General features: G+C 67.0%; 100 protein-coding genes, 2 pseudogenes and 1 riboswitch (1 of these 103 only partly in view). Of the genes and pseudogenes, 54 read left to right on the top strand and 48 right to left on the bottom strand.

Features of this window, described 5'->3' with window-relative positions; all coding sequences use genetic code 11:
* Positions 1-11 carry the 3' end of an SDR family oxidoreductase gene (locus AC1DSC_RS17670; protein WP_307595989.1) on the top strand. It extends 778 nt beyond the left edge of the window, so only the last 11 of its 789 coding nucleotides appear in the window; the start codon falls outside the window, past its left edge; the stop codon is at positions 9-11.
* A 20-nt stretch (positions 12-31) separates the two neighbouring features.
* Here AC1DSC_RS17670 and AC1DSC_RS17665 read toward each other — a convergent pair whose 3' ends face one another.
* Together AC1DSC_RS17665 and AC1DSC_RS17660 are read right to left on the bottom strand one after the other, a co-directional pair.
* Positions 32-1,006 (bottom strand): Bug family tripartite tricarboxylate transporter substrate binding protein, encoded by a 975-nt coding sequence (locus tag AC1DSC_RS17665; protein WP_278876692.1) that lies wholly within the window; start codon positions 1,004-1,006, stop codon positions 32-34.
* Between the two features lie 53 nt (positions 1,007-1,059).
* A complete protein-coding gene (locus tag AC1DSC_RS17660) occupies positions 1,060-2,322 on the bottom strand; it encodes a flavin-dependent oxidoreductase (RefSeq protein ID WP_307595987.1) in 1,263 nt (420 codons plus the stop codon).
* 117 nt (positions 2,323-2,439) lie between these two features.
* Between AC1DSC_RS17660 and AC1DSC_RS17655 the strand changes: the two genes are divergently transcribed.
* Both AC1DSC_RS17655 and AC1DSC_RS17650 read left to right on the top strand, forming a co-directional pair.
* Complete coding sequence (locus AC1DSC_RS17655) at positions 2,440-3,339, top strand: LysR family transcriptional regulator (RefSeq protein ID WP_062364590.1); 900 nt, start codon at positions 2,440-2,442, stop codon at positions 3,337-3,339.
* A 193-nt stretch (positions 3,340-3,532) separates the two neighbouring features.
* Positions 3,533-4,921 carry an ISNCY family transposase gene (locus tag AC1DSC_RS17650; RefSeq protein WP_478131846.1) on the top strand — a complete coding sequence of 463 codons (1,389 nt, stop codon included), beginning with the start codon at positions 3,533-3,535 and terminating at the stop codon, positions 4,919-4,921.
* A 242-nt stretch (positions 4,922-5,163) separates the two neighbouring features.
* On the opposite strand, the gene AC1DSC_RS17645 is transcribed toward AC1DSC_RS17650, so the two are convergent.
* From AC1DSC_RS17645 to AC1DSC_RS17620, 6 genes and pseudogenes are all read right to left on the bottom strand, one after another.
* Complete coding sequence (locus AC1DSC_RS17645; RefSeq protein ID WP_018904222.1) at positions 5,164-5,622, bottom strand: hypothetical protein; 459 nt, start codon at positions 5,620-5,622, stop codon at positions 5,164-5,166.
* Complete coding sequence (locus AC1DSC_RS17640; protein WP_015865453.1) at positions 5,606-6,181, bottom strand: nucleotidyltransferase domain-containing protein; 576 nt, start codon at positions 6,179-6,181, stop codon at positions 5,606-5,608. Before AC1DSC_RS17640 ends, AC1DSC_RS17645 begins: the two co-directional genes overlap by 17 nt.
* Positions 6,182-6,673: 492 nt before the next feature.
* A pseudogene (locus tag AC1DSC_RS17635) lies at positions 6,674-6,797 on the bottom strand (IS3 family transposase); the annotation flags it as partial.
* Between the two features lie 220 nt (positions 6,798-7,017).
* Positions 7,018-9,033, bottom strand: a complete 2,016-nt coding sequence (fusA, locus tag AC1DSC_RS17630) for an elongation factor G (RefSeq protein WP_018904224.1) — start codon at positions 9,031-9,033, stop codon at positions 7,018-7,020.
* Positions 9,034-9,536: 503 nt separating this feature from the next.
* Positions 9,537-11,243 carry a phage integrase family protein gene (locus AC1DSC_RS17625; RefSeq protein ID WP_436288323.1) on the bottom strand — a complete coding sequence of 569 codons (1,707 nt, stop codon included), beginning with the start codon at positions 11,241-11,243 and terminating at the stop codon, positions 9,537-9,539.
* A gap of 219 nt (positions 11,244-11,462) precedes the next feature.
* Positions 11,463-11,660 (bottom strand): hypothetical protein, encoded by a 198-nt coding sequence (locus AC1DSC_RS17620; RefSeq protein ID WP_155247818.1) that lies wholly within the window; start codon positions 11,658-11,660, stop codon positions 11,463-11,465.
* Between the two features lie 95 nt (positions 11,661-11,755).
* Here AC1DSC_RS17620 and AC1DSC_RS17615 point away from each other — a divergent pair, with 95 nt between their 5' ends.
* Genes AC1DSC_RS17615 through AC1DSC_RS17580 form a run of 8 tightly spaced genes read left to right on the top strand, consistent with a single transcriptional unit; the run spans position 11,756 to position 18,987 of the window.
* Positions 11,756-12,529, top strand: a complete 774-nt coding sequence (locus AC1DSC_RS17615) for a GntR family transcriptional regulator (protein ID WP_062364592.1) — start codon at positions 11,756-11,758, stop codon at positions 12,527-12,529.
* On the top strand, positions 12,526-14,262 hold the full coding sequence (locus tag AC1DSC_RS17610; RefSeq protein WP_278873988.1) for a fumarate reductase/succinate dehydrogenase flavoprotein subunit: 1,737 nt from the start codon (positions 12,526-12,528) through the stop codon (positions 14,260-14,262). Before AC1DSC_RS17615 ends, AC1DSC_RS17610 begins: the two co-directional genes overlap by 4 nt.
* 32 nt (positions 14,263-14,294) lie before the next feature.
* Entirely contained in the window at positions 14,295-14,528 is a 234-nt protein-coding gene (locus tag AC1DSC_RS17605; protein WP_018904228.1) for a 4Fe-4S dicluster domain-containing protein, read from the top strand.
* 34 nt (positions 14,529-14,562) lie between these two features.
* Complete coding sequence (locus tag AC1DSC_RS17600) at positions 14,563-15,987, top strand: ABC transporter substrate-binding protein (RefSeq protein ID WP_412512506.1); 1,425 nt, start codon at positions 14,563-14,565, stop codon at positions 15,985-15,987.
* Positions 15,988-16,013: 26 nt separating this feature from the next.
* Entirely contained in the window at positions 16,014-16,811 is a 798-nt protein-coding gene (locus AC1DSC_RS17595; protein WP_062365363.1) for an ABC transporter permease, read from the top strand.
* Positions 16,808-17,656: an ABC transporter ATP-binding protein gene (locus AC1DSC_RS17590; protein ID WP_018904231.1), complete on the top strand. Its 849-nt coding sequence runs from the start codon at positions 16,808-16,810 to the stop codon at positions 17,654-17,656. The genes AC1DSC_RS17595 and AC1DSC_RS17590 overlap by 4 nt, the downstream gene beginning before the upstream one ends.
* Positions 17,657-17,663: 7 nt before the next feature.
* Positions 17,664-18,662: a HEAT repeat domain-containing protein gene (locus AC1DSC_RS17585; RefSeq protein WP_018904232.1), complete on the top strand. Its 999-nt coding sequence runs from the start codon at positions 17,664-17,666 to the stop codon at positions 18,660-18,662.
* Positions 18,652-18,987, top strand: a complete 336-nt coding sequence (locus tag AC1DSC_RS17580; protein WP_018904233.1) for a gamma-butyrobetaine hydroxylase-like domain-containing protein — start codon at positions 18,652-18,654, stop codon at positions 18,985-18,987. The genes AC1DSC_RS17585 and AC1DSC_RS17580 overlap by 11 nt, the downstream gene beginning before the upstream one ends.
* Here the strand turns inward: AC1DSC_RS17580 and AC1DSC_RS17575 are convergent.
* Complete coding sequence (locus AC1DSC_RS17575) at positions 18,978-20,579, bottom strand: ABC transporter substrate-binding protein (protein WP_310649288.1); 1,602 nt, start codon at positions 20,577-20,579, stop codon at positions 18,978-18,980. The two genes, AC1DSC_RS17580 and AC1DSC_RS17575, sit on opposite strands and share 10 nt — an antisense overlap.
* 10 nt (positions 20,580-20,589) lie before the next feature.
* A complete protein-coding gene (locus AC1DSC_RS17570) occupies positions 20,590-21,393 on the bottom strand; it encodes a MetQ/NlpA family ABC transporter substrate-binding protein (protein ID WP_018904235.1) in 804 nt (267 codons plus the stop codon).
* 194 nt (positions 21,394-21,587) lie between these two features.
* Between AC1DSC_RS17570 and AC1DSC_RS17565 the strand changes: the two are divergent.
* Positions 21,588-21,815, top strand: a pseudogene (locus tag AC1DSC_RS17565) (amidohydrolase family protein); the annotation flags it as partial.
* 409 nt (positions 21,816-22,224) lie between these two features.
* On the opposite strand, the gene AC1DSC_RS17560 reads toward AC1DSC_RS17565, so the two are convergent.
* From AC1DSC_RS17560 to AC1DSC_RS17545, 4 genes are all read right to left on the bottom strand, one after another.
* Positions 22,225-22,659: a DoxX family protein gene (locus AC1DSC_RS17560; protein ID WP_049809866.1), complete on the bottom strand. Its 435-nt coding sequence runs from the start codon at positions 22,657-22,659 to the stop codon at positions 22,225-22,227.
* 230 nt (positions 22,660-22,889) lie between these two features.
* Positions 22,890-23,915: an aldo/keto reductase gene (locus AC1DSC_RS17555; protein WP_062365364.1), complete on the bottom strand. Its 1,026-nt coding sequence runs from the start codon at positions 23,913-23,915 to the stop codon at positions 22,890-22,892.
* A gap of 53 nt (positions 23,916-23,968) precedes the next feature.
* A complete protein-coding gene (locus tag AC1DSC_RS17550; protein ID WP_018904239.1) occupies positions 23,969-25,153 on the bottom strand; it encodes an LLM class flavin-dependent oxidoreductase in 1,185 nt (394 codons plus the stop codon).
* Positions 25,154-25,230: 77 nt separating this feature from the next.
* Positions 25,231-26,469 carry an acyl-CoA dehydrogenase family protein gene (locus AC1DSC_RS17545; protein ID WP_018904240.1) on the bottom strand — a complete coding sequence of 413 codons (1,239 nt, stop codon included), beginning with the start codon at positions 26,467-26,469 and terminating at the stop codon, positions 25,231-25,233.
* A gap of 213 nt (positions 26,470-26,682) precedes the next feature.
* Between AC1DSC_RS17545 and AC1DSC_RS17540 the strand changes: the two genes are divergently transcribed.
* From AC1DSC_RS17540 to AC1DSC_RS17495, 10 genes are all read left to right on the top strand, one after another.
* Positions 26,683-28,293 (top strand): ABC transporter substrate-binding protein, encoded by a 1,611-nt coding sequence (locus AC1DSC_RS17540; RefSeq protein ID WP_062365365.1) that lies wholly within the window; start codon positions 26,683-26,685, stop codon positions 28,291-28,293.
* Positions 28,294-28,309: 16 nt separating this feature from the next.
* Entirely contained in the window at positions 28,310-29,842 is a 1,533-nt protein-coding gene (locus AC1DSC_RS17535; RefSeq protein WP_018904242.1) for an amidase, read from the top strand.
* Complete coding sequence (locus AC1DSC_RS17530) at positions 29,839-31,464, top strand: ABC transporter substrate-binding protein (RefSeq protein ID WP_018904243.1); 1,626 nt, start codon at positions 29,839-29,841, stop codon at positions 31,462-31,464. The genes AC1DSC_RS17535 and AC1DSC_RS17530 overlap by 4 nt, the downstream gene beginning before the upstream one ends.
* 91 nt (positions 31,465-31,555) lie before the next feature.
* The gene (locus AC1DSC_RS17525; RefSeq protein WP_369664586.1) at positions 31,556-33,247 is read left to right on the top strand and encodes a rhodanese-like domain-containing protein; all 1,692 of its coding nucleotides are present in this window, start codon (positions 31,556-31,558) and stop codon (positions 33,245-33,247) included.
* Positions 33,248-33,467: 220 nt separating this feature from the next.
* The gene (locus tag AC1DSC_RS17520; protein ID WP_051128007.1) at positions 33,468-35,624 is read left to right on the top strand and encodes a hydantoinase/oxoprolinase family protein; all 2,157 of its coding nucleotides are present in this window, start codon (positions 33,468-33,470) and stop codon (positions 35,622-35,624) included.
* A complete protein-coding gene (locus AC1DSC_RS17515; protein ID WP_369664585.1) occupies positions 35,621-37,306 on the top strand; it encodes a hydantoinase B/oxoprolinase family protein in 1,686 nt (561 codons plus the stop codon). Before AC1DSC_RS17520 ends, AC1DSC_RS17515 begins: the two co-directional genes overlap by 4 nt.
* Positions 37,303-39,024 carry a hydantoinase B/oxoprolinase family protein gene (locus AC1DSC_RS17510; protein WP_369664584.1) on the top strand — a complete coding sequence of 574 codons (1,722 nt, stop codon included), beginning with the start codon at positions 37,303-37,305 and terminating at the stop codon, positions 39,022-39,024. The genes AC1DSC_RS17515 and AC1DSC_RS17510 overlap by 4 nt, the downstream gene beginning before the upstream one ends.
* A 40-nt stretch (positions 39,025-39,064) precedes the next feature.
* Positions 39,065-40,666 carry an ABC transporter substrate-binding protein gene (locus tag AC1DSC_RS17505; protein WP_018904248.1) on the top strand — a complete coding sequence of 534 codons (1,602 nt, stop codon included), beginning with the start codon at positions 39,065-39,067 and terminating at the stop codon, positions 40,664-40,666.
* Positions 40,667-40,830: 164 nt separating this feature from the next.
* A complete protein-coding gene (locus tag AC1DSC_RS17500) occupies positions 40,831-41,097 on the top strand; it encodes an antitoxin (protein WP_018904249.1) in 267 nt (88 codons plus the stop codon).
* Complete coding sequence (locus tag AC1DSC_RS17495) at positions 41,094-41,510, top strand: PIN domain-containing protein (protein WP_478131836.1); 417 nt, start codon at positions 41,094-41,096, stop codon at positions 41,508-41,510. The genes AC1DSC_RS17500 and AC1DSC_RS17495 overlap by 4 nt, the downstream gene beginning before the upstream one ends.
* A 12-nt stretch (positions 41,511-41,522) precedes the next feature.
* On the opposite strand, the gene AC1DSC_RS17490 is transcribed toward AC1DSC_RS17495, so the two are convergent.
* The 7 genes from AC1DSC_RS17490 to AC1DSC_RS17460 all read right to left on the bottom strand — a co-directional run bounded on the left by AC1DSC_RS17490 (position 41,523) and on the right by AC1DSC_RS17460 (position 50,543).
* The gene (locus tag AC1DSC_RS17490) at positions 41,523-43,253 is read right to left on the bottom strand and encodes an ABC transporter ATP-binding protein (protein WP_018904251.1); all 1,731 of its coding nucleotides are present in this window, start codon (positions 43,251-43,253) and stop codon (positions 41,523-41,525) included.
* Position 43,254: 1 nt separating this feature from the next.
* A complete protein-coding gene (locus AC1DSC_RS17485) occupies positions 43,255-44,130 on the bottom strand; it encodes an ABC transporter permease (protein ID WP_018904252.1) in 876 nt (291 codons plus the stop codon).
* 114 nt (positions 44,131-44,244) lie between these two features.
* The gene (locus AC1DSC_RS17480; RefSeq protein ID WP_018904253.1) at positions 44,245-45,228 is read right to left on the bottom strand and encodes an ABC transporter permease; all 984 of its coding nucleotides are present in this window, start codon (positions 45,226-45,228) and stop codon (positions 44,245-44,247) included.
* A 151-nt stretch (positions 45,229-45,379) separates the two neighbouring features.
* Complete coding sequence (locus tag AC1DSC_RS17475; RefSeq protein WP_018904254.1) at positions 45,380-46,774, bottom strand: MFS transporter; 1,395 nt, start codon at positions 46,772-46,774, stop codon at positions 45,380-45,382.
* Between the two features lie 10 nt (positions 46,775-46,784).
* Positions 46,785-48,248 (bottom strand): SidA/IucD/PvdA family monooxygenase, encoded by a 1,464-nt coding sequence (locus AC1DSC_RS17470; RefSeq protein WP_018904255.1) that lies wholly within the window; start codon positions 48,246-48,248, stop codon positions 46,785-46,787.
* A gap of 234 nt (positions 48,249-48,482) precedes the next feature.
* Positions 48,483-49,865: a sensor histidine kinase efflux regulator BaeS gene (baeS, locus tag AC1DSC_RS17465; protein ID WP_018904256.1), complete on the bottom strand. Its 1,383-nt coding sequence runs from the start codon at positions 49,863-49,865 to the stop codon at positions 48,483-48,485.
* A gap of 54 nt (positions 49,866-49,919) precedes the next feature.
* Entirely contained in the window at positions 49,920-50,543 is a 624-nt protein-coding gene (locus AC1DSC_RS17460) for a TetR/AcrR family transcriptional regulator (RefSeq protein ID WP_018904257.1), read from the bottom strand.
* 140 nt (positions 50,544-50,683) lie between these two features.
* Between AC1DSC_RS17460 and AC1DSC_RS17455 the strand changes: the two genes are divergently transcribed.
* Genes AC1DSC_RS17455 through adeC form a run of 3 tightly spaced genes read left to right on the top strand, consistent with a single transcriptional unit; the run spans position 50,684 to position 56,538 of the window.
* Complete coding sequence (locus AC1DSC_RS17455) at positions 50,684-51,892, top strand: efflux RND transporter periplasmic adaptor subunit (RefSeq protein WP_278878820.1); 1,209 nt, start codon at positions 50,684-50,686, stop codon at positions 51,890-51,892.
* A 13-nt stretch (positions 51,893-51,905) separates the two neighbouring features.
* The gene (locus tag AC1DSC_RS17450) at positions 51,906-55,067 is read left to right on the top strand and encodes an efflux RND transporter permease subunit (RefSeq protein ID WP_307594726.1); all 3,162 of its coding nucleotides are present in this window, start codon (positions 51,906-51,908) and stop codon (positions 55,065-55,067) included.
* Between the two features lie 10 nt (positions 55,068-55,077).
* Positions 55,078-56,538, top strand: coding sequence for an AdeC/AdeK/OprM family multidrug efflux complex outer membrane factor (gene adeC / locus AC1DSC_RS17445; protein ID WP_018904260.1), 1,461 nt, complete (start codon positions 55,078-55,080; stop codon positions 56,536-56,538).
* Positions 56,539-56,777: 239 nt separating this feature from the next.
* Here adeC and AC1DSC_RS17440 read toward each other — a convergent pair whose 3' ends face one another.
* Positions 56,778-57,476 carry an HAD family hydrolase gene (locus AC1DSC_RS17440; protein WP_369664581.1) on the bottom strand — a complete coding sequence of 233 codons (699 nt, stop codon included), beginning with the start codon at positions 57,474-57,476 and terminating at the stop codon, positions 56,778-56,780.
* A gap of 256 nt (positions 57,477-57,732) precedes the next feature.
* Between AC1DSC_RS17440 and AC1DSC_RS17435 the strand changes: the two genes are divergently transcribed.
* The 25 genes from AC1DSC_RS17435 (at position 57,733) to AC1DSC_RS17315 (ending at position 80,800) form a co-directional block, all read left to right on the top strand.
* Positions 57,733-59,013 carry a DUF3422 family protein gene (locus AC1DSC_RS17435; protein ID WP_369664580.1) on the top strand — a complete coding sequence of 427 codons (1,281 nt, stop codon included), beginning with the start codon at positions 57,733-57,735 and terminating at the stop codon, positions 59,011-59,013.
* 312 nt (positions 59,014-59,325) lie between these two features.
* The gene (locus tag AC1DSC_RS17430) at positions 59,326-60,417 is read left to right on the top strand and encodes a hydrogenase small subunit (RefSeq protein ID WP_062364605.1); all 1,092 of its coding nucleotides are present in this window, start codon (positions 59,326-59,328) and stop codon (positions 60,415-60,417) included.
* 34 nt (positions 60,418-60,451) lie between these two features.
* Positions 60,452-62,308: a nickel-dependent hydrogenase large subunit gene (locus AC1DSC_RS17425; protein ID WP_062364606.1), complete on the top strand. Its 1,857-nt coding sequence runs from the start codon at positions 60,452-60,454 to the stop codon at positions 62,306-62,308.
* Positions 62,309-62,337: 29 nt separating this feature from the next.
* On the top strand, positions 62,338-62,955 hold the full coding sequence (locus AC1DSC_RS17420) for a HupE/UreJ family protein (RefSeq protein ID WP_062364608.1): 618 nt from the start codon (positions 62,338-62,340) through the stop codon (positions 62,953-62,955).
* A 30-nt stretch (positions 62,956-62,985) separates the two neighbouring features.
* Entirely contained in the window at positions 62,986-63,714 is a 729-nt protein-coding gene (gene cybH, locus AC1DSC_RS17415; protein WP_307594731.1) for a Ni/Fe-hydrogenase, b-type cytochrome subunit, read from the top strand.
* A gap of 4 nt (positions 63,715-63,718) precedes the next feature.
* Positions 63,719-64,354, top strand: coding sequence for a HyaD/HybD family hydrogenase maturation endopeptidase (locus AC1DSC_RS17410; RefSeq protein WP_307594733.1), 636 nt, complete (start codon positions 63,719-63,721; stop codon positions 64,352-64,354).
* Positions 64,355-64,361: 7 nt separating this feature from the next.
* The gene (locus AC1DSC_RS17405; RefSeq protein WP_062364615.1) at positions 64,362-64,706 is read left to right on the top strand and encodes a HypC/HybG/HupF family hydrogenase formation chaperone; all 345 of its coding nucleotides are present in this window, start codon (positions 64,362-64,364) and stop codon (positions 64,704-64,706) included.
* Positions 64,703-65,206: a thioredoxin domain-containing protein gene (locus AC1DSC_RS17400; RefSeq protein WP_369664579.1), complete on the top strand. Its 504-nt coding sequence runs from the start codon at positions 64,703-64,705 to the stop codon at positions 65,204-65,206. Before AC1DSC_RS17405 ends, AC1DSC_RS17400 begins: the two co-directional genes overlap by 4 nt.
* Positions 65,207-65,216: 10 nt before the next feature.
* A complete protein-coding gene (locus tag AC1DSC_RS17395) occupies positions 65,217-66,083 on the top strand; it encodes a hydrogenase expression/formation protein (RefSeq protein WP_369665087.1) in 867 nt (288 codons plus the stop codon).
* Positions 66,080-66,322 carry a rubredoxin gene (locus AC1DSC_RS17390; RefSeq protein ID WP_412512510.1) on the top strand — a complete coding sequence of 81 codons (243 nt, stop codon included), beginning with the start codon at positions 66,080-66,082 and terminating at the stop codon, positions 66,320-66,322. The genes AC1DSC_RS17395 and AC1DSC_RS17390 overlap by 4 nt, the downstream gene beginning before the upstream one ends.
* The gene (gene hybE, locus AC1DSC_RS17385) at positions 66,319-66,864 is read left to right on the top strand and encodes a [NiFe]-hydrogenase assembly chaperone HybE (RefSeq protein ID WP_369664578.1); all 546 of its coding nucleotides are present in this window, start codon (positions 66,319-66,321) and stop codon (positions 66,862-66,864) included. The genes AC1DSC_RS17390 and hybE overlap by 4 nt, the downstream gene beginning before the upstream one ends.
* Positions 66,861-68,000, top strand: a complete 1,140-nt coding sequence (locus tag AC1DSC_RS17380; RefSeq protein ID WP_369664577.1) for a hypothetical protein — start codon at positions 66,861-66,863, stop codon at positions 67,998-68,000. Before hybE ends, AC1DSC_RS17380 begins: the two co-directional genes overlap by 4 nt.
* Complete coding sequence (gene hypA / locus AC1DSC_RS17375) at positions 67,993-68,340, top strand: hydrogenase maturation nickel metallochaperone HypA (protein ID WP_307594740.1); 348 nt, start codon at positions 67,993-67,995, stop codon at positions 68,338-68,340. Before AC1DSC_RS17380 ends, hypA begins: the two co-directional genes overlap by 8 nt.
* 12 nt (positions 68,341-68,352) lie before the next feature.
* A complete protein-coding gene (gene hypB, locus AC1DSC_RS17370) occupies positions 68,353-69,213 on the top strand; it encodes a hydrogenase nickel incorporation protein HypB (protein WP_369664576.1) in 861 nt (286 codons plus the stop codon).
* Positions 69,214-69,218: 5 nt separating this feature from the next.
* Positions 69,219-70,367: a Kae1-like domain-containing protein gene (locus AC1DSC_RS17365; RefSeq protein WP_369664575.1), complete on the top strand. Its 1,149-nt coding sequence runs from the start codon at positions 69,219-69,221 to the stop codon at positions 70,365-70,367.
* A complete protein-coding gene (locus tag AC1DSC_RS17360) occupies positions 70,358-70,603 on the top strand; it encodes a HypC/HybG/HupF family hydrogenase formation chaperone (protein WP_062364629.1) in 246 nt (81 codons plus the stop codon). The genes AC1DSC_RS17365 and AC1DSC_RS17360 overlap by 10 nt, the downstream gene beginning before the upstream one ends.
* Positions 70,600-71,748 (top strand): hydrogenase formation protein HypD, encoded by a 1,149-nt coding sequence (hypD, locus tag AC1DSC_RS17355; protein ID WP_062364631.1) that lies wholly within the window; start codon positions 70,600-70,602, stop codon positions 71,746-71,748. Before AC1DSC_RS17360 ends, hypD begins: the two co-directional genes overlap by 4 nt.
* Positions 71,745-72,788 carry a hydrogenase expression/formation protein HypE gene (gene hypE, locus AC1DSC_RS17350; protein WP_081247539.1) on the top strand — a complete coding sequence of 348 codons (1,044 nt, stop codon included), beginning with the start codon at positions 71,745-71,747 and terminating at the stop codon, positions 72,786-72,788. Before hypD ends, hypE begins: the two co-directional genes overlap by 4 nt.
* A 24-nt stretch (positions 72,789-72,812) precedes the next feature.
* On the top strand, positions 72,813-73,292 hold the full coding sequence (locus AC1DSC_RS17345; protein WP_062364635.1) for a hypothetical protein: 480 nt from the start codon (positions 72,813-72,815) through the stop codon (positions 73,290-73,292).
* A 1-nt stretch (position 73,293) separates the two neighbouring features.
* Complete coding sequence (locus tag AC1DSC_RS17340; RefSeq protein WP_369664574.1) at positions 73,294-75,054, top strand: enoyl-CoA hydratase-related protein; 1,761 nt, start codon at positions 73,294-73,296, stop codon at positions 75,052-75,054.
* Entirely contained in the window at positions 75,051-76,499 is a 1,449-nt protein-coding gene (locus AC1DSC_RS17335) for a sigma-54-dependent transcriptional regulator (RefSeq protein ID WP_369664573.1), read from the top strand. The genes AC1DSC_RS17340 and AC1DSC_RS17335 overlap by 4 nt, the downstream gene beginning before the upstream one ends.
* A gap of 4 nt (positions 76,500-76,503) precedes the next feature.
* Entirely contained in the window at positions 76,504-77,520 is a 1,017-nt protein-coding gene (locus AC1DSC_RS17330) for an NADH-quinone oxidoreductase subunit B family protein (RefSeq protein WP_369664572.1), read from the top strand.
* Positions 77,521-77,529: 9 nt separating this feature from the next.
* Entirely contained in the window at positions 77,530-78,987 is a 1,458-nt protein-coding gene (locus tag AC1DSC_RS17325; protein WP_369664571.1) for a nickel-dependent hydrogenase large subunit, read from the top strand.
* On the top strand, positions 78,987-80,336 hold the full coding sequence (locus AC1DSC_RS17320; RefSeq protein WP_369664570.1) for a PAS domain-containing sensor histidine kinase: 1,350 nt from the start codon (positions 78,987-78,989) through the stop codon (positions 80,334-80,336). The genes AC1DSC_RS17325 and AC1DSC_RS17320 overlap by 1 nt, the downstream gene beginning before the upstream one ends.
* Positions 80,337-80,614: 278 nt before the next feature.
* Entirely contained in the window at positions 80,615-80,800 is a 186-nt protein-coding gene (locus AC1DSC_RS17315; protein WP_369664569.1) for a helix-turn-helix domain-containing protein, read from the top strand.
* Between the two features lie 107 nt (positions 80,801-80,907).
* On the opposite strand, the gene AC1DSC_RS17310 is transcribed toward AC1DSC_RS17315, so the two are convergent.
* Entirely contained in the window at positions 80,908-81,891 is a 984-nt protein-coding gene (locus tag AC1DSC_RS17310; protein ID WP_369664568.1) for a tripartite tricarboxylate transporter substrate binding protein, read from the bottom strand.
* A gap of 53 nt (positions 81,892-81,944) precedes the next feature.
* Positions 81,945-82,826, bottom strand: coding sequence for a fumarylacetoacetate hydrolase family protein (locus AC1DSC_RS17305; RefSeq protein WP_436288320.1), 882 nt, complete (start codon positions 82,824-82,826; stop codon positions 81,945-81,947).
* Between the two features lie 205 nt (positions 82,827-83,031).
* On the opposite strand from AC1DSC_RS17305, the gene AC1DSC_RS17300 reads away from it, so the two are divergent.
* Complete coding sequence (locus AC1DSC_RS17300) at positions 83,032-83,715, top strand: FadR/GntR family transcriptional regulator (RefSeq protein ID WP_412512513.1); 684 nt, start codon at positions 83,032-83,034, stop codon at positions 83,713-83,715.
* A gap of 42 nt (positions 83,716-83,757) precedes the next feature.
* Here AC1DSC_RS17300 and AC1DSC_RS17295 read toward each other — a convergent pair whose 3' ends face one another.
* From AC1DSC_RS17295 to AC1DSC_RS17235, 13 genes are all read right to left on the bottom strand, one after another.
* Entirely contained in the window at positions 83,758-84,699 is a 942-nt protein-coding gene (locus tag AC1DSC_RS17295) for an NAD-dependent epimerase/dehydratase family protein (protein WP_412512514.1), read from the bottom strand.
* Between the two features lie 8 nt (positions 84,700-84,707).
* Entirely contained in the window at positions 84,708-85,697 is a 990-nt protein-coding gene (locus AC1DSC_RS17290) for a fumarylacetoacetate hydrolase family protein (protein WP_412512515.1), read from the bottom strand.
* Positions 85,698-85,701: 4 nt separating this feature from the next.
* Positions 85,702-86,283, bottom strand: a complete 582-nt coding sequence (locus tag AC1DSC_RS17285; protein WP_412512516.1) for a cupin domain-containing protein — start codon at positions 86,281-86,283, stop codon at positions 85,702-85,704.
* A gap of 10 nt (positions 86,284-86,293) precedes the next feature.
* A complete protein-coding gene (locus AC1DSC_RS17280; RefSeq protein WP_412512517.1) occupies positions 86,294-87,262 on the bottom strand; it encodes a Bug family tripartite tricarboxylate transporter substrate binding protein in 969 nt (322 codons plus the stop codon).
* A 28-nt stretch (positions 87,263-87,290) separates the two neighbouring features.
* Entirely contained in the window at positions 87,291-88,766 is a 1,476-nt protein-coding gene (locus AC1DSC_RS17275) for an NAD-dependent succinate-semialdehyde dehydrogenase (protein WP_412512518.1), read from the bottom strand.
* A gap of 11 nt (positions 88,767-88,777) precedes the next feature.
* Positions 88,778-89,797: a dihydrodipicolinate synthase family protein gene (locus tag AC1DSC_RS17270; protein WP_412512519.1), complete on the bottom strand. Its 1,020-nt coding sequence runs from the start codon at positions 89,795-89,797 to the stop codon at positions 88,778-88,780.
* A gap of 26 nt (positions 89,798-89,823) precedes the next feature.
* Positions 89,824-90,840, bottom strand: coding sequence for an ornithine cyclodeaminase family protein (locus AC1DSC_RS17265; RefSeq protein WP_412512520.1), 1,017 nt, complete (start codon positions 90,838-90,840; stop codon positions 89,824-89,826).
* Between the two features lie 97 nt (positions 90,841-90,937).
* Positions 90,938-91,852 (bottom strand): LysR family transcriptional regulator, encoded by a 915-nt coding sequence (locus AC1DSC_RS17260; protein WP_412512521.1) that lies wholly within the window; start codon positions 91,850-91,852, stop codon positions 90,938-90,940.
* Positions 91,853-91,909: 57 nt separating this feature from the next.
* Positions 91,910-93,091, bottom strand: coding sequence for a PLP-dependent transferase (locus AC1DSC_RS17255; RefSeq protein WP_412512522.1), 1,182 nt, complete (start codon positions 93,089-93,091; stop codon positions 91,910-91,912).
* 133 nt (positions 93,092-93,224) lie between these two features.
* Positions 93,225-94,166, bottom strand: coding sequence for a LysR family transcriptional regulator (locus AC1DSC_RS17250; RefSeq protein WP_412512523.1), 942 nt, complete (start codon positions 94,164-94,166; stop codon positions 93,225-93,227).
* A gap of 167 nt (positions 94,167-94,333) precedes the next feature.
* On the bottom strand, positions 94,334-95,176 hold the full coding sequence (locus AC1DSC_RS17245; protein ID WP_412512591.1) for an ABC transporter ATP-binding protein: 843 nt from the start codon (positions 95,174-95,176) through the stop codon (positions 94,334-94,336).
* 11 nt (positions 95,177-95,187) lie between these two features.
* Positions 95,188-96,039 (bottom strand): nitrate ABC transporter permease, encoded by an 852-nt coding sequence (gene ntrB, locus AC1DSC_RS17240; protein ID WP_412512524.1) that lies wholly within the window; start codon positions 96,037-96,039, stop codon positions 95,188-95,190.
* A 2-nt stretch (positions 96,040-96,041) separates the two neighbouring features.
* On the bottom strand, positions 96,042-97,400 hold the full coding sequence (locus AC1DSC_RS17235; protein WP_412512525.1) for a CmpA/NrtA family ABC transporter substrate-binding protein: 1,359 nt from the start codon (positions 97,398-97,400) through the stop codon (positions 96,042-96,044).
* 222 nt (positions 97,401-97,622) lie between these two features.
* On the opposite strand from AC1DSC_RS17235, the gene AC1DSC_RS17230 reads away from it, so the two are divergent.
* Complete coding sequence (locus AC1DSC_RS17230; RefSeq protein WP_436288319.1) at positions 97,623-98,663, top strand: carbon-nitrogen hydrolase family protein; 1,041 nt, start codon at positions 97,623-97,625, stop codon at positions 98,661-98,663.
* Positions 98,656-99,723 carry a molybdopterin-dependent oxidoreductase gene (locus AC1DSC_RS17225; protein WP_412512527.1) on the top strand — a complete coding sequence of 356 codons (1,068 nt, stop codon included), beginning with the start codon at positions 98,656-98,658 and terminating at the stop codon, positions 99,721-99,723. Before AC1DSC_RS17230 ends, AC1DSC_RS17225 begins: the two co-directional genes overlap by 8 nt.
* Positions 99,724-99,923: 200 nt before the next feature.
* Here AC1DSC_RS17225 and AC1DSC_RS17220 read toward each other — a convergent pair whose 3' ends face one another.
* From AC1DSC_RS17220 to AC1DSC_RS17180, 9 genes are all read right to left on the bottom strand, one after another.
* Complete coding sequence (locus AC1DSC_RS17220; RefSeq protein WP_412512528.1) at positions 99,924-101,438, bottom strand: PepSY domain-containing protein; 1,515 nt, start codon at positions 101,436-101,438, stop codon at positions 99,924-99,926.
* Between the two features lie 64 nt (positions 101,439-101,502).
* The gene (locus tag AC1DSC_RS17215; protein WP_412512529.1) at positions 101,503-103,749 is read right to left on the bottom strand and encodes a TonB-dependent receptor; all 2,247 of its coding nucleotides are present in this window, start codon (positions 103,747-103,749) and stop codon (positions 101,503-101,505) included.
* A 125-nt stretch (positions 103,750-103,874) separates the two neighbouring features.
* Positions 103,875-104,136, bottom strand: a riboswitch (cobalamin riboswitch).
* 135 nt (positions 104,137-104,271) lie between these two features.
* Positions 104,272-105,069 carry a HoxN/HupN/NixA family nickel/cobalt transporter gene (locus AC1DSC_RS17210; RefSeq protein WP_412512530.1) on the bottom strand — a complete coding sequence of 266 codons (798 nt, stop codon included), beginning with the start codon at positions 105,067-105,069 and terminating at the stop codon, positions 104,272-104,274.
* Entirely contained in the window at positions 105,066-105,413 is a 348-nt protein-coding gene (locus tag AC1DSC_RS17205) for a nitrile hydratase accessory protein (protein WP_412512531.1), read from the bottom strand. Before AC1DSC_RS17205 ends, AC1DSC_RS17210 begins: the two co-directional genes overlap by 4 nt.
* Before the next feature lie 11 nt (positions 105,414-105,424).
* Positions 105,425-106,054: a nitrile hydratase subunit alpha gene (nthA, locus tag AC1DSC_RS17200; RefSeq protein WP_412512532.1), complete on the bottom strand. Its 630-nt coding sequence runs from the start codon at positions 106,052-106,054 to the stop codon at positions 105,425-105,427.
* Entirely contained in the window at positions 106,051-106,818 is a 768-nt protein-coding gene (nthB, locus tag AC1DSC_RS17195; RefSeq protein ID WP_412512533.1) for a nitrile hydratase subunit beta, read from the bottom strand. The genes nthA and nthB overlap by 4 nt, the downstream gene beginning before the upstream one ends.
* On the bottom strand, positions 106,815-107,837 hold the full coding sequence (locus AC1DSC_RS17190; RefSeq protein WP_412512534.1) for a CobW family GTP-binding protein: 1,023 nt from the start codon (positions 107,835-107,837) through the stop codon (positions 106,815-106,817). Before AC1DSC_RS17190 ends, nthB begins: the two co-directional genes overlap by 4 nt.
* A gap of 11 nt (positions 107,838-107,848) precedes the next feature.
* Complete coding sequence (locus tag AC1DSC_RS17185) at positions 107,849-109,555, bottom strand: MFS transporter (RefSeq protein WP_412512535.1); 1,707 nt, start codon at positions 109,553-109,555, stop codon at positions 107,849-107,851.
* On the bottom strand, positions 109,552-110,451 hold the full coding sequence (locus tag AC1DSC_RS17180; RefSeq protein ID WP_436037858.1) for an alpha/beta fold hydrolase: 900 nt from the start codon (positions 110,449-110,451) through the stop codon (positions 109,552-109,554). The genes AC1DSC_RS17185 and AC1DSC_RS17180 overlap by 4 nt, the downstream gene beginning before the upstream one ends.
* 108 nt (positions 110,452-110,559) lie before the next feature.
* Between AC1DSC_RS17180 and AC1DSC_RS17175 the strand changes: the two genes are divergently transcribed.
* On the top strand, positions 110,560-111,933 hold the full coding sequence (locus AC1DSC_RS17175; protein ID WP_412512537.1) for a sigma-54 interaction domain-containing protein: 1,374 nt from the start codon (positions 110,560-110,562) through the stop codon (positions 111,931-111,933).
* A gap of 38 nt (positions 111,934-111,971) precedes the next feature.
* Here AC1DSC_RS17175 and AC1DSC_RS17170 read toward each other — a convergent pair whose 3' ends face one another.
* Entirely contained in the window at positions 111,972-113,633 is a 1,662-nt protein-coding gene (locus AC1DSC_RS17170) for a GMC family oxidoreductase (protein ID WP_412512538.1), read from the bottom strand.
* A gap of 76 nt (positions 113,634-113,709) precedes the next feature.
* Positions 113,710-114,093: aldehyde dehydrogenase family protein (locus AC1DSC_RS17165; protein ID WP_478131835.1), on the bottom strand; the 384-nt coding region annotated here is incomplete at its 5' end.

The following is a 114,093-nucleotide window of genomic DNA, read 5'->3' as shown; positions in this document are numbered from 1 at the left end:
GCGCTGCGTAGCGCCCGCGGCGTCCTCTGCCTCAATCCGCGGTGATGTTGCCTTTCTTCACCACCTCCGCCCAGCGCTGCGCGTCCTTGGCAACCAGCGCCCCGAAGGCAGCCGGCGTGGAGACCGCCGGCACCATGCCCTGCGATTCGAAGGACTTCGCGACCTCAGGCTGCCTGAGGACCTTGCCGATCTCCAGGTTCAGGCGCTCCACCACGTCCGCGGGTGTTCCCTTCGGCGCCAGCACCCCGTACCACATGTCGATGTTGTCCGGGGTGACGCCGGCCTCCGCGAGCGTCGGAACATCGGGAAGCTGCGGCAACCGCTTGGCGCTGCCGGTTGCAATGGCCTTCAGCTTGCCGGCCTGGATGTGCTGCAGCGCGACGTGCACCGGCAGGAACATGTAGTCGATCCGCCCGCCGAGCAGGTCGGTGACGGCCCCTGCCGTCCCTTTGTAGGGGACATGCAGCATCTCGGCACCGCTGCGCTGGAGAAACAGCGCCATCGACAGGTGATGGGGCGTGCCGACGCCTGGCGTGGCGTAGGTCAGCTGCCCGGGCTTCGCCTTCGCGGCGTTCACGACTTCGCTCACGGTCGCGGTTTTCTGCACGTTCGGGTTGGCCACCAGGAGCAGGGTTCCCCAGGAGGTCTGGGCAACGGGAGTGAAGTCGCCGACGGGGTCATACGACAAGGTCTTGTACAGGCTCTTGTTCATGACGAGGGTGTTGACCTGGACCAGCAGCGTGTGGCCATCGGGCTTGGCCCGTGCCACCCGTTCGCTTCCGATGTTGCCGCTGGCGCCCGCGACGTTCTCCACGATCACAGGCTGTCCGAGCGCGCCCGGCAGGTGCGCGGAGAGCTGGCGCGCGATCAGGTCGATGCCCGTGCCGGGCGTGTAGGGCACGACGAGCGTGACCGGCTGTGTCGGCTGCCATGCGGCCGACGCCGCCGACGCGGCAATGCACAGCGCTGTTGCGGACAGCAGTGGCTTGATCCATCTGGCGAACATGGGAGGTCTCCTTCAATAGTTTTCAAGTTTTCAGGGTTGCTTCTGGATCGGGTTCAGACGAAGGAAGGGCGATTCTTGAGCTGCGCGGGGTCGTAGCCCGCCACGCGCTTGTAGGCATCGGAAATCGCCTGGAGTTCGGCCCGGGGCACCACGTCGTCGATCCGGGCGAACGGCTTGCCGCCGGAGCGTTCGTAGACCTCGCGCAGGATCGCGTCGGGCGGCGTGCGCCGGTTCGTGAGCACGACATTGGCCGTGGCCGGCACCCGTTCCTGATCGTAGCTTTCCAGGGCCGCGGGGCCCACGCCTTCCTTCTTCAGGCGGCCGGCGAGGCAGCGCGCGTCGAGGATGGCCTGGCCGGCACCGTTCGAGCCGCGCGGCACCATCGGGTGCGCGGCATCGCCAAGCAGCGTGATGCGTCCATGCGTCCAGCGCGGCAAAGGATCCTGGTCGACCATCGGGTATTCCAGGATCGAGTCGGCGCCGCGGATCAGCGCCGGCACGTCCAGCCAGTCGAAGTGCCAGTTCTCGAACGCCGGGAGGAAATCCTCCAGGCGGCCTTCGCGGCTCCAGTCGCGCACGGCCGGCTGCTCGGCTTCGATCTCAGCGACCCAGTTCACGAGCTGGTTGCCATCGGCGTCGATGGCGTCGCGGATCGGGTAGATCACCATCTTGCCCACGGCAAGCCAGCCTGCCCGGATCATGCTTGCGCCCGACAGGATCGGCTTCCAGCGCGTGGTGCCGCGCCACATGTTGACGCCCGAATAGCGTGGAGCGCCTTCGTCCGGATAGAACTTCTTGCGCAGCACCGAATGGATGCCATCGCAGCCGATCGCGACCGCGCCGCGTACGCTGGCAACGGCCTCGCCCGAGGCATCCGCGAAATGGGCGGTGACACCCGCCTCGTCCTGGTCGACATCGACGCACCGGTGGCCGCACAGCACGCTGCCATCGCCCAGCCGCTCGCGCACCGCGGCCAGCAGCACGGCCTGCAGGTCGCCACGGTGGATCGAGAACTGGGGCCAGTCGTAGCCGGCCGCGGTGCCGGCCGACTCCGTGAAGACCAGCTGGCCGTGCTCGGTGAAGAAGACGGCCTCCTTGGTGCGCACTGCCATCGCATCCAGCGCGGGCAGCAGGCCCAGTTCGCTGAGCTCGCGCACCGCGTGCGGCAGCAGGTTGATGCCTACGCCCATCGGCTTGAGCTCGGGGACCGCTTCGTACACACGGCAGGGAATCCCGGCCTGGTGCAGGCTCAGGGCCAGGGTGAGGCCGCCGATGCCGGCGCCCAGGATGATGACGTCTTGGTGGGTGCTGCTCATGTTCGATTCTCTTGAAGTGCCCGCGGCGTGGCGCCCGCGGATGCCGAGTCCGTCATTAGGCGCAATCTGCAAAAATATTGGAAATTTAGATCTGACATGCATTTATAAGAACTTGGTATGAACCTGACGACGCGGCAGATGCGGGCATTCCGGCAGGTGGCTCGCACCGGCAGCTTCACCCGGGCGGCGGAGCTGACGCACATGACCCAGGCCGGGCTGAGCATCCTCATCCGCGAAGTGGAGCGGCAGCTCGGTGCCCGGCTGTTCGACCGCACGACGCGCGCGGTCCAGCTGACGGCGGCCGGGCGGCGGCTGGCCCCGGTGGTCGAGCGCGTGCTCGCGGAGCTCGACAGCGTGACCCAGGAGATCGGCATCCTGGGCGATGCGGCGCGCCAGAACCTGCGCATTGCCGCCACGCCGCTGGTTTCATCCCAGCTGCTGCCGCAATTGCTGGCGATGTTCAGGCAGGCGCAGCCCCACGTTCAGGTGCACTTGCTCGATGCCGCGCTGGAAGACGTGGAAAGGGCGGTGCTGGCGGACGAGGCGGACCTGGGGCTCGGCTTCTTCTTCAAGGCCGCGCCGGGGCTGGTGCGCACCGAAGTCGCCAGCTTCCAGCTCATGCGGGTGACCGCTGCCGAAGGTACGCGAAGGGCCGTGGGACGGGTGCCGTGGTCGGCCTTGAAGTCAGCGCAGCTGATCGGCTTGCCCGCCGGCAATCCCATCCAGAAGGTCATCGATGCGCAGCTCGGCAAGCTGAACATCGTGAACCCGGAAGGCCAGTCGGTGAGCTTCTTCGGCACCTTGATTTCGATGGTGGAAGCAGGCTTCGGCACGGCCGTGATGCCCACCTTCGCCATGGCCGCATGCAAGCGCCATCAGGTCAACGCAGACCTGCTGAGCTCACCCAAGGTCGAGCTCGCGTTCTACAGCATCACGAAGCGGGGCACGAAGGATTCGGAGGCGATTGGCGCCTTCGTCGAATTGCTCAAGCTTCGGCTGCCTTTCATGTCGCGATGAGACTTGGGCGGGTGCCAGCGATGCTGGCATCCGCGAACTCTTCGACAACCATTCGCTCGGCCGCTACCGCTACACGCCATGTAGCGGCTGAATAGTAATGTCCCATTCTGGCTAAGTAGAGATGTCGCAAAGTCTGCGCCCCCGGTCCGGGGTTTGAGGTGCAGACATGGCGAACAACGCGGCCACCATCACGATGAACATGCGCGAGGTCGACCGGATCAGGACGGTGCAAGCCGTCGTCGACCGAATGGCACGTGTGGGTCAGGCCGCGAAGCGGCTGGGCTTGAGCCGCAGACAGATGTCGCGGCTCATCGAGCGCTATGCGGCCGAAGGACCAGCCGGCCTGGTGTCACGCAAGCGCGGACGCCCAAGCAATCATCGGCTGGCGCCAGAGGTGGCCGAACGTGCGACGACATTGATCCGCGAACGCTATGCTGATTTCGGGCCAACACTTGCGTGCGAGAAGCTCCGTGAGTGCCACGGGCTTGCGTTGGCCAAGGAGACCGTCAGGGTGCTGATGATGACGGCCGGCCTGTGGACGCCCCGCAAACAACGCGCGGCCAAGATCCACCAGCCTCGCAATCGCCGGGCATGCGTCGGCGAGTTGATCCAGATCGACGGCAGCGACCACGCCTGGTTCGAGCAGCGTGATGTGCACTGCACGTTGCTGGTTTTCATCGACGACGCCACGAGCCGGCTGATGCAGCTGCACTTCGTGCCGACCGAGTCGGCCTTCGCGTACTTCGAAGCCACGCGGGCCTACCTCGAGCAGCATGGCAAGCCGGTGGCGTTCTACAGCGACAAGGCGAGCATCTTCCGCGCGGTGCGCGATTCGACCGACTTCGGCCGCGGCACGACGCAGTTCGGACGCGTTCTCTTCGAGCTGAACATCGACATCATGTGTGCCAACACGAGCCAGGCCAAGGGCCGTGTAGAGCGTGCCAACCTCACATTGCAGGACCGCCTGGTGAAGGAACTGCGCCTGCGTGGGATCAACACGCGCGAAGCGGCCAATGCGTTCGCACCGCACTTCATTGCCGACTTCAACGCGCGTTTCGCCAAGGCGCCGCTGCGCGAGTTCGATGCCCACCGTCCTGTGCGCGATGATGAAGATCTGGATCTGCTGTTCACCTGGCGGCTGCAGCGCAAGGTGTCGCTGTCGCTCACGCTGCAGCACGACCGGGTGATCTACCTGCTCAAGGACTCGCCCGCCAACCGCAAGCTGATCCATCGCTACATCGATGTCTTCGAGTACCCGGATGGCCGGATTGAGCTGCGAGCCGACGGTGCAAACCTGGTCTACGAGCGCTATGACCGATTGCCACACGTCGACACCGCCGCCATCGTCGAGAACAAGCGCCTGAGCCACGCCCTGCAGGCTGCGCTGGTGATCCAGGCGCAGCGTGACGACAGAAGAAAATCCAGTACGCCCTCGCGCACGAATCAGGGGCAGGCGCCCTACTCCACCAAGGCTTTGCCAGGGACCAAACGGTCCAGGCAGTTCACGTCACAGGACCTCGACGAAGCGGTCAGAGCGGTCTGCCGGGCACCCAGGAAAACAACCGTGTTGGCCTCCGGCTGAAAGACCTGTGCAGGCTCAAAGGCAAGGCAGTCACGGCGTTCGCCGGGCTCCATCCAAAAAGAAGAAATGCGACATTTCTATTTGGCTGGCAGTGCGACATTTGAACTTGGCCTTGACACGCCAAATTTAAGCAATGTATGTTATGTTAAATAAATCGGGCATATACGAGAGTACCTCCCAGACGTTAGCGACGCGCCCGTTGACTTCGAGCCCAGCCCTCACCTTCGCGGACGCATTCGCAGTCAGGCTTGGCCAGCCGCCGGAGCCGGAACACCGGTGAGCGTGTGGGCAACCGGGAGAGTCTTGCCAAGGATGTCAATCATCGCCTGCGCTTCCGCTCGCGAGATTGGCGGGAAAGGCGAACGATACGTGGTGTCGTTGCGCCGGCCATGAGCGACGCTCACCAGCTTAATTTCGTCCGCGTCGAGGTTCAAGTCCGCTGCGGCTCGAAGAATGGCCAGGTTGCGGCCAGATTCCTTGGTTCGGACGCTATAGAACTCGAGCACTGCCTGGACTAGCGAGTAAAAGCCTTCGTAAGCGAGGATGAAGCGCTGTTTCGGCCGCTTCACATCCACGGTCCGAGCCACTTCGAGGCTCTCTGCCGCATCCTTCAGGAAGCCCTCGATGGCTCCAGGAGTCTGTGGGACCTCTTCGAGCGCGCGAGTCCTAATGAGGTTGTCGTATTCAGACGGTCTCATCATTGCGAATCAGCTCCAACTTTGGCCCTTTTGCAATCTGAGCCATGACTTGGTCACTTGAAATCAGTTCTTCCCACTCCTCTGGGTCATACAAGCTCAGATGAATGGGCCTTCCGAGCTCCTGCTCGAGGTCCAGAAGGGCATTGGTCACCTCACGTAAAGCCACACGCCCGATGACGGCCAGGTCGATGTCGCTTCGGCCGTTGTCAGAGCCTTTGGCCACAGAGCCAAAGACGAACGCCTCCCGTATGCTATCGCCAAACGGTTCAAGAGCTCGCATCAGGGGCTCCTTGACCCCGAAGGACTTGCGCGCAATGCTGCTTAGCTCGTCAAACAGGAAGAAGTCCTTGTTAGCTCGGATGCTGCGCTGACGCCCCCGCCGAGGCTCCTCAGTGAGGACTCCAGCTTGCAAAAGCCGCTCAATCTGCTGCTGAGCGCCGCCTCTGCCGCCTGCTGCCAGGTCCAGGAGCTCACTCAGCAGGAATGACCGGTCTGGGTTGGCCAGGGTGGCCGCCAGAACGCGCTGAACTGTCGGAGTGAATAAAAAGTCGGCAGAACTCATACTGATATGTCCCTCATTCAGGGATAAAGTTCCCGCCAAGGCCCTTAAACGAGGAGTGTACTACTGCTTTAAGGGACTTTAATCCCTTTGCGAGGGGCAGTCATCCTTCATTTAGGGACAAGCAGCCCTGAATGAGGGAGTTAACCCGGAAGCCGAGCTGAAACGTCTACGTGGTCCGCCCGAGAAGAGCAACAGGCTTTTTGCACTGCGAGATTCAGGAAGGCGTGCGACCTTCATTCTGGCTGATGTTGCAGTGATCCTGCTGCCCAGATGACCTCGTGACCTCGTGACCTCGTGACCTCGTGACCTCGTGACCTTGTGACCTTGTGACCCAGTTGCCGATTTTTCTACCCCAGCAGGAGGCGCCACACGCTTCCATTGCGACCAGGCTTGGAACGCACTTGACGAAGAATTCGGTGAGTCTCGCGCGTTTGATCTGGCGCCATTGGATCTCGCCCGTATCTGCATCGAAGATGTGCAATTGGAACTCCACGCCTCCTTGGTCTTCCACGGCGCACGGCGATGGATCAACTCGGCCTTGCGGAGGCCGTTGATCGTCTCGGCCAGGGCGCTGTCATAGGGAGTCGCCCTTGCTGCCCACTGACGGCTCTATGCCAGGGACTTATCTCAGCAGTGCCGAGATTTTCTCGCTCGTCCTCGCCTGCTTTGCCAGCGGAAGCCGCCGTACAAAGGGAGCCGCCGACGTCGCGGCACCGCTATGATCATTAAGGGGCAAAGAGCGTGAGTTCAACGTCCGGTCGCCGCCGAGAGCCACCGCTGCAAAGCGGACTCCAAAAAAATGAGGGCGCGATCCCCGCGGACCGCGCCCTTCAAGACTAGCTCTGCAAGAGCGTCGCCATTTCACGAGCGGACGCCACTTCGTAGTGGTCGAACTGCATCGCGTAATGTGCCCGGCCCGACGACAGCGCACGCAGGCTGCCGATGTAGCCAAACATCTCCTTCAGCGGCACATGCGCTTCGACCGCGATCGCGTTGCCGCGCATCGTCTGTCCGCGCACCATGCCGCGCCGGCGGTGCAGGTCACCGATGCAATCGCCGAGGTAGTCGGCCGGCGTGACGACCTCCACGGCCATCACCGGCTCGAGCACCTGCGGCGCAGCCTTGGCCACTGCATCGCGAAACGCCGCGGCTGCGGCCAGTTCGAAGACCATCGGCGACGAATCGCTCTCGTGATAGCTGCCATCCAGCAACGTGGCCACGAAGTCCACACAGGGATAGCCTGCCACCACGCCCGCTTGCGCCGCACGGCGAACGCCGGCTTCGACTGCAGGAATGAACTCCCGCGGAATCGCGCCGCCCACCACCTGGCTTTCGAAGACGATGCCCTCCCCGCGCGCCAGCGGCGCGAGTCGCAGCGTCAGCGCTGCGAACTGACCGGGCCCGCCGGTCTGCTTCTTGTGAACATGGTTCACCCCCACTTCTCTTGAAATCGTCTCTCGGTAGGCGACCTGCGGCCGCCCCACCGAAACTTCGACGCCGTACTTCGCGCGCAACTTCTCGATGGAGACATCGAGCTGCAGCTCGCCCATGCCCGAAAGGATGGTCTGGCCCGACTCGGCATCCTGCCGAAGCTGCAAGCTCGGATCCTCGCGCAACATCGCGTGCAGCGCCTTCGCCAGCGCCTGCTGGTCGTTGCGTGCCTTGGCCTCGATCGCCACGTGAATGACAGGCTCGGGCACGCTGATCTGCTCCAGCTGCACCGGATGCTCACGGTCGCACAGCGTGTGACCGGTCAGCGTGTCCTTCAGCCCGACGATGGCGGCAATGTCGCCCGCCACGAGTTCATCGCGCTCGATGCGATCGTCCGCATGGACTTCGTACAGCCGCGACGCACGCTCCATGCGCCCCGTCGTGGCGTTCAGCACGGCATCGCCGCGTCGCAGCCGACCGCTGTAGACACGCACGAACACCATCGCGCCGTGATCGTCGCTGGCCACCTTGAACGCGAGCGCTGCGAACGGCGCCTGCGCATCGCAGTTCACCGCGTCGCCCGGTTTAGGCAGCCAGTTCACGACGGCATCGAGCAGAGGCTCCACGCCGCGATTCCTGTACGCTGACCCGGCCAGCACAGGCACGAAAGCATTGGCCAGCACGCCCTTGCGGATGCATGCGTGCAGCACGTCGACGCCGATCTCTTCGCCATCCAGATAGGCGTCGGTCGCGGCTTCATCGTGCTCCACCGCCAGCGCCACGAGGCGCGCGCGATGTTGCTGCGCGGCTTCGCGCATGCCAATCGGCACTTCGCACTCACGGTATGGCTCACTCGCATCGTCCTTGTTCCAGACGAGCGCGCGCATGCCGACGAGGTCGACCACGCCGCGGAAACCGCCTTCCGTACCGATGGGCAATTGCACCACCACGGCCTTCACGCCGAGACGCTCTTCCATCATCGCGGCCACGCGCAGGAAGTCGGCGCCCAGCCGATCGAGCTTGTTGACGAAGGCGATGCGCGGCACGCGGTACTTGTCCGCCAGGCGCCAATTGGTTTCCGTCTGCGGTTCCACGCCGGCCACGCCGTCGAACACGACCACGGCACCGTCGAGCACGCGCAAGGAGCGGTTCACTTCGATATTGAAGTCGATGTGGCCGGGCGTGTCGATCAGGTTGATCTGCGTGCCGTTCCAGTGGACCGTGATGGCTGCGCTGCTGATGGTGATGCCGCGTGCGCGTTCCTGCGGATCGAAGTCCATGCGGGTCGTGCCCGCGCTGACGTCGCCCATGCGGTGGCTCTCGCCGGCATAGAACAGGATGCGTTCGGTGGTGGTGGTCTTGCCCGCGTCGACGTGGGCAATGATGCCGATGTTGCGGATGTTCCTGGGGTTCGGGTTCATGACGAATCTTTCTTCTTGAATGCTTGGGGCTGCCGCTGGCCCCAGGCAAAGATCCGCCTGAGGGCTAGCGACGAACGGTGTCGTGCAAAGGGGTGCTGCGGCCGGAGCCCGGGCGCACGGTGTCCACGCTCCGGCGAGCGGGAATCGTGGCGATCAGCTTGTCGTAGGTACGCATGGTGTGAAGAGGGAATGAAACGACGAAAAAACAAAACCCCGGAGGGACGAGCCTGCCGGGGTTCTTGAAACCGGAAGGCGCAACGCCTTCCGAACGCGATCGAGGGCGATGTCAGGTGGCGATGAACGCCTCGATAGCTTGAGTGAATTTCATGGTGGGGCGGATTGTGAGGGAGGGGCGATTTCCGCGCAAGTTGAACGTTGGGCCAATGACACGGGACGCCATGGGTTCACCCGAGCCCTGCTTGCGCGCGGCGGCTGTCGTTGATGTCTGCATCGCGAAAGGCCCTTCGCCCCTCCCCTGTACTCGCGCAGCCGAGCGCCTCAGATTAGGTCGCTCTCGTCGACGACCGCGCCGGAAAAGCCTCCCCGATCTGCCTGGCCCGCTTGACCTCGTCGGTATGGAGATAGACCGAGGTGGTCGCCACGGAGGCATGCCGCAGGTTGTCCCGCACGGTCGTCAGCTCGACGCCGCGCGCGAGCGCATGAGTCGCATGGGTGTGCCGCATCCAGTGCGGCGTGGCACGCTGGAGCTTATCCGCCGTGGACGGGCTCACACCCTCCAAGGCCTGCGCGGCGTGGAGGAAGAAGCGGCGCATGACCGACCACAGGCGCGACGCGCTGATCCCGGTCCCGTCTTCTGCCAGGCCGGGGATCAATGCGGTCTTCGGGTTCCAGCGCGACCGCGTCACGGGCAGACCCCGTTGTGCCAGATATTGGTCGAGCGCGCCTCGCGCCAGCAGCGGCAAGGCGACTTTGCCGTGTTTGCTGCCTTTGCCGACCACATGCAGCCAATCGTCGCCCTGTGCATCGTGCTCGAGGCTGCCCAGCCGGGCATCGACCATCTCGCTGGGCCGCAGGCCCGTCGCGTACCAGAAATCCAGCACGAAGCGCAGGCGCTGGGCGCCCTCCTCGCTCCATCCGCCGATCCACTCGATGCCGTCGGCAGTGGAGCGAATCAGCGTCCATTCATGCTCCGTGAACACCCGGGATGCATCCAGAGCGCCGCCACGGCTTGTTCCCTTGACCTTCACGCCGGCAAACGGATTGGCCAGCACATAGCGCTGCTCGATCAGCCAGCGATACAGCGCGCCGATCACGGACAGTGCGTACGCCACGGAACGCGGCGCCAGCGGTCCCTGGAAGGGGCGCCATTCCGCGGACGTGCGCGGCCGCGCGAGTCCGACCCAGCGCTCCCGCGGGGATGGCCGGCGCAAAAAGGCTCGGTAGGCCACGGCATCCTCGGTCGTCAGCGACGACAGCGCCTTGCCGCGCTCGAGGATCGCCCACAGCATGAGCCGCTCGGCTTCCTTGCGGTAGGCACGCTGGGTCGCTGCGGCGTCCTGCAGGCTCAGCCAGGCCTGGACGGCCTCGTAGTCATTGCTCGCCGACAGGGTGCAGGTGGCCTGCGGCGCCCGGAAGGTGCCCCGGGAACCGTCGACCTCTTGCGGCACGACCAGGTGCTCCCACGGCGCGGTCTCGGTCCGCGGCATGACCACCAGCGCCCTCGCCCGCTCGGTCAGGGCCGGGTGGGCGGCAAAGAATGCCTCGATCTGACGCGCACTGCGTGCCCCCAGGCCGGGCACGGCGGCCCACCAGCGGCGCCGGCGCGGCACCCGCACCGTCAGATCGGCCAGCGTCCGGATGCCGGCGTTTTGCAGAGCCCGCGCGGAACGTGTCGGCAGCCACCGATCGACGGCATCCGTCACCATCGGCGCAGGCAGGGGCAACTGCCGCAGCTTCTCGATGGCATCCCTGACCGCTCGGGCGCGTTGCTCGCGCTCGGCCGCCGGATGCGCGATCAGCGAGGCCAGGTCGTCTCGGTGCCGCGCCCGTGCGTAGCTTGCCAATTGGCGCCGGATATCGCCCAGCATGGCGCGAGAGGACTGTCCCGTGGCCTTGCTCTCCCCGAGGTACTGCTCGACGGCAGCGCGCGCCGGCAGGCCCGCGTACCAAGCGCGCAGCGCCGCCAGTTGCGAAGCGCTGGGGAAATCGCCATTTCCGGCCTCTGCCCTGCTGGCGGTGCGTACTTTCATGTAGGCCAGTTTAGCCGCATAAACTTGCTATTGTGATAAGAAGAGTTATCTCAATGGAAGATGCGAGGCACCCGAGGCGGTGAGCCGGATGTGCGGCAAGGCGCCAAAGTCTTTCCGACCAAGCTGCACGAAGGCAACGGAGCCATCTTCCAATTGCGTTGCGAGGATGTACTGGTGGTCGCTTACGCCACCGCACCATTCGAATATGGGAACACGCCCTCACGGGCAGGAGATCAACCCACGAGAACCATTGGCACGCAAACACCCCATTACCGCCAGTCGAACCTGCTGCCAGACTCCGCTCACGCGATGCCAGCGTTTAGCAAGGCCACCAAATAGACCGAGAGTGGCCCACAACAAGATGGCGCGGGCCAACAGCTTCGAGCTTCGGTTGCCCTCGAACAGCAGTTCAATCATTTTCCGAATATCGAAGCACGTTTTCGTTATTTAACGGCAGGGACCTCGCTGGCTAGCATTCGACCTCATCCAACCGGTCATAACAGGTCAGCCACATGCAAGTCGCCAGGGCTCTCGAGCCGATAGCCTTTTCTCCCGTCCCGCTCTACACCCAGGTGCGCGAGGTGCTGCGCGAGCGCATCCTCGACGGCACCTATGCCCCGCATGCGCAACTGCCTTCCGAAAGCGAAATGGTTGCGCTGTTCAAGGTCAGTCGCATCACGGTGCGCCAGGCGCTGAGCGACCTGCAGCGCGAGAACCTGATCTTCAAGATCCCAGGCAAGGGCACCTTCGTTGCAAAGCCCAAGGCGTTCCAGCACCTCGGGCAGCTCGAAGGGTTTGCCGAAGCGATGGTGCGCATGGGCTACGAGATCCGCAACCAGGTGACGAGCCACAAGACCGTGCCCGCCTCCCCTCGCGTTGCGCAGCAACTGGGTCTGGCGGAGGGCACGCCGGTGGCGCAGATCAAGCGCGTGCGGCATCTGAACCGCGCGCCGGTGTCCTACGAAGTGACCTACCTGCCCCACGCCATCGGGGAGCGGCTTCGCCAGGCGGACCTGGCCGGGCGCGACATCTTCTTGATCCTGGAAAACGACTACGGCATCGCCCTTGGCCACGCCGATCTGCAGATCGACGCAATGCTCGCGGACGAGGTGCTTTCGCGCGCGCTGAGCGTGCCCGAGGGAACGGCCGTGCTGCGCGTGGAGCGCCTCACCCACACGGCAGACGGCGCGCCCCTGGATTTCGAAGACCTCTATTTCCGCGGCGATGCGTTCCAGCACCGGCTTCGCATCGCACGCGCCAACCCGACGACGAAGGCCCATCCATGAACATCATTACCCGCACCGTCGACGTGCTGGTCATCGGCGGCGGCACGGCCGGACCGATGGCGGCCGTCAAGGCGAAGGAAGCGAATCCGAAGCTCGAAGTCCTGTTGCTGGAGAAGGCCAACGTCAAGCGCAGCGGCGCCATCTCGATGGGGATGGACGGCCTGAACAACGCAGTGGTGCCCGGCTTTGCCACGCCCGAGCAGTATGTGAAGGAGATCACCACCGCCAACGACGGCATCGTCAACCAGAAGACGGTGATGGCCTATGCGCGCAACAGCTATTCGATGATCGAGGAGCTCGACCGGTGGGGTGTCAAGTTCGAGAAGGACGAGACCGGCGAGTACGCGATGCGCAAGGTGCACCACATGGGCACTTACGTGCTGCCGATGCCAGAGGGCCACAACATCAAGAACGTGCTGTACCGGCGCCTGAAGCGCACGCGCGTGGAGATGTCGCAGCGCCTGGTGGTGACGCGCCTTCTCACCGCGGCCGACGGCAGCATCGCGGGCGCCATGGCGTTCGACTGCCGCACGGCCGAGTTCCACGTGATCCGTGCCAAGGCCGTGGTGCTGGCCACCGGCGCGGCCGGGCGCCTGGGCCTACCCTCCTCCGGCTATCTCTTCGGCACCTACGAAAATCCCACCAATGCGGGCGATGGCTACAGCATGGCCTACCACGCGGGCGCGGAGCTCTCAGGCATCGAGTGCTTCCAGATCAACCCACTGATCAAGGATTACAACGGCCCCGCCTGCGCCTACGTGACGGGCCCCTTCGGTGGCCACACCACCAACAACAAGGGCGAGCGCTTCATCGAGTGCGACTACTGGAGCGGCCAGATGATGATGGAGTTCTACAACGAGCTCCAGGGCGGCAACGGCCCCGTCTTCCTCAAGCTCAACCACCTGGCCGAGGAGACCATCGCTACCATCGAGCAGATCCTGCACACCAACGAACGCCCCAGCCGCGGCCGCTTCCACGCCGGGCGCGGCACCGATTACCGCGACCAGATGGTGGAGATGCACATCTCGGAGATCGGCCTTTGCAGCGGCCATTCGGCGTCGGGTGTGTGGGTGGACGAGCACGCGCGCACGACGGTGCCGGGCCTGCATGCCGCAGGCGACCTGGCCTGCGTGCCGCACAACTACATGCTCGGCGCCTTCGTCTATGGCCGGCTCGCGGGCGAAAGCGCGGCGCGGCATTGCGCGGAAGTCGAGCTGCCTGCGCTCGACGAAGAACAGGTGTCGCGCGAGCATGCCCGCGTCAGCGCGCCGCTCTTGCGCACCGGCGGCCTGCCGCCGGCGCAGATCGAATACAAGCTGCGCCGCATGGTCAACGACTACCTGCAGCCGCCCAAGGTCACGCGCAAGATGGAGATCGGCCTTTCGCGCTTCGAGCAGATCCACGAAGACCTCGAACAGCTTGCCGCCCCCGGCCCGCACGAACTCATGCGCGCGATGGAAGTGCACGCCATTCGCGATTGCGCCGAGATGGCCGCACGCGCGTCGCTCTACCGGACCGAAAGCCGCTGGGGCCTGTACCACCACCGTGTGGATTTTCCCGAGCGCAATGACCGCGACTGGTTCTGCCACACACAGCTGCAAAAGCAGGGCGACGCGATGGTGAGCTTCAAGCGCCCGGTGGACCCCTACATCGTGCCGCTCGAAGCCCATGAGATGTCGGCCTACCAGCATCTGCGCGTACCCGCCGAGGCACGCGAGCCGGTCGCGGCGTGACACCCCCAATCCCGACAAGAAGAGAGTCCCACATGCCCCTCGCCTTCAACCCCACCAGCGTGCCCGTGCGCGTGGACGAGGACAAGTGCATTGCCCACAAGGGCTGCACCGTCTGCGTGGACGTCTGCCCTCTCGACGTGCTCGCCATCGACCTCAGCAAGGGCAAGGCCTACATGAAGTTCGACGAATGCTGGTACTGCATGCCTTGCGAGAAAGACTGCCCCACCGGCGCGGTCACCGTCGACATTCCTTATCTGCTGCGCTGAGCCGCAGCCACTGCATTCAAACCGGAGCATCACGATGAAGACCCAGAGAATCCTGAGTCGCACCCTGTCTTTGTGGGGCGCTACCTTCGGCCTGTTGCTGGCATTGCCCGCTGCCCAGGCTGAAACCATTCGCGTCGCCATCGGCACGCAAGACACCACCATCAACTGCGCCACAGGCGGCCTGCTGATCCGCGAGTTGAAGCTGCTTGAAAAATACCTGCCGCGCACCGGCAAGTACAAGGACGCGCAATACCAGATCGAATGGAAGAACTTCACCTCCGGCGCGCCGCTGACGAACGAAATGGTCGCGGGCAAGCTCGACCTCGGCTCGATGGCCGACTTTCCGGGCAGCTTCAACGGCGCGGCCTTTCAGAAGGCGGGACGCAAGAGCATCTTCATCACCGTGCTCTCGGGCAGCACCACCGGCAGCGGCAACGGTATCGTCGTGCCGAAGGATTCGAAGGTGCAGTCGCTCGCCGAACTCAAGGGCAAGACCATCTCGGTGCCCTTCGCGTCCACTTCGCACGGCATGCTGCTGCGCGCCATCCAGGCGCAGGGCTGGGACCCGCTGAAAGACGTGAACATCACCACGCAGGCGCCCGAGGTGGCCGGCCCCGCGCTGCAGGCGGGCAAGGTCGAGGCGCACGCGGACTTCGTGCCCTTTGCCGAACTGTTTCCCTACCGCGGCTTCGCGCGCAAGATCTACGACGGCTCGCAGGCCAACGTCCCCACCTTCCATGGCAGCCTGGTCGACGAAGACTATGCGAAGAAATACCCCGAAGTCGTGGCCGCCTATCTGCGCGCCGCGCTGGAGGCCGACCGCCTGGTGGCTGCGGAGCCTGAAAAGTACAGCGAGCTGATCGCCAAGGTCACCGGCATCGAGGCGGAGGTCAACTACCTGTTCCATGGCCCGCTCGGCCTGCAGACCCGCGACCTGAGCTGGAAGCCCGAGTACCGCCAGGCCGTGAAGACATCGCTCGACACGCTGCGCCTGCTGAAACGCACCGACAACGACATCGATGCCAATGCCTTCGTGCAGGACGGCTTCATTCGCGCCGCCTTCAAGGAGGCCGGCCTGGACTACGACAGGCAGCTGAAAAACTATGCCCGTTCCCCGCTGGTGGCCAAGGACGCCGCCACGGGCAAGCCGATCACCGATGTGAGCCGCGTGGCCCAGGTCTGGGTGGCCGGCGAGCCGCTCGTGCGGCACTACGCCTCGCCCGAGAACGCCTTCGGCGACCTGCAGAAGCTCGAGAAGTCGGGCAAGAAGGCGCGCGTGGTCTATGCGCAGGACCGCGACAGCGGCAACAAGCTGCTGGCGGCCGACGCGTGGTTCGTGCTCGGCGCCAAGGGCGAGGTCGATGCCTTCCTGCTCAAGGACCAGGCCGAAGGCTGGGCCGCAAAGCACGGCGGCAAGGTGGCCGACTTTGCGGGCGTGCGTGCCGCGCTGGCCGGCTAAGGCCGTTCTTGTTCGCGAGCATCACGATGGGCAGCTTCTTCAACGGCAACCTGCGACGCACGGCCTGGCGCATTGCGGCACTGGTGCTGTGCGTGGTTGCGTGGCACCTCGCCACGCGCGAACGCATCAACCTGGGCGTCGTCACTTTCCAGAATGTGCCTCCGCCGGGTGAAGTGGCTGAGTCGGCCTGGTCGCTCCTGCAATCGCCGCTGGTGCTGCAGCACCTGGGGGCGAGCCTGCGCCGCGTGTTCATCGGCTTCGGGCTGGCGGCCATTGCCGGCGTGGCGCTCGGCCTTGCGATCGGCCGCGCCCGCTGGGCCGAAGACACGCTGCTGCCGCCGCTCGAAGTGCTGCGCCCGATCCCGGCGGTGGCGTGGATACCGCTGGCCATCCTGATGTTTCCGTCCTCGGAGGCGTCGATGGTGTTCATCACCTTCGTCGGTGCGCTGTTTCCGGTGCTGCTCAACACCGTGCACGGCGTCGAGGCTGTCGATGCACGCCTCGTCGCTTCGGCGCGCAGCCTGGGCGCGGGCCGTCTCGCGGTGTTCCGCGAGGTGATCCTGCCCGGCGCGCTGCCGAGCGTGGTCACAGGGCTGGCCATCGGCATGGGCACTGCATGGTTCTGCCTCGTCACGGCCGAGATGATCTCGGGCCAGTTCGGCATCGGCTACTACACCTGGATGTCGTACACGATCCAGAACTACGCCGACATCGTCGTGGGCATGCTCTTCATCGGCGTGCTCGGCATGGGCAGCAGCGCGCTCGTTCGGCGGGCCGGGCAGGCGCTGATGCCGTGGCGCGCCGTGCAGGAGAAAAGAAAATGAAGGCCGACGTGCAGACTGGGCGGATCGCCCTCGACGGCGTGCGCGTGCGCCTTGGCCATGGTGCCCAGGCCTTCGATGCGGTGCAGGACATCACCCTGCATGTGAAGCCCGGCGAGTTCGTCTGCCTGCTCGGCCCTTCGGGCTGCGGCAAGTCGACGCTGCTGGGTGCGCTTGCCGGCCATCTTGCACCGGCAGGCGGCACCATCAGCGTGGACGGCGAGCCTGTGCGCGGGCCGCATCCGGACCGAGGCCTGGTCTTCCAGCACCACACGCTCTTTCCGTGGAAGAAGGTGCTCGACAACGTTGCTTTCGGACTGAAGATGCAGGGCGTGGGCCGCCGCGAACGGCACGCGCGTGCGCGTGAAATGCTGCGCCTCGTCGGCCTGGACGACTTTGCCGGTTTCTATCCGTCGCAGCTCTCGGGTGGCATGCAGCAGCGCGCGGAAATTGCGCGGGTGCTCATCAACCATCCACGCGTGATGCTGATGGACGAACCCTTCGGTGCGCTCGACGCCCAGACCCGCCTCATGATGCAGCGCCAGCTGCTCGACGCCTGGGCGCGCGTGCGCACCACCATCGTCTTCATCACCCACGACATCGACGAGGCGCTGTTCCTGGGCGACCGGGTGCTCGTGATGGGTCCGCGGCCGGGCCGGATCGTGGCCGAGTTCGAGCTTGGTTTCGAGCGGCCACGCGATCCCTCGCTGGTCACGTCGTCCGAATTCACCGCGCTCAAGCGCCGCTGCCTGCAACTGCTGCATCCGCATGCGGGCGCAGGCGCACCGCTGGATCGCCTCACGCCGCTCGGCGCGCCCGCCGCGGCGCAGCTGCGCTTTGCCATCTGAAAGAAAAATGAACCCCGCCCTCCTCGACGATCCCGAACTGCAGGCCATTGCCACGCGGCTGGACTCACCCGACGCCGAAGTACGCCGCATCGCCGTGATGGACCTTGGCGACCTGGCCGACGAGGCGCACACGCCGCTCTTGGTCGCCGCGCTGCGCGACGATGCGCCCGCCGTGCGCGCCGCTGCGGCGCTGGCGCTCGAAACCATGGAGAACCAGGCGGCTGTCGAAGGGCTTGCGCAAGTGCTCGATGACGCCGATGCCCAGGTGCGCGAGGCCGCCGCCCACAGCCTTGCCGAACTGAAGGAGCCTGCGTCAGCCGCCTGGCTGCTGCCGTATGCAAGCGCTGCAGCAACGCGGGTGCGCGCCGCCGTGCTGCGCGCGCTGCGCGAGCTGCGGGTACCGGCCAGCGCTGGCCCTGCCCTGGCGGTCCTGCAGGAGCCGCGGTCTGCGCAGGACAGCGTCGAGGCCATCGCGCTGCGCCGGGAAGCCATTGGCGTGCTCGGGTACCTGAAGCACGCCCCAGCCCTCCCTGCACTGACCGGCATCGCCATGTCCGACCCCGTCGATGAAGTGCGCCGGGCCGCGGTGGGCGCGCTGGCGTTTGCCATCGGCAACGCCGACGCGCGCGCCGCACTGGAAACCGCGCTGCGCGACGCGAGCTGGCAGGTGCGGGAAGAAGCCGCGACATCGCTCGGCAAGCTGCAGCAGCCGGCCGCATCCGAAGCGCTGCTGGTGGCCCTGGACGACGCCTATTGGCAGGTACGCCTGCGCGCGGCCCGCAGCCTGGGCCGGCTGCGCAGCACCGGAAGCGTCGCGGCGCTGCTCGTGACGCTGGGCCACAGCATCAGCAACCTGCGCAAGGAAGCGGCGCTTGCACTGGGCGAGATCGGCAATGCGGCCGCGCTGCCCGCGCTCGAAATCGCCGCCGCCGACGCGGACCCGGAAGTGCGCAAATCAGCCCGGCTGGCAATCGCGCAGATCGGTGCGACGGAACATGGCACCTGAATCCATCGTCGACCATCGCGCGCGCGCTGCGCTGGAGTTCCGTTGGGCGGATGGCACACAGCATCTGGCGCCATACCAGTTGCTGAGATCGAGTTGCCCTTGCGCCGATTGCAAGGCCCAGCGCGCGGCCCAGCACGATGGTCAAGCGAGATTGTTGCCGTCAGCTGCAGACCTGCGGCTTACGGACATTCGGCCGGTGGGCGCGTACGGCGTGCAGTTCGTGTTCGGCGACGGCCACGACCGGGGCATCTTCCCCTGGCGCTTCCTGAGAGAGCTGTTGGAAAAAAACCTCGCCCAGGCGCTGACGGCCGCCGATCACGGCTGAAGGTACAGGTCCGCGAAGCTTCCCCGGATGTGCTCCCCGGTAGGGGCATAGTTGCGCACCTTCTTCGCCAGTACGGTGATCGCAGGATTGGCCCCCAACTCGATGGAGGGAATGTCGCGATGCACGATCTGCTGGAACTCGGTGAACAGCTGCCGGCGCTTGGCTTCGTCGGTCTCGACTGCCGCGGCTTCCAGCAGGCGGTCGACCTCCGGATTCACGTAGTGCGGCGCATTGGAGAACGGCAGCCCGACCTTGAAGTTCTTCGACCAGAACACGCGCTGCACGCCCACCGTGGGATCGAACAGGTTCGTGAGGCTTTCCAGCGTGATGTCGAAGGCCCGTTCGGTATAGGTCTTATTGACGTAGGTTGCAAAGTCGTAGCTCTCGACCGCGGCATCGATGCCGATGCGTCCCAGCGACTGGCGCACGAAGTCCGCGGCGCGCCGCTCCTGGAAGGGGTTGTAGAGCACCCGCAGCTTCAGGCGCGTACCGCCGGCGCCGCGCTTGAATCCGGCCGCCTCCAGTGCCGCTTCGGCTTCCTTCGGGTTGAACGGATACGGCTGGATGCTCGCGTCGTGATAGCGCGAGATGCCCTTCCCTATCGGCGATGCCGAGGGCGTTCCGTAGCCGTACCACACCGTCTTGGCAAACGCATTGACATCGATGGCCTGAGCAATCGCCTTTCGCACTTCGCGCTTTTGCAGCGCAGGCGTGTCCAGGTTGAAGTAGATCTGCTGATGGCTGCCGAGGTAGGGCGAGATGCGCGTGTCGATCTCGATGCCCGCCAGCTTCTTGAACCGCTCGACGTCCGACAGCGGGATGCCGCCCGTTCCGTTCGCCAGGTCGGCCGTGCCCGACTCCAGCGCCGCCGCACGCGACGCGGCATCGAGCACAAAACGCACCACCACCCGGTCGAGGTACGGCTTGGGCTTGTCCCAGTAGTTCGGGTTGCGCTCGAGGATGATGTGGCTGCCCTGCACCCACTCCTTGAACACGAAGGGGCCGGTGCCCACCGGCGCGCTGTTGTACTTGCTCGACGCGATATCGGTGCCTTCGTAAAGGTGCTTCGGCACGATCGGTGACTCGGTCGAGGCCAGCGCCGTGAGCAGGAACGGCGACGGCTTGCTCAGCACGATGATCGCGGTGTGCGCATCGGGCGTCTTCACGTCCACCACATTGGCAAAGGTGCCGCGCCCGCGCGGATGCACCTGCTTGAGCGTGAGGATCGAGAAGGCCACGTCTGCCGAGGTGAAGTCCCGACCGTCATGCCATTTCACGCCTTTGCGCAGCTCGAACGTGTACTGCAGGCCGTCCCTGCTCAGCGACCACGCGGTGGCGAGCAGCGGCTTGGGCTTGAGGTCGTAGTCATAGGTCAGCAGGCCTTCGACGATCTTCGGACCGATCTCGGCGTTTCCGCCGGCCGTGGTCGTGAGCGGCACGATCGAGGAAGGAACGGGGTTGATCAGCCAGGTCAATGTGCCACCTGGGCGCGGCTGGGAAGTCGCCGGCAATGTGGCAAAGGCAAAAGCGGCAGCCACGGCCCATGCCGCGAAAAAGTGCGGCATGGCCCGCGTGTAGGTCCAACGTTTCATGTCTTTTCGCTCAGAAGGCCGGAATCACGGCGCCCTTGTACTTGTCCTGGATGAACTTGCGGACCTCGGCCGTATGGAGCGCAGCCACCAGCTTGGCGATGGCCGGCGAACTCACGTTGTCGCTGCGCGACGCAATGAAATTGGCATAGGGCGACTTGCGGCCGTCCTCGATGAAGAGCGCATCCTTGGCCGGATCGAGCTTGGCCTCGAGCGCATAGTTGGTGTTGATCAGCGCGAGATCGACATCTGGCAGCGCGCGCGGCAGCTGGGCCGATTCGAGTTCGCGGATCACCAGCTTCTTCGGATTGGCAACGATGTCACGCGCCGTCGACTTGATGTTGGACGGATCTTTCAGCTTGATCAGTCCCTGCTTCGCCAGCAGCGCCAGCGCGCGGCCCGAGTTGGAGGGGTCGCTCGGGATCGCCACGACCGCGCCCTCGCGCAGCTCGGAGGTCTTGCGGATCTTCTGCGAGTAGGCACCGAAGGGCTCGATGTGCACGTCGCTGTTCGGAACCTCGACGATGTCCGACTTCCGGTCCTTGGTGAACGATTCGAGGTAGGGGCGGTTCTGGAAGAAGTTGGCATCCAGCTGCTTGTCGCTCACGGCAAGGTTCGGCTGCACATAGTCGTTGAACACCTTCACCTGCAGGTCGACACCCTGCGCCTTCAGCTGCGGCCGGACGAACTCCAGGATCTCCGCGTGCGGCACGGGCGACGCAGCCACACGCAGCGCCTCTTGCGCCTGCGCGGCGGCGCCGAGGCTGGTGATGGCGAGTGCCACGATGAAATGGGCGCGTCGGAATGAAAGCAACATGTTCGGGACTCCCTCAAGAAGTGATTTTTTCGGAATGCTTTCCTCAGGATGGGAAAGCTTGGGTGTCGCAGGTTAGCCGCGACATTCCCGGGCCCAAACAACGGATAGGCGCTTGCATATCTGTTTTTTGCATGCGCTGGGGCGAAGGGGCCGCGCGTAGCCTGCGGTTCCTTTTCCCTCCAAGGAACCCGCAGATGAGCAATCGTTTGAACCGCGTGCACGCATCGCGCTCCGCCGCCATGAAGGCCGGCCTCAACCATCTCGTGATCGACACAGATGTTCACGTCAACGACTGCGCTCCCGTGCTCGAGGACTACGTGGCGCAGTACGGCCGCAGCAAGCTGGTCAACGCACTGGGCAGCCGTTTCGCTACGCGCCATGGCGGCGGCAAGAACTGGTACAAACAGACGGCCGAGGAGCGCTCGTAGCGCAGCGTGTGGTCGGTTCCATGGCGGTCAAGACGACTTCATCGTCTTTCCTCGAAGCCGGTGTGCGGCGCAAATCGGGCCACCGACGCATCGGAATCCCAGCACTTGATCAGCGGCGCTTCGTCGGGGCTGCAGATCGGGAATGTAGAGCCAGCGCCGCGCCGGGTTGAAGGCCACGCCGTAGGTCTTTCCCGCGCGATGGGGAAGATCAGGCCGGAGGCGATCAGGTCGTCAGGTCGGTGGTGCTTGCATCGCCCAGGGCCAGCGGCCAGTCGCGCGCGGGTTGGGCAGCGGGACGCCACACATCAATGATGGCGACACGTCCAGCAAGTAACGCGTCGGCCTGCTCGCCCGCGATGTCGCGCACCCGTTGCGGGCCCGAGGCGATCGATTCGACCTGAGCTTATGCCGCGGCAGCGCCGCCGCCTGTCGTGGGTACACGGTGCCGCCAGGCATCGATGCTCCACGGGCCGGCACCGGCTGCCGCGATGAACAGGAAGACGAACGAGAACAGCACTGCCGCCTCTCCCTGGTTGAGCGAAGGAGCAAGCACGAACCCCTTGGGCGCATGGCCGATGAAATACGCGAACGCCAGCAGACCCGACAGCACGAACGCCACCGGCCGCGTGAACCACCCGATCAGCAGCAGGATGCCGCCGAAGAACTCCAGCACGCCTGCCGCGCCGAGCAGCGAGACCAGTTGAAGGTTGTCGAAGAACGCCACGTGCGGAACACCGAACAGCTTCGCCGAGCCGTGCTGGATCAGCAGATAGGCCGAGACGATGCGCAGCACCGAGAGAGCGGGCGGAACCAGACGGTCTGTATTGGCAATGGTCATGACAAGAGGCCTATGGAAAGATTGAACAAGGAGAGACGCACCGGGATTCTGTGGCGCCGGCCAACCGAGATCCAAGCGAGATTTGTGCATAAGCACATGCGCAATGGGCGCATGCGACGACGATGCGCAGTTCCATCGCCTCGCGAGCTACTTCGGCAGTGTGTTCCGCCCGCCGAGCTGGCTACGCAGGACGGCTTTTCCTTTCAGATATTGCCCCGCAGGCACGGCATTCATGCCGCCGAGTGATGCCGCGGCAACCGCCCGAAGAACGGATGGCTCGGATCGTTGAAGCCCGGCAGCGACGAATGTCCGGTGGTCACGAGCGCATCGACCAGGGCTTCGTCTTCATCGGTGAAGCGGTATTGCAGCGCGGGCAGGTAGTCTTCCCACTGCTCCAGCGTGCGCGGGCCGGCGATGGCCGAGGTGACGAGGCGGTTGTTCAGCACCCAGGCCAGCGCGAACTGGCCCGGCGTGATGCCGCGTCCCTCGACGTGCTCCTTCACGCGCTGCGCGATCTCCAGCGATTCGGCACGCCATTCGGTCTGCAGGATGCGCTTGTCGTCGCGGCCCGCGCGCGTGCCCGCAGGCGGTGCCTTGCCGGGTTGGTACTTGGCGGTGAGCACGCCGCGAGCGAGCGGGCTGTAAGACACCACGCCCACGCCGTAGTACTCGGCCGCGGGCAGGTGCTCGGCCTCGATCTGCCGGTTCGCCAGGTTGTAGAGCGGCTGCGTGGCCGCGGGGCGGTCCACGTTCAATGCATCGGCCGTGCGGGCGAATTCCGCGATCTTCCAGGCAGGATGGTTCGACAGGCCGTAGCTGCGCAGCTTGCCCGCGCGGATCAGGTCGCCCAGTGCGCGCACGGTCTCGGCCACGGGCGTGGCCCGGTCCTCGCGGTGCAGGTACAGGAGGTCGATGTGATCGGTGCCCAGGCGCTTCAGGCTCGCCTCCACCGATTGCACGATGCCGTGCCGCCCCGTGCTCCTGTTGTTGGGACCGGCGATGTCCGGATCGGGGTTGGCGAACTTGGTCGCGAGCACCCAGCGGTTGCGGTTGGGTGCCACGAGCTCTCCCACGACCTTCTCGGACTCGCCCTTGTTGTAGGCATTGGCGGTGTCGATGAAGTTGATGCCCTGCTCGAAGGCGCGCTCGGCAATGCGCTGCGCGGTGGCGCGGTCGGCCTGGCCGCCGAACATCATGGTGCCGAGGGCGATCGGCGACACGAGGATGCCGCTGCGGCCGAGGGGACGGTAGTCGATGCTGCTCATTGAAAAGAGGCTCCCTGTGTATCTGTCTGGCGAAAGAAAAGGCGTCAGAGACGAAGCCCGGCCTGCTTCATCAGCGGCAGGATCCGGTCGCCGAAGAATTTGAGGTCGGGCTTGAAGTCGAAGAAGCTCAGTTGCAGGCCATCGATGCCCGCGCGCTTGAGCTGCACGAACTGCTCGACCACCTGCTCGGGCGTGCCGATGACCTCGATGTTTCCGCCAATGGCGCGGCGCTTGGGTGCGTCGTGGCCGACGCGGCCGCGCCAGGCATGCGCGTCGCTGTCGAAGCGGTTGTAGCTGGCGTGGGGGTCGGCATCGAGGTGGTCGACGATGGCGTCGTGGTAGTCCCAGGTTTCGCGTTCGGTTTCTCGGCTGATGACCATCGGGTTGAGCAGCGTGCGCACCTCGCGCCCCACGCGCCGGGCCGCCTGCTTCACGCGCGCGGCGTGTGCGGGCAGCGCCTCGATGGCGCTTGCGAAGCTGGAGCCGCTCGGGCTGGTGATGAAGACGATGTCGGAGTAGCGTGCCGCGAACTCGATACCCGCATCGGAGCCGGTGGCGTTCACCAGCACCGGACGGCCGAAGCGCGGCTTCGGCGAAACGAACGCGCCGTCGAGCTTCCAGGGCGACTCGCCCTTGAACGACCAGTTTTCGGTATCGGCCCACAGGCGCTGCACCACTTCCAGGAACTCCGCTGCGAGTTCGTAGCGCCGGTCGTGTTCGATGCGCTGCGAGCCGAACATCTCGTGCTCTACCGCGCGATGGCCCGTGACCACGTTGATGCCCCAGCGCCCGCCCGAGATGTGGTCCAGCGTGGCAGCGTACTTGGCCAGGTGCAGCGGATGCAGCGGACCGTAGAGCACGTGGATGGTCGAGATCAGCATGATCCGGCTGGTGACTGCGGTGAGCGCGGCCGTGGTCATGAACGAGTCGAGCGCGTTGCCGTCGAAGACGCCGCCGTAGCCGCCCTTGGGCAGCCACTGCGAGAGCGCGAACACGAGGTCGAATGCGAGGTGCTCGGCGTGCAGCACGAGATCCCTGTTGTAGTCGAAGCGCCAGTCGGTGCTGCGCGGCAAGGTCGAGGCGCTCCAGCCGCCCGCCTGGATCGGCAGGAACAGCCCGAGCAGAACGGGCTGCCTGAAGGCCTGGGAGAGCGGGCTCTCGCTGAACTCGGTCGGTGCGGCGAAGCGCTCCAAACCGGCGATGGCGCCGGGCTGGTGGGTCAGGGACATTGTTGGATTACCTTCCAGAGCCCGAATTCTGACCAGCAGCTGCGCAATTGGCACGGCCGGAATTCGCATATCGAAACTCAGAAAACCTTGCCTTCCTCCAGATGCTTCGTCGTGCCGTTGAGGTGGTAGTCGCCGATCACCCGCGCCTTCTGCAGCAGCGGGTTGTGGTTGAAGATGGTGCGCAGGTTGCGCCAGTGGCGGTCGAAGTTGTGCTTCCGCGAAGTGGCGGATGCGCCGCCCGCTTCGAACAGGCGCTCGGCCGCCTGCAGCGCGATCTTGCTGACGGCCAGCTGCGTCTTCGCGGTGGCGAGTGCGCCGGCTAGCACCAACTGCTGCAAGCCCTCTTCCTCCACCTCGCCGTTCGCTGAGCCGCGCCTCAAGGCCGCGGCCGAGCGGTCGAGCTGCCGCGCGTTGTGGGCGATGAGCGCGTCCACCGCGTGGGTGCCGGTCGCCAGGTCGCCCACCACCCATTGCGTGAAGTGGTCCTCCACCGCCGACGATGCGGGGCTGTGCGCCGCGGGCCGTGCGTGGTGGCGCACGTAGTGCACGGCATCGCTGAACACATTGCGCACGATGCCCGCGGCCACCGCCACCAGGTAGAGCTGGCGCAGCGCCGCCGCATGACGCCGCTGCAGGCTGCGCGGCGATGTGAAAACGATCTCGTCGGGCTGCACCTCCAGTCCGTCGAATTCCAGGCTGCCGCTGGCCGTGAGGCGCTGGCCCATGCCGTCCCAGTCGTCCTTCACATGCAGGCCAGCGCGGTCGGTGGGCACGATCACCGTTGCATCGCGGCCTTCCTCGTCGCGCACCGCGATGCTCGCGAAATCGGAGAACGCGGTGCCGGTCGCGTAGTACTTGCTGCCGTTGAGCACCCGACGGTCGCCCTGCCGTTCGAGCGTGGTGGTCACCGTGCCCGAACGCGGCGTGCCAAGCTCGGTGAAGGCGCCGCCGAACAGCGCGCCTTCGCGCACGCGGGCGAGCTGCCGGTCGGCATCCGGATGAGGCGGGGCCGTGGTCCACAGCTCGACGGCGTTGTAGTGCGTGCGCAAGGCGTGCGCCACGTTGGAGTCGGCCGCCGCAAGCGTGGCGACAACCTGCACGAGGTCTTCGATCGAACCGCCAGGGCCGCCGCGCTCGACCGGAATGCGCAGTGCGCCCAAGCCCGATGCGCGGAACAGCGCGAACGCCTCGAAAGGCAGCGTACCTTCGCGTTCGCGCTGCGAGGCGCCTTCGGCGATGGCCGCGCACAAGGCCGGCAATCGATCGATCAGCGTCTGGAGTGGCACGCCCGACAGGGCGCGATCGATGGCATTCATTGCGTTTCCCGGAAGCGATGGAGAGCCGCGAATATAGGCGCCCTTCCTCATCGGTTCTCGCATAAGAAAACTCGGTTTTCGTGCGTGGCGCAACGCAACTGCCCGCAGGCAGGCAGCGCATTTCCAAGATCGAAAAAATGCTAAGTGTCGGCGCCGTTTTCCGGGACCATCGTCTGCCCTTTTGCACCCATCTTGGACACGGTGACCTCCTCCATGGCTCTCTCTTCCCTCCTCCGGAAACTCTGGTCAGACCAACGGCTGCTTCAGCTGGCGCTGGCCTCGCTGTCCTTCACGGCGCTCGCGCAGGCCAAGGCGCCCGTGCCGGTGGACGGCGGCACGCTGACCTATGCGGTGTCGCAGGAGCCCACCTCGCTCGTGTCCTTCCTCGACACGAAGACCGACAACCGCAACATCAGCGCCAAGGTCACCGAGGGCCTGCTTCGCTACGACGCGAAGTTCAACCCCCAGCCGCTGCTGGCGACCTCGTGGCAGGTGAGCGCCGACGGCCTGAAGTACACCTTCAAGCTGCGCGCGGGCGTGAAGTTCCACGACGGCCGCGATTTCACCGCCGAGGACGTGCGCTACTCGGTGCTGACCCAGAAGAAGCAAGGCCCGCGCGGGCGCATCACGCTGGCGAACGTGGAGCGCGTCGACGCGCCCGATCCGCTCACCGCCGTGATCGTGCTGGCCAAGCCGGCGCCGTTCCTGATCAAGGCGCTGTCGTCGGCGGAGCTGCCGATCGTGCCCGCGCACCGCTACGCCGACGGCGACCCGCTGGGCAGCGCGAACAATGCCGCGCCGGTGGGCACCGGCCCCTTCGTCTTCGAGCAATGGGTGCGCGGCAGCCACCTGGTGCTGCGCAAGAACCCCGGCTACTGGCGCCAGGGCCATCCGCGCATCGACCGCGTGATCGTGAAGTTCGTGCGCGACCCGGCCGCGATCTCCACCGCCGTCGAGACCGGCGAGGTGGATGTCGCGCAAGGCGTGAGCCTGGCCGACCTCGAACGCCTGTCGGCGAACCCGAAGCTCAAGGTGGACGACGGCTACGACGGCTTCCTCAACAACGCGTCTTTCCTCGAGTTCAACGTGGAAAACCCGGTCCTCGCGAACGCGAAGGTGCGCCATGCCATTGCGCAAGCCATCGACCGCAACTTCATCCGAAACACCATCTACTACAGGCGCGCGGAGGTGGTGAACTCGCCGATCCCGCGCGTGCTGTCCGACTACTACGAGGACAGCACCTTCCGCGACACCTTCGACGTGGCTGCAGCCAACAAGCTGCTGGACGAGGCGGGCCAGCCGAAGAGGGCCGGCGGCCAACGCTTCTCGCTGCGGCTGAGCTACATCCCCGGCGCGGAGTTCAAGCGCACGGCCGACTACCTGCGCTCCGCGCTCGCGCGGGTAGGCATCAAGGTAGAGATCGTCGACGGCGACCTGCCCACCTTCCTCAAGCGCGTCTACAGCACGCGCGATTTCGACCTCAACATCAACGGCCTCGGCCGCCTGTTCGACCCGACGGTGGGCGTGCAGCGCATCTACTGGGGCGACGGCGTGCGCAATCCGCTGATCTGGGTCAACGCGGCCCACTACGACAACCCGCAGGTGGACGAACTGTTTCGGCAGGCGGCCGTGGAGGTCGACGAGGGCAGGCGCGCCGCGCAGTTCAAACAGATCCAGCAGATCGTCGGGCGCGAGTTGCCGGTGCTGCCCATCGTCACCGTGCCCTCGATCGTGGTGCACAGCGCGCGCCTGCACGACTTCCACAACAGCATCGACCTGATGTCCGGCGACCTGTCCGACGCATGGATCGACCCCAGGAAGTGACCACACGAGAGCAACCATGACCACCCAGGACCTCCATTCCTCCCTTCTGGATTCGCTGACCTTCGCGAGCGCCCGCACGCAGGCCGAGGCGCTGGCCGCGGGCCGCGTTTCGGCCGTCGACCTGCTGGAACATGCGCTGGCGCGAATCAGCCAATTCGACAACGACCTCAACGCCGTGGTGGTGCGCAACGACGAAGGCGCCCGTGCGGCCGCCCGCGAAGCCGACGCGGCCCTGGCGCGCGGCGAACGCGGGCCGCTGCTCGGCGTGCCGATCACGGTGAAGGAATCATTCGACGTCGCCGGTTTCGTCACGACGAGCGGCAACCCCGACCATGCGAACAACGTGGCCGAACAGGACTCGCTGGCCGTCGCCGCGCTGCGCGCGGCCGGCGCGGTGATCGTCGGCAAGAGCAACGTGCCGCTCGCGCTGGCCGACCTGCAGAGCTACAACGCCATCTACGGCGTGAGCAACAACCCATGGGATGCCACGCGCACGCCGGGCGGCTCCTCGGGCGGCTCGGCCGCGGCACTCGCGGCAGGCTATGTGGCGCTCGAACTGGGCACCGACATCGGCGGCTCCATCCGCATTCCTGCGCACTTCAACGGCGTGTACGGCCACAAGCCCACGGCGGGGCTGGTGGCCATGCGAGGCACCGGCGTGCCCTCGGGGCGGCTGGCCGACCGCGACCTGAGCGTGGCGGGTCCGCTGGCGCGCACCGCGTCCGACCTCGAGCTCGCGCTGGACCTGCTCGTCAACCTCGAGCCGCTGGCCGCCAAGGCCTGGAAGGCCACGCTGCCGCCGGCGCGGCACGTGCAGCTCAAGGACTTTCGCGTGCTGGTGATCGACGAATGGCCCGGCAGCGCCCGCAGCCTGCACGAGGCGCTGGTGGTCGAGCGCGTGGTGGAGCGGCTGCGCACGCAGGGCGCGAAGGTGAGCCGGCCTTCGGAACTGCCGTCCGGCCTGCTGCCCGATCTCACGGCGTCGCACCGCGTCTACCGCAGCCTGCTCGGCTCGTCGCTCGCCTCGCCGCCCGCGCTGAGCAAGGCGGCGCAGAAACGGCTCGAAGCGCTGGCGGCCGACGACGACAGCGCCGATGCCGCATGGCTGCGCGCGCCCACGCTGCGCCACAGCGACTGGCTCCAGGACAACGAGCGGCGCGTCGCGCTGCGCCACCGATGGGAGCGCCTCTTCGAGACCTTCGACGTGGTGGTGACGCCGGTCGCGCCGCTGCCGGCCTTCCGCCACGACCACAGCGAGCCGAAGGATGCGCGCACCTATCCCGTCGAGTTCGAGGATGGCACGCGGGAGGTGCCGTTTTTCGATCTTTTCCATTGGGCGGGCCTGCCGGTGCTGCCGGGCCTGCCGGCGACGAGCTTTCCGGTCGGGCTCGACGACAACGGGCTGCCGGTGAGCGCGCAAGCCGTGGGCCCGTACCTCGAAGACCGCACGACCATCGCCTTTGCGCAACTGCTCGAAGAGGTCTATGGGGGCTTCATCGCACCGCCCGGATTCAGCGCAGGCCCGGCCACCGGGGCATCGCGGCCATGACCCGGAGCACCATCGATCGCCGCGCCTTCCTGCAGGGCGGCGCGAGCCTCGGCCTCGCAGGCCTTGCACCTGCGTGGGCACAGGGCCAGCCCGCCGCCGCGGCCGCGGCCGCCCCCGTGCGCGGCGGCACGCTCACCGTGCTGATCGACCCCGAGCCGCCCACGCTCACCACCATTGCGCATTCGGCGGGCTCGTCGGTGCTGGTCTCGGCCAAGGTCACCGAAGGCCTGCTGAGCTATGACTTCGACTTGGCGCCACAGCCGCAGCTGGCCACCGCCTGGGCCGTGAGCAACGACGGCCTGCAGTACACCTTCACGCTGCGCCGCGGCGTGAAGTGGCACGATGGCCGGCCTTTCACCTCGGCCGATGTTGCGCATTCCATCGGGCTGCTCAAGCAATATCACCCGCGCGGCCGCGCCACTTTTTCCAGCGTGGCCGAGGTGCGCACGCCGGACGAATTCACCGCCGTGCTGGTGCTGACCAAGCCGGTGCCCTACCTGATCACCGCGCTCTCGGCCTCCGAATCGCCGATCGTGCCCCGGCACCTGTACGAAAGCGGCAGGGCCGATGCCAACCCGGCGAACAACGCCCCCATCGGCACCGGCCCGTTCATCTTCAAGGAATGGGTGCGCGGCAGCCACGTGACCTACGAGCGCAACCCGAACTACTGGGATGCGCCGCGCCCTTACGTCGACCGGCTCATCGTGCGCTTCATCCCCGATGCGGCGGCGCGCGCGGCCGCCATCGAGAAGGGCGAAGTGCACCTGAGCCCCGGCACGCCGGTGCCGCTGGGCGACGTCGAGCGGCTGCGCGCCAGGCCAAACCTGGTGTTCGAGCCGAACGGCTACCAATACATCAACAGCGTCTCGCGCGTGGAGTTCAACCTCGAGAACCCGGCCCTGCAGGACCTGCGCGTGCGCCAGGCCATCGCACACGCCATCAACCGCCAGGTGGTGCGCAAGACCGTGTGGTACGGCCAGGGCACGCTCATTCCGGGGCCGGTGCATCCGGCGCTCAAGAAGTTCTACGTGCCCGACCTTCCGGTGCTGCCCTACGACCTGAAGCAGGCCGAGGCGCTGCTCGACGCGGCAGGCCTCACGCGCGGCAGGGCCGGCGCCAGCCTGCGGCTGAAACTGGCCCTGGTGCCGATCCCCAATGAAGGCGGCCAGCGCACGGCCGAGTACCTGAAGCAGAGCCTCGCCCGCATCGGCGTCGAGGTCACCATCAACTCGCAGGACTTCGCGACCTACGTGCGCCGCATCTATGCCGACCGCGCGTTCGACCTGCACGTGAGCGTGATGAGCAACACCTTCGACCCGACCGTCGGCATCCAGCGCCTGTACTGGTCGAAGAACTTCAAGAAGGGCCTGCCGTTCTCCAACGGATCGGGCTACAGCAATCCCGAAGTGGACCGGCTGCTCGAAGCCGCGGCCGTCGAGGTGGACGAGGGCCGCAGGCGCCAGGCTCTTACCGAGTTCCAGCACCACATCGTGCGCGACCTGCCCGACATCACGCTGCTGGCCATCGACAGCTACACCATCGCCGACCGCCGCGTGCGCGGCCACACGGTGAGCGCGGACGGCATTGCCGGCAACCTGGCCGGTGCGTGGATCGGCACCTGATCCACCGCGTTTGCTTATGCGGAAGTCTTCGTAGCGGCGCATCCGCCGCGGAGCTATGGTGCCGCCGACCTCTTTCTTCTTCAGCGCACCCATGTCCCTCACTGCCGAAATCCCCATTCCCGCCCGCGCGGCCCCATCGGCATTCGCACCCGCCATCTCCGCGGCCACCCTGCACCAATGGCTGCTGGACGGCCGCGAACTCGCCCTGCTCGACGTTCGCGAGCACGGCCAGTACGGCGAAGGCCATCCCTTCTTCGCGGTGCATGCCGCCTACAGCCGCCTCGAAACCGAGGTTGCCCGCCTCGTGCCCTGCCGCGCCACCCGCACGGTGCTGTTCGACGGCGGCGACACGGACTCGGCCCTGGCCCGCAAGGCCGCAGGACGCCTTGTCGCACTCGGCTATGACGACGTGTCGGTGCTCGCAGGCGGCGCACCGGCCTGGTCGCGCGCCGGCCACACGCTGTTCAAGGGCGTGAACCTGCCGTCCAAGACCTTCGGCGAACTCGCCGAACATGCCTTCGAAGTGCCGCACATCGACGCGCACACCCTGGCTGCCCGGCAGCGCGCGGGCGAACCGCTGGTGCTGCTCGACGGCCGCACGCTGGAAGAGCATCGCAAGATGACGCTGCCCGGCGCCATTCCCGTGCCCAACGGCGAACTGGCGTTGCGCTGGCGCACGCTGGTGCCGGACCCGGCCACGCCGATCGTGGTGCACTGCGCGGGGCGCACGCGCAGCATCGTCGGCGCGCAGATCCTGCGCGACCTTGGCGTGCCGAACCCCGTGCTTGCGCTGGAGAACGGCACACAGGGCTGGGCACTCGCGGGCCTCGAACTCGAGCGCGGCAGCGCCCGGACGCTCCCGCCGGCACCCAATGCCGCGCAGCGCCGGGCCGCACGCGACGATGCCGCTGCGGCGGCACAGCGCGCGGGCGTGCCCGTGCTCAGCGCCGCCGAGGCGCAGGCATGGCTCGACGACGGCACCCGCACCACCTTCGTGTTCGACGTCCGCACGGCGGAAGAATTTGCCGCCGGCGGCCTGCAGGGCACACGCCACGCGCCGGGCGGCCAGTTGCTCCAGGCCACCGACCTGCAGATCGGCGTGCGCCACGCGCGCGTCCTGGTGCTCGACGACGACGGCGTGCGCGCCCCGGTGGTGGCGCTGTGGCTGCGCCGGCTCGGCTTCGATGCGGCGCTGGTCGAGGACGGCCTGGCCGGCGAGCTGCGCGTTCCGGTTCGCGCGCCGGCGAGGCTTCCGCCGGCGGTGGCGGAACTGGACGCCGCCGAACTGGCCACGTTGCGCGAAGACGGCGCCGACCCACCCGCCGTGGTGGATCTGCGCCCTTCGCGAACCTACAGGGCACGCCATGCGCGCGGCGCCACCTGGTCGATCCGTCCCCGCGTGGCCGCCGATGCCCTGGCCGCGACCGGCGGCAACCTGCAGCACCCGGTGCTGCTGATCGCAGCCGACGAAACCATCGCTCGCCTGGCCGCACAAGACCTGCGCGAGGCCGGATGGCAGCAGCTCTCATGGGCCCGCGCCGAGGCGGTCGAGTCCGCGGGCTGGGCCCAGCAGGCCACGCCCGCGTCGCCGCCGGACGCCGAGGCCATCGACTACCTGCTGTTCGTCCATGACCGCCATGACGGCAACCTCGACGCGGCGCGCCGCTACCTCGACTGGGAGCTGGGCCTGATCGCCCAATGCGCACCCGATGAACTGGCCAGCTTCCGCCTGCCAGCCGCTGCGCACGAAAGTGCGCACCAAAAACCGCATATCGATAGTTGAAGGCGTTCGTTGCAGCGGCAAGCACGGCCTCGCAAGATCGCCGCCTGCTGGGTTTCCTTCGAATTCCGCCATGGCACACCGGCAATGGACCGGCGATGCGCCCGTGCTGCGGCTGCATGTCGGACTCGAGGATCCGCAGGACCCGATCGCCCACTTGGCGCAAGCCCCCGCCGCCCGCTGTGCCGGCACTCTGACTCCAGCCAGCGAATATCTCTTCTCCATGTCCTCGAAATCCAATTCCTTTTCCGTGGCACCCGATCCGCGCGTCCGCGTGGCCGTCGACGTCGGCGGCACCTTCACCGACGTGGTGCTGCTGCGCGGCGCCGAGAAGCACACACTGAAGGTGCTCACCACGCCGGCCGCCCCCGAGCAGGCCGTGCTTGGCGGGGTGCAAGAGGTGCTGCAGCAGGCGGGCATCGGCTGGGCCGATGTCGACCTGCTGATCCTCGGCACCACGCTGGCCACCAACGCGCTGATCGAGCGCAAGGGCGCGTCCACGGCGCTGCTCACCACGCACGGCTTTCGCGACCTGGTGGAGATCGGTCTCGAAGACCGCTTCGCGCAGTACGACGTGTTCCTCGACAAGCCTGCACCGCTGGTGCCGCGCCACTGGCGCCACGGGGTGGTCGAGCGCGTGGATGCGGCCGGCCGCGTGATCACGCCACTGGACGAAGCGCAGGTGGCCGTGCTCGCGAAGCAACTGCTGGCCGACGGCATCGAGAGCGTGGCCGTGTGCTTCCTGCACGGCTATGCCAATCCCGCGCACGAGCGCCGCGTGCGCGAGCTGTTGGGCCAGCACGCGCCCGGCCTGTGGGTGTCGCTGGCGTCCGACGTGTGCCCCGAGATCCGCGAGTACGAGCGCCTGTCGACCATCAGCGCCAACGCCTATGTGCAGCCGCAGGTGGCGGGCTATCTGCGCCGCCTGCAGGAAGGCGCGAGCGCACGCGGCCTGCGTGCCGAGCCCTTCCTCATGACATCGGGCGGCGCCATCACCACGCTGCAGGCCGGCATCGACGAGCCCGTGCGGCTGGTCGAGTCGGGCCCCGCGGGCGGTGCGGTGCTGGCGCGCCAGGTGGCCGAGCAGATCGGCGCCACGCGCGCACTCTCGTTCGACATGGGCGGCACCACCGCCAAGATCTGCTTCATCGACGACTACCAGCCGCAGATCAGCCGCAGCTTCGAGTTCGGCCGGGTGCACCGGCACCTGAAGGGCTCGGGCCTGCCGATCCGCATTCCGGTGATCGAGATGGTGGAGATCGGCGCGGGCGGCGGCTCCATCGCCCGCGTCAACCACCTGGGTGTGGTGCAGGTCGGTCCCGACAGCGCAGGCTCCGCGCCCGGTCCGGCCGCCTACGGCCTGGGCGGCGAACAACCCACCGTGACCGACGCGCACGTCGCGCTCGGTACCATCGACCCGGCGCGCTTCGCGGTCGGCAAGGTGCGGCTCGACCCGCAGCGCGCACGCGACACGCTGCTGCAGGGCCTCACGGCGCAGACCGGCCTCGATGTGGAAACTGCTGCGCAGGCCGTGGTCGAGATCGTCACCGAGAACATGGCCAATGCCGCGCGCGTGCATGCCTCCGAACTCGGCAAGGCGGCGGAAGAAAGCACGCTGATCGCCTTCGGCGGTGCGGCGCCGCTGCATGCCGCCCTGCTGGCGCGCAAGCTGGGCATCGCACGGCTCGTGATTCCCAACTCGGCCGGCGTCGGCTCGGCGCTGGGTTTTCTGTGGGCGCCGGTGGCCTACCAGACCGTGCGCAGCCTCGCGCAGCGGCTCGACCGCATCGACCATGCCGCGGTGGACAAGCTGTTGATCGAGCTCACGGCCACGGCCGACGACGTGGTGCTGCGCGCCGCGCCCGGGGCCGCGCTGGTGCGCCATCGCCAGGCCTTCATGCGCTACGCCGGCCAGGGCCACGAGATTCCGGTCGAGTTGCCCGAAGGCCCGTTCGATGCGACCGCGAGCAAGGCTTTGCATCGACGCTTCGAGGAACGCTATGCCGCGCTCTACGGCCGCAGCCTGCCGCACATCGCGGCCGAGGCGGTGAGCTGGTCCGTCGCGGTGGAGGCCGGGGGCCGCGCGGCGCCGGAGCCTGACGAGGTGGCGGCCGACACGGGCCGCGCCGCACCTTCGGGCACGCGCCGCCTGTACGACGCCGACGCCGGCCGGTGGGCCGAGGTGCCGGTCTATGAACGCACCGCGCTCGGCGTGGGCGAGTGGATCGAAGGCCCGGCGCTGATCGTCGAAGACGAGACGACCACGCACGTCATCGCCGGCTTCGAGGCGCGTATCAGCAAGCTGGGCGCGCTGGTGCTCAACGACACGACCGCCGTCCAGCTCGACCACGCCGAGGCCGCCGAAGCGGTCCCTGCATGAGCGCTACAGGCCGTCAGGCGCTGCGCCAGCAACTGGTGTGGAGCCGGCTGCTCGCGGTGGTCGAGGAACAGGCGCAGGCGCTCATCCGCACCGCCTTCGGTACACCGACGCGCGAGGCCGGCGACCTCTCGGCCGGCGTGTTCCTGCCCGACGGCCGGATGGTCGCGCAGGCCGTGACCGGCACGCCGGGCCACGTCAACTCGATGGCCGATTCGGTGCTGCATTTCTTGCGCGCCTTTCCGGCCGACACCATGCGCGACGGCGACGTGTTCGTCACCAACGATCCATGGAAAGGCACGGGCCACCTGTTCGACGTGGTCATGGTCACGCCGGTGTTCCACGGCGGCAAGCTCGTGGCGCTGTTCGCGTCCACTGTGCACGTGGTGGACATCGGCGGCGTCAACGCCGGGCCCGATGCGCTGGAAATCTTCCACGAAGGCCTGTTCCTGCCGCCGCTGCGCTTCGTGAGCGAAGGCGTCTTCGAGGAGGCCGTGCTGGACATCGTGCGTGCCAACGTGCGCGAGCCCGGCCAGGTCGAGGGCGACTTCCACGCACTGGTGGCCTGCAATGCCGTCGGCGCCGCCAGACTCCAGCGCCTGCTGCGCGAGTTCGGCCTGGCCGACCTCGAGGCGCAAGGCGACTACATCATCGAACGCTCTCGGCTCGCGATGCGCGAGGCACTGCGCGAATGGCCCAAGGGCACCTGGCGCAACCAGATGACGGTCGACGGCTACGACACGCCGGTCGAACTGCATGCGGCCGTCACCATCTCGGACGACGGCATCCTGGTCGATTTCGAGGGCACCTCGCGCGCCATCGCGCGCGGCATCAACGTGCCCAAGGCCTACACCGACGCCTACACCTCCTTCGGCATCCGCTGCCTGGTGGGTGCCGACGTACCCAACAACGCGGGCTCGCTGGCACCGATCCGCGTGGTGGCACCCGAAGGCTCCATCGTCCACGCGCTGCCGCCTGCCGCGGTGGCAGCCCGCGCGGCCATCGGCCAGATGCTGCCCGACCTCGTGTTCGGGGCGCTGCGCCAGGCACGGCCGGACCGCGTGCCGGCCGAGGGCGCCTCGTCGCTGTGGAACATCCGGCTGTCCGGCGGTCAGCCGATCGAGGGCGGGCCCAACGAGGCGCTGCGGCGCGCGCGGCGCTTCAACATCGTGAGCTTCAGCACCGGTGGCACCGGCGCGCGGCCGGGCAAGGACGGGCTCTCGGCCACCGCCTATCCGAGCGGCGTGCGCAACGTGTCGCTCGAGATCCTGGAGACCCAGGCGCCGCTGCTGTTCCGCCGCAAGGAATACCGGCCCGGCTCGGGTGGCGCCGGCGCTTCGCGCGGCGGACTTGGCCAGGTCATCGAGATCGAGAACGCCGACGGCGACCCGATGGTGCTCTCGGCCACCTGGGACCGCGTGCGCTTTCCGGCGCGCGGCGCGCTCGGTGGCGGCGACGGTGCGCCGGGTGCCGCGCGGCTCAAGCATTCGGGCACCGCGCTGCGCGGCAAGGGCCGCCAGGTCATTCCCGCCGGTGAGGTGCTCGTGGTCGAGACGCCCGGTGGCGCGGGCCTGGGCGACCCGGCAAGGCGCGACCCCGCGCTGGCTGCGCGCGACCTGAAGGCCGGGCTCGTCGGAGCCGCCGCCCCCGCGCCTCTTGTCGAATCCACAGGGACCGCCGCATGAGCAACACGCCCAAGGCGCTGGCCAGCCGCCAGCTCATCCGCAACCAGCTCGCCTGGAACCGCCTTCTCTCCGTGGTCGAGGAACAGGCCCAGGTGCTGATCCACACCGCCTTCGGCACCTCCACGCGCGAGGCCGGCGACCTCTCGGCCGGCGTGTTTCTGCCCGACGGCCGCATGATCGCGCAGGCCGTAACCGGCACGCCCGGCCACGTCAACTCGATGGCCGAGTCGGTCAAGCACTTCCTGCAGCGCTTTCCCATCGAGACGATGGAAGACGGCGACGTGTTCCTCACCAACGATCCGTGGAAGGGCACCGGCCACCTGTTCGACATGACGATGGTCAAGCCTGTCTTCCATGGCGAAGGCGATGCACGGCGCGCGGTGGCGCTGTTTGCCTCCACGCTGCACGTGGTCGACATCGGCGGCATCGGTTCCAGCCCCGACGGCCTGGAGATCTACCACGAAGGCCTGTTCCTGCCGATCCTGCGCTTCGTGCGCAAAGGCACCGTCGATCCGGCCGTGCGCGCGATCATCCGCGCCAACGTGCGCGACCCGGAGCAGGTCGAGGGCGACCTGTACGCGCTGGTCGCCTGCAACGAGGTGGGCGGCCGGCGCCTGCGCACGCTGCTGCGCGAGTTCGGGTTCGACGATCTCCAGGCGCTGGGCGAATTCGTCATCGCACGCTCGGCCCAGGCCATGCGCGAGGCGCTGCGCGACTGGCCGCGCGGCACCTGGCACAACACGCTGGTGGCGGACGGCTACGACGCGCCCATCACGCTGCAGGTGTCGGTCACCATCGCCGACGACGGCATCGTGGTCGACTTCGGCGGCACCTCGGGCACGGTGGCGCGCGGCATCAACGTGCCCAAGGCCTACACCGACGCCTACACCTCCTTCGGCATCCGCTGCCTGGTGGGTGCCGACGTGCCCAACAACGCCGGCTCGCTGGCACCGATCCGCGTCGAGGCGCCGGCCGGCTGCATCCTGAATGCGCTGCATCCGGCCGCGGTGACCGCGCGCCATGTGGTCGGCCAGCTGCTGCCCGATGTGGTGTTCGGCGCGCTGCGCCAGGCGAGGCCGGACCGCGTGCCGGCCGAGGGGGCCTCCTCGCTGTGGAACCTGCAACTCGTCGGCGGCGAGGTGCTGGCCGGCACCTCCGCGGCCAACGCCGAGGCGGTCCGGCGCGGCCCGCGCTTCAACGCGATCAGCTTCTCCACCGGCGGCACCGGCGCGCGCCCGGGCAAGGACGGACTGTCGGTGACGGCCTACCCGAGCGGCGTGCGCAACGTGTCGCTCGAGATTCTCGAAACCCAGGCGCCGATCGTCTTCGAGCGCAAGGAATTCCGCACCGACTCCGGCGGCGCCGGAACCATGCGCGGCGGGCTGGGCCAGGTCATCGAGGTGCGGCATGCGCGCGTAGACGCGGCCATGCTGATCGCCGCCGCGTTCGACCGGGTCGACCATCCTGCGCGCGGTGCGCTTGGCGGGTTCGACGGCGCACCGGGCCGGCTGCGGCTGGCTTCGGGCGCCGGGCTGCGCGCCAAGGGGCGGCAGCTGATTCCTGCGGGCGACCGGCTCATCGTCGAGACGCCCGGCGGCGGCGGCCTGGGCCCACCGTCCAGGCGGGACCCGGCGGCGGTGGCGCGCGACCTGCGCGAAGGCCTGGTCTCGGCCGAAGCGAACGGGGCCGCCGAAAGTGCCGAGCCGGCCGATGCCTGACCTTCTTCTTTTTCTTTCACGTCGCCAGTCTCTCCCCACCATGCATCTCCTGATCCAGACGCTGCGGCTTCGCAGCGCCGTCGCCGCCACCCTGCTTGCAGCACACCTTGCCGCTCATGCGGCTCCGCCCGCGCATAGCGGCACGCTCACCCTGCTCCTGACCAGCGAGCCCACGGCGCTCGTCACCATCGGCAACGTCGCCACGCCCATCCTGAGCGTGAGCGCCAAGGTCACCGAAGGCCTGCTCAAGTACGACCACGACGTCAACCCGCAGCCGCAGCTGGCCACCAAGTGGGCGATCAGCCCCGATGGCCTGACCTACACCTTCACCCTGCGCCAGGGCGTGAAGTGGCACGACGGCAAGGACTTCACCTCGGCCGACGTGGCGTATTCCATCGAACTGCTCAAGAAGATCCACCCGCGCGGGCGCAACACCTTCGCCAATCTCACGGCCGTCGACACCCCCGACAAATACACGGCCGTGCTGCGCCTGTCGAAGCCCGCGCCCTACCTGATCCGCGCGCTGGTGGCCACCGAGACGCCGATCGTGCCCAAACACGCCTACGAAGGCACCGACCCCGCCAGCAATCCGAACAACAACGCCCCGGTCGGCACCGGCCCGTTCAGGTTCAAGGAGTGGGTGCGTGGCAGCCACATCGTGTACGAACGCAATCCCGAGTACTGGGACAAGCCCAAGCCTTTCGTCGACCAGCTGATCGTGCGCTTCGTGACCGACCCGGCCGCCGCCGCCGTGGCTTTCGAGACCGGCACTGTCGACCTGGGCTACCGCACACCGGTCCCGCTGGCCGACCTGGAGCGCCTGAAGAAAGTGCCGGCGCTGCGCTTCGAGACCAAGGGCAACAGCTACTCGTCGAACGTGACGCGGCTGGAGTTCAACCTCGACAACGAGTACTTCAGGAACGAGAAGGTGCGCCAGGCCGTGGCCCGCGCGGTCGACCGCAGCGTGATCGTGAAGGTGGTGAACTACGGCTACGGCCAGGTGAGCTACTCGCCGATCGCGCCGGGCCTGAAGGCCTTCCACGACCCCGCGCCCTCCCCCTACGCCTTCGACCTGAAGAAGGCGAACGCGCTGCTCGACGAGGCGGGCTTTCCGAAGAAGGCCGGCGGCGTGCGCTTCAGCGTGCCGCTGGACTTCAATCCCATCGGCTCCGACGGTCCGCGCCTGGCGGACTACCTGCGCTCCGCACTGGCCCGGATCGGCATCGCGGCGACAGTGCGCGCCCAGGACCCGAGCGCCTTCATCAAGCGCATCTACACCGACCGCGATTTCGCCCTCACGACGAACGGCGCGAGCAACCTGTTCGACCCGACCGTCGGCGTGCAGCGCCTGTACTGGTCGAAGAACTTCATCAAGGGCGTGCCCTTCTCCAACGGCACCCATTACCAGAGCCCGGCGGTGGACAAGCTGCTCGAAGACGCCGCCATCGAGAACGACCCGTCCAGGCGCCTGAAGCTCTTCAAGGATTTCCAGGACACCGTGGCGCGCGACGTGCCCGACCTGAACCTCTACCAGCCGGTGTTCATCACCATCGCCAACCAGCGCGTGCACGACCACTCGCTGACGGCCGATGGGGTCGAGTCGAACCTGGCGGATGTCTGGGTGGACGCGGCGAAGAAATAGGCCCTGATCGCCCTTTCTTCGCGCCCGCAAAGTTGGTCCCGGAACTGCTGGTCGCGCGTTGGCAGCGCTGGTTCGGAGTCGCCCGGGCGCAGCTGGTGTTTCTTGACTGCATTGGTCAATGTATATACAATAATATCTACACTGCACCCTCTGGGAGTCCATTCATGTCGCAATCCATCGCGAAGCTCTTTGCGACCGGCGGCAGCCAAGCCGTGCGCCTGCCTGCCGAATTTCGGTTCGACGACACCACCGAGGTCTACATCCGACGCGATGAGGCTACAGGCGACGTCATCCTGTCCACCCGCGCGCCAGCGGACTGGCACGCGTTCATGCAGTTGCGCAAGCAACTGGGCACCATTCCTGCCGACTTCATGCCCGCGCGCGAACAAGGCGAACAACAGCGCGATCCGTTCGAAGGCTGGAAGGAATGACGCTGTACATGCTCGACACCAATGCGGCAAGCGAGGCGATCCGTGGCAATCCGGCCTTCGACGCCCGCTTGCAAGCCATGGCTCCGGGCCAATGGTGCATTTCCGCAGTGACCTGCTCCGAACTTCGATTCGGCATTGCGAGACGTCCCGAAGCTGTGCGGCTGCACCGGATCGTGCAGGAGTTCCTGCGCATCTCGCCCATCCTGCCCTGGGACGCGCAAGCGGCAACGAAGCACGGCGATCTGCGCGCCCACTTGAAGGCGAGCGGCACGCCCATCGGCGATTTCGACGAAATGATTGCGGCGCACGCATTGGCAGTCGGCGCCGTGGTCGTCACCGACAACACGCGACACTTCGCACGCGTGCCCGGCCTCGTGCTCGACAACTGGCTTCGCGAACCAACGGGTCACTGAGCACCGGGGGCCTCAAGCCGCCTTGCGCCGCTCCATTCCTGGCACAGCCGCAATCAAACTGCGCGTATACGGATGCTGCGGCCGGTCCCAGATGTCCCGATGGCTGCCGGTCTCGACGATCTTTCCCTTGTTCATCACCATCACGCGGTCGGCGATGTAGCGCACCACCGAAAGGTCGTGCGAGATGAACAGGTACGAGAGCCCGAAATCCTCTTTCAGTTCCACCAGCAGGTTCAGGATCTGCGCCTGCACCGAGACGTCGAGCGCCGACACAGGTTCGTCGAGCACCACCAGCGAAGGCCGCAGCACGAGTGCGCGCGCAATGCCGATGCGCTGGCGCTGACCGCCCGAGAACTCGTTGGGAAAGCGCCGCCCCGCATCGGCGGGCAGGCCCACGCGCTCCAGGATGGCGGCGATCCGGTTGCGCCGTTCCGCGCGATCCGACACGCCATGCACCTTGAGCACCGATTCAATGATGTCGAACACGCTGCGGCGCGGATTCAGCGACGCGTACGGGTCCTGGAACACCATCTGCACGCGCCGCCGCCAGGGCTTCAGCGCTCTTTCCGGCAGCGGCGCGATGTCGGTGCCGTCGAACACGATGCGGCCGGAAGCCGGGTTCGCCAGCCGCAGCAGCGTGCGCGACAGCGTCGACTTGCCGCAGCCCGACTCACCCACCAGGCCCATGGTTTCGCCCGCGCGAATATCGAACGACACGCCGTCGACCGCATGCAGCACGCCACCGCCGCGCTGGGGGTAGTCGGTGCGCAGGTCCTGCACCGACAGCAGCGGCTCGGCGGCCGGGCCGCGCACACGCAAGGCCCGCACTTTCGACGCGGGTCGGGGCACATGGAGCGTGAAGTCGCGCACGCCGGTCGCGGGGTCCAGCCGGGTCTGTATTTCGGGCAGCCGCGCATCGGCGTAGTGCAGCGAACTGCCGGCATGGAGCGACGCGCCGAGCAAGCCCTGGGTGTAGGCGTGCGATGGCGCGGCAAAGAGTCTGGAGGTGGGCGCCTCCTCGACCTTCTGTCCGCCATACATCACGGCAACGCGATCGGCCCACTGGGCAACCAGGCCGAGGTCGTGCGTGATCAGCAGCAAGGCCATGTCGAGTTCGCGGCGCAGGCCGTCGAGCAGCGCGAGGATCTGGGCCTGGATGGTGACGTCCAGCGCGGTGGTGGGCTCGTCCGCCACCAGCAGGCGCGGCTTGCAGGCCACGGCCATTGCGATCATCACGCGCTGGCGCTGGCCGCCCGAGAGGTTGTGCGGATGGTCGTCGATGCGCCGGTGCGGCTCGGGAATGCGCACGAAGTCGAGCAGCTCGATGGCCCGCTTGCGCGCGGCGACGGCGGAGAGCTTTTCGTGGCGGCGAAGCGTTTCCTCGATCTGCGCGCCGATGGTATGCACCGGGTTCAGCGAAGTCATCGGCTCCTGGAAGATCATCGCGATCTCGCGGCCGCGCACTTCGCGCAATTGGGCCTGCGGCAGCGCGAGGATGTCGCGTCCATCGAAGTGGACGCTGCCGCGCAGCACCGCGCCGGGCGTCAGCAGCCGCAGCAGTGCCAGCGCGGTGGTCGACTTGCCGCAGCCCGATTCGCCCACGAGCGCCAGCGTTTCGCCGCGCTGCATGGCCAGGTCCAGCCCGCGCACAGCCTGGATCGGGCCGTTCGAGCCGTGGAAGAAGACATCGAGGCCGCGCACATCGAGCAGCGGCGGCGTGGCCTGCACTTGTTCGAGCGTCATCTCAACGCCCCCTCAGCCGTGGGTTGAACGCGTCGTTGAGCCCGTCCCCCACGAGGTTGAGCGCCAGCACCGTGAGCACGATGGCCGCGCCCGGCAATGCGGTGAGATACCAGGCGGTGCGCAGCAGTTCGCGCCCCTGCCCGATCATGCTGCCCCACGACACGGCGTTGGGGTCGCCCATGCCAAGGAAGGACAGCGCCGACTCGATGAGGATGGCGCTCGCCACCAGCACCGAGGTGGTCACGATCACGGGGGGCAGCGCATTGGGCAATATCTCCTGGAAGATGATGCGCGCGTGGCCGAAGCCCTGGCTGCGCGCGGCCAGCACGAACTCGGTCTCGCGCAGCGTGCGGAACTCGGCGCGCACCAGCCGGGCGATCACCGGCCACGACGCGAGCCCGATGGCGAACACGATCACCGGCACCGAAGGCTGGCCGATCGCGACCACCACGATCACGAACAGGAACGAAGGCATGGTCTGGAACAGCTCGGTGATGCGCACCAGCACGTCGTCGACACGGCCGCCGAAGTAGCCGGCCGAGGCCCCCACGAGCACGCCGATCAACAGGCTCAGCGTGGCCGCCACCACCCCCACCGCGAGCGAGATGCGTGCGCCGTGCGCGATGCCGGCAATCACGTCGCGGCCGAGCGAATCGCTGCCGAGCGGATAGGCGGCGTCCTGCCCCGGCCAAAGCAGCGGCGGCGCCACCATGTCGAGGGGGTCGCCGGGGTACAGCAGTGGCGCGGCGAGCGCCAGCACGAGCATGAAGGCCAGCAGCACCATGCCCGCCACGGCGGCCGGGTTGCGCAGGAAGGCGCGCAGCGCAGCGTGGCGGCTGGACAGCGGCTTCGCGTCGACGGCGGACTTCGCGGCCACTGCCGGCGCACGGCGTGCGGCGACCGGAGTCGGCGCTGCCGGTTGCCCAATGGCTGCATCAAGGGTAAATGGTGTGGACATTGGAAATCGCAGTCAGAAATCTGGAGAGGGAACTCAGCGCACCTGAATACGGGGATCGAGCCAGGCATGCAGCAGGTCGACCAGCATGTTGGCCAGGATGACCAGCAGCGAGGACATCAACAGCACACCCAACAGCACGGTGTAGTCGCGGCCCGCTACCGAATCGAAGGCCAGCCGCCCCAGGCCGGGCCAACTGAACACCGTCTCGACCACCACCGCGCCGCCCAGCAGCGTGCCGAAATGCATGCCTGCGACGGTGGTGACGGGAATCAGCGCGTTGCGCAGCACATGGCGCAGGTTGACGGTCCACGGGTGCAGCCCCTTGGCTTCGGCGGTGCGCACGAAGTCCTGCCGCGCCACCTCGAGCATCGCGGCGCGCGTGAGGCGCGAGAAGATCGCGATGTAGAAACCCGACATGGCCAGCGCGGGCAGCACCAGGTGGCGCGCCACGTCGAACACGTGCGTCCAGCCGGTGTAGCCCGCGCCGATGCTCTCGCTGCCGCCGGTGGGCAGCCAGCCCAGGTGCACCGAGAACAGCACGATGGCCATCAGGCCGAGCCAGAAGCCCGGCGTGGAGTACAGCAGCAGCGCCAGCACCGAGAGCGTGCGGTCCTGCCAGCGGCCCACGCGGGTGGCCATGATGGTGCCCAGCGCAATGCCGATGGCCAGGGCGAACGCCAGGGCCGTGACCATCAGCAGCAGCGTGTTGCCCAGCCGCGCGCCGATCAGCGACGCCACCGGCATGTTGTAGCGCGGCGAAGTTCCGAGGCTGAAATGCGCGAGGTTGTCAAGGTAGGCGCCAAGCTGGTGCAGCACGGGCAGGTCGAGCCCGAAATGGCTGCGCAACTGCGCCATGCTCTCGGCCGTGGCGGAGCCGGATTCGGCGGCCACCACGTCGGCGGCGTCGCCCGGGATCCACTGCATCAGCACGAAATTGAGAAGGATCACGCCGACGACGGTCGGCACGGCCTGCCAGGCCGTGCGTGCCAGCGTGCGGCTTGCGCTGCGCAGGTTCATGGGAGTTGGTGCAGTCCTGGTGAAAAGCGGTCGATGGGCTTGCAGCGTATGCGGGCCTGGCCCGTGCCGCGAAGGAAGTTTTTCTTCTACGGATATGCGGTTTGCTTCGTTGGCTACATGGCCGCCTGAAGGCTCTGGCCGAAAAAAGATCTCACAGGCACACCACAGCGAGCAGCACGCCCGCGAGCCTGAACAGCGTCGACAGGTCGAACGAAACCGAGGCCCCCGCGGCCAGCTGCGCCGGCAGCCCCCACACCAGTGCGCCGAACAGCGCGATGCCGATGGCGCTGCCGACCTGGCGCGCAGCACCGAGGATGGCGGAGGCGGTCGCCGAGCGTGTGGGCTCCACGCTCGCGAGCGTGCGCGAGATCAGCGCCGGCGTGGCAATGCCGGCGCCGATGGCCATCAGCAGCAGGCTGGGCAGGATGCGCAGGTAGGGCGTGGTCTCGTCGATGCCGTGCAGCAACCCCGAGCTCAGCGCAAGGAGCAGCAAGCCCGCGACCACAGGTACCCGGGGCGAGTAGCGCCGCGCCAGGTGGCCGCTCGCGAGGTTTGCCAGCATGATCACCACGAACGGCAGCAAGGCGAAGCCGGTCTGGGTCGGCGTGTAGCCCTTGGCGTTCTGGAAGTACAGGCTCAGCACGAAGATCATCCCGTAGAAGGTGAGGTTCATGACAACGCCCAGCATGATCGAGGCCGAGAAGGCCTTGTTGCGGAACAGCCCGAGCGGAATCATCGGTTCCGCCACACGCGATTCGGTGAACACGAACGCCGCGATGACCACCGCCGCAACGGCAAAACCCGACAGCACGGACGCCGCGGCCCAGCCATGCACGCCGGCCTCGATCACCGAATGCGTGAGGAAGAAGAGCGCGAGGATGGCCAGCACCTGCCCGGTGATGTCCAGCCGCTGCGTGGCCACGCGCACGGTTTCGGCAACGTAGCGGCGCGTGGCCCAGAGACCGAGGGCGCAGATCGGCAGGTTCACGAAGAAGATCGAGCGCCACCCGAGGCCGCTCGTGAGCGCGCCGCCGACCACCGGCCCCGCGGCACTCACCACGCCGCCGATGGCGCTCCACCATCCGATGGCGTGTGTCCTGGCCGCCGCGTCGCCGGCACAGGCATGCGAGAGCAGCGAGAGCGAAGTAGGCAGGATCAACGCGGCGCCGATGCCTTGTGCCGCGCGCGCCACGATCAGCACGCCGATGGAAGGCGCGAGCGCGCAGGACAGCGAGGCCAGCCCGAACAGCACCAGCCCGAGGCTGAAGACGCGCCGGCTTCCGAAGCGGTCGGCAAAGGAGCCCGCCGTGAGCAAGAGCGCGGCGAAGGCCAGCGTGTAGGCGTCGACGATCCATTGCAGGCCGGTTGCGCCGGCGCCGAGGTCCTTGCCGATCTGCGGCATCGCGACGTTCACGATGGTCACGTCGAGCTGAACCACGACGAACCCGAAGCTCGTTGCGGCCAGGGTCCAGCCGATGCCCGTGCTGCGTGCGCCGGTCCATGGCGGCGCCGCGATGCTCCGCAGACCTTCCGATCCGGTGCCCACTCGGCCCCGTTCAGGCCGCGAGCCGCCGCGCATCGGCCTGCCAGATGGCACCGGCATAGAGCGATTCGTCGAAGTCGGGTGGCACCTCGGCGCGCGTGCGCTCCTCGTGCAGCGCGAGGTCGGTCAACAGCAGGTCCTCGCTGATGCGGCGCACCACCGCGGGCACGTAGCCGCGGATGCTGGGCACGTCGCCCAGCGGCAGTCCGGTGCTGGCGAATCCGCCGGGGTTGTAGGTGTGGATGTCGCGCAGCCAGGGCGCGGTACCGGGCGTCTTCTCGAGGTACTCAAGTCCTGCGCCCAGGTAGGGTGCGGCGCCGAGTTCGTCGTCGCGCTCGTGCGCGGGCTGCTCGAAGCGGTCGCGCCAGCGCAGCACCAGATCGGCAATGCCGGCCAGCTCGGGGTGCTGCGAGAGTTCGTGGGTGTAGCCGGTTGCGGCGATCGCAAAATCGAAGTGGAAGCGCTCGTCGTGCACCAAGGCGACGATCTTGCCGCCCTGCACCTCTGCGCCCTGCCAGGGCGCGGCCAGGTGCAGATGGAAGTTCGGAAACTTCAGCACGCGCTCCACCGAATCCAGCGGCGGCGTGGTGCCAAGCCGGCGGTAGCGTGCCGCATGGTGCCAGCGCGTGGCATCGGGCAGCGCAAGATAGTTGTCGTAGAAGCCCGGATAACTGCGCACGCGCGCGACCGGTGTGGCCGCGAGCCGATTGCGGCGTGCGAACAGGTGCACCGCTGCGGCGCCGCTTTCGAGCGCCACGGCCGCTGCGTCGAAGGCCGATGCGGCGGCGCCGATCACGGCCACGGTCTTGCCTGCGAGCGCCGCGAAGTCGATCGCGTGGCCGGTGTGGGCCGCAAGGCCGTGGCTCACCGCCGTTGCCAGCAGGTCGGGAATGAAAGGCGCGCCGCTGCCGGCCACGCCGTTCGCGAAGATCAGCTTGCGTGCGGTCTCGGTGCGCGGCTCACCGTTCACTTCGAGGTGCAGCCGCAAGTGCGGCACCGCCCCACCCTCCGCCGGCTCGAAGCGGATCAGGCGCGTGCCGTAGCGCACCGCCGTGCCGGTGATGCTGCGGAACCAGTCCAGGTACTCGGCCCAGGCGGTGCGCGCAATGCGGTCGATGGCGCCATAGGCCGCCTGCCCGTGCCGCGATTCGTACCAGGCCTGGAAGCCCAGCGCCGTGACCGGGCCTTCGGGGCCGACCAGGTTCTTGAGCGTGCGCAGCTTGTGCATGCGCGCCCGCGCGCGCCATACGCCGGCCTGCGATGCATCGGCCGCCGCATCGATCACGCTGACGCCGCCGACGCCCGCGCGCTGCAGCGCGAAAGCGAAGGCGCTGCCGGTCTGGCCCCCGCCGACGACGACCACGTTGTGGTCGATGCCGGCATGCGCGGGCACCCAGTTGGCGGGCGCGGGGCCGAGCAGGCGCAGCGCTTCCTGCGCGGCGTGGTCGGGATTGCTGGAGGAGGAAGAGGAACTCATTTGCAGTGCCTGTCGTCGTGAAGCACGCATGTGCGTGCAAAAAAAACGGACCCAGGGGGCCCGCGAAACGTCGCTTTGGGTACGACGAGGAGACACTCACCCCGAAGGCAAGACAGGCGATTCTTCAGCCATTGGTGCGAAAAGCGAAGCACGGAATCCGCATACGCAAATCCGTCTTTCTTCTTTGGCATTGCTGACGCGAATCGGAACTCCGATCCCCGCAACGTAGACGCATCACCGGATCAGCGGCAGCTCGATCGCAATGCGAAGTCCGCCCCACTGCGACGCCGAGGCCGTGATGCGCCCTTCATGGGCCTGCACGATGTTGCGGCAGATGGCCAGTCCGAGGCCGCTGCCGCCGGTCGCGCGATTGCGCGACTGTTCGACGCGGTAGAAGCGCTCGAACAGCTTCTCCAGTTTGTCGTCGGGCACGCCGGGCGCGCTGTCCTCGATGAGGATGAGCGCGGCGGCGCCGTGCCGGGCGCAGCCCACGCGGACCATGCCGGCGCCATCCGTATAGCGGCGCGAATTCTCGAGCAGGTTGCCGAACAGCTGATGCAGGCGCACCTCGTCGCCACTGACGATCAGCGGCACCTCTGCAATCTGCAGTACCAGTTGCAGCGACGCCGCGTCGAGCCGCTGCCGCATGCTCTCGGCCGCCGCCTGGAGCACCGTGCCCACATCGACGGGAACCCGCCGGTACGCCATGGCGCCGACGTCGCTCAGCGACAAGTCATGCAGATCGTTGACCAGCTTGCCGAGCCGCTCGACCTCCATGTGCATGGCGTTGGTCGACTGGATCGTGGATGAACGGATGCCATCCTGGATTGCCTCGAGTTGCGCGCGCAGCACCGCGAGCGGCGTTCGCAGTTCATGGGAGATATCCGCCATGAAGCCCCGCCGCGCGCGATCGGCATGCTCCAGCGTCCGGGCCATGTGGTTGAAGTCACGTGCCAGCGCCCCGAGTTCGTCATGGGCGCCATCGGCAATGCGCGACGCGAAGTCTCCTGCGGCCAGGCGGTGCGTGGCCCGGGCCATATCCCGAACCCGCCGCAGCAGCGTGCGCGCAAGGATGAGAGTGAGCAAGGCCGCCACGAGAAGCGATCCGAGTCCGACCATCGTCAAGGCGGTGAACTGGTGTTCGAGAAAGCGCTTGTCGTTCTTCGGAAGCACCGCCTCGAACGGCACCGTCGCGATCCAGCCTACTGTCCGTCCCTCGACCACGACGGGCACGCGGATCGAATGGGTGTCGATGCCCGGATTGCCGACCACACGGCGCATCTGCGCGTCCAGCAGGCCCACGCGCGTAAGTGCGCCGGTCTGGTTGGAAGCCGCCTCCTGGAGCGCAGGATCACCCTTCGCTTCCTGGAGAAAAGGCAACACCAGATTCACCCACTCCCGGGAGTCGGAGCGCAGGAAGTCCCAGCTGCCACGAACGGCATAGGCTTGCGCGAGGCGTGGAACGATCTCTTCCAGCCGCGTGCGGCTCTGCTGGTTGAGATAGCCCAGGAAGCCGCGCTCCATCACGAGCCGCATGGCAATGGCCTGCACCACGACCACGGCAGCGCAGGCCAGCAGAACGAACAGGAAGAGCTTTGCCCGGATGCCGAATTTCATGAGAGCGAGAGGCTTGCCGATCGGACCGCGTGCATGGAGGCGTCCCGGCCGCCGTCATCCCGCGGGTTGGATGGCCGAGGCGTAGCCACCCAGGAACACCTGCACGGCACGGCGCGTCGCCTCCCGCAGTTCCCTGCGGGTCAGCGGCCCCTGGATGCCCAGGAGACTCGGCCTGACGGTTTCCGAGTCCAGCAGCGCCATCAGGTGGTGTGCCGCCGTGGTGGGATCGGCGCTTCGCAGGCGGCCCTTGCGCATCTGCCGCTCCAGGAAACCCGCCACCTCGGCGAGGCCCTTCTTGGGCCCTCCCTCGAAGAAAAGCCGCCCGATGTCGCTGCGGCCCGATTCGGCGATCACGGCCCTGTGCGCCTGGATGACCTCTTGCGAACACACCACGGCCAGGACCTTCTCGCCGAACCGCTGCAGCACGCGCGCGAGATCTTCATCGCCCTCCTCTGCCAGCGCCGTGAAGATCGGCTCGAAGTGGATCTTCGCCGAGGCGTGGATCACGGCAACGAACAGTTCCTCCTTGGATTTGAAGTAGCCGTAGAGCGTTGCCCGCGAGCCGCCGACGCGTGCGGCAATTTCCACCATCGAGGCGCCCTCGAACCCCAGTTCCCTGAAGACTTCCGACGCCACCTGGACGATGGCATCGCGCTTGGCTTCGGTCTTGACTCGCATCTCGTTTCTCTTTATTTCTGTACACAGGTGCTCATTATTGATTGACAACTCGCTGGAAGTCAAAATACATTTCAGTACAGCACTGTCTAATTAACCCATGGCCGGCCCCACCGCCCGGCCCCTTCCCCAGGAGAATCGCGATGCGTCCCCCTCTCACCTATGGCCTGACCTTTGCCGCGGCCATCGTGTCCACCTTCCTGCTGGTCGCCTGCGGCAAGCCGCCCGGCGGTCCGCCGCCGGCGCCGGGCACGCCCGAGGTCGGCATCGTCACGGTGCAGCCGCAGCGCGTGGCCATCTCCACCGAACTGCCGGGGCGCACCGTGCCTTTCCTCATCGCCGACGTGCGCCCGCAGGTCGGCGGCATCGTGAAGTCCCGCAAGTTCCGCGAGGGCAGCTACGTGAAGGCCGGCGAGGCGCTCTACCAGATCGACCCCGCCACGTACAAGGCGAGCTACGACAGCAACGTCGCCGCGCTTGCCAAGGCAGAGGCCAGCCTGAGGACCACGCGGCTCAAGGCCGAGCGCTACAAGGAACTGGTCGCCATCAAGGCCGTGAGCCAGCAGGACTACGACGACGCGGCCGCGTCACTGCAGCAAGGCGAGGCCGACGTTGCCGCGGCCAGGGCCAACGCGGAGACGAGCCGCATCAATCTCGCCTATGCGCGCATCGATGCTCCGATCTCGGGACGCATCGGCAAGTCAACGGTCACGCCCGGCGCGCTGGTCACGGCCAGCCAGTCGACCGCGCTGGCGACCATCCAGCAGCTCGATCCGATCTACGTGGACCTGACGCAGCCCAGCGCCGCAGTGCTCCAACTCAAGCAGGCAATGGCGCGCGGCGACCTGCAAAAGAGCGGCGCCAACGCCGCCCGGGTGCGGCTGCTGCTGGAAGACGGCAGTGCGTATTCCATCGAAGGCAAGCTCGAGTTCTCGGATGTCACGGTGGACCAGAACACCGGCGCCATCACGCTGCGCGCGGTGTTTCCCAACCCTGATGCCGACCTGCTGCCCGGCATGTACGTGCGCGCGGTGCTGCAGGAAGGCGTGAAGGAGCAGGCGCTCATGGTGCCGCAGCAGGCGGTGTCGCGCGACGGCTCCGGCAAGCCGATGGCCTACGTGGTGGACGCCCAGCACAAGCTGCAGCGGCGCGCGCTCGAGACCGAGCGCGCCGTCGGCGACCAGTGGCTGGTGAAGAGCGGCCTCGCGGCCGGCGACAAGCTGGTGGTGGACGGCCAGCAGCGCGCGGCGCCGGGGGTCGAGGTGAAGACGGTGCAGTGGAGCCCCAGCTCCAAGCCGGGCACCCAAACGGCCAAGGCCGCCCCGCCGTCATCCGCTGGCGCGGCGAACTGATCGAGAGACCGCCATGGCACGTTTCTTCATCGACCGCCCCATCTTCGCGTGGGTCCTCGCCATCATCGTGATGCTGGGCGGCGTCATGTCCATCGCCACGCTGCCGATCGCGCAGTACCCGAGCATCGCGCCGCCTGCCGTCGCGATCACGGCAAACTACCCCGGCGCTTCGGCCAAGACGCTGGAAGACACCGTCACCCAGGTCATCGAGCAGAAGATGAAGGGGCTGGACCGGCTGAGCTACATGGCCTCGACCAGCGAGTCCTCGGGCTCGGTCACCATCACGCTCACCTTCGAGAACGGCACCGACCCCGACACCGCGCAGGTGCAGGTGCAGAACAAGCTCTCGCTGGCCACGCCGCTGCTGCCGCAGGAAGTGCAGCAGCAAGGCGTCACCGTCACGAAGTCGGCCACCAACTTCCTGAACGTGCTGGCCTTCACCTCGGAAGACGGCAGCATGAACGGCTCCGACCTGTCGGACTACGTGGCCGCCAACGTGCAGGACGCCATCAGCCGCGTCGAGGGCGTGGGCGACACCACCCTCTTCGGTTCGCAGTACGCCATGCGCGTATGGCTCGACCCGAACAAGCTCGCCAACTTCAGCCTCACGCCGCTGGACGTGAAGAGCGCGATCCAGGCGCAGAACGCGCAGGTGTCGGCCGGCCAGCTCGGCGGCATGCCGGCCGCGGGCAGCCAGCAGCTCAACGCGACCATCACCTCGCAGACGCGCCTGAAGACCGCGCAGGAGTTCGAGGACATCCTGCTGCGCACGCAGACCAACGGCGCGCAGGTGCGTCTGCGCGACGTGGCGCGCATCGAGCTGGGCAGCGAGTCGTACAACACGGTCGGCCGCTACAACGGCAAGCCGGCCGCCGGCCTGGCCATCAAGCTGGCGGCTGGCGCGAACGCGCTCGACACGGTCAAGGCGGTCGACGCCCGCGTCGCAGAGCTCGAGAAGTTCTTTCCGCAGGGCATGAAGGTGCAGAAGCCCTACGACACCACGCCGTTCGTGCGCATCTCGATCGAGGAAGTCGTCAAGACGCTGGTCGAGGCGATCGTGCTCGTGTTCCTGGTGATGTATCTCTTCCTGCAGAACTTCCGCGCCACGCTGATCCCGACCATCGCGGTGCCCGTGGTGCTGCTCGGCACCTTCGGCGTGCTCGCGGCCTTCGGCTTCACCATCAATACGCTCACCATGTTCGCGATGGTGCTGGCCATCGGCCTGCTGGTGGACGATGCCATCGTGGTGGTGGAGAACGTCGAGCGCGTGATGACCGAGGAAGGCCTCTCGCCGAAGGAGGCCACGCGCAAGTCGATGGGCCAGATCACCGGCGCGCTGGTCGGCGTGGCCCTGGTGCTGGCGGCGGTGTTCGTGCCGATGGCCTTCTTCGGCGGCTCCACGGGCGTGATCTACCGGCAGTTCTCGATCACCATCGTCTCGGCGATGACGCTGTCGGTGCTGGTGGCGCTGGTGCTCACGCCGGCGCTGTGCGCCACGCTGCTCAAGCCGGTGCCCAAGGGCCATGCGATGGCGAGCACCGGCTTCTTCGGCTGGTTCAACCGCAGCTTCGACCGCGGCAACGGCCGCTACCAGGGCATCGTGCGGCACATGATGGGCAAGGGTTGGCGCTACATGGTGCTGTACGCGGTCCTGCTGGCGGCGGTGGTGTTCGGCTTCATGAAGCTGCCGGTGGGTTTTCTGCCGGACGAGGACCAGGGCACGATGTTCGGGCTGGTGCAGTTGCCGCCGGGCGCGACCAATGCACGCACGGAAGAAGTGATCCGCCAGGTGGAGCAGCACTTCCTGGTCGACCAGAAGGATGCGGTCTCCGGCATCTTCACGGTGGCGGGCTTCAGTTTTGCGGGCAGCGGGCAGAACACCGGTTTCGCCTTCATCAAGCTCAAGCCCTGGGACGAGCGCAAGGGCGAAGCGTTGAGCGTGACGGGCGTGGCAGCGAAGGCCGGCGCTTTCTTCAACACCATCCGCGACGCCAAGGTGTTTGCCTTCGCACCACCGGCCGTGGCAGAGCTCGGCAACGCGACCGGCTTCGACCTGATGCTGCAGGACCGCGCCAACCTCGGGCACGAAGCCCTGATGCAGGCGCGCAACCAGCTGCTCGCCACGCTCGGCAACGACAAGCGCCTGGTGGCCGTGCGTCCCAACGGGATGGAGGACACGCCCGAGTTCAGGCTCGAGATCGATCCGCACAAGGCGCAGGCCCTGGGCCTTTCGATGGCCGACATCAACGACACCTTCTCGGCCGCCTGGGGCAGCAGCTACGTCAACGACTTCATCGACAAGGGCCGCGTGAAGAAGGTGATGCTGCAGGCCGATGCGCAGTACCGCATGCTGCCCGAGGACATCGACCGCTGGTACGTGCGCAACAGCGCCGGAACCATGGTGCCTTTCACTTCATTCGCCAAGGCGGGTTGGAGCTCGGGTTCGCCGCGCCTGGAGCGCTACAACGGGGTTCCCTCCATCGAGATCCTGGGCATGGCCATGCCGGGCAGCGCTTCCAGCGGCGAGGCGCTGGCCATCGTCGAGGAGGCGGTGGCCAAGCTGCCCGCGGGCATCGGCTACGAATGGACCGGCCTGTCGCGCCAGGAGAAGGCCTCGAGCGGCCAGACCGGCCTCTTGTACGCGCTGTCGATCCTGATCGTGTTCCTCTGCCTGGCGGCGCTCTACGAGAGCTGGGCCATTCCGTTCTCGGTGATCATGGTGGTGCCGCTCGGCGTGCTGGGCGCGCTGGTCGGTGCGATCCTCACGTGGAAGATGAACGACGTGTACTTTCAGGTGGGCCTGCTCACCACGATCGGCCTCGCATCGAAGAACGCCATCCTGATTGTCGAGTTCGCGAAGGACCTGCACGCACAGGGCAAGGGACTGGTCGAGTCGGCGCTGGAAGCCGCGCGGCTTCGCCTGCGCCCCATCCTCATGACCTCGCTGGCCTTCATCCTCGGCGTGCTGCCGCTGGTATTGGGAAGCGGCGCCGGGGCCGGCGCGCAGCATGCGCTGGGCACGGCCGTGATCGGCGGCATGCTGTCGGGCACTGTCCTCGCGATCTTCTTCGTGCCTCTTTTCTTCGTGCTGGTGCGCGGCCTGTTCAAGGGCAAGGACCAAGGCGATTTCGCCGAGCCGGCCTCACATTCACACCCGGCTGCGGCCGCATCCTGAGGTCTTCGCCATGAAACTCCTTCGCTTCACCCCGCTTGCGCTCGCCGCCCTGATGGCCGGCTGCAGCCTGATGCCCGCCTACCAGCAGCCCGTGGCACCGGTGCCCGGTCGGTTCGCCGGCGACGCGGGCGCCGACCCGGCGCCCGCCACGCCAATCGCTGAGCTCGGCTGGCGCGATGTCTTCACCGATCCCTCGCTGCAGCGCGTGATCGAGATGAGCCTGGCCAACAACCGCGACCTGCGCGTCGCGGTGCTGAACATCGAGAAGGCCCGGGCCCAGTACCGGGTGCAGGATGCGGCGCTCTTCCCCACCGTGAACGCCAGCGCCGGCGGCAGCGGCAGCCGCACCCCGGCCGACCTGTCGTCTACGGGCGAGGCGCTCACGGCGCGCCAGTACAGCGCATCGCTCGGATTCAGTTCGTACGAGATCGACCTGTTCGGCCGCGTGCGCAGCCTGAGCGCACAGGCGCTGCAGCAGTTCCTCTCCACGGCCGAGGCGCGCCGCAGCACGCAGATCAGCCTGGTGGCCGAGGTGGCGACCAGCTACCTCACGCTGGCCGCCGACCAGGACCGGCTGAAGCTCGCGCGCGACACGCTCCAGAGCCAGGGCGATTCGTACCGCCTCAACCAGCGCAGCTTCGAGCTGGGCGCAGCCTCGGCGCTCACGCTCCGCCAGGCGCAGACCAGCGTCGACGCCGCGCGCGTGGACGTCGAGCGCTACACCGCGCAGGTGGCGCAGGACCGCAATGCGTTGGCGCTGCTCGTCGGCGCGGAGGTGCCGGACGCACTGCTGCCACAGGCCCTGTCCGACGCGGCGGCGTTGGCCGCAAGCCCGCTGGCCACCATTCCGCCGGGCCTGCCCTCGGAGCTGCTGCAGCGCCGCCCCGACATCCTGCAGGCCGAGCGCGACCTCAAGGCGGCCAATGCCTACATCGGCGCCGCGCGTGCGGCCTTCTATCCTCGCATCAGCCTCACCGCATCGGCCGGCACGTCGAGCAGCGAGCTCTCGGGCCTGTTCAAGGGCGGCTCGGGCAGCTGGAGCTTCGCGCCGCAGGTCACGCTGCCGATCTTCGACGGCGGCGCCAACCGCGCCAACCTCAAGATCGCCACGGTAAGCCGCGACATCTCGGTGGCGCAGTACGAGAAAGCGATCCAGACCGCATTCCGCGAAGTCTCGGATGCTCTCGCGCAGCGCGGTACGCTCGGGCGCCAGCTCGACGCGCAGGAGTCGCTGGTGAATGCAACGGCGGACAGCTACCGTTTGTCGCAGGCGCGCTTCCAGCGCGGCGTGGACAGCTACCTGAGCGTGCTCGATTCGCAGCGCTCGCTCTACACCGCCCAGCAGAACCTCATCGGCACCCGGCTGTCGCGCCTGACCAACCTGGTGACGTTCTACAAGACGTTGGGGGGCGGATGGAACGAGGCCACGGGCACTCCCGTGGCTGCGAAGTCGCCGGATACGACTTCCTGAAGAGAGAAGATGCCTGCAAATTTCCCTTCGGGGCTTCGGCGCAGGCCTCTCATGAAGCGGTGCAAGCCGGACCCGCACACCGGCGACGAGCCGGCGCGCGATCCAGTCCCGTTGCCGCGGACCGGAATGGACAGCGTCCTTCCGCTTCTGGCGGCATGATGCCAGCCGTGTGACCGCACCACTGGCTGGCGCGGCAGCGGCGTGTCGCTCCCGCACCGGTTCGTTCGTCACCGACGCGTTCAGGCTGCCGGCCGCCCACGGCGACGAGTCTGCGGCAGCGCCATGCGAACCAGCAGGTCCGCGGGCGTGTCGAGGCGCCAGACGGTGTCGCCCTGTTCGCTGCCGAGCAGGCCATAGCCCCAGCCGGCCCAGGCCGCACGGCATCCGGCAGCACAAGCCGCCTGGCGAGCACTGGCCGAGCCCCCGATCATCAACATGTGCTCCGGACGAGTTCCGAGCACCGTTGCAGCCTGCTCGATCAAGAGCGGCGATGGCATGCGAAGCGCCGCCGTGTCGGCACCGCGCACCGTGGTGAAATAGCCGAGCAGCCCGGCTTCCTCCAGCACCGCCCGGGCGAGCACGGTCGGCGTGTTGGTGATCACGGCCAGCGGCACGTTCTTGCGCCCGAGTTGCTCCAGCAGCTCTTCGACACCTGCATAGATCGAGCATTCGGCAAATGGCAAGCCCAGCACCATCGCGTCGAAATTACGGCGCACGCGCGCCGACAGCCACGCTGTGTCGATGTCCTGCAAGTCGATCGCACGCAACGCGCGCTCGATGAGCACGTCAGGCCCGTTGCCGATCCAACCGCGCACGCGCTGCAGATCGAAGCAAGGCAGATCGGCTTCGTGCAGCGCCGTGTTGAGTGCCAGCGCAACGCCGCCGGCGCTGTCGACCAGCGTCCCATCCAGGTCGAAGGCGATCGCCTCGAACGTCATCGCGTCGGCCTCGCAAGCCACAATGGCGCGACGGCGCCCGCAGGTACTCTCCTTGCTCGCAAGGAAGAGCTGGAGTCATCGGCCATGGAAATTCTCGTCCTATTCATGATCAAGCGCGTCGATTTCCTGAGCTGGCAGCCCCGCGCGCGGTGCCGCCTTCATGCAATTCCTGGTCCATGTGGCCCAATCCCGATCCACGCGCAACTGGGCGCGAGCTCGGACGCATCCAAGAAACGTGCACTTGCCGGAACCCCAAATGAAACTGCCGACAGAAGTCGAAGGACGCCAGCAGCTGGCCGACGAAATCCACGCACGCCCGTTCGAGCCGCTTTCCACGCCGGGCGCCGCATTGGCCATTGCGACGCTGCGCGCGGGCCCGGACGACGATGCGCGTTGCATTGCGCATCTGGCGCGGCTGGACGGCGACGCCTCCGGAGCAGGCACCGCGACGCAGTGCCAGGTGCGTTGCGGCGCGCTGCGCGTGCGCTGGGAGCGCCACACGGAGTTCCACACCTTTACCGTGTTCGCCGATCTTGGCGAGCTCGCGATGGACGGGGCTTTTGACACCGGCTGGCTCGCTGCCTTGCCGCACGGTTGGCTGGCCACGCTGCCCGGCCGCATGATCTCTGCGACGCAGCTGGCCGTGCTCCCCTGCCCCGGCGATCCGCCCCATGCGCGCCTGGTGGCGCCGCTCTTCGGCAGCGATCTGCTGGTAGGCAACCGGGTCGCCGAAGGTGCGGCCACCGTGGTGTCGGACCTTCGCTCCAAAGCCGGGGTGACGCGCTTCCTGGTGTTCGACCACGCCATGAACCGGCGGCGCGCGGGCCGCACCGTCCAGCGGCTGATCGAAGTCGACACCTACCGCATGATGGCCCTGCTCAGCCTGCCGCTTGCCACCCGCCGCATGGGCCAGCTCGCGGCCGAAGAAACGCAGCTGGCCTCGCTGATGGCCCGCTTCCACGATGCGGCGGACCGCGACGAGGTCCTGCTGCACGAGCTCGTCACGCTGGCGGCCCAGGTCGAGCACGCGATGGCCGAGAACAGCGCGCGGTTCGCTGCCACCCGCGCCTACAGCGGCATCGTGAACCAGCGTCTGGTCGATCTGCGCGAGGCGGTGGTGCCGGGCCTGCAGCCGCTGTCCGAATTCATGGAGCGCCGGTTTCGTCCGGCCATGGACAGCTGCGCGGCCACGGCCGGGCGGCAGGCGCAATTGTCCGAGCGGATCGCGCGGGCCGCGCAGCTGCTGCAGACGCGCTCCGAGGTCGAGCGCGAACGCCAGAACCAGGCGCTGCTCAGCTCGCTCGACCGGCGCCAGGGCCTGCAGCTGCGGCTGCAGGAGACGGTCGAGGGCCTGTCGGTGATCGCCATGACCTACTACGGCGTCGGCCTCGCCAACTACCTGCTCAAGCCCTTGGCCAAGGCCATGGACTGGCCCGAAACCGCGGTGACGCTGGTGGCCGTGCCGGCGATCGCGCTGCTCGTGCTGCTCAACATGCGCCGGCTGCGCCGGCATCTGCACCAGTCGGCGGACAGCTAGGCCACACCGCATCTGTCCGGGCTGCCACCCGGACCGCGGACGCTGGTGGAAGCAGTGCTTGCACTTTGGCGGCCGGACTGGAAGCGCTGCGTCGGCATGCCGCCCGGACGCTGACTCGCGCTTGCCGTGTCGCTCGCATTTGCCCAATCAAATCAAGCAGTTGCCGCGCCCCCGCAGGGTATTCCCTTGGGGGCTTTCGCACTGGTCCGCAAGTTGCGATGAAGAGGGGGCAGCAGGCATCGCCTGGGGTCGCCGGCCCCTCGCAGGTCCGCTGTCCACGACATCGCCGCAAAGGCAAGGAGACAGCACACGATGGAAACGTTCTACGAAGTGATGCGCCGCCAGGGCATCTCGCGCCGCAGCCTGCTCAAGTACTGCTCGCTGACCGCCACATCCCTGGGGCTCGGGCCGGCCTTCGTGCCGCAGATCGCCCACGCGATGGAAACCAAGCCGCGCACGCCGGTGCTCTGGCTCCACGGCCTCGAATGCACCTGCTGCTCGGAGTCGTTCATCCGCTCGGCGCATCCGCTGGCCAAGGACGTGGTGCTGTCGATGATCTCGCTGGACTACGACGACACGCTGATGGCCGCCGCCGGACACCAGGCCGAGGCGATCCTCGAAGAGATCATGAAGAAGTACAAGGGCAACTACATCCTGGCCGTGGAGGGCAACCCGCCGCTCAACCAGGATGGAATGAGCTGCATCATCGGCGGCAAGCCCTTCATCGACCAGCTCAAGCATGTTGCCAAGGACGCGAAGGCGATCATCTCGTGGGGCTCGTGCGCCTCCTGGGGCTGCGTGCAGGCCGCCAAGCCGAACCCGACGCAGGCCACCCCCATCCACAAGGTGATCTTCGACAAGCCGATCATCAAGGTGCCGGGCTGTCCGCCCATCGCAGAGGTCATGACCGGCGTCATCACCTACATGCTGACCTTCGACCGGATTCCCGAGCTCGACCGCCAGGGCCGCCCGAAGATGTTCTACAGCCAGCGCATCCACGACAAGTGCTACCGCCGACCGCATTTTGACGCCGGGCAGTTCGTCGAGGCCTGGGACGACGAATCCGCGCGCAAGGGCTACTGCCTCTACAAGGTCGGCTGCAAGGGCCCGACCACCTACAACGCCTGCTCGACCGTGCAGTGGAACGAAGGCACCAGCTTTCCGATCAAGGCGGGCCACGGCTGCATCGGCTGCTCGGAGGACGGCTTCTGGGACAAGGGCTCGTTCTACAACCGCCTGACCGACATCCACCAGTTCGGTGTCGAGGCCAACGCGGACCAGGTCGGCGCGACCGCTGCCGGCGTGGTCGGAGCGGCCGCCGTCGCGCACGCCGCTGCATCCGCGATCAAGCGCGCCGCGCAGAAAAAGAACGACACCCAGGCACCGGCCGACACCGGGCGCTGACTCCCCCACGCTCCCACGGCAAGGAAAAAAACAAATGAGTGCATACGAGACACAAGGCTTCAGGATGGACGACACGGGCCGCCGCATCGTGGTAGACCCGGTGACGCGCATCGAGGGCCACATGCGCTGCGAAGTCAACGTCGACAGCAACAACGTGATCCGCAACGCCGTGTCCACCGGCACGATGTGGCGCGGCCTCGAAGTGATCCTCAAGGGCCGCGACCCGCGCGACGCATGGGCCTTTGTGGAGCGAATCTGCGGCGTTTGCACGGGCTGCCATGCGCTGGCCTCGGTGCGCGCGGTGGAGGATGCGCTCGGCATCACCATCCCGAAGAACGCCTACCTGATCCGCGAAATCATGGCCAAGACGCTGCAGGAGCATGACCATGCCGTGCACTTCTATCACCTGCATGCGCTCGACTGGGTCGACGTGGTGTCCGCGCTCAAGGCCGACCCGAAGAAGACGTCGGAGCTGCAGCAGACCGTGTCGCCTTCGCATCCGATGTCGTCGCCGGGCTACTTCCGCGACATCCAGAATCGGCTCAAGAAGTTCGTCGAGAGCGGGCAGCTCGGCCCCTTCATGAACGGCTACTGGGGCAACAAGGCCTACGTGCTGCCGCCGGAGGCCAACCTCATGGCGGTGACGCACTACCTCGAGGCACTCGACCTGCAGAAGGAGTGGGTCAAGGTCCACACCATCTTCGGCGGAAAGAACCCGCATCCGAACTACCTGGTGGGCGGCGTGCCCTGCGCCATCAACATCGACAAGGACGGCGCGGCGGGCGCACCGGTCAACATGGAGCGGCTGAACTTCATCGAGGCGCGCATCCGCGAAATGATCGAGTTCAACAACAACGTGTACATCCCCGACGTGCTCGCCATCGGCACCATCTACAAGCAAGCCGGATGGCTCTACGGCGGCGGCCTCTCGGCCACCAACGTGATGGACTACGGCACCTACGAAAAGGTGATGGGCGACCGCAAGACCCAGCAGCTGCCCGGCGGTGCGATCCTGGGCGGCAACTGGAACGAAATCCTGCCGGTCGATCCGCGCGACCCTGAGCAGGTGCAGGAGTTCGTCAACCACAGCTGGTACAAGTACGCCGACGAATCGAAGGGCCTGCATCCCTGGGACGGCGTGACCGAGCCCAACTACGAACTCGGCGCGAAGACCAAGGGCACGCGAACCAACATCGAGCGGCTGGACGAAAGCGCCAAGTACTCGTGGATCAAGTCCCCGCGCTGGCGCGGCCATGCCATGGAGGTGGGGCCGCTGTCACGCTACATCCTCGGCTACGCGCACGCGGCAAAAGGCAATCCGCACTGCCAGCGCGTGAAGGAGCAGGTTGACCTGTCCGCCGCGATCATCAACAAGGTGTTCCCGAAGGCGCTGGGCATGCCCGAGACCCAGTACACGGTGAAGCAGCTGCTGCCCACGACCATCGGCCGGACGCTCGCGCGCGCCCTCGAAGCGCAGTACTGCGCCGAGATGATGCTGGACGACTTCCAGGAACTGGTTGCCAACATCAAGGCCGGCGACACCAGCACCGCCAACGTCGAGAAGTGGGACCCGGCCACCTGGCCCAAGGAAGCCAAGGGCGTCGGCACGGTCGCCGCGCCGCGCGGCGCGCTCGGCCACTGGATCCGCATCAAGGATGGCCGCATCGAGAACTACCAGTGCGTGGTGCCGACGACCTGGAACGGCAGCCCGCGCGACACCAAGGGGCAGATCGGCGCGTTCGAGGCCAGCCTGATGAACACGCCCATGGCCGATCCGGAGCAGCCCGTCGAGATCCTGCGCACGCTGCATTCGTTCGACCCGTGCCTCGCGTGTTCGACGCACGTGATGAGCCCGGACGGCCAGGAACTCACCAGCGTCACGGTGCGATGAATCGACCCCAAAACAACGGAGACAAGCACATGCAGATCCAAACCACATCGACCGCTCGCGTTCGAACGTCGGTCGCCAAGGGCCTGGCCGCCGTGGCTGCGCTCGCGGTGGCCTCGTCGGCCCAGGCCCATCCGGGCCACGGCGCCGAAAGCTTCGCGGCCGGCCTCGCCCACCCCTTCGGCGGCCTCGACCACCTGCTTGCCATGGTGGCCGTAGGGATGTGGTCGGTGGTCGCTCTGCCCAAGGCGTGGCGCACCGCCGGCCCGGCGGTTTTCCTTGCGGCGCTGCTGCCCGGCGCCGCATTGGCCGCGGGCGGCATCGGCCTGCCGTGGGTCGAGGCCGGCATCGCGCTCAGCGTCACCGCCCTCGCTGCCTTGATGCTGAACGCCAGGCGCATCGCACCGGTCACCGGCTTCGCCCTCGTCGCGATGGCTGGTGTGCTCCACGGGCAAGCCCATGGCGCCGAGCTGGCCGGGGGCCACTCGTTCATGGCCTACGCGGCCGGCTTCATGGCCGCCTCGACGCTGCTGCACATCGTGGGCCTGTGTGCCGGCGCGTCGCTGCAGCGGCTGCCGGGCTGGGCCTGGCGCGCCGCCTCCGCGCTGATCGGCGGCAGCGGGCTTTTCATGCTCGCGGCGCGCGTCTGAGGCCGGTGCGCACCAACGCAGGAACACGCCATGAACACCACTTCATCCCCCCCGGTCCCGGCGCGCAGCGTCGACGACAGCAGCGTGGCGCACGGCCAGTCGATCAAATCGGTCTATGTGTACGAGGCACCGGTCAGGATCTGGCACTGGATCAATGCGCTCGCGATCACGGTGCTGGCGGTCACCGGCTATTTCATCGGCTCGCCGCTGCCGACCCAGCCCGGCGAGGCCAGCGCGAACTTCCTGATGGGCTACATCCGCTTCGCGCATTTTGCGGCCGGCTACGTGCTCGCGGTCGGCCTGCTCGGGCGCATCTACTGGGCCGTCGTTGGCAACCACCATGCGCGCGAGCTGTTCTGGGTACCGATCTTCCAGCGCATCTACTGGCAGGAGATCTGGGGCATGGCGAAGTGGTATGCATTCGTCAGTGCACGGCCGGGACGCTATGTGGGCCACAACCCGCTGGCGCGCTTCGCGATGTTCTTCGGGTTCCTGCTGCTGTGCATCTTCATGGTCGTCACCGGTTTCGCCCTTTATGCGGAAGGCGCCCAGCGCGGCTCATGGCAAGACCGGCTGTTCGGCTGGGTCATCCCGCTGTTCGGGCAGTCGCAGGACGTGCACACCTGGCACCACCTCGGCATGTGGGGGCTGATCGTCTTCGTGATCGTGCATGTGTATGCCGCCATCCGTGAAGACATCATGGGCCGCTCCAGCGTGGTCAGCACCATGATCTCCGGCCACCGCACGTTCAAGGACTGAGAACATGCCGCCGGATGAATCAATCTGCGTGCTCGGCATCGGCAACGTGCTGTGGGCCGACGAGGGCTTTGGCGTGCGCTGCGTCGAAGCACTGCAGCGGCGCTACGAGTTCGCGCCGCATGTGGGGCTGATCGATGGCGGCACGCAGGGGCTTTACCTGATCCAGCATGTGCAGCAGGCCACCCGGCTGCTGATCTTCGACGCGATCGACTACGGCCTGCCTGCCGGCACGCTCAAGCTGATCGAGGACGACGAGGTGCCGCGCTTCATGGGAGCCAAGAAGATGAGCCTGCACCAGACCGGCTTCCAGGAGGTCCTCATGCTGGCGCAGCTCACCGAGCGCTATCCGCAGCGCGTGCTGCTCGTCGGTTGCCAGCCGGAAGAACTCGACGACTACGGCGGCAGCCTGCGCCCGGCCGTGAAGCTTGCGATGGAGGACGCGCTCGCGCTTGGCATCGACGCACTGCGCCGCTGGGGCGCCATGCCGCGTCCGCGCAGGCACCCGCTGCCGGGGCCCGACGCCGTGACCTTCCAACAGCTCGACCTCGATCGCTACGAGGCCGGACGGCCCGCCGAGGACGCAGCCTGCCGGCATGGCGACGAACGCTTCCTGCCGGCGCCTGCCCGGCAGCCGGCCTGAGCCAATCATGTGCATCGGCATTCCCATGCAGATCCTCTCCATCGAGCCGGGTCATGCCATCTGCACCGGGCGGGGCGAGCAGCGCCGCGTCCGGACCTTGCTGGTGGCCGAGCCCGCCGTTGGCGACTGGGTGCTGGTCTTCCTCGACAGCGTCCGCGAGCGCATCGATGCGCGGCGCGCTGCCGAGATCGACGCCACGCTCGACCTGCTCGCGGCGGCGCAGGCCGGCGCCCCAGGAGGCACCGCGGCTGCGTTCGCGCTTCCCTCCGCCGCGAGCACGCAGGAACTTCTCGCGCTGTGCGGCCAGCCGCCGTTGCGCCTTGCCGACGAAACCACCGAAAGCCCTTCATGACACTCGAAACCACCGGCACCGAGACGCTCGTGCGCCTCCCGGTCCAGCAGCCCGAAACGCGCCGCGAGGGCTCCGCGCTCATCGCGCGCCTGGTCGATGACTTCGGCGCGACCTGGGTCGACGACCAGAGCATCGACGCCTGGTCCGCGCAAGGCGGCGACCGCGTGGTGCTGTTCGCGGGCGATCCGGTGCGCTTTCCCGAAGGCCAGGACGTGGCCGCCGTGCTGCCCGAACTGATGCGCAGCTTTCCGGGCCGCTTTGCGGTAGCCGTGGTGCCGCGCGACCTGGAGGACAAGGTCGCGCGCCGCTTCGGTTCGCAGCGCTGGCCCACGCTGCTGTTCCTGCGCGACGGCGGCTACGTCGGCACCGTGCCGGGCATGCACGACTGGGACGTGTTCCTGCAGCGGGTCGAAGCCGCCCTGGCGAGCCCGGTGGGCCGCGCGCCGACCATCGGCATTCCGGTGGTGAGCGCCACGGGCGCGGCCGGCGCCTGCCACTGAGGACCGCATGATGAAAGACTTCCCCATTCCCGTGCGCACCATCGGCCCCGGCTCGCAGCCCGAGGAAGAGGAGCTTGCCTACATGGCCATGCCGCAGGGCATGGAAACCTTCCGCGCGCCCGCGCTGCCGGAGCCCGAGGAGCTCGCGGCCCACCATCTGGCACGCGCGGCGCTGCGCGATGCGCTCGCGCAGCTGGTGATCGTCTGCCGTGAAGGCGGCAACCGCCGCATCGCGCTGGACGGTCTCGCGCCGGGCGATCTCGCCCTCATCAACCAGGTGCTCGGCGAAGGCGAAGTCAGCGCCCTGGTGCGGCACGAGGGCACGCCGCCGCGCGAGCTGCGGGTGCAGGAGTCCGTCTTCGCGGGCGTCTGGCGCGTCATCGGGTCGCTCGACGGCGTCGTCGCGAGCGACAGCATCGAACTTGGCGCCATCCCCGATGCACTGAAGGCCGTCGCGCGCGAGGACGTCGCGCCCGAGGTGCCGAGGTGGTCTGGCCCGCTGCCGCCCAACGTGCAGAACGCGCCCGCCCTGCTGGCCGAGATCGAGGACCATTGGCGCGCCTGGGTGCCGGGCTGCCCGGCGCAGGTCATCAACCTCACGCTGCTGCCGATGTCGGTGGAGGACATCGGCTTTCTCGACCACCACCTGGGCACCGGCCGCGTGCTCATCCTGTCGCGCGGCTATGGCAACTGCCGCATCTCGAACACCCGCATGCCGAACTGCTGGCGGGTCGTCTACTACAACTCGCAGGACGTGGTGATCCTGAACACGGTCGAGGTGGGCGACCTGCCGGAAGTCGCGCAGGCCGCGCGCGAAGACCTGGAGGATTCCCATGAGCGGCTGGCCGAGGTGCTCCAGTGGATCGAGAGCACGTGACCATCGCCGGCCCCGTGCGCTTCGAGGGCAGCTATCTTGGCGACCGCGCGAAGCTGGGTGCTTCGGCGCGGCTCGAATGCAAGATCTGCTGGTGGGTGTACGACCCGGCAGAGGGCGACGAGACCTGGCAGATCGCCCCCGGGACGGCTTTCACCGCGCTGCCGGCCTACTGGCGCTGCCCCCAATGCGACGGCGATGCCGACCAGTTCATGGTGCTCGACAACGTGGGCGGCCCATGACCCACACCCAAGCCCCCGGACACGACGAACTGACGCTGCGCACGCGCGCTTTCGAAGCATTGTTCGATGGCATCGCGCACGCCCGCATGGCCGGCCTGCCCTTCATGAACAATGCACTGCGCGTGGAGGCTGTCGACTTCAGGCTCGAACCCTCGCGCGGGCCCGATCCGGTGCAGGGCACTCCGGAATCCGCCCATGCGGCCGGCGTGCTGGTGACGCCCTGGTTCATGAACCTCGTGCGGTTCCCGCTCGTGCGCCGCGACATGCCGGCACGGGTCGGCACGATGCGCGTGCGCAAGGTCGGACACGAGCAATTCACCTTCACCGGCGCGCACGAAGACAGCTTCGGGTCGTTCGAGGCCTGCTCGCTGTTCTCGCCCGTGTTCGAGTTCGGCACGCAGGGCGATGCGATCGCCACCGCCTCGGCGCTGCTGGCGCAGCTGCGCCAGCCCGTCGTCGCCAGCGGGGAGCCCGTGGCCGCAGCGCCGGCGCGGCGCAGCTTCCTGCTCGGCCGCGGCGCCACGCAGAGGCAGGCCCCGTGACCACGCTCCAGACCCTTGCCGGCACGCTGCGGGTGCGGCCGGGCCTGCGCCGCCCGCACAACCTGGCGAGCGACCGCCGTGCGCTCGCCGGCCTGCTGCTGGCGGGCCGGTCCGCGGCCGAAGCGCCGCACCTGCTGGCCAACTTGTTCACCTTGTGCGGCCACGCCCATTTCCTGTGCGCCACGTTGGCGCTGGCAGCGGCCCAAGGACAGGAAGCCTTCGGATCGGCCGCGCAGCGGCGCGCACTGCGCCGGGAGACCGCGCGCGACCACGCGCTGCGCATCGGCCTGGACTGGCCGGTCGAGTTGCACGTGCCCGGGGCCATGCCCGCATGGGCCGACAGCAGCCGCACCTCGTTGCTGGGATGTCCGTGGCTGGCCGATGGCGCGCGATCGAAGGGTGACGCGGAAGGCATTGCCTGGCTCGCGGATCTGCTGGGCGCTTCGCCCGCCGACTGGCTGGCGCTGTGGGAACGCGAGCCCGCGGAATGGCTCGCGCAATGGAGCGAGCGCGGGCGCGGTTGGCTCCCTGCGCTGCTGCACGCCTCTGCGGCACTCGGGAGTCGCCCCTTGCAGCCAGCGGCACCGCTGCGCCCCCACGGCAGTCCGGCGGACCTGCGCGCGCTCGCCGACGGACTGGGCACCGCCTTCGATGCCGCCGCGCCCACCTGGCGCGGCCGATGCGCCGAGACCGGAACCTGGACCCGCCTGCACGACCTGCGTGCCGATCCGCCGGCGAGCGCATGGGAACGGCTGGGCGCCCGCATCGCCGACCTGGCGCGCCTTTCGCTGCCGGACGCAGCGGAACGCGGCGGCGCCGGGTGGCTCGCCGCGGGCGCGCTGCAGACCGGCATCGGCGAAGGGCTGGCTTGGGTCGAAACGGCGCGCGGGCTGCTGATCCATCGCGCACGGGTCGACGGGCGGCCCGCCGACCCGCGCGTGGCCGGCTACGACGTCGTGGCGCCGACCGACTGGAACTTTCATCCCCTCGGCGCCGTGGCGCATGCGCTCGAGCGCATGCCGGCCGAGGGCCGCGAAGCGGGGCCATTGCTGCGCATCCTGATGGCCGCGTACGATCCGTGCGTGCGCTTCGCGGTCGAGTCGCGCACAGCCACCGCGGAGTTGCCCCATGCATGAAGCCAGCCTGGCCGGCGGAATCCTGAAGCTCGTCGAAGACGCGGCACGCCGCGAGGGATTCCATCGCGTGACCGCCCTGCGGCTGGAGGCGGGACAGCTCTCCGGCGTGGAGACGCGCGCCCTGCGCTTCGCGCTCGAGGCCATCGCACCGCGAACCTGCCTGGAGGGCGCGTCGATCGACATCCTCGAGCCCCCCGGCACCGCGTGGTGCATGCCCTGCGGCGCCAGCGTCGAGATCACGCGGCGCGGCGACGCCTGCCCGCGCTGCCGCAGCCATCAGCTTCAGGCCACGGGCGGCACCGAGCTGCGCGTGCTCGAACTGCAAGTCGAAGATTCATAAGGAGACTCCACCATGTGTGTCGTTTGCGGATGCGCCGAGGCCGATCACGATCATCACGATCACGATCACGATCACGATCATGGCCATGATCACGGGCACGTTCATGCGCCCCGGGGCGACCTGCACTTCGGTGCCGGCGCCGCGCGCGTATCGGTGCCGGGCCTGAGCCAGGAGCGCACGATCCGGCTGGAAGCCGACATCCTGGGCGAGAACAATCGTGTCGCCGCGCGCAACCGCAGCCACTTCGCCGCGCACCGCGTGAATGCGCTCAACCTGCTGTCCAGCCCCGGATCGGGCAAGACGACCCTGCTGTGCGCCACCATCGATGCGCTGCGGGCGCGCCACCCCGCCCTGGCCATCTCGGTGATCGAAGGCGATCAGCAGACGAGCTTCGATGCCGAGCGCATCCGCGCCACCGGCGTGCCGGCCATCCAGGTGAACACCGGCAAGGGCTGCCATCTGGACGCCCCGATGATCGAGCAGGCCTTCGCGCAGTTGCACCACCATGCGCACGGACCGTCGCACGCGGACGAGCGCAGCCTGCTGTTCATCGAGAACGTCGGCAATCTCGTCTGTCCGGCCCTCTGGGACCTCGGCGAGGCCGCCAAGGTGGTGCTGCTTTCGGTGACCGAGGGCGAGGACAAGCCGCTCAAGTATCCGGACATGTTCGCGGCCGCCCAGCTGATGGTGCTCACCAAGACCGACCTGCTGCCGCACCTGCGCTTCGATGTCGCCCGCTGCATCGAAGGCGCGCGCCGCGTGAATCCGGCCATCGAGGTCATCCAGTTGTCGGCCACGAGCGGCGAAGGCATGGCCGCCTGGCTCGACTGGCTCGCCGATGCGGATGGCGACACGCGCCACCTCGCGCACTGAGGCCGATGAAACAGCCGCTTCCCGCCGTGCTGGCCAGCGGGGCCTGGCTCAAGAACACCGCATGCCTGCTCGACCATGGGCAGGTGCGCTGGTCTGCATTGCATGGGGACCTGCAGGACCCCGCGGCCTGCCGCCAGCTGGAGGCTTCGCTGCGCGCACTCGCAGGCGGGGCGCGGGCGCCGGTGGCGGCCGTGGCGCATGACCTGCATCCCGACTTCTACAGCACGCGCATCGCCATTGCCCTGGCGGAGGAATGGGGCGTGCCGGCCATCGCGGTGCAGCACCACCATGCGCACATCGCGGCGGTGATGGCCGAACACGGCCTGGATGAACCCGTGATCGGCCTGGCGCTCGACGGTGTCGGGCTCGGCACCGACGGCACCGCCTGGGGCGGCGAACTGCTGCGGGTCAGCGGCGACGGCTGGGAGCGCCTGGGAAGCCTGTGGCCGCTGGCGCTGCCCGGCGGCGATGCCGCGGCACGCGAGCCCTGGCGCATGGCCGCGTCGGCCCTGCACGCGCTCGGTGCCGGCGACCGGATTGCCGCGCGCTTTTCGCCGGACGTCGGGTCTGGCCTGGCGGCCGGCGTGCAGCGCATGCTCGCGACCGGATTGAATTGCCCGACCACAAGCAGCGCCGGCCGCTGGTTCGATGCGGCGGCCGGTGCGCTGGGCCTCTGCATTCGGCAGGCCCACGAGGCCGAGGCCGCGGTGGCCCTCGAAGCGGCGGCCGCACGCTGGCTGGCCAGGCACGCCATCGTCGAGACGGCGATCTGGCCCGACACCCACGACCTGCGGCATCTCGATCTTCGCCCGCTGCTCGCGCAGCTGTTCGCCTGGCCCGAGCCGCAGCGCAACGGCGACGAGGCCGCCGCCTGGTTCCACATCCTGCTGGCCCAAGGCCTGGCGGGCTGGGCCGCCGCCGCGGCGCGCCAGACCGGCTGCCGCATCGTCTGCCTCGGCGGCGGCTGCTTTTTCAACGCGATCCTGCGCAGCCGCGTGACGCAGGCGCTCCAGGCGCATGGCCTTCGCGCCGTGTCGGCCGAGGCCATCGGTTGCGGCGACGCGGCCCTGGCGCTGGGCCAGGCCTGGGTCGCCGCCCATGGCCTGCGCAACGCACCCTCCCCCATTTCACGAGAAGCCATGCCATGTGCCTAGCCATTCCCACCCAACTGATCGAACTGCGCCCTGGTGCGCTGGGGCTGGTCGAACTCGGCGGCATCCGCAAGGAAATCTCGGTCGCACTGGTGCCTGACGCCGTGGTCGGCGACTATGTGATCGTGCACGTCGGCCACGCCATCGGGCGGATCGACCCCGAGGAGGCCCAGCGCACGCTGGCCATGTTCGGCACGCTGGCGCAGCTCGCCGCAACCCATGAGGCGGCCCTGCCATGAAGTACATCGACGAATTCCGCGACGGAGCCATCGCGAAGAAGATCCAGGCCCGTCTGCACGCGGAGGCGCAGCCCGGCCGGCTGTACAGCTTCATGGAGTTCTGCGGCGGCCACACGCACGCGATCTCGCGCTATGGCATCGGCGAGCTGCTGCCGCACAACGTGCGCATGATCCATGGTCCGGGATGCCCGGTGTGCGTGCTGCCGATCGGGCGCATCGACCTGGCGATCCAGCTCGCGCTCGAGCGCGGGGCCATCGTCTGCACCTACGGCGACACGATGCGCGTTCCGGCCTCCGGCGGGCTCTCGCTGGTGCGCGCGAAGGCCCGCGGCGGCGACATCCGCATGGTGTATTCCGGCGCCGATGCGCTCGAGATCGCGCGCCGCGAGCCCGGCCGCGAAGTGGTGTTCTTCGCCATCGGCTTCGAGACCACCACGCCGCCGACGGCGCTGACGATCCGCACCGCACAGCAGGAAGGATTGAAGAACTTCAGCGTGCTGTGCTGCCATGTGCTGACCCCTTCCGCGATCACGCACATTCTCGAATCGCCTGAGGTCCGCGAGTTCGGCACCGTGCCGATCGACGGCTTTGTCGGGCCGGCCCACGTCAGCATCGTGATCGGCTCGGCGCCTTACGAACATTTCGCCGAGGAATATCGCAAGCCGGTCGTGATTGCCGGCTTCGAGCCGCTCGACGTGATGCAGGCCGTGCTGATGTTGGTGCGCCAGGTCAACGAAGGCCGCGCAGAGGTCGAGAACGAATTCACCCGCGCGGTGAACCGCGACGGCAACCTGCATGCGCAGGCGCTGGTCTCGCAGGTGTTCGAACTGCGCAGCAGCTTCGAGTGGCGCGGCCTGGGCGAAGTGCCGTACAGCGCGCTGAAGATTCGCTCGGCGTTCGCGGAATTCGACGCCGAGCGCCGCTTCGGCCTGGGCTACCAGCCGGTGCCGGACAACAAGGCCTGCGAGTGCGGCGCGATCCTGCGCGGGGTCAAGAAGCCTACCGACTGCAAGATCTTCGGTACGGTCTGCACGCCGGAGAACCCGGTCGGCTCCTGCATGGTGTCGTCGGAGGGCGCATGCGCCGCGCACTACTCGTACGGGCGCTTCAAGGACATTGCGGTCAGGGTCGAGGTGGCCGCATGAAGAAGGACTACATCCGCCCGCTCGACATCCGCCACGGACGCGTCGACATGGGCCATGGGGCCGGCGGGCGGGCGGCGGCGCAGCTGATCGAGGAGCTGTTCCTTGCCGCGTTCGACAACGAGTACCTTCGCCAGGGCGACGACGGCGCGGCGCTGGCGATCCCGGTGGGTGCCAGGCTCGTGATGGCCACCGACGGCCACGTCGTCTCGCCCCTGTTCTTTGCCGGTGGCGACGTCGGCTCGCTCTCGGTGCACGGCACGATCAACGACGTTGCGATGTGCGGCGCGGTGCCGCTCTACCTTGCGGCGAGCTTCATCCTCGAGGAAGGCTTTCCGCTCGCCGACCTGAAACGCATCGTCGACTCGATGGCCGCGGCCTCGCGCGCGGCCGGCGTGCCGGTGGTCACCGGCGACACGAAGGTCGTCGAGAAGGGCAAGGGCGACGGCGTGTTCATCAGCACCACCGGCGTCGGCGTCGTCGCCGCCGGGGTCCACATTTCGGGCGCCAACGCGCGCCCGGGCGACGCGGTGCTGCTCTCGGGCACGATCGGCGAGCATGGCGTGGCGGTGCTGTCGAAACGGGAATCGCTGGATTTCGAAACCACCGTCGCCTCCGACAGTGTGGCGCTGCATGGGCTGGTGGCAGCGATGCTCGCGGCCTCGGACGGTGTGCGTGTGCTGCGCGATCCGACGCGCGGCGGCCTCGCGACCACGCTGAACGAGATCGCGCGCCAGTCGAACGTGGGCATGCTGCTCGAGGAGGCGGCCATTCCGGTGCTGCCGCAGGTCGAGGCGGCGTGCGAGCTGCTCGGCCTCGATCCGCTCTATGTCGCCAACGAAGGCAAGCTGGTCGCGATCTGCGCGCCCGACGCCGCGGAAGCGGTATTGGCGGCCATGCGCGCGCATCCGCTCGGCGCGAATGCCGTGCGCATCGGCAGCGTCACCGAGGACCCCCACCGCTTCGTGCAGATGGAGACCAGCTTCGGCGGCCGGCGCGTCGTCGATTGGCTGAGCGGCGAGCAGTTGCCGCGCATCTGCTGAAAGGCCGCCTTGGCGCGGACCGAGATGGACGACCAGGCCTCCAAACGCATCTTCGCCAAGACAGAAGCCGGCCGTGCGGCACTGGCCGAACGTTCTTCGGCCGGGCGGGCGCGAACGGCGCTGATCCTCGTCAACGGCCAGGACAGCGTGCAGGCGCTGCGCGCGACGCTCGGGCCGGACGCCGACGTCCTGATCCAGGAGCTGCACCGGCGCGGCCTGGTCGCGCTCCGGCGGCCGGCGATCCAGGCCCCGGCGCCCCGGCCGGTACAGGCGCCGCCCGTCCCGCCGTTGGACGAGTCCGATCGGCTCGAGCCACTGAAGCGCGAGGCGATCGCCCGGCTGGGGCCGCACTTCGGACCCGATGCGCCGATCATCGCGGCAGCCCTCGTGGCCGCCACCCAAACTGCGGCCTACAACGCCGCGCTCGGCACGATCGAGGCGCGGCTGGCGCTGTACCTGGGCAAGGCCGGCGCCGCGCAGGTGCTGGCCGGACTGCGGGGCTGAGATGACGCCCGCCCCGCTGCGCATCCTGCTGCTGTGTCACAGCTTCAACAGTCTGAGCCAGCGCCTGTTCTGCGAGCTGCGCGCGCGGGGCCACGAGGTCTCGGTCGAGCTCGACATCGCCGACCGCGTCACCGAAGAGGCGGTCGAGCTGTTCCGCCCCGCCCTGGTGATCGCACCGTTCCTGAAGCGGCTGATCCAGCCTTCTGTGTGGCAGCGTCAGCCGTGCCTCATCGTGCACCCCGGGCCGGTCGGTGACCGCGGCCCTGCGGCGCTCGACTGGGCCGTGCGCGAAAGCGAGCCCGCCTGGGGCGTGACCGTGCTGCAGGCCAACGAGGCCTTCGATGCGGGCCCGGTGTGGGCGCACGCCGGCTTCGCGATGCGGGCGGCCGCCAAAGGCAGCCTGTACCGGCGGGAAGTGACGGAGGCGGCCGTCGATGCGGTGCTGCGTGCCGTGGCGAACTTCGAGGCCGGCGGCCCCGACGGCGAGAGCCCGGCCCGGCCCGCGGCTTCCACCTGGCGCGGCCCGCTGCCCCAAGCCGAGCGCTGCATCGACTGGTCGAAGGACAAGACGGCCACCGTGCTCGCGAAGATCCGCAGCGCCGACGGCCATCCCGGCGTGCAGGACGAGCTCTTCGGCCAGCCATGCCGCGTGTTCGACGCGCACGCCGCCACGCCGGATGCACCCGACGCCTCGCCACCCGGCGCGCTGATCGGCCGCCGCGACGGGGCCGTGCTGCGCCGCACGGTCGACGGCGCGGTCTGGATCGGCCACGCCAGCCTTGCCGGCCCCTGCGGCGGCAAGGCCTTCAAGCTGCCATGCGATCTTGCCTTCGGCGCGGCCTTCGAGGCGCTCCCCGCGATGAACGTGCCGCTGGAGCGCGCGAGCGGCGAGTGGGGGGAGATCCGCTACCAGGAGTTCGGCGCCCCGGGCGCCCGCGTCGGCTGCCTGTCGTTCGAGTTCTACAACGGCGCGATGTCGACGGCGCAATGCCGACGCCTTCTGGCCGCGTGGCGCGAGGCCACGGCCCGCGACACGCGCGTGCTGCTCATCGCCGGCGGCGCCGACTTCTTCAGCAACGGCATCCACCTGAACTGCATCGAGGCGGCCTCGTACCGCGAGGACGACAGCGCCGCCGACGAGTCGATGCGCAACATCGAGGCGATGGACGACCTGGCCGAGGCGGTCATCCACACCACCGACCGGCTGACCATCGCACTGCTGCGCGGCAATGCCGGCGCCGGCGGGGCCTTTCTCGCGCTTGCCGCCGACGAGGTCTGGGCGCACCGCGGCGTGGTGCTGAACCCTCACTACAAGAACATGGGGAACCTGTACGGCTCGGAGTACTGGACCTACCTCCTGCCGCGCCGCCTCGGCGACGAGGGTGCGGCCGCGCTGATGGCGGGGCGCCTTCCGCTGGGCGCGCCGCAGGCCCTGTCGATCGGACTCATCGACCGGTGCATGGATGTGGCGGCAACGGCGTTCGAGGCGCTGGCAATCACCCATGCGACGGCGCTGGCCGCGGCGCACAATATCGAGCAAAGGATCGCCGCAAAGACGCGGCGGCGCAGCGCCGACGAGACCGCGCGCCCTCTCGCCGACTACCGCCTTCATGAGCTTTCACGCATGCATCGCAATTTCTACGGCTTCGACCCGAGCTTTCATGTCGCGCGGTATCACTTCGTCCACAAGCTGCCCATGGCATGGACGCCTCGTCACCTGGCCCGGCACCGCGACGGCATGAACGCCGCGAGCGCCCGATGATGCCGGCCGCGCCGGTACCGACTGTCCTCGTCGTCGACGACGAGGTGCGCTCGCAGGACGCGATCCGCCGCACGCTCGACGAGGAGTTCGCCGTGCTGACGGCCAGCGATGCGGACGAGGCCCGCCGCCAGCTCGAGCGCCAACCGGTCAGCGTGATCCTGTGCGACCAGCGCATGCCCGGCGAGACCGGCGTCACCTTCCTGAAGGAGGTGCGCGAGCGCTGGCCCGACACGGTGCGCATCGTGATCTCGGGCTACACCGACTCCGAGGACATCATCGCGGGCATCAACGACGCCGGCATCTACCAGTACCTGCTCAAGCCGTGGGTCCCCGACCACCTGCTGCGCACGGTGCGCGATGCGGCCGAAGCCCAGATGCTCCAGCGCGACATGAACCGGCTCGACCTCGAGCTGCGCACCAGCACGCCGGTGCTGCGGCGCCGAGCCGCCAACAAGCTGGAGCGGGCGCGCACTGCCTTCGATTTCGATCGCATCGAGCGCGCCGACGGCAGCCCGCTCGACGCGGTGTGCGAGCTGGCGGCGCGCGTCGCGCGCTACGACCTCAGCCTGCTGGTACTCGGAGAGTCGGGCTCCGGCAAGGAGCTTCTGGCACGCGCGGTGCATTACGCGAGCCCCCGCGCCAGCGGGCCCTTCGTGGTCGAGAACTGCGCCGCCATTCCCGACACGCTGCTCGAGTCGGAGCTTTTCGGCCACAAGCGCGGCGCGTTCACCGGTGCGTTCGAAGACCATGTCGGATTGTTCCAGCGCGCCAATGGCGGCACCGTCTTCCTCGACGAGATCGGCGAAACCTCGGCCGCGTTCCAGCTGCGCCTGCTGCGGGTGCTCCAGGAGGGCGAGGTGCGGCCCGTCGGCTCGCCGCGCACCGTGCCGGTCGATGTGCGCGTCATCGCGGCCACGCATCGCAACCTCGAGCAGCGGGTGCATGAGGGACATTTCCGCGAGGATCTGTTCTACCGCATCGCCTGCGTGACGCTCACGGTGCCGCCGCTGCGCGAGCGCGGCGGAGACATCGGGCCGATCGCGCGCCGGCTCGTGAACGAGGTGGGCGAGGCGCTCGGGCGGCCCGGCGCGGCGCTCTCGGACGAGGCGATGGCCTGCCTCATGACCTACCCCTGGCCCGGCAACATACGCGAGCTGCGCAACGAGATCTCGCGCGCGGTGGCGCTGAGCGCCGACGACCTGATCGACGGCACCGCCTTCTCCACGCGGGTCCTGCAGGGCCAGGCGGGACGCACCGCCACCGCGCAATCGCCGTCCCTGCCGGCCAGCGGCACGCTGGCCGAGCGGCTCGATGCGATCGAGGCCATGCTGCTGCGCGAGACGCTGCTGCGCAACCGATGGAACAAGACCCGCGTGGCCAAGGAGCTGGGGCTGTCCCGGGTCGGCCTGCGCGGCAAGATGGCCCGCTTCGGGCTGGAGGGCTGAACCGATGGACATCACGACGCCGAACTTCAACGTCCTGTGGCTGCAGTCGGGCGGCTGCGGCGGCTGCAGCATGTCGCTTCTTTGCGCCGACACGGCGGACTTCCACGGCCAGCTGCGCGACGCCGGCATCAACCTGCTGTGGCATCCGTCGCTGTCGCTCGAAAGCGGCTGCGAGCTCATCGAACTGCTCGAGCGCGCCGCCGATGGCCGCCTGCGCGTCGATGCGCTGTGCATCGAAGGCTCGCTGCTGCGCGGGCCGAACAACACCGGCCGCTTCCATGTCCTGGCCGGCACAGGCATCCCGATGATCGACTGGGTCCGCCGGCTGGCCGCGACGGCGCGGCAGGTCGTGGCGATCGGCAGCTGCGCGGCGTGGGGCGGCATCACCGCGGGAGGGAGCAACCCGACCGATGCCTGCGGCCTCCAGTACGAGGACGACCGCCCGGGCGGCCTGCTCGGCGCGGAATTCCGCTGCGGCAGCGGCCTGCCGGTCATCAACGTGGCGGGCTGCCCAACGCATCCCGGGTGGGTGATTGACAGCCTCATGGCGCTGGCGGCCGGCCAGTTCTCCGCCGCCGACCTGGACCCGTTGAACCGGCCGCGGTTCTATGCCGACCAGCTGGTGCACCACGGCTGCACCCGCAACGAGTATTACGAGTTCAAGGCCAGCGCCGAGAAGCCCTCGGACCTGGGCTGCATGATGGAGCACATGGGCTGCAAGGGCACGCAGGTGCATGCCGACTGCAACACGCGGCTGTGGAACGGAGAAGGCTCCTGCACCCGCGGCGGCTACGCCTGCATCGCCTGCACCGAGCCGGGCTTCCAGGAGCCGGGGCACCCGTTCCACGAGACGCCCAAGATCGCCGGCATTCCCATCGGCCTGCCGACCGACATGCCCAAGGCCTGGTTCGTCGCGCTGGCGTCGCTGTCGAAGTCGGCCACGCCCAAGCGCGTGAAAGCCAACGCCACGGCGGACCACCTCCAGGTGGCGCCTGCGGTGCGCAAGACCCGCCTGCGCTAGCCTGCCGCCATGACACGCCTGCTGGTCGGTCCTTTCAACCGCGTCGAGGGAGACCTGGAGGTCACGCTCGACATCGAGCATGGACGCGTGTCGTCCGCCCGCGTGAACTCGCCGATGTACCGCGGCTTCGAGCAGATCCTGCAGGGCAAGCGGCCGCACGACGCGCTGGTCTACGTGCCGCGCATCTGCGGCATCTGCTCGGTGTCGCAGTCGGTCGCCTCGGCCCGCGCGCTCGCCGACATGGGCGGCCTGTGCATGCCGCCCAACGGGCAGCATGTGACCAACGTGATCCTGGCCACCGAGAACATGGCCGACCACCTGACGCATTTCTATCTGTTCTTCATGCCCGACTTCACCCGGGCCGTGTACGCCGGACGGCCCTGGCACGCCGAAGCCCTGCGCCGCTTCGACCCGACGACCGGCGAGCAGGCGCGCCAGGCCATCGCGGCGCGGCAGCGCTGGTTCACGATGCTCGGCCTCCTGGCCGGCAAGTGGCCGCACACGCAGAGCATCGAACCTGGCGGTTCGACGCGGGCTGTCGATGGCGCCGAGCGCACGCGGCTGCTGGCACGCATGCGCGAGTTCCGGCGCTTTCTGGAGCAGCAGCTGTTTGCCGCGCCGCTGGAGCAGGTGCTCTCGCTCGCAAGCGCCGACGAGCTGTGGGACTGGGATGCCAGCGCGCCTCTTCGAGGGGATTTCAGGATGTTCCTGGCCATTGCACGCGACGCGGGCCTGATGGACCTGGGCAACGGGCCGGGCCGGTACCTGAGCTATGGCGCCTACCCGCAGCCCGGCGCCGAGTTCGTGTTCCCGCGCGGCGTCTGGCGCGCCGACGGCGACAGCCTCGGCCCCCTCGACGAGCGCGGCATCCTCGAAGACGCGACACACGCATGGCTTGCGGACGACGGCGGTCCGCGGCATCCACGCGAAGGCCTGACGGTGCCCGCCGGCGACAAGCCGGGCGCTTACACCTGGAACAAGGCGCCCCGCCTTGCCGGAGAGGTGGTCGAAACCGGTGCCATCGCGCGGCAGCTCGCCGCTGGCCATCCGCTCGTGCGCAACATGGTGGGGCGCCATGGCGGCACCGTCTTCACGCGCGTGCTGGCACGCCTGCTGGAGCTTGCGCAGGTGGTGCCGCTGATGGAGCAATGGATGCTCGCACTGGAGCCCGGCGAGCCGTACTGCGCCAGTGGCGCGTTGCCCGACGAGGGCACCGGCGTCGGCCTGAGCGAAGCGGCACGCGGCAGCCTGGGGCACTGGATCTCGGTGCGGCGCGGCCAGATCGAGAACTACCAGATCGTTGCGCCGACCACCTGGAACTTCTCTCCGCGAGACGCGGCCGGCACGCCGGGCGCCCTCGAAAGCGCGCTCGAGGGCGCGCCGGTGCACGAGGGCGAGACGACGCCCGTCTCGGTGCAGCACATCGTGCGTTCCTTCGATCCGTGCATGGTCTGCACCGTCCACTGATGCCGCCGCGCCGCACCGAACGCCCGAGGGCAGCGCCGCATGGCGTGGATGACGCCACCTGGCTGGACGTGATCCAGAAGATGGACGAGGTCTATTCGCAGCTGGTTCAGGACGAGGTCGAGCTCGAGAAGAAGAACGAGGAACTCGAGCAATCGCAGCAGTTCATCTTCAGCATCCTGTCCGCCATGTCGGACGTGCTGCTGGTCTGCACCGAAAAGGGCGAGATCGAGGAGACGAACGCGGCCTTGTGCGAACTGGTCGGCCGCAGCGACGCCGACCTGCGCGGCACCTCCCTCCTCGCCCTGCTGGCGGACGCCGGCAGCATCGCGCGGGCGCATGCGGTGCTCATGAACGCCAGCCCCACCCGGCGCGGCGAGACGATCGAGCTGAACCTGTTCGCCGCCGACGGAAGCAGCGTGCCGGTCGACGCCAACTGCACCCCGCGCGCCACGCCTTCGGGCCGCCGTGTCGGCACGGTGTTCGTCGCGCGGCCGACGGCCGAACTGCGCCGCGCCTACCAGGAGCTGCGCTCGGCGCACGAGGCGCTCAAGCAGACCCAGCAGCAGCTACTGCATTCGGAAAAGATGGCGTCGCTGGGCCGGCTGGTGGCGGGCGTGGCGCACGAACTCAACAACCCGATCAGCTTCGTGCTCGGCAACGTGCATGCGCTGAGTCGCTACAGCGACAAGCTGCGCACCTACATGGCGGCCGTTCACGAGGACAAGGACCCGCAGGCCCTGCTCGAACTGCGCACCCGGCTTCGCATCGAGCATCTTCTGGATGACCTGCCGTCGCTCATCGAGGGCACGCTGGAGGGCGCGCAGCGCACCGCGGCCATCGTGAACGGCTTGAAGAGGTTCTCGGCCATGGATCCGGAAGAACGGAAACGCGTGGACCTCAACGACGTGGCCGAACGTGCCATTCTCTGGGTGTCCAAAGGCACGTCGCAGCCGCTGAAGGTCGATTGGCAGCCGGCTTCGCCATGCCTCGTCGAAGGCAGCCTCGGACAATTGCAGCAGGTCGTGATGAACCTGATCCAGAACGCCGTGGATGCGGCCAGCACGGCCCAGCCTGCGCGCGCGCCGCATCTGTGGATCCATGCCCGCGCCGGCGCCACGCGCAACCGGCTGTCCGTGCGCGACAACGGGCCCGGCATCGCACCCGAGCTGCTCTCCCGGATCTTCGATCCGTTCTTCACCACCAAGCCGGTCGGCAAGGGCACCGGGCTCGGCCTCTCGATCAGCTACGGGATCATCGAGCAGCATGGCGGAACCCTGCGCGTCCGCAATCACCCCGAAGGCGGCGCGGAGTTCACGGTCGAGCTGCCTGCAGTGAACGGAGCGAGCTGAAGCCGCCGCTCGCTGGAATCAGTGGATCTCGCCCAGTGCCCGGCGCACCAATTCGTCCGCCGCATCCGGCCTGAGTAGGCCGCTCGCCCTTGGGCTGGTTGATCTGACAACAACAATACCTTGCCGTACCTCCACAGAGTCCACGGCAAGAAATCTGAACTCCGACTGGCAAGCAGCGAAGGTGGGTCTGTCTCGCGGCCACTTCTTCGCCTTATTTTCGCGAGCAGCTCAACACGACGCCGCAGGTTTTCTGAAGTGGCGTGCGGGTCGAAGAAGCCATGCGACGTGTGGCCGAAGGCAGCGCATTGACAGATGTCGCGCTGGACCTCGGCTTCTCCGCCCCGGAAAACTTCTCGCGCTTCTTCAAAGAGCACATCGGCGTCTCGCCGTCGATCTTCAAGCGAGCCGCACGCGAACCTTCGCCGGTGACAGTAACCGGAATTCCGCGGGAGCAGAGCAGCTAACTGTGCGCTGATGCTGGCAGCCTCTACGGCTCCAGGCGAGCACCGGAGCCGCAGCCTGACAGGCCGTTCCTGCGGTACTCCCACGCGCAATACCGGGCTGCGCGAAGTTACTCGACCTTGCCGATCCGCTGGACCACCTTCGCCATCGACTCAGCGTCCTTCGCAACGAATTTCTCGAAATCGGGCGCATCGAGATACTGGACGTAGGTTCCGGCGGATTGCAACGACTGGACCGCGCGCGCGTCGCTCGCAGCGAACTTCGCGGCTTCGCGCAATTTGTTGATGATGGCATCTGGCGTCGATGCAGGGACGAATACGCCAGTCCATTGCGAATAGGTGACGGGCACGCCCAGCTCCTTCAGGCTCGGCACGTCGGGAAGCGTTGGAATGCGGCCATCGCCCCATTGCGCGAGTGCACGCAACTTGCCTGCCTGGATCTGCCCCGCAACGGTCGATGGTCCCGTCGCGACGGCATCCACCTGGCCGCCGAGAAGTGCCACCACCGCCGGGCCTGCGCCGGTATAGGGAATGTGCAGCATGGACGTTTTCGTGGCAGCTTTCAGCTGCTCGAGCGGCACATGCATCGTTCCATAGTTCCCGGAGGAGCCGAAGGTATAGCCACCCGGCTTCTGCCGCAGCGCTGCCGTGAACTGCTTGAAGTCCTTCCAGGGACTGTCGGCCTGGACGACGAGGACAACGGGATCCGCGGTGAAGCGTGCAACGGGCTTCAGCTGTTTGAGCTCGAACATGGGCTTGCGCTGAAGAACGGTGTCCGCCTCGGGCAGCACCACGATGGAGGCAAGCGCCATCAGTACCGTGTACCCGTCGGGCTTTGCCTTGGCGACCTGCGACATGCCCACTCCGCCGCCCGCACCGGCCTTGTTCTCGATCACGATGGGCTGTTTCAGGTAGCGCCCCATGGCTTCCGCCACTGGCCGGGCAGCGATGTCGGCCACACCGCCAGGCGGAAAGGGCACGATCATGGTGATCGGCTTCGAGGGATAGGCCTCCTGAGCTGCGGCCGGCGCACCGGCAAGCAGTGCAGCTGCGGCCAGGGCTGCCAAGCCCCAAGGGTTCTTTGAATCGATCATCGAGTTGTCTCCGTTGTTGGTCTATTTGTCGGACGCGCAGGGCTGCGCCGCAGTCACCTGGTGCGAACGCGGTTGTTCAGTTCGCCGAGTCCCGTCACCGCGACGCGAACGAGGTCGCCGTCCTGCAGGAACTTGGGGGGCGTATGGCCGACACCGACACCGACGGGCGTGCCGGTCGCGATGATGTCGCCTGGCAGCAATGTCATTGCCTTCGACAGCGTGGCGATCAAGGTCGGAACGTCGAAGATGAGGTCCGTCAGCACGCCGTTCTGGCGCAGTTCGCCATTCACCCATGTCTGGACCTTGAGCGAAGCGGCGGGCGACTCGTCCGATGTCGCAATCCATGGACCCACGGGACAAAAGGTGTCGAGCGACTTGCCCAGGAACCATTGCGCGTGGTTCTTCTGCAGGTCACGTGCCGTCACGTCGTTGAGCGCGATGAAACCAAAGACCTTGCCGAGCGCATCGGCCGGGGCGACGTTGCGGCACTCTGCTCCGATCACCACGCCGATTTCGCCTTCGTAGTCGACCGACGAGGTGTGGGCCGGGTCGAAACGGATGTCGTCGGTGGGACCGGCGAGCGAGGTCGTGGCCTTGGTGAAGATCTGCGGAAAGGCCGGGACCGCGGCAGCGCCACTGGTGGCATTGAATCCGCTCTTGTCGAACTCGGCGGCGTGCTCGATGTAGTTCTTGCCTACCGCGAAGATGTTCCGCACAGGAACGGGAATCGGCGACAGGAAGGTGACGTCGACGAAGTTGGCCTCGCCATCCCTGAGTGCCTCGAGTTCCGCTGCTGTGATCCGGCGCTCGATCACGGCCTGCACCGGGTTCAGATGATTCGAAAAAACGCCGCCGACGAATGTGACCTTGCTGCCCGCCTCGTCGACCAGGACCATGCGCACCCGACCCTGATGAGAAACACGTCCGATTTTCATATCGCTCCAATTGGTTCTAGAGCCAACCCAATTTGGCCCTATGAGCTCATTCTAGAACCAATTGGATGCGAGAAGGCTCTCCTTTGTCCCGCCATTTTCAAGGAATTATTCGCTGATATGCGACTTCAGAATTGGGCCTAATTGGTTTAACTTGAGCCGACTCGGACAACGCTTTGCTATGATTTCGGCCATTCAAGGAACGACGATGGACCACGCGGCGGTATTGAGGGACGCAATCCTCGGCAAGCTCAAGACCGGCGAATGGCGCCAAGGCCACAGGATCGCCACCGAGCGCCAACTCAGCGAGTCCTTCGGGATCGGCCGCTCGACGGTTCGGCGCGTCCTGGCGCAGTTCAAGGTCGCAGGTGTCATCACGCAAACCGTTGGAAGCGGAACCTATGTGAGCGAAGCCTTCGATCCTGCGACCCTCGGGGAAGGAACGCCATCGGGCTTGGCAAGCATCTCGGGATCGGTCAGCCCGGCGGAACTCATGGAGGCCAGGCTCGCGATCGAACCGAGCATTGTCGAAATGATCATCCGCAATGCCTCGCAGAACGACTTCGCGAAGATGGCGCAGTGCTGCGACAAGGCGGAGGCTGCCGCCAGCATGGAGGAATTCGAGATCTGGGATGGCCAGCTTCATGCAACGATCGCCCTCGCCGCACACAACTCCCTCGTCACCAACATCTTCCAGTTGATCAACCAGGCGCGGGCACAGGACGATTGGGGGGCGCTGAAGCGCCACAGCCTTTCCACCGAGCGACGCCTGTCCTATCAAATTGAGCACCGGCAAATCGTGGGCGCCCTGACCGACCGAGACCTGGTGCGCGCGACGGCATGTGTCCGGGATCACCTATTGCACGTGCGGAGGAATCTGCTGGGCTCATAACCGGGCCGGACTTTTCGGCCCGCGTTGGAGCGGCGCTTCGGATCAGTTGATCTCACCAAGTGCGCGGCGCACCAAGTCATCCGCCGAGCCATCGTCTCGCAATCCTAGTGCGCGGGCCGATGCATCGTCGAGGCGCGGATAGCGCCCGAACACCGCCTCCACGTCAGGGCGAGGCTGGAATGACACCAAACCGCGACGGGATTCGCCGTAGCGTGCCGAGCACGTATCGATGATGTCCCCGATCGAGAGACGCAGCACGGGCAACGGCCAAGCCCGCCCCAGGTCGGCGCGCGAGGCATCCATGACTGCCGCATGGACCAGGTTCTCGGCGCAGCGCTGCGCCGACATCCACCACGCCGTGGCCTCGGGACCTACGGGGCAGGTGAAGGTTTCGCCGGCCTTGAGCGCGTGCAGGATGTCGCTCATGAATGCGGAGGAGAGACCCACGCTGCGCTTCGCGCGGGCGACGATGCCGGGGAGCCGGACCGATCGGCCGTCCAGAAGACCGCGGCGCGTGAAGTCCGCCAGCAGGATCTCGCACACCTGCTTGTGTGCGCCGTAGGTGAGCGGAGGTCGCAATGGCGTCTTCGGCGTGACAAGGTCCGGCAGGTCGGTGCCGTACACCGCGATGCTGCTTGCATACACGACCGTGGGCCGGGTGCCGCTCGCAGCCAAGGCCTCGAACAACGAAAGCGATGCGTCGAGGTTGACCCGTCGGCCGAGCGCGTAGTCGGCCTCGGACGCACCTCCAGGGACGGCCGCGAGGTGAAAGACCACGTCGGGCCGGAACGTTGCGACCTTCGCCATCACGGCAGGCTGCGTGAGATCACCGCGGATGGCGGTCTCCCCTGCCGTCTCCGGCAAGGCCTGGTCGGCGAGCGCCAGTGCTCCGATGCGCCGACCGCCGAGTTCGCCGCGCTCACGCAGCAGGTCGGCGAGGTGGGCCCCGATGAAGCCGCCACCGCCGGTGATCAGGACTCGCATGGTTCCGCTCACGCCTGCGGCGGCGTGGGCGCGCGAACGATGCGCTGGTCGATGGCGCCGAAAACCGGTCCGCCGTCCTGGCGCGCCTCCATGCGGACGCGGTCGCCGAAGCGCATGAATGGCGTCTTCGGTGCACCGTGTTCGATGGCCTCGATGGCACGGCGCTCCGCGATGCAGGCCGAGCCCTTCTGCCCTCCCGCGTTGGAGACCGTGCCGCTGCCGATGATCGTGCCGGCGGACAGACGGCGCGTCGCGGCCGCATGCGCGATCAGCTCGTCGAAGCCGAAGTTCATCTCGCCGCCGTTCGGGTTGCCGAACCACGCGCCGTTGCATTCGACGTGGAGGTCCAGGTGCACGCGCGCATCCCGCCAATGCTCGCCGATCTCGTCCGGGGTCACCGCCACCGGCGCAAAACTGGAGGACGGCTTGGCCTGAAAAAATCCGAAGCCGGTCTTTATCTCGCGCGGGCCGAAGGCACGCAGGCTCACGTCGTTGATCTGCACCAGCAGCGCGATGCACCCCTGTGCTAGTTGCGGCGAAGCGCCGAGCGGCACCTCGCGCAGCATCACGCCGTACTCGCCCTCGAAATCGATGCCATGCGCCTCGTCCGGCAGCGAAACGTCGTCGGTGGGTCCCAGGAAGTCGTCGGATCCGCCCTGGTAGATCAACGGGATCGTCTCCATGTCGGGGATCGGCGCGAGGTTGAACGCCGTCTCCATCAGGCGGCCGTGGTTCAGGAAGGCGGAGCCGTCGCACCATTGCGGCGCCCTCGGCAGCGGCGCGGCAGCCTGGCGCGGATCGAACGCAAATTCGCCCTCCACCTGCCCCGCATTGAGCCGGGCATAGAGTTGCTGAAGTCGCGGCTCGCACTCGCCCCAGCGTTCCAGTGCGTTGAGCAGGGTCGGCGCGATCGCCTGCGCGCTCACTGATCGCTGCAGGTCGCGCGACACCACGACGAGGCCGCCGTCCTTGCCGCCCTTCAGGGATGCGAGTTTCATCGCCTCAGCCCCGCGCGGCCAGCGCCTGGCCGATGGCCGGATCGTATGTGCCGTCGACCAGGACGAAGAGCATCCGGCATGGCTTACCGGAGCGGTTGGCCCACGCATGGTTGGTGCCGCGCTGCACGACGACGCTGCCGGCGCGCAGTTGCACCTCGCCCTGGTCCAGCACCAGCGTGATCTCGCCCTCCATCACGACACCGTAGTCGACGCTCTCCGTGCGGTGCATCAGCGGGTGCGGCGCGCCCCGGTCCGCGGTGGAAGCCGCCATGTCCCCGATCTCGCTGAAACCCGCGCGCAACTGCTCGGCGCTGCGACTGAACAGCTCCTCGCTGTCCGGCGGAATGTCGACGAACCGGAAGCGCGTGCCATGCGACGGCGGTGGCAGCGTCAGCGGTCCGGTGGTCGGGTCCGGGCCGTTGTCGACGCGCACCGGCGTGCCCGTGGTCGCCCACACCTCGTAGAAGACGGTGCCCGGGATGGCCTTGAGCTGCGCCACGACCGGCAGCGGTCCATTGCTGGTGATCACGGCATTGCCTTGCGCGTCGTGGCCGGTGACCACGCGATGGATGGATGGAAAGTTCATGGTGTTCCTCCTATTCGAATTGGAGCTTGGACTCTTTGGCGATGCCGCGATAGAGCACGAGGTCGTCGCGTATCGCATCGGCAAGGCGGGCGGAGGTTCCGCCCTCGGGCCGCAGCCCGAGTTCCGCGAACCGTTTTTGCACCGCAGGGTCGGCCAAAGCCGCGCCCGCTGCCTTGTTCAGCTTCTCGAGCAAGGGCTGCGGCGTCGTTGCCGGGGCCAGCACGCCGACCCAGGATTCGAGTACGAAGGCCTTCACGCCGGCCTCTGCTGCCGTCTGCGTGCCGGGAAAGCGCGGATCCCGCTGCTTGCTGGTGACCGCCAGCAGCTTGATGTGCCCCGCATCGACCAGCGGCTTGGCCGAGGCATCGAACGCCAGGTCCAGCTGCCCACCCGTGACATCGTTCAACGCGCCTGACGTGGAGCGATAGGGAATGTGCACGAGGAAAGTTCCGGTCAGCGACCTGAAATACTCGCCGGCAAAATGCGCGCCGCTGCCCATGCCGGCGCTGCCATAGCTGAGCTTCCCGGGATTCTTTTTCGCGTACGCGATGAACTCGGCCAGCGTGTTCGCGGGGATGTCCTTCTTCGCGACGATCTGCAGGCCATAGGTGGCGGTCATGCTGACCGGCGCCAGCGCCTTCGCGGGATCGAAGGAAATCTTCGGATCGACGACCGGGAGGATGCTGTAGCTCGAGTTGGTGAACAGCAGCGTCGTGCCGTCGCCGGGCGACTTGATGACGGCCTCGACACCCAGCCGGCTGCCGGCGCCGGGCCTGTTGTCGATGATGATGACTTGGCCGAGCTGCCGGCCCATGTGCTCCGCCATGATGCGCGCCACCTGGTCGGTGACGCCGCCGGCGGGAAAGGGCACGACCATCTTGGTCACGTTCGGCTGTGCATGGGCCGTGCTGGTCGTGGCAAGCATGGCAATCGCGGCAAAAAGCAAGTAGATCCACGCGGGGCGACGCTGTTGCTTCATTTCTGTCTCCTGGTTTTTCTGGAAGGCGTCAACCGAAGGCGGGCGCCAGCCCGTCCCAGCAAAGGTACTTGATCTCGAGGAATTCCTCGATGCCGTGGTGCGAGCCCTCGCGGCCGAGCCCGCTCTGCTTTACCCCGCCGAAGGGCGCCACCTCGTTCGAGATCAGGCCGCAGTTGATGCCGATCATTCCCGACTCGATCGCAGCGGACGCGCGCCAGATGCGGGCCGCGTCGCGGCTGTACAGGTAGGCGGCCAAGCCGAGTTCGGTGGCATTCGCGAGGTCGAAAGCCTCTTCGTCATTCTCGAAGCGGAACAGCGGTGCAACGGGCCCGAAGGTTTCCTCGCGAGCCACGGCCATCCCTGACCTCGCTCCCACGATGATCGTCGGCTCATGGAAGCGGCCGCCCAGCGCGTGGCGCTTGCCGCCGTGCAGGACGGTGGCGCCATTGGCAATCGCGTCGGCGATGTGCTCCTCGACCTTGGCCACGGCCGCGTCGTCGATCAGCGGTCCCAGCTGCACGCCCGCTTCCAGGCCGTTTCCCACACGGAGCTTGGCCACGCGCTCCGCGAGCTTGGCAGCGAAGGCGTCGTACACGCCCGCCTGGACCAGCACCCGGTTGGCGCTGATGCAGGCCTGGCCGGTGTTGCGGAATTTCGCGGCAACGACGCCGTCGGCAGCCGCATCGAGATCCGCATCGTCGAAGACGATGAACGGCGCATTGCCGCCGAGCTCCATGGAGCACTTCTTGACCGTTGCCGCGGCCTGCGCGAGCAGCAGGCGGCCGACTTCCGTCGAGCCCGTGAAGGTGATCTTGCGCACGAGGGGATGGCTGGTGAGCGTGCGACCGATGGCACGCGTGTCATTGCCCGTGACCACATTGAACACGCCCGGCGGCACGCCGGCGCGCTGCGCCAGGTCGGCGAGCGCCAGCGCCGTGAGCGGCGTCTGGCTGGCGGGCTTCACGACCATGCTGCAGCCCGCGGCCAGCGCCGGGCCGGCCTTGCGCGTGATCATTGCCGCAGGGAAATTCCAGGGCGTGATAGCCGCGCAGACCCCGATCGGCTCCTTCAGCACCACGATGCGCTGGGTGTCCTTCGGTGCCGGGATCACATCACCGCGCACCCGCCTGGCTTCCTCGGAGAACCATTGCAGGAAGGAGGCCGCGTAGTCGATCTCCACCTTCGCTTCGGCAAGCGGCTTGCCCTCTTCCAGCGTGATCAGCGTTGCAAGATCGTCGCGGTGCCGGATCATCAGCTCGTACCAGCGGCGCAGCACTTCCGAACGGTGCCTGGCCGTGGTCTTGCGCCAGGACAGGAAAGCCGCGTGGGCAACTTCGATCGCGTTGGCGGTCTCCGCCTCCCTGAAGCGGGGAAGCTCGGCCAGGACGGCGTTGTCGGCCGGATTGCGCAGCGTGTAGGTGCCGTGCGGTGTGGCGCCGATCCACTCGCCGCCCACATGGGCAGCGGTGCGGAAGAGTTCCGGGTCCTCGAGGAGGTGTCGCATGCTGCCTTCTTTCAGCACGGGTTGCGGCCAACCATGTAGGCGCTGTCCGGGTCCTTGGTGACCGGCAGGCCGGATGCCACCAACCCCTGGCGCAGCATCTTCATGAGGCGGTCCGGCACACGCATGGCTGGCGCACGCAGAGGCCCGCCGTTGAAGCCTGCCAGCCAGTCCTGGTACTTCCACATCGTCCGGTTCAACACGCCGGTGCCGCCGGCGTAGCTCTGTGCGGCGGCGCCGTTGGCGCTGCGCGCCGGGTTGACCTTCCAATACAGCTCCATCGCGGACTCCCACTCGCCGCTTCTCGCCAGATCGAAGGCGCGCGGGTAGTAGGTGCTCATCCATTGCGTGTTGCTGGTGCCGGAGAACTGCAGCTTCATCACGCTCATGAGCGGGATGGCATCGCCTTCGATGGGGCAGCTGATCACCACGTCGTCGCGGAAGTGGTGGTACATCTCGCACAGGCCCGCGGGCAGCGGAAATCCCTGCTCCGACTTGATCGCCACGATGTTGGGACAGTCCTTCAGCAGGCGGCGCACCAGCTCGACCGACATGCCCGCCGGATGGACGCGCTCGAAGCCCCACAGCGGAATCGGGAACAGCATCACGGCCAGCTGCGTCGCGTCGCAGAACTGCTTGGTGTAGTCGTAGATCTCCTGCTCGGTCGTCGGCCAGAACTGCGGGGGATAGGACAGCAGCACGATGTCCGCGCCGGCCTTCTCCGCCAGTTTCACGGCCTGGATGTTTTCGGCGAGGGTGCCGAAAGCCGCATGGAAAAAGAGACCCATGTCGCTGCCCGCCGTGTCGCGCGCCCATGCGGTGAACTGCGCATTCTCTTCGGGCGTGATTGCCACCTCGGCGCAAAGAAGCGTGTAGCTGTAGCCCAATTCCTTGGCAAGCGCGATGTCGTGGCGGATGCCCTTTTCGTTCAGCTTGCTCAGGTCTGCGGAGTAGCTGGGAATGGTGACGGCGGAGCAGCCGACGAGGTGTTCGCGCGCCCAGGCGCGAGCGTCCTTGCGTTGATAGGTAGGCATGGTATTCCTTGGGTTGATTGGTTGGCTTACTTGGCGACCGGCACGATGCTGTGGGCCATCTCGGTACCGATCCCCATGGCCCGGGCGCGGGCCAACAGCATCTCGGCGGTGATGACGTCCTGCAGCGCGGAGCCGACGGACTTGTAGAGAACGATGTCGTCCGGCTTTCGCATGGCCTTGCCTCCCACCAGGTCGGCGAGCGACACCAGCTTGCCGGCGAAGTCGACACCGGCTCGGGTCGCCGCCAGCATGTCACCCGTGTCATGAGCGACCTCTTCGGGCATGTCGGCGACGATCAGGGACGCACGGGCGATGGTCTGCTCATCGACCTCGCGCTGCTCGGGCAGCGTGGAGCCGATCGACACCACGGTCATGCCGGGGGCCAGCCATTCACCGCGGATCACGGGCGACTCGTCGCGGCTGCGCGCAGCGCAGAGCACGACATCCGTGCCCTCGATCGCTGCGGACGCCGACGCAGCGGCCCCGATGTCGAGGCCGTGCTCTTCGCGGACCGTCGACGCAAACTTCTCCCGGTTCGCTGGTGTCGGGCTGAAGATGCGAACGCGCGCGATGTCCCGTACGGCGGCCAGGGCCGCGAGGAGCCCCTTCGCCTCGAAGCCGGAGCCGATCACGGCCACACTCAGCGGTTTGCGCGGCGCTGCAGCGTCTACCGCGACCGCGGCGGTGGCTGCGGTGCGGATGCCCGTGATGCGATTGCCGTCGATCAGCGCGGCCAGGCCCATCGTTTCCTGTTCGAAAAGTGAGACGAGGTAGCTGGCACGGCGCGCCTTCATGCTGGCGGAGATCAGCTTGCAGCCCATGTGCCTGCCGCTTGGCGACACGGCCGTGAGCCCGCGCAGCCAGGTGCCGTCACCGCGGGCCATGGAACGCGGCGGCACCATGGCGGCGGCGATCGGGCTGGCGTAGGCGCTGCGCAGGGCGTCGAAGGCGGCCTGCCAGTCCGTCAGCCGGGCCACGTCCACGTCTGTGAGAAAAAGGGTCGGCGGCAACGCTATGGCGGCCGCGGAATTGAGGGTGCCCAAGGCGATGTCTCCTGTAATGGGCACGATCGTAGGCAGCGTCCCTCCCCCTGGCGACCCGTCGGAGGCCAAAGCAGCTTTCCCGATTCGGGATAGCCCGCTAGCTCTGCCTTGCCGACTTGAGCATGGCTGGCGCCATGGACTTCAGCAGGCGCATGACTTCCCAGGTTGCTTTGGTATGGGCACGGTGTTGGGTGACCCCGAGCACGACCGCGCGCGACAGCGCTGGACGGACGATGCGGACGGCCGCGAGCCGGCGCGCCTCATTGGCCGTCAGCGTGCCGGCCGTGATCGCGTATCCGCCGCCACTGGCCGTGATCTCATGCTGCAGCCGGATCGAATCGGCCTCCAGCACCTGCGTGAGCGTCAGCCCCTTCTGCCGCGCGAGCATCGCGAGGCGTGCGCGCAGCGGGTGCGGCTCGCTCGGCAGCACCAACGGCAAGCCCGCGACATCATCGAAGTCGATCGTCTTTCGCCCCGCCAGCGGGTCCTTGGCCGGCACCACCAGATACAGCGGCAGACGCGTGAGCACGGTTTCCTCCGGCGCGGCTGTGTCTTCTTCCCGCAGCAGCAAGGCAAGGTCGAGGCGGCCCTGGGTCAGCCATTCCTCGAGTTGAGCGCTCGATCCTTCGGTGAGATGCAATCGGACCTGAGGCCAGGCCTTGCGGACGGCCGAGAACAAGGGGCCGGCCAGCACCGCCACCGTAGACGGCAGCAGGCCGAAGCGCACGTCGCCCACCGGCGTTCCGCTGTTCGTACGCATGTCATCGGCCAGTTGCTCCGCATCGCGGATCAACGCCATCACCCGCGGGTAGACCTGTTGCCCGAATTCAGTCAGAACGACGCCGCGGCCCGTCCGGCGGAACAGGCGCGTCCCGGACTCCTGCTCCAAGCGCGTGATGTGCCGGCTTACCACCGACTGCTGCATGTCGAGCGCGAGCGCCGCGCCGGAGACGCTGCCGGCGTCCGCAACTTTCACGAACAGTTGCCATTTGGGGTCCAGGATGTTCTGCACTCAGGCATTGTGCATGGGGCAACCACGATCTTGCACCGCTGGGCTTTGGGAATCTGCCTATGCAGCAGCCAACGCCTCGGACAACGCTTGTGCCAGATCTTCTCGCAGATCCTCAACGCTCTCCAAGCCGATCGAGAACCGCAGCAGATGCCCGCCATAGCTCTGCTTGCCGCCGCGGATGCTTTGCATGTCGTAGGGCATGACCAGACTCATGGGACCGCCCCAGGAGAGACCGATTCCGAACAATTGAAGACGGTCACAGAAGGCATCGACCTGCGCGTGGGTGCGGGATTCGTCGATGAGCACCGAGAAGAGTCCGGCGGCGGCGCTGCAGTGCGTTGCCCAGTGCTCGTGCCCAGGACAGGATTCCAGAGCGGGGTGCAGGACCCTGCTGATGCCGTCCTGTCCGGGCAGCCAGGAGGCGAGCGCTCGGGCCGTGGCGTCGTGCAGGTCGTAGCGGGCCTTGATGGATGCCAAGCCCCGCAGCACCAGTTCCGCATCATTCGCGCCCACGCCCATGCCGAGGTCCAGGTAGGCGACGCGGAACTTGTCATGCAGCTTGTCGTCGTTAGTGATGATCGAGCCCATCAGGACATCGGCACCGCCTGAAGGGTACTTTGTCAGCGCGTGAACGCTGATGTCCACGCCCATCTCGAACGGCGCGAATGCAATGCCCGCCCCCCAGGTGTTGTCGAGCGCCACGATCGCGCCCGCGCTCTTGGCCGTTGCCACCAGTGTGCGAAGGTCCGGAAATTCCATCGTGATCGATCCCGGCGCTTCGACCCAGACCAGCTTGGTACGCCCGCTGAGCTTGGCCTGCAGATCGGCGACATCCAGGGGGTCGTAGCACTGATGGGTGATGCCCAGTTGCGAGAGCGTCGTGCGTGCATGGCGCAGCGAGGGGCCATAGACATTGGTTGGCAGAAGCACCTCGTCACCGCTCGACAGCAATCCGATGTTGACCGTGGCGATGGCCGCCTGCCCGCTCGGGCAGAGCAGGCAGTGCCGACCGCCTTCGAGCGTACACAGGCGCTGTTCGAGCGTGTATGTGGTCGGCGTGCCATAGAGGCCGTAGCTGTACCCGTCACGGTGGCCGAATGCCTTGGCACGCTCGCGCACCGTTGCCGTGTTCGGGAACAAGACCGTCGATCCCTTGAACACGCCCGGGGGAACCGCCTGGTAGCCGGGCGGCGGAACGTAGGCGTGGTGAATCAGTTGGGTGCTGATGTCTTGAGACATGACGAGAGTTCTTCTGCAGGATCAGAAGCTTCAATGTATCGGAACGCGGGTCGGCTGCCGCAATGGCGCCCCGGGCAAAACCGCACATCGGGTTGCGCCGATGCGGCAAGGCGTCCTCATGTATGCATATCGGCTAGCTGCGCGGCTGCGCGTCGGCAGGGCCGTTGAGCCATTCCTGCTTCGACTCGAAGAGCCGATGAAGGTATTCGGTGACAGCGCGGATGCGGGCCGAGTATTGGAGGTCATGGTGCACGCTCACCCAGAGCGTCCGCATCACCTTCGCCGTGTTGGCAAGCACCGGCACCAGCGTGTCCTCCTTCACCACGGAGAACTTGGGCAGCAGCACCAGGCCGAGCCCGGACGCCGCGGCGGCCATCTGCGCCAGCATGCTGTTGGATTGGAAGCTCATCGAGGGTCTTGCGACCAGCTCATCGAGCCAGCGGACCGCGTCGAGCTGGATCAGGTCGTCCAGGTATCCCACGAACTGGTGCTTGGGCAGGTCGGCCAGACTCGCGGGCACTCCGTGTTTCTCGAGATAACTCGGCGAGCCATACAAATACAACGCGAATGAGCCCGCTGTCTCGCACGCCAACCCCTGGCCAATCGGTTTGAAAAAGCTGACGAAGACGTCGGCTTCCCTGCGGCTCACGTTGACGATGGACGAAGACGTCACCAGTTCCACGCGCAGCTTGGGATACGTGCGCAGCAGCGGCTCGAGGTGGCGAGCCACGAAGGTGGTGCCAATCCCTTCCATCATGGCCATACGCACGCTGCCTGAAGGCTCCCTGTCGGTTCCGCCGAGTTCCTCTTGCAGCGACAACACGGCCCGCTCCATGTTCTCGGCCTGCAGTGCGAGGACATGCGCCAGTTCGGTCGGTTTGAGTCCGGTGCGGTGACGTTCGAAAAGCGGGCCGCCCAGGCACAGCTCCAACTGCGAGAGCCGTCGGCTGACCGTCGAATGATCGATGTGAAGCTGCCTGGCCGCCTGGGAAAGACTTCCGGTGCGGTTGATATGCAGGAACAGGCGCACGTCGTCCCAATCGAGGTTGGCAAGGGGTACCTTCTTGGTCGTCATGCAGCCTTCTCGTGCGTTGTCGTATGCAGTCCTGCTCCATCGGCCCGGCCGGCCGTCGGTTTTTGGATAGCATTTCACATCGAGATGCGCAATACAAGGGAAAGCACAGCCGAACATGGCCGCTTCCCAGTCCGGGCAGAGTGGCGTGAAAGATCGCCAAGGTGAACTCAGCCCGTGGGCTGCTCGACATGCGCCTGGCGCCGGTACAGGAAGTCCATCAGTGCGCGCCTGCACTCCGCATAGGTCGAATCGGTCGCCAGGCTGACGCGATCGCGCGGACGCCCAATCGGCACGTCCAGGATCTCCCCGATCCGGGCCGCGGGACCATTTGTCATCATGACGATGCGGTCCGCAAGGAGCACTGCCTCGTCCACGTCGTGCGTGACCATGACGACGGTGCTTTCGGTTTTCTCGACGATGCCGAGCAGTTCGTCCTGCAACTTGGCGCGCGTGAGCGCGTCGAGCGCACCGAAGGGTTCGTCCATCAGCAGGACCTGCGGTTCCATCGACAGCGCCCTGGCAATACCGACGCGCTGCTTCATGCCGCCGGAAATTTCGCTGGGCTTCTTGTGGGCAGCCTGCGCCAGGCCGACCATCTCGAGCGCCGCCTCGGTGCGACGGTCGATCGCGGACCCAGACTCGGCCCGAAACACGCTGCGCACGGCCATGCGCACATTATCGAAGCAGCTGAGCCACGGGAGGAGCGAATGATTCTGGAAAACCATCGCGCGCCGCGGGCCCGGTCCCCGGATGACCTCCCCGTCGCACGAGACGGTTCCCGCGGTCGGCGATGCCAGCCCGGCGAGCAGATTGAGCAGCGTGGATTTTCCGCAGCCGGAGTGGCCGATCAATGCAACGAATTCGCCTCTTCGAATCTCCAGGTTGATCTCGCTGAGCGCAGGAAATTCGCCCTTGGGCGTGCTGAAGGTCTGCCGCACACCGCAAACGCGCAGGAACCCGGGCGTTGCGGTCGAGGCAGTCGAAACGGTTGAGAAAGTTGGCCGCAGCATCGTCTGCCCGTTCATTCACGGAAGCTCAGCTGCTTCATCAATGCGCCCAGCAACTGGTCGAGCACCAGGCCGACGACACCGATCATCACGATGGCGACGATGATGCTGGAGATCTGCAGGTTGTTCCATTCGTTCCACACGAAGAAGCCGATCCCGCTCTGGCCCACGACCATTTCGGCCGCCACGATCACCAGCCAGGCGATGCCGATCGAGATGCGCATGCCCGTGAGAATCATGGGAACCGCCGCCGGAAAGACGATCTTGCGCGCGCTCTCCAGTGGCGTGAGTCCGATCACGCGGCCGACATTGGTCCAGTCCTGGCGCACGCTCGCGGTGCTGTACAGGGTATTGATCAGGATGGGCCAGATCGAACAGATGAAGATGATGAAGATCGCCGAGGCGCCGCTGTCCTTCAGCGTGTAGAGCGCAAGCGGCATCCAGGCCATCGGGGAGACGGGCCGCAGCAGCTGGATGAAGGGATTCAGCGCCTGGCCCAGCCATGGCACCAGTCCCAGCAAGAAGCCCAGGGGAACGCCGACCAGCACGGCCAGGGCGTAGCCGCTGAACACACGCCTGAGCGAGTCGAGCAAGTGCCAGGCAATGCCCAGGTCGTTCTCGCCGTTGCGACGGAACGGATCCGCAAACAATTCGCCCGCGCGCTTGAACACGTCGACGGGCGTCGGAATGGCCGAGCGCTCCACGGAGACACCGGGGCTCTTGCCCATCAGCTTTTCGTAGTCTGAAAGCTCCGCCGGCGCGCTGCCGCCACCGCTGGAGGCGAGTGCCTGCCAGACGGCCAGCAAGAGCAAGCCGATGACCAAGGTGGCCAGCCAGGAGCGTGAGGTCGAGATCGCGCCCTGCATGATCACGCCTTGCCCAGCGACTTCAGATAGTCGGCGGGACGATCGGAGTCGAAGCTCTTGCCCAGGATGGTTTCCTTGCGGAATCCGACCTCCGGTGCCCTGCCGCCGCGCTCTTCGATGAGACGCTTTGCATCGGTGGCCAGCATGACCTGCCGGGCGAGACCCTTGTAGTCCAGGTCCTCCTTGATCATGTTCCATCTGCGCATCTGGGTCAGAAGCCACACCGCGCTCGAGTAGTGAGGAAAGGGCTGGAAGTCGATGCGGCGCTGCAGCGTCTTCACGTTGCCAAGTCCGTCGGCATACCGGCCGGTGAGGACTTGGTCCACGACCGTTTCGGGCTGATTGAGATACTGCGGCTGAGCAAGGATCTTGGCCATTCCCGCGCGATTGGCGGGCTCTGACACATGCAGGCTCGCCGCGATGATCGCGCGGTAGGCGGCCATGAAGCTGTTCGGATGGGCCTTGATCCAGGCCTCGGTTGCCGTGACCGAACAGCAAGGATGCTCCGGCCAGATCTCGCTGGAGACCAGGTGAATGAAACCCGCCCCCTCGTACACGGCCCGTTGCCCGCCGGGTTCGCCGCCGAAGAAGCCGTCGATGTTGCCCACCCGAAGGTTGGAAACGTACTCGGACGGAGGAACGACGCGGTAGGAGACGTCCCGGTCCGCGTCCAGCCCTGCCGATGCGAGATAGTGGCGTAGCTGCAGCATCTGATGGGACTGCTCGAACGGCACCGCGAACCTGAAGCCCTTCCAGTTCTTCGGGTCACGGTTGTCCTTGTGTTTCATCGCAAGAACCAGCGAATTGCCGTTCTGGTTGAGCACCGTCATCACACGGGTGGGAATGGGGGCGCCGCCGATGCCGGCCGACATGGCCAGCGCAACGGGCATCACCTGTTGGGAGATGTCCAGTTCGCCGTTGACCATCTTGTCGCGGATCAGCGCGATGCCGGCGATCTTCTGCAGGCTCAGTTCCAGCCCCTCGCGCGGAAAGAGTCCGAGTTGCTCCGCATAGATCAGCGGCGTCGCGCAGGTGATGGGCAGGAAGCCGACAGCGAGCCGCTTTTTCTCCGGCGCGCCCTTGCTGTTGCGCTCCTGCGCGACGGCGGCAAGCTGGGTCAGGGGCGTGAGTGTCGTGAGCGCGGCCAGCGCCCCTGCCCTCCCCAGCGTCTTGACGAATGCCCGCCGCAGGCCGCGCTCGGGAAAGAGGCCGTGCAGCATGCCCTGGGCCATGGCGCCGGCCAGCGCATCGCCGGCGTTCGCAGGCTTCTCCGCGAGGCACTCCTCATCGTCACCGTGGGTACTGCCACATGCGCAGAGGCCGGTGCGGGAAAGGCGAACATACTCATGTGATGGGTCCATGGGCCCTCCAGGGTGGGTTGAACGGATCAGGTCCGCGACATGGCAATGGTGAGCATGTTCCGTGCAAATAGCCGCCGGGAAATTCACAACCCGCTGTGCACAGATCCTGCATGGCCCCGTGGAGGTCGCAAAAACGCACCTCTTGTTGCGTTTTTCGAGCATCTGTGCGGCTGTACCGGCAACTATCCTGTGGGCCTCAGCAACGCACAGCGAGTACCTGACATGAGTTCATTGCCCCGGGTGAAGGTTGCCGCCGCCCACGCAGCGCCAGTACTGCTCGACAAGACCGCCACGACCGAAAAGGCCGTGTCCATCATCAAGGAAGCAGCCCTCCATGGCGCGCAGGTGATCGCGTTTCCGGAGACGTATATCCCGGCGTTCCCGGTGTGGGCGGCACTGTGGGCGCCCATCTACAACCACGATCTGTTCGAGGCCATGGTCGAGAACAGCGTCTACGTGCCGGGGCCCGAGGTGGCCTTGATTGCCGCGGCCGCCAAGCGCTTTGGCGTGTGCGTGTCGATGGGCATCAGCGAACGCAGCACCGTCAGCGCCGGCTGCATCTGGAACTCGAACATCCTGATCGGCGAAACGGGCGAGTTGCTCAACCATCATCGCAAGCTGGTGCCGACCTTCTACGAGAAGCTGGTCTGGGCGGCCGGAGACGGACAGGGGCTTCGCGTCGCCGAGACCCGCTTCGGGCGCATCGGCGGACTGATCTGCGGCGAGAACACCAACCCGCTCGCACGCTTCTCGCTCATGGCGCAGGCGGAGCAGATCCATGTCTCCAGCTGGCCGCCGATGTGGCCCACGCGCAAGCCAACGGGAGGTGGAAACTTCGACAACGTTGCGGCAAACCGCATCCGGGCGTCCGCCCATTCGTTCGAAGCCAAGGCGTTCGGAATCGTCTGCGCGAGCTTCATGGACAAGGCGATGCGTGACTTTCTGGTGGATCGCGATCCCACCGTGGCAGAAGTGGTCGACGGCACGCCGCGCGCCGCATCGATGTTCGTGGACCCCACCGGCACGCAGATCGGCGACACGCTCCAGAACGAGGAAGGGATCGCCTATGCCGAGTTCGACCTGAACAAGTGCATCGAGCCAAAGCAGTTCCATGACGTGGTGGGCTACTACAACCGATTCGACGTCTTCTCTCTGGGTGTCGAACGCCGCCGCCACGAGCCGGTTGCCTGGTCAGGGCCATCCGATCCGCAGTTTCCGCGGCTGCTCGACGATGAGATGATTGCCGGGGTGCTGGATGAGTAGCTCCGATTTCCTGCCACCGCTGCCTGAAGGCGCGGAGCGATCAGTCATCATTGGCCGGTCTCCCGGATTCCATCTGAAGCCGCCACCCGCCCCTGCAGGGCTGCGCGACTTCGTCACCGCCGATGCGCAGCTCTTCGAGACCATCCACATGGGCTCCGTCGAAGTCGACGCCAAGCGCTGGCGGCTGCAAGTGGACGGGCTCGTCCGCAGGCCTTTTTCGATCGGGCTGGACGGTCTCAGGCGGCTGCCTTCTGTCTCCGTCACGGCTTTCCACGAATGCTTCGGCAGCCCCCTGGTACCGGCCGACGGCAACCTCTGGCGCGTCGGCAACGTCCGATGGACCGGTGTGCCGCTGGCTGTGCTGCTCGAGCATGCCCAGCTCGAGACGGGTGCCACCCATGTCTGGTCGGACGGTTTGGACAGCGGCGAGTTCGGCGGCCGCACGATGAACCGGTACCGCAAGGATCTGCCGATCTCGAAAGCGCTTTCGCGCGAAGTGCTCGTGGCTTACGAGATGAATGGCGCACCCCTGACCCGCGAGCGGGGTGGGCCTGTTCGCCTGGTGGTTCCAGGTTGGTTCGGCACCAACATGACAAAGTGGCTCTGTCGGCTGTCGGTCCAAGACGGGCGTGCGAACTCCCCCTTCACGACCCTTTGGTACAACCGCGACAGCGAGCATGAAGGCAAAGTCGATCGAGAGCCGGTGTGGGCTGTCGAACCCAATTCGATGATCACCCATCCGGTGCACGGCGACACCCTCTCCACGGATGCGGTTGATGTGGAAGTCAAGGGCTGGGCCTGGAGCAACAACGGCATCGGTGGCGTGGCGCTCAGCGCTGATGGCGGGGCAACCTGGCAAGAGGCTGAGGTCCGGCCCCGCCAAGAATTCGAATGGCAGCAGTTCGCGGCGACGCTTGCACTGGCGCGGACGCCGGGCCTGGTGAGCATCATCGCGAGAGCACGGGACGCCAATGGATCTATTCAGCCATTGAGCGGGACACGAAACGAAGCCCATTCGGTCCAGATTGACCGTCCTCTACCGGGCTCCAAAACAGCGTGACCAAGTCTTCCTTCGCCGCGGCTGCGATCGTGAAATGTCTAAGATCCTCATGCTTTCCCGCGAAGTAATGGGACCGGGGGTAGAGCTGTTTCTATAAGTCGTTGTTTGAGGTCTTTACGGTGATCAGCGTGACGGACGGCAATCACAGCAAAGGCTTGGCGGCGGCAGCACGATATTTGGCCACGAAACGTGTCTCCTCGTTAACGAGCGATTCCCTTGCGTCGTCCGCTTTCCCTCTTGGGCGACAGCGCGCGCCATCCAATGACGCACGATGTGATGCACAGGGCCGTCCCGAGCTGGGAAAGAATCAGCACCAGGGCTTCGCGCAACCAGGGCCGTTCGCGCAGCGGTTCGAAGTCGAGACTGTGCAATCCTTGGTAAAGAAGCCGTTGCCAACGCACTGACGGGTCGACTCGCAACAGCACCTTGCCCGAGGCGGCGTCGACATACAGGTCCGTGCCGTCGTGCCAATGGGCGCGCCAGACGGGCAGCGGCCGGGTGTCCAGCGCCTCCGCCGAGGCCGGATTCTTCGCGTAGTAGACATTGTCATAGCGATCGATCCGCACGACGCTTGACGCAGGCCCGTCTACGCCGCGCAGATGCCGCAGGACGCCCGCCATCAGCGCATCCGGCAGCGCCGGATCCAATGTCGATACGGCGCTCGCGTCGTCCGCGCGCACCCACCACCGCCGGTGCGTGCCCTGGATGCGGTACCAGACTTGCCCGTCGATTCGAAGCCGCTCGAGTTCCAACGCCTGCGCACCGGCCTCCCGGGTCGCGACTGCAGCCAGTGCAAGCTGCGGCGTCACGACGGCACCCCGGTCGGCGCCGAGCCAGCGCTCGCGCTCGGCAGCTGATAGCCCGCGTGACGAGAACACGCCATAGGGATTCATCGACATCAGGCCCGAGAAGATCCAGGTGAGCGTAAACACCGCGGCGACCAGGCCCGCGATGTGATGCCAACGCATCCAGGCCTTGCGATAGGGAATCCAGCGCGTTCGGTTCAGGAACAGCTGCCAGATGCCCAGCGCCAGTCCGGTCGCGGCCAGCACCACGCCAGGAATCGCCAGCCAGACGACCACCTGGTTCCACGCTTGCGGAAACTGCCGGAGCACGGTCGGATAGATCCAGTGCGGGACCGCCCCGATCCAGTTCCAGAACCGCTCGCTGCGGCGGGTGTCGCGCACCACTTCGGCGGCGGTGCGCGAGACGTACAGTTCGAGACCGTCGTCGCCTTCCAGGCTGACCTTGAAGAGCGGACGGTAGGGATCGAAGCCTTGCGGAACCGTCCATTGGTCACGCTCGAGCGCTTCGGCTGAAAGCGCGCGCCGGCCGCTGAAGGACTCGGCCACCTTCATGGCCTGCACGGCGCCGAGCGAGGCCCTCGCGGTGCCGGTGCGGGCATCGAGGGCTTGCCACTGCGCAGCCTTCGCGTGCCCGGGGTCGACCAGCAGTCGCCAGACCGGCGCTCCCGGGTCGGCCATGCCCAGGCGTGCCTCGGTGAAGCTCACGCCGGCCCGCCTGGCAGCCTCTTCGGCGGTCAGGCAGCAACCGGCGCCGAGCGCCAGAGGCTGCAACCCCGCGCGCCGCTCGGCCTGCGAGAGGTTCGGGAATGGCACGTAGTACAGCACGATCCCTGTGACGAACCACATCAGGAACAGCAAGGCCAAAGAGATGCCGAGCCACTTGTGGATGAAGATCAGTGCGCGCTTCATACCCGTGCCACCAGCCCATGGCGCCGCGGCCTGAATGCAGGGAGGGCTCCCCTGCACGCGCTCATCAGAAGGCCGCCCGGTAGCTGACTTCGAAGCTGCGCGGCGCGCCGATCATGACCTGGTTGTTCGAATTGGCGCCGCTCCAATACGCATAGAGCTGGTCAGTCAGGTTGCGAACGCGAAAGGTGATTTCGCCCTTCTGCAGGCTCCAGGTCGCATAGGCGGTCGCAGTCGTGAACCCGTTCATGCGGACCGTGTTGGCGTTGTTGGCGTAGGCGTACCCGGTTCGGTTGACGCCGCCACCGATGCGCAGCGGCCATCCCGGCACCTTGTAGTCGACCCAGAGGTTGGCAACCGCGCCCGGCACGTTCGGCGGGGTGTTGCCCGCGCGCGAGACGTTGCCGGCCTCGATGAGGCTGTCGAATTTCGCGTCGACCCATGCGAGATTGCCGCTCAGTGTCAGCTCGCGTGTCGCCTTCCAGACCGCGGCGAGTTCCAGGCCCTGCGCGGACTGCTTGCCGCTGTTGACCGTGAGCGTCGGGTTGCTGAAATCGCGCGACAGCACGTTGTCGAGTTCGATCCTGTAGGCCGCCAGCGTGTAGTCAAGGCGGCCCTCCATCGCCGACTGCTTGAGGCCGAGCTCCAGCTGCTTGCCCGTCGAGAGGCTGAAGGCGGCGTTGGCCGCCGACAGCAGCAGCAGGTTGCCCGTACCGACCGGCGCGCTCGCGTTCGAGTACTGGGCGTAGACCGAAGTGTAGTGGTCGATCGCGAAAACCACACCCAGACGCGCCGATGTGGGCTTGTACCTCTGCGTGAACGATGCCCGAGCCCCGGTGTTGAGGTCCATGTTCTGGCGCTCCAGCTTCACGTGGTCCTGCCGCAAGCCGCCCACGAGGGTCAATCGCTCGCTGACGGACAGGGCATCTTCCATGAAGATAGACCCCGTCGGAATCCGTGCGTCGAAGATCGTGCGATTGCCGGCACCCGCGAACAGAGCGGGGTTCGCGGCAAAGTTGCCGTAGCGTCCCGGGATGGTGGCGAAGTCGCTCACCGAGAGCGCATTGTTGGCTGCGGTCGATCCGTTGGAGAAGTCGCGGTTGGAGGAAAAGTCGGTCTTCGTGTATTCAAGCCCCGCCACGAACCGGTTCTTCATTCCCCCGATCGGCGACGTGTTCGTGAGATCGAGCCGATCCGTGAGGATCTGGTGGTCGTGCGTGATACCGACCAGGTCGCGCACGATGCGGCCCGGGGCGGCGAAGGCAAAGGACTCCGAATTGCGCCATGTCCTGTCGGCCGTGTAGTAGGAAAGCTGGTTGCGCAGCTTCCATTCCGGCGCGATCTGCCAAGTCAGTTTGGCACGCGTCCAGAGGCTGTTCGCACTCATCTCGGCATCGTCGAAGTTGTAGTTGCGAAACGCGATGCCGCGATCGACCACTCGCCCGCTGGCGTCGCTGACGATGTCCATCGGCTGGAGCGCATAGGCACGCGGCACGAGCGGCGTGCCCTGGTAGGACAGCGCACTGTCCCTGGCGTAGTCCAGCGACAGATCGAGCGTGAGCTCCCGCGTCAATGCCGTGCTGAAGCCCATGGTGAGGTTGTCGTAGCGCTGCTTGTTGCGGTCGATGTACCCGTTGGTCTCCTGGTGGCTGTAGTCCAGTCGGAAAGCGCTGGCCTCGCCCACGTTGACACCCAGGCCGACGCCGGCCCTGGCCGTGCCGAAGCTCCCATAGGACAGCATGGCCTCGGCCCCGGGGTTGCTGCGGTCGGCTCGCTTGGTCACGAAGTTGACGGCCGCGCCGATGGCGCCTTCACCGTAGAGCACCGACGAGGGGCCCTTCAAGACTTCGATGCGCTCGTAGTTCCAGGTGTCCTGGGGACGGCTCACCATCGTCGGCACTGCAATGCGATCGCCGTCGAACAGATAGGTGATGAAACCACCGGTGAAGCCGCGCGTGGAGATCACCGATGGCGATCCGGGCGCTCCACCGGCCGTGATGCCCACGCCGCCGCGCAAGGCCTCCTCGAAAGTCCTTGCGCCACGCCGTTCCATGGTCTCCTGGCTGATAACCTCGACCGAAGCCGGCGTTTCCATGACGCTCAGGCCCAGCCTGCCGGCAACTTCGGTCGTTGTGGCCTGAAGCGCCGGCGCCTGATCCTGCCGGGGGGCCGTCACCTCGACCGGTCGCAAGCTCACTTGCGCCAGCGCAGACGTGCTGGCGAGCAGGGCGACAAGGCCCGGGATCGTGATGTGTTGGGTCGTGAAAGGACCGGAAACCCGGGGCCGGATCCCGAGCTCGGCAGGCTTGCGCATATGCTGTTCCTCTAGCCCGCATTCCCGCTGGGCTGTTCCAAGAGATACACGCTGCAATTGCACGAGCCGATGCCAACCCGGCACGCAGGTACCGAGCAGCACGGACAAACGCACTCCCGCAGCGTCCGAAGGCGATTGCGAAGGCCGGTATCCGGGCTCGCGGGTTGCTGTCATGCGCTTGCGCACAACAACAGAAGCCTCGCCTTCCCACGCTCGATTCAAGCGCAGTGGCTGCGAACACCCGCAGGTGCTCGCTCGAAACTTCTCTATCCGCTTACCGTTGCGGGGGCAGCGCAGGCATTGCGCGCCATCGGCGCGCGCACCTGCTTCCCGTTTAACCTCCCAAACCATTTCCGGCATGGGGGGCACCTTCGAACCGTGGCGGGGATCGCTCCAGCAAGGAGTGTTCTACCGACCGGGGCGGATTATAGGAAGCGCCGACGGCTCTGATGCAAAAATTGCAGACGGCCAATGTTGAGCAGGCCCTTGTGAGTTATCGCAATAGACCGGTGCAGGCACGGATCACGCGCGCCCGACCGACCAAGCCCAGACAACCAGCATCACCAGCACCAACGCAAGGCCGCTGAGCGAGAACGCGTTCTCGCCAAGTTCGATTGCCGGAAGCAGTGCCTTGCCGATGTTGTACGCAGCCACCGCGTACGAGATGCAGACGACAAGCCAGCCCAGCACTCGGCGGTAGCGGCGGGCAACATCCTGCCCGTCAGTACGGCGGTCAATGCTGCAGATCAGCCAGCCGTCCAGCGTGTCGGTGATGATCATGCCGGCGGTGAAGACCAACCCGGCTGCCATCGCTGCCGACAGGCCGCCGCCGCGGTGGCTGGCCACATATCCCCAGGCCGCCGCCTGGGTCGCCGTGTCGAACACCGTGGCGAACAATACGCCCGTCAGCACCACCGCCCACGGGCTGGCGTGCAGGCGCAGGCGCCGCGGAACCAGCTTCAATTTCCACCCGGCAGGCGCGAACGCAACATCGCGGCGTCGCAGGAGGTGCAGGTTCATCGTCCCGACCAGCACAAGCAATGCCGTGGGAATCCAGTCGAACACCGCCACCAGAGCCTCAGGCACATGCACGTCATGAGGGAGCTGGCTCACACCCGCTGCGATCGCGGTGACGAGCAGCCCGTGGCCGAGCGCGAACAGCGTGCCAATCCAGGGCGCATGGCCGTGGTGGGCACTGCGGTCCAGAGCCCGCCAAGTCAGTCCGTCGATACAGGCAATGTGGTCGGGGTCCAATCCGTGCCGCAGCCCCAGCGCGAACATCAGAACCAAGCCCGAAAAGGACAGCCACTCGGCGCTCATTCATGGCTCCGCAACGGCCGATCGACCAAGACCCGGGCCAGTTCGCCTTCAGTCACTACCTGCTGCCGCGCCAGAACCTGCAGCAGCGCCCCAAAGAACCGCTCGTAGTAGTCCCAAGGCGGCTGGGCAGCGCATTCAAGCCGTTCCCAGTCGCCGATCGATTCAATCAAGTGCTGGCGGAAGTCTTCCCAGTCGAAGTGCCCCTGCTTGGCCACGGCCAGCGTCAACCCGAAGAGCTGCCGTTGCCAGGCCTCTGCAAAGAACAGCTTGCCCTGGCTGCGCGGCGGCGAGTCGGCATGGCCCAGCATCTGGGAAGCCGCGTATTCCTCAAAGCGAGTGAACATGGCACGCTGCCTCAGGCCGCTGCAGGCGGCGATACCAGCGCGACGCCCATCATCGCCTCCGGCGTGACCAGCGCAGCCAGTTGCTCTTCGCTGAAGCCGTCGGTATTGGCCGGCCGCTCGGGCACAACAAACCAGCGAATCTGTGCGCTGCTGTCCCACACCTTGACCTCGGTGTGCTCGCTCACCGGCACGCCGAACTCGCGCAAGACAGCACGCGGCTCGCGCACGCCGCGGGCGCGAAACACGGGATCCTTGTACCAGTACGGCGGCAGACCGAGCACCGGCCACGGATAACAGGAACAGAGCGTGCAGATGATCAGGTTGTGCACACCCGGACCGTTGGCCACCGCGGCCATGTGCTCGCCCTCGGCGCCTTCCATGCCCAACGGCAGCTGAAGTTCGGCAATGGCTTGGGGCGTGTCGTCGAGCAGGCGCTGCTTGTAGGCGGGATCGATCCATGCCCGGGCAACGATGCGCGCGCCGTTGAACGGTCCCGCGATCTTCTCGAAATGTTCGAGCACCGCATCGACCGAGTCGCTGCCGATCACGCCTTTCTCGATCAACAGGGCCTCCAGCGCGCGCACCTTCGCGGCACTTGCCGCTTCGCGCTCGTCGTTGTACTTGAACAGATCGCTGCTCATGGCGCTTCTTCTTTCTCAGGTGTGTTCGAGGCTTGCAGATAGACCTCGAAGAGGTCGGCGTAGATCGTCGTATTCGGTTCGCAGAGGTCGGGGCTCCAGATGTCGCGGGCATCGAACGCAACGCGGTACACCGGCATCGGTCCTTCCAGCCCGTCCGGCCCGGTCGAACAGAAATATTCGAAGGCGCCCGGGTACACCTCGCGGACAGTGCCCTTCTTGTTGCGAAGGTAGCCGGGTAGCCGCGTATGGTCGGCCGCTGCGGGGTCGGCCACATGCACCGTCTGGCCGGCCCTGAACCGCGGTGCATCCGGCAGCGGCCGCAGGCTGGAATCGCCTTGCAGCAGGTAATCGACGACCTGACGTTTGATCGGCTCGCTGGGCCGCTCGGGCAGTGGCGCGTCGGGCTGGACGCGATAGTGCGCGGTCCGCCAGGCCAGCTCTTGGGCGGTGATGTAGCCCTCGTCGACGAAGAACTGGCTGATGCCCATCAGCCATTTTTCGTAGTAGCGGAACTTGAAGTACTCGAAGGGCTGCATGCCCTCGGCGCCCGTGCGCAGCGAGGCCCAGGTCCAGGTGTGCTTGAACGCGGTGGGCAGGCTGGCCATCGGATACTTCGGCAACGCCTCCGCAAGGTGGGCGCTCTCGGCCATCATCACCGTGTGGATGCCGAAGATGCGCTTCTCCCATTCCTGCACGAAGACCCTGGTTTCGAGGTTCACAGGCCCGAGGTTCTCGAGGCCGCCCAGCGCATGCTGGAGTTTCATGGGTGCTCCATTTCAGATTCGGTGGCAGGAGCCGGCTCTCGTTCGGGTTGAACAGCCAGGCATCCAAGAAAGCCCTCGCGCAGGGCGTCGGCTGCAAGTTCCCGCCCGATGAAAACCAGCTTGCTGCGGCGCGGCTCGTCGGGACCCCATCGCCGCCCAGGCCGCGCATCGAGCAGCATGTGCACGCTGTGACAGTGAAACTGGCGCGCCTCGCCGGTGAAGTGAAGCACGCCCTTCGTACGCATCAGCCGCGCGCCGTCGCGTTGGACCAGCTGGTTCATCCAGCGGCTGAACCGATCCGGGTCGATCGCGCCGCCGGTTTCCATGCAGCACGAGCCGATCGAGGTGTCGTGCTCGTGGTCATGCGCCTCGCCGTCGAGCAGATCGGGTTCGATCGACAACACGTGCGGCAAGGAGAAGCGCTTCGTGCCCAGCAGCTCGGCGGCCGAAACCTGCGCCCGCTCGGTTCGGACCAGGTGCGCGGCCGGGTTCAGCCGGCGCAGCTCTCCCTCGAGTTGCTCCAGCTCCGGTGCGCTGGGGATCTCGACCTTGTTGAGCACGATCACGTCGGCGAAGGCGATCTGCTCGCGCACGACGTCGTCGCCGATGTGGATCAGGATGTGGCGCGCATCCGCGACGGTGACCACCGACTCGAGCTCCACGCGCTGCAGCAGGTCGGGATCGGCGAGAAAGCTCTGCAACACCGGAGCGGGATCGGCCAGGCCGGAAGTCTCGATGATCAGCCGCTCGATCGGACGTTCGGCGCGTTGCAGAAGCTCGTTCACCGCCGCGGTCAGGTCCTTTCGCACCGTGCAGCAGACGCAGCCGTTGGTGATCTCGATCAGCGGCTGGTCATCAGCGACGATCAGCTGCCCGTCGATGCCGACCTCGCCGAACTCGTTGACGATGATGCCGATGTAGGTGCCGCTGCACTGCGCCAGCAGGTGATTCACGAGCGTGGTCTTGCCGGCCCCAAGGAAGCCGGTGACGATCGTGACGGGGATCTTCGCTAGAGCCATGGCGATCCGGGCTACTGTTGCGACGCCGCGAGCTTCGAAGCAGCATGCGGCGTTTCCGTTGCGGCTACCGGCTCGCGCATGTCGAGGCCCCGGCGATCACGAATGCAGAAGGCGCCCACCACCAGCGTGAGCAACGCTACGGCAATCGTGTAGACGAGGCCGCGGAAGATGTCACCGCTGCTCACGACCATCGCAGTGGCGATGAACGGCGCGAAGCCGCCGATCCAGCCATTGCCAAACTGCAGAGCCACAGAGACGCCGCTGTAGCGCACCTGCGTCGGAAACTGCTCGACCAGGAACGCGCCCATCGGGCCGTACACCATGGTCGCGAGCAGCACCAGCACGAACAGCATCAGCACGACCATGGGCGCATTCACGCGTGCCGGATCGGCCGTGAGCGGCATGCCGCGCTCGACCAGCACGCGGCGCAGTGCCGCTTCATCGAAACCGGCCAGCGTCGTTTCGGCGACCACGAACTGCAGCTCGCCCGCCTGCGGCCGCAACGTATACGGCACGCCTTGCGCCGCCAGGAACGATCGGGCGCGCGTGCACGGCTTGGTCGCCTTCGGCTGGAACAGCTGGCCGATGAAGGACTGGTCCTCGCTGCAATCACCACCTTGGATGACGACCTGAGTGCCGGCGCGGAACTCCTCCAGGGCCGGATTGCCGTACTTGGCCATGCCCTGGAAAAGCGGCATGAACAGGATTGCGGAAAGCAGGCAACCCGTCAGCATGATCCACTTGCGCCCGATCAGGTCGGACAGCCAGCCGAAGAGCACGAAGAACGGAGTGGCCAGCACCAGGGCAATCGTGAGGTAGGCATAGGCGGACTGGGGCGGCAGCTTGAGCGTCGCCGTGAGGAACTGCAGGCTGTAGAAGTGCGCGGTGTACCAGATCACCGCCTGCCCGGCCACGGCGCCGAAGATCGTCACCAGCACGATGCGAAGGGTGCGCGGATCGCCGAAGGTGTCCTTGACAGGGTTTCGCGAACCCTTGCCGTGCGCTTTCATCTCGAGGAACACGGGCGACTCTTCCAGCCGCATGCGAACGTAGAGCGAGTACGCGAGCAGTCCGATCGACAGCATGAACGGTACGCGCCATCCCCACAAGGCAAAGGACTCGGCCGACATCGACGAGCGCAGCACCATGATCACGCCCAGGGAGACGAGCAGCCCGATGGTGCCGGTGATCTGCAACCAGCTGGTCATGAAGCCCCGGCGGCGCGGATCGGAATGCTCGGCGATGTAGGTGACCGCGCCGCCGAACTCGCCGCCGATCGCCAGCCCCTGCAGAAGACGCAGGAGCACCAGAAGCGCGGGTGCGGCCCAGCCGATGGTCTCGAACGTAGGCAGGAAGCCAATCGCGGCGGTGGCGGTGCCCATGATCATCATCGTCACCAGAAAAGTCTTCTTGCGCCCGACCAGATCGCCCAGACGCCCGAAGACGATCGCACCGAAGGGCCTCAGCACGAAGCCTGCGCCGAAGGTCGCGAGCGACGCGAGGATGGCCGCCGACTCGTTGCCCTTGGGAAAGAACAAACCGCCAAAGAACACGGCGAGGCTGCCGTAGATGAAGAAGTCATACCACTCCAGCACCGTGCCAAGCGCCGCGGCGAAGACCACCCGGCGCGTTTCACGCGAACGCTCGGGCGTTGCGGGTGATGTCTCAACTGTTGTTGTCATATCCATACTCCTTGATGTATGGCGGGCGCGCGTCAAGCGCCGCTCCGGTTGTCGATGCGAGCGATGAAGTCGCGCAGGATCGCATTGAAGCGCTCGGGCTGCTCGAGCATCGGGAAGTGCGCGGCGCTGGGCACCAGCTGCAGTATCGCGCCGGGGATACCGGCGGCAAGCGCATTCGACTCGGCCGGCGGCGTGATGGCGTCCTCCTCGCCGCAGACGACGAGCGTCGGCAATGCCAGGCGCGCGAGTTGCGCCCGGCTGTCGGCCTCGTTCAGCGAGACGATGGCTTCGCGTGCGACGAATTCCGGCGTCTGCGCCACCTGTTCGCGCGCAAAGGCCACCAGTTCGGGCGAGGCGGCGGAGGCGAACGAGCGGTCGATCACCGCCTGGCTCGCCGCAGTGACGCCCAGGGTGTCGATGGCGCGCAGCACATTCTTCACGTTCACGTCGGGGCCAAGCCCGTGCGGCGTGGCGCCCACCAGCACCAGCGCCCGCAAGCGGCTCGGGTGCGCGAGGGCGAAACGCTGGGCGATCGTGCCGCCCATCGACAGCCCGACAAGGATCGCGTCGTTGAGACGCAGCTTGTCGAACAGCAGCACGAGATCGTTTACGAACGCATCGATCGTGTAGCGGCGGGAGCGCGGCGATGCCGAGCGCCCATGGCCGGGCAGATCGGGCACCACCATCCGGTGGTCGCGCGAGAACGCGACCATCTGCTCGCGCCAGAACTCGCCGGTTGTGGTGAAGCCGTGGCAAAAGATGAGCGCCGGGCCGTGGCCCGCCACGCGCACGTGCATGTCTCCGATTGAAATGATGTCGTTCATGTGCATTTCCAGGTGAAAGGACGGAAGCCGCCGCGCCGCGTCGAATGCGGTGCGGAGGGCACAGAGCAAATCCGAGGCCCGCTCGGCGGACGTCTTCGCGATTTCCACAAGTGCTTGATTTGCTTGGAGAAATGCTCACCACGGCGTCGATTGACGGCCTGAAGCACATGCCTTAGTCTCAGTATTGAGTCCTAATGTCGCAATCACGAGACAAAAATGCCCTTTCCCGAATGGTTCGGCTCCGGCCAGAACGAGGCAGAGTTCCTGCGCCGCGTGCTCGACCATGTGTCCGACTGCCTGGTGGCGGTCGACACCAACGGCCGCGTCGTGCTCATCAATGCGCCCTACTGCCGCCTGCTGGGCGGCCCGCAGGAAGACTTCATCGGCCGGCACATCACCGATGTCGTGTCGCCGAAGACGCGCCTGCACAACGTGGCGCGCGGCGACCTCTCCGTGACCATGATGCCGCTCGAAGTGCGGGGCCACCAGTTGCTGGCGCGGCAGGTGCCCGTCTACCAGGACGAGCGAATCATCGGCGCGGTTGGCCTGGCGCTGTTCTCCAACATGGCGGCGCTGAAGAAGGCGGTCGCTGTCGCCGGCGACCAGGGGCGCGCCATCCATAGCCCGCCCACGCCGTGGACGGCGCGCTACGGCATCGACGACATCCTGGGCCAGGGCGCCCGGATGGACGCGGTGCGCGCGGCCATCGAACAGGCCGCGCCGCTGTCGCTGCCCGTGCTCGTCCAGGGCGAGACGGGCAGCGGAAAGGAACTGGCGGCCAACGCGATCCACGCGCTGTCGCCGCGCGCCCGGCGGCCGTTCGTGTGGGTCAACTGCGCGTCCATTCCCGAATCGCTGATCGATGCAGAGCTCTTCGGCTACGAAGGTGGCGCCTTCACCGGCGCCCGGACGCGCGGCAAGCCCGGCAAGTTCGAACTCGCGAGCGGCGGCACGCTGTTCCTCGACGAGATCGGCGACATGCCCCTCAGCCTGCAGGCCAGCCTCTTGCATGCCGTGCAGAACCAGGAGATCGTGCGTGTGGGCGGCGTCTCGCCGATCCCGATCGACACCCGCGTCGTCTGCGCCACCCACCGCGACCTGCAGGAGCGTGTGGACGCGGGGCAGTTCAGGGCCGACCTGTACTACCGGCTCAATGTGCTCGGCGTGCACATGCCGGCGCTGCGCGAGCGCGACGACCTGGAGTGGCTGGCCGAGCAGTTGCTCGAGCGCATTGCACTGCGCGAGGGCCTGCCGGGGCGCCGCGTGCCGCCATCGGTTCGCACTCGATGGCTGACCTTCGACTGGCCGGGCAACGTGCGGCAACTGGAAGCTGCGCTGCTGCGCTTTCTGCTCTCTGGCGAGGCCGGGCTGGCGGATGAGCCTGCCGTGAAGCGTCCGCACTCCATTGCCGGTCGCCACGGAACGCCGCCAGCGACCACCTTGCAGGCACACCTCGATCGCGAGCGCGATGCCTGGATACGAAAGACGCTCGCGGAGACTGACGGCGACAAGGACGAGGCCGCGCGCCGGCTGGGCATCAGCCGCGCGACGCTTTACCGGGAGCTACGGCGCTCGACCGAGTCGATTTGACGAGTCCGGCCTGTTGCACGCTTGTCAATATGAAGCGGCTACACCCCGGCCGCGATCCACGCAGCGGCCTTCTCCGCAATCATGAGCGTAGGACTGTTCGTATTGCCACTGGTGATGGTCGGCATTACGCCGGCATCAACCACGCGCAACCCGGCGATTCCGCGCACCCGCAAATGGCTGTCGACCACTGCTGTGGGGTCGTCCGCACGCCCCATCTTGGTCGTTCCGACTGGGTGAAAGATGGTGCTGGCAATGTCACCGGCCAATCGCGCAAGGTCCTCATCCGTCTGAAATTGCAGCCCTGGCTTGAACTCCTCGGGCCGGTATTTCGCAAGCGCGGGCTGAGCCACGATGCGGCGAGTCACGCGCAGGCTGTCTGCTGCCACTTGGCGATCCTCCGGCGTGCTGAGATAGTTCGGCGCGATCGCAGGCGCCTCTCGATGGTCACGGCTGCGGATCTTCACAGTCCCCCGACTCGTGGGATTCAAGTTGCAAACGCTGGCAGTGAAAGCCGGAAATGCATGCAGCGGGTCACCGAACGCTTCCAAGCTGAGTGGTTGAACGTGGTATTGGATATTCGGGCTTTGCCGGCAAGGATCGCTGCGGGTGAAAGCACCGAGTTGCGAAGGCGCCATGCTCATCGGTCCGCTCCGTTTGAGCAGATACTCCAGCCCGATGCGGGCCTTACCCGCTAGCGTGGAAGCGAGGACATTGAGCGTGGCCGCATCCTGTACCTTGTAGACCGCACGAATCTGCAAATGGTCCTGCAGGTTGGCACCCACGCCGGGCAGATCGGCGACCACATCGATACCGTTCTCCCGCAACAAGGCACCCGGTCCGATGCCGGAAAGTTGCAGCAACTGAGGCGAGCCGATTGCACCCGCACACAGCACCACCTCTTCGGCGACCTTCACGGATATGAGCGATTTTCCGTTCCACACCTCTACCCCCGTACAGCGCACGCGACCATCAGGCTCGCGCTGGGTCAGCAGGTGCGTAACCTGTGCTTTGGTCCAAAGCTCAAAATTGGGGCGACTGTGGCAAGTCGGCCGCAGGAAGGCCTTGGCGGTATTCCAACGCCAACCCGCTTTCTGGTTGACTTGGAAGTACCCCACGCCCTCGTTGTCGCCACGATTGAAGTCGGCAGTGGCCGGGATGCCGGCCTGCTGTGCTGCCTGCGCGAAGGCATCCAGAATGTCCCAGCGCAGGCGCTGGTTCTCCACCCTCCACTCCCCGCCATGACCGTGGTACTCCGCGAAGGACGCATCTCGCCCGTCGGCGCTCTCCTTGTCACCAAGATAGTGGTTCTCATGGCGCTTGAAATCGGATAGCACGTTAGCCCAGCGCCACTCATTGTCACCCGTTGCCTCGGCCCAGTGATCATAGTCTCGGGCCTGGCCGCGCATGTAGATCATCCCGTTGATGCTCGAGCATCCACCCAGAGTCTTGCCGCGGGGGTAGCCCAGTCGACGTCCGTTAAGTCCAGGCTCGGCTTCGGTCAGATAGCGCCAATCGGTGCGCGGATTGCCGATGCAATAGAGATAGCCCACCGGGATGTGGATCCAGTGGTAATCGTCCTTCTGTCCCGCCTCAATGAGGAGCACCCGTTTGCTTTGATTGGCCGACAGCCGGTTTGCCATCAGGCACCCCGCAGTGCCCGCCCCGACGATGATGTAGTCGAACGCGATGTTGTCGCTCATGCTTTTCTCGATCTCTCTTGGTGTTCTTGTCGGCGCACGGCGTACTCGGGAGCAGACATCACAGCGTTTGGCCGCTTTACTTTGCCGTGGGCATCACGAACTCGGCGCCCTTGCCAATGCTCTCGGGCCAGCGCTGCATGATCGACTTCTGCTTGGTGTAGAAGCGCACGCCTTCCTCGCCGTAGGCATGCATGTCGCCGAACAGCGAACGCTTCCAGCCGCCGAAGCCGTGCCATGCCATCGGCACCGGGATTGGCACGTTGATGCCGACCATGCCTACCTGGATGCGGCGGCTGAATTCGCGCGCCACGTTGCCGTCGCGCGTGAAGCAGCTCACGCCATTGCCGAATTCATGGTCGTTGACCAGGTCGACCGCGTCCTTGAAGTTGGCCACGCGCACGCAGGAGAGCACCGGGCCGAAGATCTCTTCCTTGTAGATGCGCATCTCGGGCGTGACGTG

It is taken from the genome of Variovorax sp. 01N425, assembly GCF_056399465.1.
The sequence above is the reverse complement of the archived record's forward strand: the minus strand, read 5'-3'. Positions and strand labels throughout refer to the sequence as shown.

Excerpts from the sequence above, each read along its gene's own strand:
- AC1DSC_RS17665 (WP_278876692.1), bottom strand. The coding sequence starts at position 1,006 with ATGTTCGCCAGATGGATCAAGCCACTGCTGTCCGCAACAGCGCTGTGC.
- AC1DSC_RS17660 (WP_307595987.1), bottom strand. The coding sequence starts at position 2,322 with ATGAGCAGCACCCACCAAGACGTCATCATCCTGGGCGCCGGCATCGGC.
- AC1DSC_RS17655 (WP_062364590.1), top strand. The coding sequence starts at position 2,440 with ATGAACCTGACGACGCGGCAGATGCGGGCATTCCGGCAGGTGGCTCGC.
- AC1DSC_RS17650 (WP_478131846.1), top strand. The coding sequence starts at position 3,533 with ATGAACATGCGCGAGGTCGACCGGATCAGGACGGTGCAAGCCGTCGTC.
- AC1DSC_RS17645 (WP_018904222.1), bottom strand. The coding sequence starts at position 5,622 with ATGATGAGACCGTCTGAATACGACAACCTCATTAGGACTCGCGCGCTC.
- AC1DSC_RS17640 (WP_015865453.1), bottom strand. The coding sequence starts at position 6,181 with ATGAGTTCTGCCGACTTTTTATTCACTCCGACAGTTCAGCGCGTTCTG.
- fusA (WP_018904224.1), bottom strand. The coding sequence starts at position 9,033 with ATGAACCCGAACCCCAGGAACATCCGCAACATCGGCATCATTGCCCAC.
- AC1DSC_RS17625 (WP_436288323.1), bottom strand. The coding sequence starts at position 11,243 with ATGAAAGTACGCACCGCCAGCAGGGCAGAGGCCGGAAATGGCGATTTC.
- AC1DSC_RS17620 (WP_155247818.1), bottom strand. The coding sequence starts at position 11,660 with ATGATTGAACTGCTGTTCGAGGGCAACCGAAGCTCGAAGCTGTTGGCC.
- AC1DSC_RS17615 (WP_062364592.1), top strand. The coding sequence starts at position 11,756 with ATGCAAGTCGCCAGGGCTCTCGAGCCGATAGCCTTTTCTCCCGTCCCG.
- AC1DSC_RS17610 (WP_278873988.1), top strand. The coding sequence starts at position 12,526 with ATGAACATCATTACCCGCACCGTCGACGTGCTGGTCATCGGCGGCGGC.
- AC1DSC_RS17605 (WP_018904228.1), top strand. The coding sequence starts at position 14,295 with ATGCCCCTCGCCTTCAACCCCACCAGCGTGCCCGTGCGCGTGGACGAG.
- AC1DSC_RS17600 (WP_412512506.1), top strand. The coding sequence starts at position 14,563 with ATGAAGACCCAGAGAATCCTGAGTCGCACCCTGTCTTTGTGGGGCGCT.
- AC1DSC_RS17595 (WP_062365363.1), top strand. The coding sequence starts at position 16,014 with ATGGGCAGCTTCTTCAACGGCAACCTGCGACGCACGGCCTGGCGCATT.
- AC1DSC_RS17590 (WP_018904231.1), top strand. The coding sequence starts at position 16,808 with ATGAAGGCCGACGTGCAGACTGGGCGGATCGCCCTCGACGGCGTGCGC.
- AC1DSC_RS17585 (WP_018904232.1), top strand. The coding sequence starts at position 17,664 with ATGAACCCCGCCCTCCTCGACGATCCCGAACTGCAGGCCATTGCCACG.
- AC1DSC_RS17580 (WP_018904233.1), top strand. The coding sequence starts at position 18,652 with ATGGCACCTGAATCCATCGTCGACCATCGCGCGCGCGCTGCGCTGGAG.
- AC1DSC_RS17575 (WP_310649288.1), bottom strand. The coding sequence starts at position 20,579 with ATGAAACGTTGGACCTACACGCGGGCCATGCCGCACTTTTTCGCGGCA.
- AC1DSC_RS17570 (WP_018904235.1), bottom strand. The coding sequence starts at position 21,393 with ATGTTGCTTTCATTCCGACGCGCCCATTTCATCGTGGCACTCGCCATC.
- AC1DSC_RS17560 (WP_049809866.1), bottom strand. The coding sequence starts at position 22,659 with ATGACCATTGCCAATACAGACCGTCTGGTTCCGCCCGCTCTCTCGGTG.
- AC1DSC_RS17550 (WP_018904239.1), bottom strand. The coding sequence starts at position 25,153 with ATGTCCCTGACCCACCAGCCCGGCGCCATCGCCGGTTTGGAGCGCTTC.
- AC1DSC_RS17545 (WP_018904240.1), bottom strand. The coding sequence starts at position 26,469 with ATGAATGCCATCGATCGCGCCCTGTCGGGCGTGCCACTCCAGACGCTG.
- AC1DSC_RS17540 (WP_062365365.1), top strand. The coding sequence starts at position 26,683 with ATGGCTCTCTCTTCCCTCCTCCGGAAACTCTGGTCAGACCAACGGCTG.
- AC1DSC_RS17535 (WP_018904242.1), top strand. The coding sequence starts at position 28,310 with ATGACCACCCAGGACCTCCATTCCTCCCTTCTGGATTCGCTGACCTTC.
- AC1DSC_RS17530 (WP_018904243.1), top strand. The coding sequence starts at position 29,839 with ATGACCCGGAGCACCATCGATCGCCGCGCCTTCCTGCAGGGCGGCGCG.
- AC1DSC_RS17525 (WP_369664586.1), top strand. The coding sequence starts at position 31,556 with ATGTCCCTCACTGCCGAAATCCCCATTCCCGCCCGCGCGGCCCCATCG.
- AC1DSC_RS17520 (WP_051128007.1), top strand. The coding sequence starts at position 33,468 with ATGTCCTCGAAATCCAATTCCTTTTCCGTGGCACCCGATCCGCGCGTC.
- AC1DSC_RS17515 (WP_369664585.1), top strand. The coding sequence starts at position 35,621 with ATGAGCGCTACAGGCCGTCAGGCGCTGCGCCAGCAACTGGTGTGGAGC.
- AC1DSC_RS17510 (WP_369664584.1), top strand. The coding sequence starts at position 37,303 with ATGAGCAACACGCCCAAGGCGCTGGCCAGCCGCCAGCTCATCCGCAAC.
- AC1DSC_RS17505 (WP_018904248.1), top strand. The coding sequence starts at position 39,065 with ATGCATCTCCTGATCCAGACGCTGCGGCTTCGCAGCGCCGTCGCCGCC.
- AC1DSC_RS17500 (WP_018904249.1), top strand. The coding sequence starts at position 40,831 with ATGTCGCAATCCATCGCGAAGCTCTTTGCGACCGGCGGCAGCCAAGCC.
- AC1DSC_RS17495 (WP_478131836.1), top strand. The coding sequence starts at position 41,094 with ATGACGCTGTACATGCTCGACACCAATGCGGCAAGCGAGGCGATCCGT.
- AC1DSC_RS17490 (WP_018904251.1), bottom strand. The coding sequence starts at position 43,253 with ATGACGCTCGAACAAGTGCAGGCCACGCCGCCGCTGCTCGATGTGCGC.
- AC1DSC_RS17480 (WP_018904253.1), bottom strand. The coding sequence starts at position 45,228 with ATGAACCTGCGCAGCGCAAGCCGCACGCTGGCACGCACGGCCTGGCAG.
- AC1DSC_RS17470 (WP_018904255.1), bottom strand. The coding sequence starts at position 48,248 with ATGAGTTCCTCTTCCTCCTCCAGCAATCCCGACCACGCCGCGCAGGAA.
- baeS (WP_018904256.1), bottom strand. The coding sequence starts at position 49,865 with ATGAAATTCGGCATCCGGGCAAAGCTCTTCCTGTTCGTTCTGCTGGCC.
- AC1DSC_RS17460 (WP_018904257.1), bottom strand. The coding sequence starts at position 50,543 with ATGCGAGTCAAGACCGAAGCCAAGCGCGATGCCATCGTCCAGGTGGCG.
- AC1DSC_RS17455 (WP_278878820.1), top strand. The coding sequence starts at position 50,684 with ATGCGTCCCCCTCTCACCTATGGCCTGACCTTTGCCGCGGCCATCGTG.
- AC1DSC_RS17450 (WP_307594726.1), top strand. The coding sequence starts at position 51,906 with ATGGCACGTTTCTTCATCGACCGCCCCATCTTCGCGTGGGTCCTCGCC.
- adeC (WP_018904260.1), top strand. The coding sequence starts at position 55,078 with ATGAAACTCCTTCGCTTCACCCCGCTTGCGCTCGCCGCCCTGATGGCC.
- AC1DSC_RS17440 (WP_369664581.1), bottom strand. The coding sequence starts at position 57,476 with ATGACGTTCGAGGCGATCGCCTTCGACCTGGATGGGACGCTGGTCGAC.
- AC1DSC_RS17435 (WP_369664580.1), top strand. The coding sequence starts at position 57,733 with ATGAAACTGCCGACAGAAGTCGAAGGACGCCAGCAGCTGGCCGACGAA.
- AC1DSC_RS17430 (WP_062364605.1), top strand. The coding sequence starts at position 59,326 with ATGGAAACGTTCTACGAAGTGATGCGCCGCCAGGGCATCTCGCGCCGC.
- AC1DSC_RS17425 (WP_062364606.1), top strand. The coding sequence starts at position 60,452 with ATGAGTGCATACGAGACACAAGGCTTCAGGATGGACGACACGGGCCGC.
- AC1DSC_RS17420 (WP_062364608.1), top strand. The coding sequence starts at position 62,338 with ATGCAGATCCAAACCACATCGACCGCTCGCGTTCGAACGTCGGTCGCC.
- cybH (WP_307594731.1), top strand. The coding sequence starts at position 62,986 with ATGAACACCACTTCATCCCCCCCGGTCCCGGCGCGCAGCGTCGACGAC.
- AC1DSC_RS17410 (WP_307594733.1), top strand. The coding sequence starts at position 63,719 with ATGCCGCCGGATGAATCAATCTGCGTGCTCGGCATCGGCAACGTGCTG.
- AC1DSC_RS17405 (WP_062364615.1), top strand. The coding sequence starts at position 64,362 with ATGTGCATCGGCATTCCCATGCAGATCCTCTCCATCGAGCCGGGTCAT.
- AC1DSC_RS17400 (WP_369664579.1), top strand. The coding sequence starts at position 64,703 with ATGACACTCGAAACCACCGGCACCGAGACGCTCGTGCGCCTCCCGGTC.
- AC1DSC_RS17395 (WP_369665087.1), top strand. The coding sequence starts at position 65,217 with ATGAAAGACTTCCCCATTCCCGTGCGCACCATCGGCCCCGGCTCGCAG.
- hybE (WP_369664578.1), top strand. The coding sequence starts at position 66,319 with ATGACCCACACCCAAGCCCCCGGACACGACGAACTGACGCTGCGCACG.
- hypA (WP_307594740.1), top strand. The coding sequence starts at position 67,993 with ATGCATGAAGCCAGCCTGGCCGGCGGAATCCTGAAGCTCGTCGAAGAC.
- hypB (WP_369664576.1), top strand. The coding sequence starts at position 68,353 with ATGTGTGTCGTTTGCGGATGCGCCGAGGCCGATCACGATCATCACGAT.
- AC1DSC_RS17365 (WP_369664575.1), top strand. The coding sequence starts at position 69,219 with ATGAAACAGCCGCTTCCCGCCGTGCTGGCCAGCGGGGCCTGGCTCAAG.
- AC1DSC_RS17360 (WP_062364629.1), top strand. The coding sequence starts at position 70,358 with ATGTGCCTAGCCATTCCCACCCAACTGATCGAACTGCGCCCTGGTGCG.
- hypD (WP_062364631.1), top strand. The coding sequence starts at position 70,600 with ATGAAGTACATCGACGAATTCCGCGACGGAGCCATCGCGAAGAAGATC.
- hypE (WP_081247539.1), top strand. The coding sequence starts at position 71,745 with ATGAAGAAGGACTACATCCGCCCGCTCGACATCCGCCACGGACGCGTC.
- AC1DSC_RS17345 (WP_062364635.1), top strand. The coding sequence starts at position 72,813 with ATGGACGACCAGGCCTCCAAACGCATCTTCGCCAAGACAGAAGCCGGC.
- AC1DSC_RS17340 (WP_369664574.1), top strand. The coding sequence starts at position 73,294 with ATGACGCCCGCCCCGCTGCGCATCCTGCTGCTGTGTCACAGCTTCAAC.
- AC1DSC_RS17335 (WP_369664573.1), top strand. The coding sequence starts at position 75,051 with ATGATGCCGGCCGCGCCGGTACCGACTGTCCTCGTCGTCGACGACGAG.
- AC1DSC_RS17330 (WP_369664572.1), top strand. The coding sequence starts at position 76,504 with ATGGACATCACGACGCCGAACTTCAACGTCCTGTGGCTGCAGTCGGGC.
- AC1DSC_RS17325 (WP_369664571.1), top strand. The coding sequence starts at position 77,530 with ATGACACGCCTGCTGGTCGGTCCTTTCAACCGCGTCGAGGGAGACCTG.
- AC1DSC_RS17320 (WP_369664570.1), top strand. The coding sequence starts at position 78,987 with ATGCCGCCGCGCCGCACCGAACGCCCGAGGGCAGCGCCGCATGGCGTG.
- AC1DSC_RS17315 (WP_369664569.1), top strand. The coding sequence starts at position 80,615 with ATGCGACGTGTGGCCGAAGGCAGCGCATTGACAGATGTCGCGCTGGAC.
- AC1DSC_RS17310 (WP_369664568.1), bottom strand. The coding sequence starts at position 81,891 with ATGATCGATTCAAAGAACCCTTGGGGCTTGGCAGCCCTGGCCGCAGCT.
- AC1DSC_RS17305 (WP_436288320.1), bottom strand. The coding sequence starts at position 82,826 with ATGAAAATCGGACGTGTTTCTCATCAGGGTCGGGTGCGCATGGTCCTG.
- AC1DSC_RS17300 (WP_412512513.1), top strand. The coding sequence starts at position 83,032 with ATGGACCACGCGGCGGTATTGAGGGACGCAATCCTCGGCAAGCTCAAG.
- AC1DSC_RS17295 (WP_412512514.1), bottom strand. The coding sequence starts at position 84,699 with ATGCGAGTCCTGATCACCGGCGGTGGCGGCTTCATCGGGGCCCACCTC.
- AC1DSC_RS17290 (WP_412512515.1), bottom strand. The coding sequence starts at position 85,697 with ATGAAACTCGCATCCCTGAAGGGCGGCAAGGACGGCGGCCTCGTCGTG.
- AC1DSC_RS17285 (WP_412512516.1), bottom strand. The coding sequence starts at position 86,283 with ATGAACTTTCCATCCATCCATCGCGTGGTCACCGGCCACGACGCGCAA.
- AC1DSC_RS17280 (WP_412512517.1), bottom strand. The coding sequence starts at position 87,262 with ATGAAGCAACAGCGTCGCCCCGCGTGGATCTACTTGCTTTTTGCCGCG.
- AC1DSC_RS17275 (WP_412512518.1), bottom strand. The coding sequence starts at position 88,766 with ATGCGACACCTCCTCGAGGACCCGGAACTCTTCCGCACCGCTGCCCAT.
- AC1DSC_RS17270 (WP_412512519.1), bottom strand. The coding sequence starts at position 89,797 with ATGCCTACCTATCAACGCAAGGACGCTCGCGCCTGGGCGCGCGAACAC.
- AC1DSC_RS17255 (WP_412512522.1), bottom strand. The coding sequence starts at position 93,091 with ATGTCTCAAGACATCAGCACCCAACTGATTCACCACGCCTACGTTCCG.
- AC1DSC_RS17250 (WP_412512523.1), bottom strand. The coding sequence starts at position 94,166 with ATGACGACCAAGAAGGTACCCCTTGCCAACCTCGATTGGGACGACGTG.
- AC1DSC_RS17245 (WP_412512591.1), bottom strand. The coding sequence starts at position 95,176 with ATGCTGCGGCCAACTTTCTCAACCGTTTCGACTGCCTCGACCGCAACG.
- ntrB (WP_412512524.1), bottom strand. The coding sequence starts at position 96,039 with ATGCAGGGCGCGATCTCGACCTCACGCTCCTGGCTGGCCACCTTGGTC.
- AC1DSC_RS17235 (WP_412512525.1), bottom strand. The coding sequence starts at position 97,400 with ATGGACCCATCACATGAGTATGTTCGCCTTTCCCGCACCGGCCTCTGC.
- AC1DSC_RS17230 (WP_436288319.1), top strand. The coding sequence starts at position 97,623 with ATGAGTTCATTGCCCCGGGTGAAGGTTGCCGCCGCCCACGCAGCGCCA.
- AC1DSC_RS17225 (WP_412512527.1), top strand. The coding sequence starts at position 98,656 with ATGAGTAGCTCCGATTTCCTGCCACCGCTGCCTGAAGGCGCGGAGCGA.
- AC1DSC_RS17220 (WP_412512528.1), bottom strand. The coding sequence starts at position 101,438 with ATGAAGCGCGCACTGATCTTCATCCACAAGTGGCTCGGCATCTCTTTG.
- AC1DSC_RS17215 (WP_412512529.1), bottom strand. The coding sequence starts at position 103,749 with ATGCGCAAGCCTGCCGAGCTCGGGATCCGGCCCCGGGTTTCCGGTCCT.
- AC1DSC_RS17210 (WP_412512530.1), bottom strand. The coding sequence starts at position 105,069 with ATGAGCGCCGAGTGGCTGTCCTTTTCGGGCTTGGTTCTGATGTTCGCG.
- AC1DSC_RS17205 (WP_412512531.1), bottom strand. The coding sequence starts at position 105,413 with ATGTTCACTCGCTTTGAGGAATACGCGGCTTCCCAGATGCTGGGCCAT.
- nthA (WP_412512532.1), bottom strand. The coding sequence starts at position 106,054 with ATGAGCAGCGATCTGTTCAAGTACAACGACGAGCGCGAAGCGGCAAGT.
- nthB (WP_412512533.1), bottom strand. The coding sequence starts at position 106,818 with ATGAAACTCCAGCATGCGCTGGGCGGCCTCGAGAACCTCGGGCCTGTG.
- AC1DSC_RS17190 (WP_412512534.1), bottom strand. The coding sequence starts at position 107,837 with ATGGCTCTAGCGAAGATCCCCGTCACGATCGTCACCGGCTTCCTTGGG.
- AC1DSC_RS17175 (WP_412512537.1), top strand. The coding sequence starts at position 110,560 with ATGCCCTTTCCCGAATGGTTCGGCTCCGGCCAGAACGAGGCAGAGTTC.
- AC1DSC_RS17170 (WP_412512538.1), bottom strand. The coding sequence starts at position 113,633 with ATGAGCGACAACATCGCGTTCGACTACATCATCGTCGGGGCGGGCACT.